This window comes from Psychrobacter sp. AOP7-B1-25, from assembly GCF_052376195.1.
In the GTDB taxonomy this organism is placed as follows: Bacteria; Pseudomonadota; Gammaproteobacteria; order Pseudomonadales; family Moraxellaceae; genus Psychrobacter.
In genome coordinates, this window is the sequence record NZ_JBQSVK010000002.1 from 57,672 (window position 1) to 173,014 (window position 115,343).

At 41.9% G+C, this 115,343-nt stretch carries 95 protein-coding genes, 1 pseudogene and 1 riboswitch (2 of these 97 cut by a window edge); of the genes and pseudogenes, 29 read left to right on the top strand and 67 right to left on the bottom strand.

Annotated elements, in window-relative coordinates:
* Positions 1-334, top strand: the 3' portion of a protein-coding gene (locus ACT3QR_RS02885) for a hypothetical protein (RefSeq protein WP_444519897.1). It extends 41 nt beyond the left edge of the window; only the last 334 of its 375 coding nucleotides appear in the window; its start codon lies beyond the left edge, outside the window; it ends in the stop codon at positions 332-334.
* A 139-nt stretch (positions 335-473) separates the two neighbouring features.
* Here ACT3QR_RS02885 and ACT3QR_RS02890 read toward each other — a convergent pair whose 3' ends face one another.
* From ACT3QR_RS02890 to ACT3QR_RS02900, 3 genes are all read right to left on the bottom strand, one after another.
* Positions 474-785 (bottom strand): NGG1p interacting factor NIF3, encoded by a 312-nt coding sequence (locus ACT3QR_RS02890; protein WP_444519898.1) that lies wholly within the window; start codon positions 783-785, stop codon positions 474-476.
* 37 nt (positions 786-822) lie between these two features.
* A complete protein-coding gene (locus ACT3QR_RS02895) occupies positions 823-1,455 on the bottom strand; it encodes a DNA-3-methyladenine glycosylase (RefSeq protein WP_444519899.1) in 633 nt (210 codons plus the stop codon).
* Positions 1,456-1,807: 352 nt separating this feature from the next.
* A complete protein-coding gene (locus ACT3QR_RS02900) occupies positions 1,808-2,347 on the bottom strand; it encodes a TetR/AcrR family transcriptional regulator (RefSeq protein ID WP_444519900.1) in 540 nt (179 codons plus the stop codon).
* A 130-nt stretch (positions 2,348-2,477) separates the two neighbouring features.
* Between ACT3QR_RS02900 and ACT3QR_RS02905 the strand changes: the two genes are divergently transcribed.
* Positions 2,478-2,996, top strand: coding sequence for an HPP family protein (locus ACT3QR_RS02905; RefSeq protein WP_444519901.1), 519 nt, complete (start codon positions 2,478-2,480; stop codon positions 2,994-2,996).
* A 271-nt stretch (positions 2,997-3,267) separates the two neighbouring features.
* On the opposite strand, the gene purC is transcribed toward ACT3QR_RS02905, so the two are convergent.
* The 5 genes from purC to ACT3QR_RS02930 form a co-directional block, all read right to left on the bottom strand.
* A complete protein-coding gene (gene purC / locus ACT3QR_RS02910; protein WP_444519902.1) occupies positions 3,268-3,981 on the bottom strand; it encodes a phosphoribosylaminoimidazolesuccinocarboxamide synthase in 714 nt (237 codons plus the stop codon).
* Between the two features lie 128 nt (positions 3,982-4,109).
* The gene (locus tag ACT3QR_RS02915) at positions 4,110-4,436 is read right to left on the bottom strand and encodes a hypothetical protein (RefSeq protein ID WP_444519903.1); all 327 of its coding nucleotides are present in this window, start codon (positions 4,434-4,436) and stop codon (positions 4,110-4,112) included.
* A 125-nt stretch (positions 4,437-4,561) separates the two neighbouring features.
* Positions 4,562-5,467 (bottom strand): 4-hydroxy-tetrahydrodipicolinate synthase, encoded by a 906-nt coding sequence (gene dapA / locus ACT3QR_RS02920; RefSeq protein WP_444519904.1) that lies wholly within the window; start codon positions 5,465-5,467, stop codon positions 4,562-4,564.
* A gap of 448 nt (positions 5,468-5,915) precedes the next feature.
* Positions 5,916-7,118, bottom strand: coding sequence for a hypothetical protein (locus ACT3QR_RS02925; protein WP_444519905.1), 1,203 nt, complete (start codon positions 7,116-7,118; stop codon positions 5,916-5,918).
* 265 nt (positions 7,119-7,383) lie between these two features.
* Complete coding sequence (locus tag ACT3QR_RS02930; protein WP_444520099.1) at positions 7,384-8,748, bottom strand: Do family serine endopeptidase; 1,365 nt, start codon at positions 8,746-8,748, stop codon at positions 7,384-7,386.
* Between the two features lie 710 nt (positions 8,749-9,458).
* Here ACT3QR_RS02930 and ACT3QR_RS02935 point away from each other — a divergent pair.
* Positions 9,459-11,732, top strand: a complete 2,274-nt coding sequence (locus tag ACT3QR_RS02935; protein WP_444519906.1) for a cation:proton antiporter domain-containing protein — start codon at positions 9,459-9,461, stop codon at positions 11,730-11,732.
* A gap of 155 nt (positions 11,733-11,887) precedes the next feature.
* On the opposite strand, the gene tmk is transcribed toward ACT3QR_RS02935, so the two are convergent.
* Positions 11,888-12,613: a dTMP kinase gene (tmk, locus tag ACT3QR_RS02940; RefSeq protein ID WP_444519907.1), complete on the bottom strand. Its 726-nt coding sequence runs from the start codon at positions 12,611-12,613 to the stop codon at positions 11,888-11,890.
* 88 nt (positions 12,614-12,701) lie between these two features.
* Positions 12,702-13,988, bottom strand: a complete 1,287-nt coding sequence (mltG, locus tag ACT3QR_RS02945) for an endolytic transglycosylase MltG (RefSeq protein ID WP_444519908.1) — start codon at positions 13,986-13,988, stop codon at positions 12,702-12,704.
* A 170-nt stretch (positions 13,989-14,158) separates the two neighbouring features.
* On the opposite strand from mltG, the gene ACT3QR_RS02950 reads away from it, so the two are divergent.
* Positions 14,159-14,923, top strand: coding sequence for a DpnI domain-containing protein (locus ACT3QR_RS02950; protein ID WP_444519909.1), 765 nt, complete (start codon positions 14,159-14,161; stop codon positions 14,921-14,923).
* Here the strand turns inward: ACT3QR_RS02950 and ACT3QR_RS02955 are convergent.
* Together ACT3QR_RS02955 and ACT3QR_RS02960 are read right to left on the bottom strand one after the other, a co-directional pair.
* Positions 14,920-15,414, bottom strand: a complete 495-nt coding sequence (locus tag ACT3QR_RS02955; RefSeq protein ID WP_444519910.1) for a hypothetical protein — start codon at positions 15,412-15,414, stop codon at positions 14,920-14,922. The two genes, ACT3QR_RS02950 and ACT3QR_RS02955, sit on opposite strands and share 4 nt — an antisense overlap.
* Positions 15,415-15,742: 328 nt before the next feature.
* Positions 15,743-16,309, bottom strand: a complete 567-nt coding sequence (locus ACT3QR_RS02960; protein ID WP_444519911.1) for a hypothetical protein — start codon at positions 16,307-16,309, stop codon at positions 15,743-15,745.
* Between the two features lie 163 nt (positions 16,310-16,472).
* Here ACT3QR_RS02960 and ACT3QR_RS02965 point away from each other — a divergent pair, with 163 nt between their 5' ends.
* Positions 16,473-16,658 (top strand): DpnD/PcfM family protein, encoded by a 186-nt coding sequence (locus tag ACT3QR_RS02965; protein ID WP_192520584.1) that lies wholly within the window; start codon positions 16,473-16,475, stop codon positions 16,656-16,658.
* Between the two features lie 3 nt (positions 16,659-16,661).
* Here ACT3QR_RS02965 and ACT3QR_RS02970 read toward each other — a convergent pair whose 3' ends face one another.
* Together ACT3QR_RS02970 and ACT3QR_RS02975 are read right to left on the bottom strand one after the other, a co-directional pair.
* A complete protein-coding gene (locus ACT3QR_RS02970) occupies positions 16,662-17,672 on the bottom strand; it encodes an aminotransferase class IV (protein WP_444519912.1) in 1,011 nt (336 codons plus the stop codon).
* 3 nt (positions 17,673-17,675) lie between these two features.
* A complete protein-coding gene (locus ACT3QR_RS02975; protein ID WP_444519913.1) occupies positions 17,676-18,338 on the bottom strand; it encodes a hypothetical protein in 663 nt (220 codons plus the stop codon).
* 492 nt (positions 18,339-18,830) lie between these two features.
* On the opposite strand from ACT3QR_RS02975, the gene aroE reads away from it, so the two are divergent.
* Positions 18,831-19,694 (top strand): shikimate dehydrogenase, encoded by an 864-nt coding sequence (gene aroE, locus ACT3QR_RS02980; protein ID WP_444519914.1) that lies wholly within the window; start codon positions 18,831-18,833, stop codon positions 19,692-19,694.
* Positions 19,695-19,724: 30 nt separating this feature from the next.
* Here the strand turns inward: aroE and ACT3QR_RS02985 are convergent, their stop codons facing one another.
* The gene (locus tag ACT3QR_RS02985) at positions 19,725-20,846 is read right to left on the bottom strand and encodes an FUSC family protein (protein ID WP_444519915.1); all 1,122 of its coding nucleotides are present in this window, start codon (positions 20,844-20,846) and stop codon (positions 19,725-19,727) included.
* 381 nt (positions 20,847-21,227) lie between these two features.
* Here ACT3QR_RS02985 and ACT3QR_RS02990 point away from each other — a divergent pair, with 381 nt between their 5' ends.
* Positions 21,228-23,048, top strand: a complete 1,821-nt coding sequence (locus tag ACT3QR_RS02990) for an acyl-CoA dehydrogenase C-terminal domain-containing protein (protein WP_444519916.1) — start codon at positions 21,228-21,230, stop codon at positions 23,046-23,048.
* A 191-nt stretch (positions 23,049-23,239) separates the two neighbouring features.
* Here the strand turns inward: ACT3QR_RS02990 and ACT3QR_RS02995 are convergent, their stop codons facing one another.
* Together ACT3QR_RS02995 and ybaK are read right to left on the bottom strand one after the other, a co-directional pair.
* The gene (locus ACT3QR_RS02995; RefSeq protein WP_444519917.1) at positions 23,240-23,614 is read right to left on the bottom strand and encodes a 5-carboxymethyl-2-hydroxymuconate Delta-isomerase; all 375 of its coding nucleotides are present in this window, start codon (positions 23,612-23,614) and stop codon (positions 23,240-23,242) included.
* Positions 23,615-23,818: 204 nt separating this feature from the next.
* A complete protein-coding gene (ybaK, locus tag ACT3QR_RS03000) occupies positions 23,819-24,307 on the bottom strand; it encodes a Cys-tRNA(Pro) deacylase (RefSeq protein WP_444519918.1) in 489 nt (162 codons plus the stop codon).
* Positions 24,308-24,554: 247 nt separating this feature from the next.
* Between ybaK and plsB the strand changes: the two genes are divergently transcribed.
* Positions 24,555-27,344: a glycerol-3-phosphate 1-O-acyltransferase PlsB gene (plsB, locus tag ACT3QR_RS03005; protein ID WP_444519919.1), complete on the top strand. Its 2,790-nt coding sequence runs from the start codon at positions 24,555-24,557 to the stop codon at positions 27,342-27,344.
* Between the two features lie 103 nt (positions 27,345-27,447).
* On the opposite strand, the gene ettA is transcribed toward plsB, so the two are convergent.
* Positions 27,448-29,109 (bottom strand): energy-dependent translational throttle protein EttA, encoded by a 1,662-nt coding sequence (gene ettA, locus ACT3QR_RS03010; protein WP_444519920.1) that lies wholly within the window; start codon positions 29,107-29,109, stop codon positions 27,448-27,450.
* Between the two features lie 445 nt (positions 29,110-29,554).
* On the opposite strand from ettA, the gene ACT3QR_RS03015 reads away from it, so the two are divergent.
* From ACT3QR_RS03015 to ACT3QR_RS03030, 4 genes are all read left to right on the top strand, one after another.
* On the top strand, positions 29,555-30,757 hold the full coding sequence (locus ACT3QR_RS03015) for a flavin reductase family protein (protein ID WP_444519921.1): 1,203 nt from the start codon (positions 29,555-29,557) through the stop codon (positions 30,755-30,757).
* A gap of 157 nt (positions 30,758-30,914) precedes the next feature.
* On the top strand, positions 30,915-32,363 hold the full coding sequence (locus tag ACT3QR_RS03020) for a fatty acid desaturase family protein (RefSeq protein ID WP_444519922.1): 1,449 nt from the start codon (positions 30,915-30,917) through the stop codon (positions 32,361-32,363).
* A gap of 200 nt (positions 32,364-32,563) precedes the next feature.
* Positions 32,564-32,857 carry a GNAT family N-acetyltransferase gene (locus tag ACT3QR_RS03025; RefSeq protein ID WP_444519923.1) on the top strand — a complete coding sequence of 98 codons (294 nt, stop codon included), beginning with the start codon at positions 32,564-32,566 and terminating at the stop codon, positions 32,855-32,857.
* 158 nt (positions 32,858-33,015) lie between these two features.
* Entirely contained in the window at positions 33,016-33,309 is a 294-nt protein-coding gene (locus ACT3QR_RS03030) for a 4a-hydroxytetrahydrobiopterin dehydratase (protein WP_444519924.1), read from the top strand.
* Between the two features lie 112 nt (positions 33,310-33,421).
* On the opposite strand, the gene ACT3QR_RS03035 is transcribed toward ACT3QR_RS03030, so the two are convergent.
* A complete protein-coding gene (locus ACT3QR_RS03035; RefSeq protein WP_021814049.1) occupies positions 33,422-33,577 on the bottom strand; it encodes a DUF1328 domain-containing protein in 156 nt (51 codons plus the stop codon).
* 471 nt (positions 33,578-34,048) lie between these two features.
* Between ACT3QR_RS03035 and ACT3QR_RS03040 the strand changes: the two genes are divergently transcribed.
* The 3 genes from ACT3QR_RS03040 (at position 34,049) to ACT3QR_RS03050 (ending at position 36,933) form a co-directional block, all read left to right on the top strand.
* On the top strand, positions 34,049-35,335 hold the full coding sequence (locus tag ACT3QR_RS03040; RefSeq protein ID WP_444519925.1) for a saccharopine dehydrogenase family protein: 1,287 nt from the start codon (positions 34,049-34,051) through the stop codon (positions 35,333-35,335).
* Between the two features lie 756 nt (positions 35,336-36,091).
* Positions 36,092-36,427: a hypothetical protein gene (locus ACT3QR_RS03045; protein WP_444519926.1), complete on the top strand. Its 336-nt coding sequence runs from the start codon at positions 36,092-36,094 to the stop codon at positions 36,425-36,427.
* A 77-nt stretch (positions 36,428-36,504) separates the two neighbouring features.
* Positions 36,505-36,933, top strand: a complete 429-nt coding sequence (locus ACT3QR_RS03050) for a hypothetical protein (protein ID WP_444519927.1) — start codon at positions 36,505-36,507, stop codon at positions 36,931-36,933.
* A gap of 131 nt (positions 36,934-37,064) precedes the next feature.
* On the opposite strand, the gene ACT3QR_RS03055 is transcribed toward ACT3QR_RS03050, so the two are convergent.
* Positions 37,065-39,596, bottom strand: a complete 2,532-nt coding sequence (locus ACT3QR_RS03055) for a Tex family protein (RefSeq protein WP_444519928.1) — start codon at positions 39,594-39,596, stop codon at positions 37,065-37,067.
* Positions 39,597-39,974: 378 nt separating this feature from the next.
* Here ACT3QR_RS03055 and ompR point away from each other — a divergent pair, with 378 nt between their 5' ends.
* Both ompR and ACT3QR_RS03065 read left to right on the top strand, forming a co-directional pair.
* Positions 39,975-40,733 (top strand): osmolarity response regulator transcription factor OmpR, encoded by a 759-nt coding sequence (gene ompR / locus ACT3QR_RS03060; RefSeq protein WP_444519929.1) that lies wholly within the window; start codon positions 39,975-39,977, stop codon positions 40,731-40,733.
* Positions 40,734-40,824: 91 nt separating this feature from the next.
* Complete coding sequence (locus tag ACT3QR_RS03065; protein ID WP_444519930.1) at positions 40,825-42,015, top strand: CobW family GTP-binding protein; 1,191 nt, start codon at positions 40,825-40,827, stop codon at positions 42,013-42,015.
* Between the two features lie 78 nt (positions 42,016-42,093).
* Here ACT3QR_RS03065 and ACT3QR_RS03070 read toward each other — a convergent pair whose 3' ends face one another.
* From ACT3QR_RS03070 to ubiG, 4 genes are all read right to left on the bottom strand, one after another.
* Positions 42,094-42,360, bottom strand: coding sequence for a DksA/TraR family C4-type zinc finger protein (locus ACT3QR_RS03070; protein WP_444519931.1), 267 nt, complete (start codon positions 42,358-42,360; stop codon positions 42,094-42,096).
* 149 nt (positions 42,361-42,509) lie between these two features.
* Entirely contained in the window at positions 42,510-43,346 is an 837-nt protein-coding gene (locus ACT3QR_RS03075; RefSeq protein WP_444519932.1) for a YciK family oxidoreductase, read from the bottom strand.
* 140 nt (positions 43,347-43,486) lie between these two features.
* Positions 43,487-44,197 (bottom strand): HAD family hydrolase, encoded by a 711-nt coding sequence (locus ACT3QR_RS03080; RefSeq protein WP_444519933.1) that lies wholly within the window; start codon positions 44,195-44,197, stop codon positions 43,487-43,489.
* A gap of 67 nt (positions 44,198-44,264) precedes the next feature.
* The gene (gene ubiG / locus ACT3QR_RS03085) at positions 44,265-45,110 is read right to left on the bottom strand and encodes a bifunctional 2-polyprenyl-6-hydroxyphenol methylase/3-demethylubiquinol 3-O-methyltransferase UbiG (RefSeq protein WP_444519934.1); all 846 of its coding nucleotides are present in this window, start codon (positions 45,108-45,110) and stop codon (positions 44,265-44,267) included.
* 505 nt (positions 45,111-45,615) lie between these two features.
* Between ubiG and ACT3QR_RS03090 the strand changes: the two genes are divergently transcribed.
* Positions 45,616-46,236: a thiol:disulfide interchange protein DsbA/DsbL gene (locus ACT3QR_RS03090; RefSeq protein WP_444519935.1), complete on the top strand. Its 621-nt coding sequence runs from the start codon at positions 45,616-45,618 to the stop codon at positions 46,234-46,236.
* 186 nt (positions 46,237-46,422) lie between these two features.
* On the opposite strand, the gene yjgA is transcribed toward ACT3QR_RS03090, so the two are convergent.
* From yjgA to mazG, 8 genes are all read right to left on the bottom strand, one after another.
* Complete coding sequence (gene yjgA / locus ACT3QR_RS03095; protein ID WP_444519936.1) at positions 46,423-46,935, bottom strand: ribosome biogenesis factor YjgA; 513 nt, start codon at positions 46,933-46,935, stop codon at positions 46,423-46,425.
* Between the two features lie 49 nt (positions 46,936-46,984).
* A complete protein-coding gene (rapZ, locus tag ACT3QR_RS03100; protein WP_444519937.1) occupies positions 46,985-47,896 on the bottom strand; it encodes an RNase adapter RapZ in 912 nt (303 codons plus the stop codon).
* A 106-nt stretch (positions 47,897-48,002) separates the two neighbouring features.
* Positions 48,003-48,905, bottom strand: a complete 903-nt coding sequence (gene panC, locus ACT3QR_RS03105; RefSeq protein WP_444519938.1) for a pantoate--beta-alanine ligase — start codon at positions 48,903-48,905, stop codon at positions 48,003-48,005.
* A 66-nt stretch (positions 48,906-48,971) separates the two neighbouring features.
* On the bottom strand, positions 48,972-49,772 hold the full coding sequence (gene panB, locus ACT3QR_RS03110) for a 3-methyl-2-oxobutanoate hydroxymethyltransferase (protein WP_444519939.1): 801 nt from the start codon (positions 49,770-49,772) through the stop codon (positions 48,972-48,974).
* 126 nt (positions 49,773-49,898) lie between these two features.
* On the bottom strand, positions 49,899-50,408 hold the full coding sequence (folK, locus tag ACT3QR_RS03115) for a 2-amino-4-hydroxy-6-hydroxymethyldihydropteridine diphosphokinase (RefSeq protein ID WP_444519940.1): 510 nt from the start codon (positions 50,406-50,408) through the stop codon (positions 49,899-49,901).
* 1 nt (position 50,409) lies between these two features.
* Positions 50,410-52,629: a polynucleotide adenylyltransferase PcnB gene (pcnB, locus tag ACT3QR_RS03120; protein ID WP_444519941.1), complete on the bottom strand. Its 2,220-nt coding sequence runs from the start codon at positions 52,627-52,629 to the stop codon at positions 50,410-50,412.
* A 166-nt stretch (positions 52,630-52,795) separates the two neighbouring features.
* A complete protein-coding gene (locus ACT3QR_RS03125; protein ID WP_444519942.1) occupies positions 52,796-53,170 on the bottom strand; it encodes a ComEA family DNA-binding protein in 375 nt (124 codons plus the stop codon).
* Positions 53,154-54,020: a nucleoside triphosphate pyrophosphohydrolase gene (gene mazG, locus ACT3QR_RS03130; RefSeq protein WP_444519943.1), complete on the bottom strand. Its 867-nt coding sequence runs from the start codon at positions 54,018-54,020 to the stop codon at positions 53,154-53,156. The genes ACT3QR_RS03125 and mazG overlap by 17 nt, the downstream gene beginning before the upstream one ends.
* Positions 54,021-54,158: 138 nt before the next feature.
* On the opposite strand from mazG, the gene ACT3QR_RS03135 reads away from it, so the two are divergent.
* A complete protein-coding gene (locus ACT3QR_RS03135) occupies positions 54,159-55,646 on the top strand; it encodes a phosphomannomutase CpsG (protein ID WP_444519944.1) in 1,488 nt (495 codons plus the stop codon).
* Positions 55,647-55,747: 101 nt separating this feature from the next.
* On the opposite strand, the gene ACT3QR_RS03140 is transcribed toward ACT3QR_RS03135, so the two are convergent.
* The 4 genes from ACT3QR_RS03140 to galE form a co-directional block, all read right to left on the bottom strand.
* Positions 55,748-57,106: a UDP-glucose/GDP-mannose dehydrogenase family protein gene (locus ACT3QR_RS03140; RefSeq protein ID WP_444520100.1), complete on the bottom strand. Its 1,359-nt coding sequence runs from the start codon at positions 57,104-57,106 to the stop codon at positions 55,748-55,750.
* Positions 57,107-57,170: 64 nt separating this feature from the next.
* Positions 57,171-58,850, bottom strand: a complete 1,680-nt coding sequence (gene pgi, locus ACT3QR_RS03145; protein ID WP_444519945.1) for a glucose-6-phosphate isomerase — start codon at positions 58,848-58,850, stop codon at positions 57,171-57,173.
* 3 nt (positions 58,851-58,853) lie between these two features.
* The gene (locus tag ACT3QR_RS03150; protein ID WP_444519946.1) at positions 58,854-59,738 is read right to left on the bottom strand and encodes a UTP--glucose-1-phosphate uridylyltransferase; all 885 of its coding nucleotides are present in this window, start codon (positions 59,736-59,738) and stop codon (positions 58,854-58,856) included.
* 69 nt (positions 59,739-59,807) lie between these two features.
* A complete protein-coding gene (gene galE, locus ACT3QR_RS03155) occupies positions 59,808-60,869 on the bottom strand; it encodes a UDP-glucose 4-epimerase GalE (RefSeq protein ID WP_444519947.1) in 1,062 nt (353 codons plus the stop codon).
* Positions 60,870-61,014: 145 nt separating this feature from the next.
* On the opposite strand from galE, the gene ACT3QR_RS03160 reads away from it, so the two are divergent.
* Complete coding sequence (locus ACT3QR_RS03160; protein WP_444519948.1) at positions 61,015-62,001, top strand: capsular polysaccharide export protein, LipB/KpsS family; 987 nt, start codon at positions 61,015-61,017, stop codon at positions 61,999-62,001.
* 23 nt (positions 62,002-62,024) lie between these two features.
* On the opposite strand, the gene ACT3QR_RS03165 is transcribed toward ACT3QR_RS03160, so the two are convergent.
* The 12 genes from ACT3QR_RS03165 to sdhC form a co-directional block, all read right to left on the bottom strand.
* Positions 62,025-63,128, bottom strand: a complete 1,104-nt coding sequence (locus ACT3QR_RS03165; RefSeq protein ID WP_444519949.1) for a stealth family protein — start codon at positions 63,126-63,128, stop codon at positions 62,025-62,027.
* 105 nt (positions 63,129-63,233) lie between these two features.
* Complete coding sequence (locus ACT3QR_RS03170; RefSeq protein ID WP_444519950.1) at positions 63,234-67,031, bottom strand: CDP-glycerol:glycerophosphate glycerophosphotransferase; 3,798 nt, start codon at positions 67,029-67,031, stop codon at positions 63,234-63,236.
* 72 nt (positions 67,032-67,103) lie between these two features.
* Positions 67,104-68,381 (bottom strand): accessory Sec system protein Asp2, encoded by a 1,278-nt coding sequence (locus ACT3QR_RS03175; protein ID WP_444519951.1) that lies wholly within the window; start codon positions 68,379-68,381, stop codon positions 67,104-67,106.
* A gap of 118 nt (positions 68,382-68,499) precedes the next feature.
* Positions 68,500-69,375, bottom strand: a complete 876-nt coding sequence (sucD, locus tag ACT3QR_RS03180; protein WP_201601740.1) for a succinate--CoA ligase subunit alpha — start codon at positions 69,373-69,375, stop codon at positions 68,500-68,502.
* Positions 69,376-69,526: 151 nt separating this feature from the next.
* Positions 69,527-70,693 carry an ADP-forming succinate--CoA ligase subunit beta gene (sucC, locus tag ACT3QR_RS03185; protein ID WP_444519952.1) on the bottom strand — a complete coding sequence of 389 codons (1,167 nt, stop codon included), beginning with the start codon at positions 70,691-70,693 and terminating at the stop codon, positions 69,527-69,529.
* A 158-nt stretch (positions 70,694-70,851) separates the two neighbouring features.
* The gene (gene lpdA / locus ACT3QR_RS03190; protein WP_444519953.1) at positions 70,852-72,306 is read right to left on the bottom strand and encodes a dihydrolipoyl dehydrogenase; all 1,455 of its coding nucleotides are present in this window, start codon (positions 72,304-72,306) and stop codon (positions 70,852-70,854) included.
* Between the two features lie 254 nt (positions 72,307-72,560).
* Complete coding sequence (gene odhB, locus ACT3QR_RS03195) at positions 72,561-73,808, bottom strand: 2-oxoglutarate dehydrogenase complex dihydrolipoyllysine-residue succinyltransferase (RefSeq protein WP_444519954.1); 1,248 nt, start codon at positions 73,806-73,808, stop codon at positions 72,561-72,563.
* Positions 73,809-73,963: 155 nt separating this feature from the next.
* Positions 73,964-76,843, bottom strand: a complete 2,880-nt coding sequence (locus tag ACT3QR_RS03200; protein ID WP_444519955.1) for a 2-oxoglutarate dehydrogenase E1 component — start codon at positions 76,841-76,843, stop codon at positions 73,964-73,966.
* A 930-nt stretch (positions 76,844-77,773) separates the two neighbouring features.
* The gene (locus tag ACT3QR_RS03205) at positions 77,774-78,484 is read right to left on the bottom strand and encodes a succinate dehydrogenase iron-sulfur subunit (RefSeq protein ID WP_444519956.1); all 711 of its coding nucleotides are present in this window, start codon (positions 78,482-78,484) and stop codon (positions 77,774-77,776) included.
* A 224-nt stretch (positions 78,485-78,708) separates the two neighbouring features.
* Complete coding sequence (sdhA, locus tag ACT3QR_RS03210; protein ID WP_444519957.1) at positions 78,709-80,559, bottom strand: succinate dehydrogenase flavoprotein subunit; 1,851 nt, start codon at positions 80,557-80,559, stop codon at positions 78,709-78,711.
* Positions 80,560-80,911: 352 nt separating this feature from the next.
* Positions 80,912-81,316, bottom strand: coding sequence for a succinate dehydrogenase, hydrophobic membrane anchor protein (gene sdhD, locus ACT3QR_RS03215; RefSeq protein WP_444520101.1), 405 nt, complete (start codon positions 81,314-81,316; stop codon positions 80,912-80,914).
* A 2-nt stretch (positions 81,317-81,318) separates the two neighbouring features.
* On the bottom strand, positions 81,319-81,705 hold the full coding sequence (gene sdhC / locus ACT3QR_RS03220; protein WP_444519958.1) for a succinate dehydrogenase, cytochrome b556 subunit: 387 nt from the start codon (positions 81,703-81,705) through the stop codon (positions 81,319-81,321).
* Positions 81,706-82,723: 1,018 nt separating this feature from the next.
* On the opposite strand from sdhC, the gene gltA reads away from it, so the two are divergent.
* Positions 82,724-84,004, top strand: coding sequence for a citrate synthase (gene gltA, locus ACT3QR_RS03225; protein ID WP_444519959.1), 1,281 nt, complete (start codon positions 82,724-82,726; stop codon positions 84,002-84,004).
* A 130-nt stretch (positions 84,005-84,134) separates the two neighbouring features.
* On the opposite strand, the gene ACT3QR_RS03230 is transcribed toward gltA, so the two are convergent.
* On the bottom strand, positions 84,135-85,076 hold the full coding sequence (locus tag ACT3QR_RS03230; RefSeq protein WP_444519960.1) for a hypothetical protein: 942 nt from the start codon (positions 85,074-85,076) through the stop codon (positions 84,135-84,137).
* 191 nt (positions 85,077-85,267) lie between these two features.
* A complete protein-coding gene (locus ACT3QR_RS03235) occupies positions 85,268-85,801 on the bottom strand; it encodes a type IV secretion protein Rhs (protein ID WP_444519961.1) in 534 nt (177 codons plus the stop codon).
* A 422-nt stretch (positions 85,802-86,223) separates the two neighbouring features.
* Here ACT3QR_RS03235 and ACT3QR_RS03240 point away from each other — a divergent pair, with 422 nt between their 5' ends.
* Positions 86,224-87,513, top strand: coding sequence for a replication-associated recombination protein A (locus tag ACT3QR_RS03240; RefSeq protein ID WP_444519962.1), 1,290 nt, complete (start codon positions 86,224-86,226; stop codon positions 87,511-87,513).
* Between the two features lie 324 nt (positions 87,514-87,837).
* Entirely contained in the window at positions 87,838-88,950 is a 1,113-nt protein-coding gene (gene ribBA / locus ACT3QR_RS03245) for a bifunctional 3,4-dihydroxy-2-butanone-4-phosphate synthase/GTP cyclohydrolase II (protein ID WP_444519963.1), read from the top strand.
* Between the two features lie 142 nt (positions 88,951-89,092).
* Here the strand turns inward: ribBA and ACT3QR_RS03250 are convergent, their stop codons facing one another.
* From ACT3QR_RS03250 to ACT3QR_RS03275, 6 genes and pseudogenes are all read right to left on the bottom strand, one after another.
* Entirely contained in the window at positions 89,093-89,584 is a 492-nt protein-coding gene (locus tag ACT3QR_RS03250; protein WP_444519964.1) for an acyl-CoA thioesterase, read from the bottom strand.
* Between the two features lie 52 nt (positions 89,585-89,636).
* Entirely contained in the window at positions 89,637-90,671 is a 1,035-nt protein-coding gene (locus ACT3QR_RS03255; protein ID WP_444519965.1) for a hypothetical protein, read from the bottom strand.
* A gap of 60 nt (positions 90,672-90,731) precedes the next feature.
* Complete coding sequence (locus tag ACT3QR_RS03260) at positions 90,732-91,733, bottom strand: uroporphyrinogen-III synthase (RefSeq protein WP_444519966.1); 1,002 nt, start codon at positions 91,731-91,733, stop codon at positions 90,732-90,734.
* A gap of 106 nt (positions 91,734-91,839) precedes the next feature.
* Positions 91,840-92,874 (bottom strand): hydroxymethylbilane synthase, encoded by a 1,035-nt coding sequence (gene hemC / locus ACT3QR_RS03265; RefSeq protein WP_444519967.1) that lies wholly within the window; start codon positions 92,872-92,874, stop codon positions 91,840-91,842.
* 228 nt (positions 92,875-93,102) lie between these two features.
* Positions 93,103-93,848, bottom strand: a pseudogene (locus ACT3QR_RS03270) (LytR/AlgR family response regulator transcription factor).
* Positions 93,849-94,177: 329 nt separating this feature from the next.
* Complete coding sequence (locus tag ACT3QR_RS03275) at positions 94,178-95,203, bottom strand: histidine kinase (RefSeq protein ID WP_444519968.1); 1,026 nt, start codon at positions 95,201-95,203, stop codon at positions 94,178-94,180.
* Between the two features lie 239 nt (positions 95,204-95,442).
* Here ACT3QR_RS03275 and argH point away from each other — a divergent pair, with 239 nt between their 5' ends.
* The gene (gene argH / locus ACT3QR_RS03280; RefSeq protein ID WP_444520102.1) at positions 95,443-96,816 is read left to right on the top strand and encodes an argininosuccinate lyase; all 1,374 of its coding nucleotides are present in this window, start codon (positions 95,443-95,445) and stop codon (positions 96,814-96,816) included.
* A 316-nt stretch (positions 96,817-97,132) separates the two neighbouring features.
* Positions 97,133-97,423, top strand: a complete 291-nt coding sequence (locus ACT3QR_RS03285) for an oxidative damage protection protein (RefSeq protein WP_057757820.1) — start codon at positions 97,133-97,135, stop codon at positions 97,421-97,423.
* A 100-nt stretch (positions 97,424-97,523) separates the two neighbouring features.
* On the opposite strand, the gene phoU is transcribed toward ACT3QR_RS03285, so the two are convergent.
* The 5 genes from phoU to pstS all read right to left on the bottom strand — a co-directional run bounded on the left by phoU (position 97,524) and on the right by pstS (position 102,718).
* A complete protein-coding gene (gene phoU, locus ACT3QR_RS03290) occupies positions 97,524-98,306 on the bottom strand; it encodes a phosphate signaling complex protein PhoU (protein WP_444519969.1) in 783 nt (260 codons plus the stop codon).
* A gap of 117 nt (positions 98,307-98,423) precedes the next feature.
* The gene (gene pstB / locus ACT3QR_RS03295; protein WP_444519970.1) at positions 98,424-99,344 is read right to left on the bottom strand and encodes a phosphate ABC transporter ATP-binding protein PstB; all 921 of its coding nucleotides are present in this window, start codon (positions 99,342-99,344) and stop codon (positions 98,424-98,426) included.
* Positions 99,345-99,421: 77 nt separating this feature from the next.
* Complete coding sequence (pstA, locus tag ACT3QR_RS03300) at positions 99,422-100,327, bottom strand: phosphate ABC transporter permease PstA (RefSeq protein ID WP_444519971.1); 906 nt, start codon at positions 100,325-100,327, stop codon at positions 99,422-99,424.
* A gap of 61 nt (positions 100,328-100,388) precedes the next feature.
* A complete protein-coding gene (gene pstC, locus ACT3QR_RS03305; protein WP_444519972.1) occupies positions 100,389-101,342 on the bottom strand; it encodes a phosphate ABC transporter permease subunit PstC in 954 nt (317 codons plus the stop codon).
* Between the two features lie 209 nt (positions 101,343-101,551).
* Positions 101,552-102,718 carry a phosphate ABC transporter substrate-binding protein PstS gene (gene pstS, locus ACT3QR_RS03310; RefSeq protein ID WP_444519973.1) on the bottom strand — a complete coding sequence of 389 codons (1,167 nt, stop codon included), beginning with the start codon at positions 102,716-102,718 and terminating at the stop codon, positions 101,552-101,554.
* 292 nt (positions 102,719-103,010) lie between these two features.
* A riboswitch (TPP riboswitch) is annotated at positions 103,011-103,155 on the top strand.
* 248 nt (positions 103,156-103,403) lie between these two features.
* Between pstS and thiC the strand changes: the two genes are divergently transcribed.
* Positions 103,404-105,530 carry a phosphomethylpyrimidine synthase ThiC gene (gene thiC, locus ACT3QR_RS03315; protein ID WP_444519974.1) on the top strand — a complete coding sequence of 709 codons (2,127 nt, stop codon included), beginning with the start codon at positions 103,404-103,406 and terminating at the stop codon, positions 105,528-105,530.
* A 96-nt stretch (positions 105,531-105,626) separates the two neighbouring features.
* On the opposite strand, the gene ACT3QR_RS03320 is transcribed toward thiC, so the two are convergent.
* Both ACT3QR_RS03320 and ACT3QR_RS03325 read right to left on the bottom strand, forming a co-directional pair.
* Complete coding sequence (locus tag ACT3QR_RS03320) at positions 105,627-106,517, bottom strand: fructose bisphosphate aldolase (RefSeq protein ID WP_444519975.1); 891 nt, start codon at positions 106,515-106,517, stop codon at positions 105,627-105,629.
* A gap of 175 nt (positions 106,518-106,692) precedes the next feature.
* On the bottom strand, positions 106,693-107,541 hold the full coding sequence (locus tag ACT3QR_RS03325) for an EamA/RhaT family transporter (RefSeq protein WP_444519976.1): 849 nt from the start codon (positions 107,539-107,541) through the stop codon (positions 106,693-106,695).
* 369 nt (positions 107,542-107,910) lie between these two features.
* Between ACT3QR_RS03325 and ACT3QR_RS03330 the strand changes: the two genes are divergently transcribed.
* From ACT3QR_RS03330 to ACT3QR_RS03340, 3 genes are all read left to right on the top strand, one after another.
* Positions 107,911-109,833 (top strand): ABC transporter ATP-binding protein, encoded by a 1,923-nt coding sequence (locus ACT3QR_RS03330; protein ID WP_444519977.1) that lies wholly within the window; start codon positions 107,911-107,913, stop codon positions 109,831-109,833.
* Positions 109,834-109,911: 78 nt separating this feature from the next.
* Positions 109,912-110,802 carry an alpha/beta fold hydrolase gene (locus ACT3QR_RS03335; protein WP_444519978.1) on the top strand — a complete coding sequence of 297 codons (891 nt, stop codon included), beginning with the start codon at positions 109,912-109,914 and terminating at the stop codon, positions 110,800-110,802.
* Between the two features lie 20 nt (positions 110,803-110,822).
* A complete protein-coding gene (locus ACT3QR_RS03340) occupies positions 110,823-111,440 on the top strand; it encodes an alpha-ketoglutarate-dependent dioxygenase AlkB family protein (protein WP_444519979.1) in 618 nt (205 codons plus the stop codon).
* A 63-nt stretch (positions 111,441-111,503) separates the two neighbouring features.
* On the opposite strand, the gene ACT3QR_RS03345 is transcribed toward ACT3QR_RS03340, so the two are convergent.
* The 4 genes from ACT3QR_RS03345 to ACT3QR_RS03360 form a co-directional block, all read right to left on the bottom strand.
* Positions 111,504-112,346, bottom strand: a complete 843-nt coding sequence (locus tag ACT3QR_RS03345; RefSeq protein WP_444519980.1) for an EcsC family protein — start codon at positions 112,344-112,346, stop codon at positions 111,504-111,506.
* 200 nt (positions 112,347-112,546) lie between these two features.
* On the bottom strand, positions 112,547-113,572 hold the full coding sequence (locus tag ACT3QR_RS03350) for an NADP-dependent oxidoreductase (RefSeq protein ID WP_444519981.1): 1,026 nt from the start codon (positions 113,570-113,572) through the stop codon (positions 112,547-112,549).
* 122 nt (positions 113,573-113,694) lie between these two features.
* Positions 113,695-114,450, bottom strand: a complete 756-nt coding sequence (locus tag ACT3QR_RS03355) for an endonuclease/exonuclease/phosphatase family protein (RefSeq protein ID WP_444519982.1) — start codon at positions 114,448-114,450, stop codon at positions 113,695-113,697.
* 193 nt (positions 114,451-114,643) lie between these two features.
* Positions 114,644-115,343 carry the 3' portion of an AOC03_06830 family ribosome hibernation factor gene (locus ACT3QR_RS03360; protein WP_444519983.1) on the bottom strand. The gene runs 413 nt beyond the window's last position, so the window shows 700 of its 1,113 coding nt (coding positions 414-1,113); its start codon lies off the right edge, out of view; the stop codon is at positions 114,644-114,646.

A 115,343-nucleotide genomic window follows, 5' to 3' on the forward strand; every position in this document is an offset into this window, starting at 1 on the left:
TGGCAGCATAGTCGCAGCTTTGTTGGCAGTGACAACAGGCTGTGTGACAACACCGAGCGGCTATAATGGCTATGACGACCTTTACGAACATGTTCATAAGGATAAGAAAGGACATAAAAAGCACAAAGACAAAAAGAAAGATAAAGGTAGCTATGTCTCCGTTGTCGAGCGACGAGCTGCTAGTAAAGTTCGTAGCATGGGTTACCGTGTCAAAGACGTTAAATATAAAAATGGTGATCGTAAGATTAAGGTAAAGGCTGAGCGTGGACGCGATGATTATAAAATCGAGCTAGGTTATCCAAGTTATAACGTGATCAAACTGAAAAAACACTAATCAGTTTTTAAGGTTCAATATTCTTCACCAATACTTAGTTTAGACATCTAGCTTTATAACCAAATAAATCATCAAGTGGCTTATTTGGTTTTTTATGAGAAGTTCTACGCTCCATAAGCTGATATTTTCCTACATAAAACTAGAAATCTAAAACTTTTATCACATCATAAGCTGGTGTTTCATATGGATGCGCTTCTTTTAACGCCGCAATAGTAGCATCGATAAATGCTTCATCAACCACCATTTCAACTCGCCATTCATCGACCGTTTCTAAACTATCCTGTGTCCCAATATGCGGAGCACTACCTGATAATGGCACAAACTGACCAGTTCCTTGTATCTGCCAACAGCATTGCTCATAGCCTCCAATTTTCCCAGCACCAGCAGTAAATAGAGCAGATTTTACTTGGTCTAACGCTTCATCAGGAATAAAAACAGTCAACTTATACATCGACTAACCTCATTAAATAGTTTGAAACCTCAATCTATTAATTCTTAGACAAGGAAGGATGATCGGTCCATATATAACGTAGCAGCCAGTCTTTGGCGTCACCTGCATAGTCGATACCAATACGCGTGCGCAGTGATACTGGAGGTTGGCAATCATCATCCTCTATCCAAACAGCTGATGTCGGAGAGATAGGTTTGCCATATAGATCGCGATCGATTTGCAAGCGTTTTGTCAATTTCCCAGGGCCTGCAAACTGCTTAGAATGAGTGAATTGCTTATCTGGACTGAGCTGCTGTTCTTCAATCAGACGGTCACTATTATCAGTCAAAAAACCAGCGCGAATCAGTACTGACTCAGGCGACTCTTTAGAGCCGCTAATCAAATTTAGCATATGATGCACACCGTAAGTCAAATAAACATAGAACACGCCACCTTGCTCATACATAATCTCTGTGCGCGCCGTTCGAGTGCCCGCATGTGAATGGCAAGCGGGATCATTTTGGCCTATATAGGCTTCGGTCTCAGAGATACGCATACGTAGCATTTTTTGCTGTCCATCACTATCGGTTAGCTTTCGACATAAGACCTTACCAATCAAGTCAGCAGCGACCACGCAGGTGGGGCGAGTAAACCAGTCAGGCTCTAAAATAATTGATGACGCAATAGACATTAGCTAAACCTTTTCTTATTTTTATGGTCTAATTGAGATGAATAAGTACTAATAAATTAGCATAAAAGTAAGATAAGGTATCGAGGATAGTGTTGGCGCTATGTTTGATTTTTTATACGAGCTAAACAGCAAACCTGCGCCTAAAGAGTGATACTGGTTGGTTGATAAATAGACGTGAATTACAGTCTGTTATAAGCGGTTCCATTACGCTAGTCTGTTTTAAATAGTCTATTGATAGGTTTGAAGGGCGAAATAGCTAGTTCCCTTGGGGTATACCACAATTTCGCACTGAAACTACCAGAGTACTATCGTAGAATCTGATAGGCTAAAACCTAACTTGTATCGATATAATTTAATCCAAAACCTTAAAAAAATCAGTATTTAACTCTAATAACTCCTGATCCGTTTGTGCGGCAACGATAATACCTTCGCCAAATACAAACAAAGTGTCAGATTTCTGCTTAGCATTTTCCGCACTTATCTTTTCAAAATTATCAAGTAGCCATTTCCTAACCTCAGTTTTATGCTGCTTGGCTATTAAATGAGGTGAAGACTGTTTATCTGAATACTCTGCGCAAGCGTTGATAAACATACAACCATAAAAATCCTCTGATAACGTCCAGTTCTTGAGGAAGTTTAAGTAGCAAGTGGCAACATCTGCTACTTTCTCAATCTCAAAATCATCAAAGTCATTTTCTAATTGAGTCATAAACATTTGATGACGATATTTAAGCGCCTCCTCAATCAAGCCTTCTTTACTACCAAAATGGGCATACAAAGTCCGCTTGGTAGTCCCTGCTTTCTTTGCTAAAAGCTCTACTCCACTATCGTGAAAGCCTTGCTTATAAAAGAGCTCATAACTTTTTTGTAGAATAGTATCTCGTAATTCCATTGGTTCTGCTCCCATTATTGTTATTCAATGAAAACAATAATAGCATTTATAAATACCGTTCGGTATACTCAGTTAGTATACCGAACGGTATTCTTGTGATGATACCTTTTTATTTATGATAGGAGTAAGTATGCATTCTTTCTTTAATTGGCATAAGCTAAGCGGTCAAGTCAACGAATGCCCAAAGAGATTACCTTTACCGATGATAGTAGTGGCTTGGCTAGGCGGCACCATTGCCACTGCAACGCTTGCTATATTAGGAAGCTCAGTAGAACTTATTATGATTTTAGGATCGTTTGGCGCAAGTTGTTTACTAATATTTGCCTATCCTACCAGCCCTTTTGCCCAGCCGAGAAATGTTATAGGTGGCCATGTTATTGCGACTTTTACAGGACTGGTATTCATGACGTTATTTGGTATTCACTGGTGGAGTATGGCAACTGCTGTTGGCACTGCCATTGCGCTAATGCTGATATTTAGAATGCCTCATCCACCTGCTGGGTCTAACCCTTTAATAGTTATGCTAGGTGCAGTAAATTGGAGTTTTTTGATAACACCCACTCTAATCGGTTCAATCGTTCTGGTCATAGTAGCGCTAATTTATAACAATTTGGGTAAAGATAAACAGTATCCGACTTATTGGTGGTGAACTATCTGAACCGCCCCCAGATTGCCTAGAATTTAACATTCTGAGAGTTAGTCTATAGTTCAATGCCTGTATAGCGTACCGATCACGAATAGAATATGTATGGTAAGTACACCATGAAGTACACTGTGACTATTTCAGCGAGTTAAACCTTTGATACTCTTAGCCTACAGCGAAATATTCAAGTCCTCACTAGGGAACCATCATAAATATAATGCCATAAAAAAACTGAGCACATGGCTCAGTTTTTTATTAAATGCTAAGTATCAGCTACTTATTTTAATGGCACACCAATACGGTCAGCGACTTCTTCATAAGCTTCGATGACGTCACCTAATGACTGACGGAAACGGTCTTTATCAAGTTTCTTCTTAGTGTTCTTATCCCAGATACGGCAACCATCTGGTGAGAACTCATCACCTAATACGATACGGTCATGGAATACGCCAAATTCTAGTTTAAAATCAACTAAAATTAAATCACCTGCATCAAACAACGCCTTCAATACATCGTTGACTTGATAAGTTAGCTCTTCCATCTTTGCCAACTGCTCTTTGGTCGCCCAATCAAGAGAGACAGAAAGTGATTCATTAACCATCGGATCACCTAGCGCATCATCTTTATAAAAAAGCTCATAAGTTGGCGGCGTCAGTGCCTGACCTTCTTCTAAACCTAAACGACGTACCAAGCTACCAGCTGCAAAGTTACGCACCACACACTCTACGGGAATCATATCCAAGCGTTTAACCAATACTTCATCGTCAGACAATTGCTTCTCGAAATGTGTTTCGATACCAGCATCAGACAATTTTTGCATGATAAAAGCATTAAAGCGGTTATTAACCACACCTTTACGTGCCAGTTGTTCGATGCGCTTACCATCAAGCGCTGAGGTATCATCACGAAAGTGCAAAATCAGAAGATCATTGTCTTCTGTTTCATAGACAGATTTAGCTTTACCTTTATACAGCAGTTGTTGCTTTTGCATTATGGGGGTTCCTGTTCGTTCAAGCTTATGTGGTAAAAACGCGCAGCTACCGCTGACTGATATAAGGTACATGGTTTGCGGCTATGATAAAAAACGCAAAAGTCAGCGATATAGATAAGGGAATAAGTTTAGTTCGAAGTGTTGCTAACAGTACGCTGAGGTTTTGGCAGCTGATACTGATTGCCAGATTCATTTTGTAGTTTGAGCGTGTTTGCCCCAGCATTCGGTGTTGAATACAAAGGCACAAAAGGTGCCGTTTCTTGGGCGGCAGGTAGCTCTATCGGTGCAAGCTTTTTGCTTTGTTGATAATCTAAGCTACCGTTGTCACGCTTACCAAGCAAGTCTTTAGTCACCTGACAGCCACTCAATACCAAAGCGCTACTCAAAACCAAGGTCAGCATGGCTGGAAATAATTTTGTCGTTGATGATACTATCTTTGATGTTACTGTCATCATGTTGTCTCTCTGAATTAGCAGTTATTGCTTATTTAAGCGATTGACTTGTCCTGATAAGTTGACCTGCTGCTAGTCGAATGATGGTCATTAAACTAGCAACAAACCTCAAGTCACTGAAGATCAGTTTATCGTATATTTGCTCTAATCAAAGCTTCGTCAATCGTCGCATGATGCTGCTCCGCGAGCCAAACCAATGGTAAGCGAATACCTTTATCGATAATGCCCATTTTATGCAGCGCATACTTTGCTGGAATAGGACTTGACTCGATAAACAGGTCACGGTGCAGATGTTTGACCACGTCATGGATTTTACCAGCCGCTTCAAAATCACCACGCAAACCCGCAGCGAAAGTCTCGCTCATGGCTTTTGGCGCCACGTTCGCAGTGACTGAAATATTGCCTTTGCCACCTACTTTCATTAGATCAAACGCAGTGCCGTCGTCACCAGACAACACAACCATTCTATCGCCAACGGCTTTAATCAATTGCTCACCGCGACCGACAGATCCTGTCGCATCTTTGATAGCAACGATATTATCGATATCACACAAACGCTCAACCGTTTCTTGAGCGATATCAACCACTGTACGTCCAGGCACGTTATACAACATTTGCGGTATATTCACGGCTTTAGCAATGGCTTGATAATGTTGGAACAAACCTTCTTGTGGTGGCTTGTTGTAGTAAGGTGCAACGAGCAACGCACAGTCTGCACCTGCATCGGCAGCATCCTGAGTCAACTTGATGGCTTCCATCGTGTTGTTAGCACCGGTGCCAGCGATGACTGGTACACGACCTTTGACATGCTGAACAAAATAGCGAATGACATCGCTATGCTCTTGCATAGATAGGGTCGCTGATTCACCAGTAGTACCAACAGCCACAAGGCAATGCGTACCCTGTTCAATCTGCCAATCTATGAGATCTGCGAGACGTTTATAATCGACCGTGCCGTCAGGGTGCATGGGCGTTACCAAGGCTACCATTGAGCCTTGTAGTCGGGTTTTTATCTCGTCGTATGCTGTGCTCATAACCGTGCCTTACTGTATTATCCTAGCTTTTATTAAAGCTGTCACATGATAGGTCGTTTGCAAGTGGCCATTGCTTTATATGCGTTGAACAATGCTGATGGCATGACTTGCTTGATGTTAATGCTGTGTCTCTATTTACTATAATAGCGTTTGTATCATAAATCATTATATATACAAATCGATATCGTGATGGCACGCTACCAAAAGTAATGGGCGTACTTACCAACCGATAGAAGTATAATAAGAGTGCTCGTTAGTGTAGCATATTTTGATTTGGCCGCTATCAATCAATTGGCAGTCAATGCATAAATTTAATACCCAAAGAAACGCGCATTATTTTTTGCTGAAATATATAAAACTCGGCCGACAACTCTGAAAATAAACAATCTTATTACTAGAGAAGCAGTTTAGCGTAATCAATGTGCGCTGATAAGTCTCTTATGTAATATTAACGAATCGTCAACACATCGATAGTAGGTCGATAGAATCGAAAAGGCAACCCTCTCGTACCAATACCGCTACTGACAAATATCTGTGCATTTGCATGTTGGTACAAACCGCGCTGCTTGCTCATACGACTGTTATAGAACAACACCGATTGCTCACTACTTCGTCGAATATCGTTCTGCTTTTGAGCCAGCAATATATTTTTTTGAATAGCCTTTGCAGCGCCAGTTATTAATAAAGGACGTGGCTGTAAAGATTTTGGCAGATCACTGATGCTATCAAATCGTGAAGCCAAAATAATAACGGGACTGGTGGCATTGGCAATTTCTGTTCCAAGCGCTGCTTTATCAGTCGCCTCTGACGTGACGATATCTGTGGGCTTCTTAGGCATATCTTGCCAGCCACAAAGTACCGCTACTAGTGAGTTTATCTTTGAGTTGTCTTGCTCAATGTTATCTGACTGATTGCTTTTAGAACTTGGTTGACTAGTGACTAACTGCTCATTTTTCGCGCTCGCACACCTGAGTGGCAACGACGTACATTGCTGACCGATATATTTGATATCAAGTACGTCAAAAGTACTGGCCAATGTATCCTCTAATAGTGGCTGACCTTGTTTGGTCGTATTCATAGACTGATAACATAAGTCCGAGGTACTCATGACTGTATAAACAGGTTTATTAACCCCTTTGAACAGCATTAACTGACCTACTAAATCTGCGCTTGGATAATATAGCCAGTCGCCAGTAATTAGTACGGCATCTGCTGATAAGGCATTGATAGTAGAGACCAGCTTGCGAATATGACGCGGCTTACCGCCATATATTCCTATGCGTAAGTCTGCCAGTACTGCGACTTTGAGCGGTGTAGACAAATCTAAATCAATAGAATGTTGTTCTAATCGTAAACGGTTGGGTTGCACAATGACAGTATAAAAATATAAACCCATCATCAGTATTGCCATCAGTACAGCAGGTAGAGACAGCTGTGCCAGTATCAGGCCCTGTGACCAAACCATGATAAGCAATATTGCCCAAACGGGCATTGTGTAAGCGGCATAATACAATGCTAGCTTTACCCAAATACGCATAAAACGATTGGTAGGATTGGCATTAAACGTTTGTAGCCCTGACCACAGTGCAATGTACGCTAGCAATCCTGCTGACGTCATTGTAATAAGCGTATGTAGAGCGGGGTCAGTCATAATTACCTAGCGGTTGCATAATGGTACGAGCCTACTAAGCGACTCGGGCCACCTTAGAGCGTATTGATTGATCAATAACTCACTTAACGAATGGATTGCTATTGAGGTCGCACTCTTAGCTGTTTGATAAAAAACCAAACATTATAGAGGTCGACCTCCATGATAGACAAGCACAATTATTGACGTGCGCGCTGCCTTTATATGCTTAACCATATTCTAAGCCAAATAATTGGCAACATTAACAGTCACGCTTTAATCATGATACCTACTCAATACGTAAACCAATAATAGCAGGAATGCCTTGGCGTATAACTTCTATAGTGACCACGCCTTTTTTAGGAAGAGAAGAGATAGCACCTGAAAAGTCTGCCACTGTTTCGATCGGCTTTTGATGAAAGTTAGTAATGACATCGCCTGCCAGAATACCTGATCGCGCAGCCAATCCAGTAGGATCAACTGTGGTAACCAATATGCCCGTTTTATTATCGACAGCGATTTCTGCTTGTTCATCTGCCGTCAAATCGCGTAAACGCAAGCCCAATTGTACATCATCATTTTGTTCATCACCGCTCTGTGCTCTTACATCATTGGGTGCATAAGCGAGCTTGCCGTTAATCATCATTTGCTTACCATTACGCTGAACCCGTACACGGAAAGAATCACTTGGACGCGCTCGATTAAGCAAGTTCAGCAAATCGGATGCTTCCATGATTTCTACATCATTGTATTGCAAAATGATATCACCAGATTTGAGGCCTGATTTTTGTGCTGGCGAATCTGGTGATACACGAGTCAGTAAGGCACCTTGAGGGCGTTCTAAATTGTAAGCTTCAGCCAAATTGCGATCGATATCTTGTGGGTAAACCCCTAGATATGCACGCGCTACTTCACCATCGTTCTTTAGCTGCTCATAAATGTCCATGGCAGCATCAATAGGAATCGAGAATGACAGTCCCATGTAGCCGCCAGTACCACTAAAAATGCGCGAATTAATACCAATCACTTCGCCGCGCTGGTTAAATAGTGGCCCGCCAGAGTTGCCAGGGTTTAGCGCTACATCTGTCTGGATAAATGGCACGCTCGTCTCACGCGAGAAGCTACGCGACTTGGCACTGACAATACCAGCAGAAGCTGAATAGTCAAAACCAAATGGCGAACCAATTGCCAATACTGGCTCCCCTACTTTTAGACTGCTTGAGTCGCCAATAGGCAATGCAGGAAATTGATTGCCTTCAACTTTTAACACGGCCACGTCTGAGCGCTCGTCACTACCAACCAAAGTTGCATCAAGCTCAGTTCTATCATTGAGCGTCACAGTGATTTTGTCCGCACCTGCGATGACATGATGATTGGTCAGCATGTAACCATTAGAGGTAATAAAAAAAGCCGTACCATAAGCATGTTCAATCGCTGGCGTCGCGACTCGATCTGGAATACGCAGTCGATCACCAAAGAACTGACGCAATACTTCAGCAGTTTGAGCCTTAGCAAGCTCAGCTTCACTAATCGTTTTGGTTACATTAACGCGTGCGACTGCTGGCGTGACCTGTTGCACCAAACTAGAGAAGTCAGCCGTAGTGACTGCAGCCTGAGCACTGTTTATCGTCGTGACATTAATACTGGCGAACATCGCTGTACTAACAGCAAGTGCTAGCGCACTACGTTGTAACCAGCGCTGCATATTGGCGGTGGTCTGTCCTTTGAACATATTGATAGGCATTTTGCCCTCCATCTGATTAATCGCTGTTGTCCACAGCCACATTATGATTGTCAGCGATCAGTATATGCCATTTTATGGTGCTAACAATATTACCCTGTGCGCGACGTGCACGCCCAACGCAGCTACTGTATGATAAATAAAAACTTAAATCATTGCGCTAAGAATTTTTACATAGTGCAGGATAGCTCAAGGCTGCGTTATTTTATATAGGTTTTATACGTTCTTATGGCTGCAAGATAGCTTTTTAGCAGGTACGGCTTACATCAGCTTGAAATAAAATCATGGTATGATGTCAAACCAAATATTTTACTAAACAAACAAAAGTTAGTCTTTTTATAAGGCTGTCTATTACAGAATTATAAAGAGGCTATCATCACTCTTGTTTTCCATCTTTTGCATTTCTAGAATATTATTATTTATCTAGAAGCGCTTTTGTCTTTGCTACTTTATCGTAGTTATATCATATCTAGCTTATGCTGTGATTCCACGATGACCATCCATGCGATGGCCTAGCTACAATAGAAACGAATGACAACTTATAGCTACATACACGATAGCGGCTATCTTATAACCGCTATCGATAGATATAAAATATGACAAGATTATAAAAGGATTAATTTATGGATACCGCCCTTTTGCTATCCGGCGTGGTTGGGATCGGCATTGCCGCCCAATGGTTGGCTTGGTATTTAAAGCAACCATCCATTTTATTTTTATTACTGATTGGTATTATCGTCGGCCCAGTGCTGGGTGTATTTGACCCAGATTTAGTATTGGGCGAGTTGATGTTTCCTTTCATCTCTCTGGGCGTAGCGATTATCCTATTTGAAGGCTCGTTAACGCTAGAGTTTGATGAGATTAAGCAACATGGTACCGTGGTACAGATGTTGGTATCAGTCGGTGTACTGATTACTATCGCTATCGTGGCACTATCGACTTATTTACTATTCGATGTCGATCCGCTGATTGCTCTGCTCTTCGGTGCATTGGTCTGTGTGACTGGGCCAACAGTGATTATGCCGCTGCTGCGTAGTGTACGCCCTAACAAAACCATTTCCAACATCTTGAAATGGGAAGGTATTATCATTGATCCAATCGGCGCTATCGCTGTGGTATTGGTTTATGAGTACATTATCTCAGGCGGCGAAGCCAGTAGCATTCTACTATTTGCTAAGATTGTTGTATTGGCTACTGCAATGGGTATGGCCGGCGCTTGGCTACTTGCGTTCCTTATGCGCCGTCATATGATTCCTGAGTTCTTGCGTAATGTCTTTACCTTAGCATTTGTACTGGTTTTATTTTCGATATCAAATCATCTAGAACATGAATCCGGTCTATTGACCGTCACAGTATTGGGCGTGGCATTGGCGAACTGGCCAAAGTTCCCACGTGAGACGATTTTAGAATTTAATGAGTCGTTGACCATTTTGCTGATTTCAGTGCTGTTCATTATTCTAGCGGCACGTGTCGAACTGGCAAGCTTGCTCAGCGTCGGCTTCGCAGGATTAGTACTGCTCGCTATCGTGATGTTTGTGGCACGTCCATTATCGGTTTGGGCATCGGCTATCGGCTCCAACCTTAAGACCAATGAAAAGCTGATGATTAGCTGGATTGGCCCACGTGGTATCGTCGCTGCTGCAATCTCATCCCTGTTTGCAATTCGTTTGCAAGAGTATGATATCCAAGGCGTTGAGCTGCTTGTACCGCTGGTATTTATGGTCATCATTGGTACGGTCATGATTCAGGGCTTGGGTGCAAAGCTCGTCGGTAATTTACTTGGCGTACGTGAACCTGAGACCAACGGTATCCTTATCGTTGGCTCAAACCCAATTGCGCTACTGATTGCTACTTCTCTCAAAGATCAGGGCTTCGACGTCATCGTTGCGCACAATAACTACACCAATATTGCACGCGCACGCATGAGCGGTCTGCGTACTTACTTTGGTAATCCCATCTCTGATCACGCAGATCATCATCTGGATCTAATCGGTATTGGCCGTCTGTTTGCGATGAGTATGGACAAAGAAATGAACACGTTGTCCGAGATTCACTATCGCCATGAATTTGGTGAGCGTAAGCTGTACCGTCTTAAATTCAGTGACGAAAAAGTCAAAAGCGAGCGTGATGATAAGCAATCAAACTTCCATTCACAATGGTTGTTTGGCAAAGATGCGACCTATACCAAGCTTGCTAGTATGCTGTCCAAAAAAGCTCGAATTAAAATCACCAACATCACGGATAGCTATAGCTTTGAGCAGTATAAAGCGGACAATAAGCAATTCGTACCGCTGTATACGGTGGACAAAGAAGGCAAACTGCATGTCATTACAGATAAATTTGACGGTACCGTACCTCGTGACCGTAAGCTTATATCACTAGTGGTAGACGATGAGGTACAGCCAAAGCCAGTCGATGTAACGCCTAAGCAAGAGCAGGCTCGCATGGCAGCAGATGCTAACTTTGAGTCTAACTCAAAAGCTCCTGACAAGCGCAAAGAGCAAGAGCCTAGCCATGATGGCAACCAGACAGCAGCCTCAGAGTCTTCGGCAGATAGTGATAAAGATGATAAGCAAAATACCGCTAATCAGTCATCAAAGACACAAAGCAGTAGCACCGAGACTAAGTCAACTTCTAGTACTGCCACAGAGAAAAGTGAGTCAGTAGAAGCACCAAAAACGGCTGCTACTAATGTGGATAATAAAGGCGTCATGTCTGCAAACTCGACAGCGACTTCGAAGACCAAAACCTCCACGAACAGTAATGGCAATGGTAGTGCACCTAAAAATAAAAAAGGAGCGCTTGACCCAAACCGTCTACCTGACTCAGGTCAAGATAGCGATGCCTCTAGCACTACTGATGAGGATGTGAAAGTAGGCAAACCAGACGACCAATAGTCTGCGGTGTTATCTGATTTATTAACTTAAAGATGCAAAACTTACCTCAAAAAAAGCCCCAGCAATATGCTGGGGCTTTTTTTTAATACTAGCTGGCTGTCTAACTAATTATCGATACATCTACCTGCCTTATAAATCTACTTGGCGAAATTTAATTATTTAATATCGAATTTGTTCATAACGGTCTGCCATATACGCGCACTTACATCATCTGTACTGCCTGACGCATCAATACGCTGTATGCGCTCGGGATACTCATTCGCAAGCTGACTAAAGCCAGTATGCACCCAAGTAAAGAATTCCGTAGCCTGCTGCTCAAAACGATCTGCCGCACTGCGCTTATTGGCACGCTGCATACCCTCTACTACTGGCAAATCCAACCACAAGGTTAGCTCAGGAAGCTGCGTCACAAATTGTTTAATAAGCATATCGATTTTACCGCGTACCAACTCGTCGCCATAGGCACGCCCAAACCCTTGATACGCAATAGTAGAGTCGGTGAACCGATCACATATCACCCACGTACCATTTTGGAGTGCTGGTAAGATGACCTGCTGCATATGGTCACAGCGCGCCGCAAACAATAGCAACAGCTCGGTATCGTCTTCGATATCAGTCGCTGGGTCCAATAATATATCACGCAATTGCTCGGCAAATGGGCTACCACCCGGCTCACGAGTACGCAGATATGGAATGCCATTAGCTTCTAAGCGCAAGCACAACTGTTCAATCGCGGTGGTTTTTCCTACGCCTTCAGTCCCCTCAAAACTAACAAAGCGTCCTAAAGTAGATGCTGCATTTAAAGCGTTTGATTCAGGTAGATTCGATAATGGTGTGCTGCTATGTGGCGGTGTTGCGCTGGTATGCATAGATACTGACATGATATGACCTTATGTCATTGGTGAGCGCTACCTCTACTTTGTAGCACTCAATAAACGATAAGTTTTATAAGAATCTTAAAAAGGAATATTACTGCGATGGCGTTTGAGATTTTTTCTCACGCATGACACTGAGATAGTCTTTTACCGCTTGATTGTGTTCAGCCAAGCTATTGGTGAATTTGTGCCCACCATTGCCCGTTGCCACAAAATACAACGCTTCGCTATCAGCAGGATGTAGTGTCGCTTCGATAGAGGCCGCTGATGGTAGCGCAATTGGCGTTGGTGGTAAACCATCAATTTGGTAGGTGTTGTAAGATGTTTTTTCGTTGATGTCTTTGCGGCGGATATTGCCATCATAACGACTGCCCATACCATAGATAATAGTTGGGTCTGTCTGCATACGCATATTTTTATTCAAGCGATTTCTAAATACAGCAGAGACTAAAGGACGTTCATCAGCAACGGCGGTCTCCTTTTCAATGATAGATGCCATGACTAACGCTTCATAAGGACTCTTGTAAGGCAGATTCGGTGCACGATTTTCCCACGCATCAGTCAATACCTGCTGCTGGCGCTTATACAAGTCAGTCAGTACTTTTTTATCGCTGGTTCCTTCACCATAATAATAGGTATTAGGCGCGAACCAACCTTCAAGATTATAGTTAACAATCGGGTCGTTACTATTAGCCACGCTGTCTGGCAATATACCCGTCAAGTCTAATGCTTCGGCAATACTGGCATTATCACTATCTGTGGTCAGGACTTCTTTTTCGATTTTGTCATTATCACGCAGCGCTTGGTAAAGGTCTTTAGAGGTCTTGCCTTCGATGATTTGTACTTTGACCATGGCCACTTTTGCGCCTTGACCTAGTATTTGTAGCGCCTCAGCGATAGTCGGGTTTTCAGGTAATTGATACGTCCCAGCATGCAATGGCGCATCAACTTGCGATTTGATATATAGTTTGGCCACACCTGCTGAAAACAGTGGAATCTGCTGCCACTGCGGTAGTAGTCCATAATAAGTCTGACCTGGCTCAATCGTCACCATTTGCTGCGGCTGCTCGATACGACCAAATAACGTCTGATAAACCATGATCAAGAAAAATGCAGCAATAAGTCCTAACACCAGCAGTACTTGATAGCCGCGCTGCATAAAAAACGACGGATTGTTGACTTTATATTGACGCGGTTTACTGTCGCCACTGATGAGCGAGACGTTGGTTGCTGGCGTTGCAGGTGTGTCCTCTACCCCATCTGCCACGGTTTGATCGTCCAGTAGCGTAGTATCGACACGCTCCTCGACTGTGCCATCTTGCTTGTTCGACGGCGCCTCATTGGGATGTTCAGGTGGTATATTGGGTGTGGGCTTGCTCATGGCAACTCGCGAGGCAGATGTTTGCTAGAATTTAGCACTGAACCGTGCGATTTTCAATGGTATTTGCTTAGCTTATGAATTATCTTGCTATTGGTAATAGCTGGTATGGCTTAATACTTAGGCATTTTTTACAGTATTCTCAGCTTATCTATTAATAGTGAAAAAATCTTATGAACCTACATTTTAATCAAAGTCTTGCCAAAAACTATCACTCTGAATCTCAAAAAGTTCGCGTACTCAGTGAAGCGTGGGTAAAAGAAAATAGTTACTGCACCAATTGTAACGCCCAATCGCTAGCTGAGTTTGCTAACAATAAACCTGTCGCTGATTTTTATTGCGAAAATTGTGATGAGCAATATGAGCTAAAAAGTAAAAAAGCCAAGTTAAGCAATATTGTCAATGATGGTGCTTATAAGACGATGATTGAGCGTATCAATAGTAAGGATAACCCCAGCTTCTTCTTTTTAACCTACTCAAAAGAATACACTGTTAATAATTTTCTGATTATTCCCAAGCACTTCTTTACGCCCGATATTATTGTTAAGCGTAAGCCGTTATCAGTGACGGCCAAACGAGCAGGTTGGGTTGGTTGCAATATTGACTTACGCCAAGTACCCGAATCGGGCAAAGTGTTTTTGGTCAAAAACCAACAAGTTATACCGCGTGAAAATGTCACCCAACAGTTCCAAAAGACTTTATTTTTACGCAAGCAATCTATGGCTTCACGTGGCTGGACACTCGATGTCTGGCAATGTATAGATAGACTCGATACTCATTTTTCTCTAAAGCAAGTTTATGGTTTTTCTGGTGAGTTGCAGCTCAAACATCCTGATAACAACCATGTGAAAGATAAAATTCGCCAACAGTTACAAGTATTACGAGATAAAGGCATCATTGAATTTGTGAGCCGTGGTCATTATCGAAAGTTATACTAAGAACACTTATCACTCCATAATGGTAAACCTTTGGCAGCAACCAAACGACCGTAAAATTTATGAGGCGGGTAATCTAGCTCTAGCTCGTCATTTACTTTAAAGAAGTCTTTCACATTGCCATCGAGACAGGTATAAGCTCGATTTTTTACCTGTTTATTCCAGCTAATTAGCAGCCCTAACGGAGTGCGAGAAGATTTAGTAAAAGCCTGTCTTTCGGTTGTAATCGCGCACATCACAGTATCTTCGTGAAATCGCTTATCTAAACCTTGTTCGATGACTTCTTGACGGGTATGCGCATAATTAAACACACTCCCAAATGCTGTGTATTTTCTATCTTTCTTAGAATAAACAATACTAAATGCTATCTGTGAATAACAAGGTAAGTGAATCATTTCATCAGGATGTCTTTTCGCTGCACAGCAAACTTTATTAAATATCATCAATCGACGAATTTGTAGTGGAATTCGTTGATCTTCATATGTAGTGCGCATTTATTATCCCCTGTTAGATAATATTGGATAGAATGCAATCATTGATCGATTAACATCAGTACGCAATACTCGTTAACAAAAGACGATCAATTATGAAGAACGTTATTGGAGATGTTCATCACTCAATAGATTTCTTGCAAAAGCACCAGTGCACTAACTTCAATTGACGGAGCCACAAAGGCTAGTGATGATTTATGTAAGAAGGCTGATACGTCATATGAACACAGTATCAAGATTATAATATTACAGCCGCTAAAATTTATTAGCAGCTATAACTATAAGTGGTAACTTAATTGTGAGTTTCGTATAACATAGTAATTATTTCGAATTATATCAGACGCCTTTCGTTATAACGTTTAGGTCTAGGTTCGCCTTGATTGTCACGATATACATCTGCAATTAACTCATCTCTATCGTCCCATAGTGGCAGACGCGCTGTCGCAACTAGACGGTCATGAAACTTACGCGGTGGGTAATCCGAATCAATTTCATCATTTATCCGAAAAAAAACTTCTTCACGATAGTCAACATAAGCATGCATTCTATTCTTTACATATTTATTCCAATACCACACTAATTGTATAGGTGTACTAGCTGGACGAGTAAACTGCTTTAAATTAACAGTTAGCGCACATTTTACTGGCTCGTCGTTAGGAAAAATGCGAATACGTTGCTCAATAACTTCTTCGGGTGTTTGTGCATACTCAAACACACCACCAAAAGCTATAAATTTCTTGAAATCCTTTAGATATATAACTCCGAGTGATAACTGAGTAAATTTTAATAAATGAATAATTTGATCAGGTTCTTTCTTCGCTAATTTACAGATTTCATCGAAAACCATCAAACGCCGGATTTGTAGCGGGATACTTTCATCTTCATAAACTTCGTACATTGACTTATCTCCTTATTAGATAAGCAGCATTGATTGATTTGCTGTACGACACAAGACCACGTAACAAAAGACGATCACTTCTTTTGAGCGCTTTTGCTAATCTATTTGGCATCGATAAAAAACAGATTTTGAATATGACAACTTTTAATTATTGAGAACAGTTATGATAAAGAAAGGCGATTTGAATACTTATCAAATAGAGGTGGTCGAAACGATGAGTGCCATTATAGAAGTGGTTGCAGAAGATAGTGAGACGGCCCTACTAAAAGCGCGAGGAATATATCGAAATGAAGATATTGTTTTATACCCAGATGATTTTATCGACACTAAATTCAATATCTTTCAATAACAGCTAGGCAGATTCAAAATCCACAACATCACCTGACAATAACGTCAGACTGCTCATTGGCATGATGCCGCGTAGTGCATTGCAAAAGAATAATTGCGTTAGTTTAGGTAAATCCTTATCTTGTAGCGGTCTTATTATGACTGGATATTGTGTCGTGGATAGTGCATCGATAATTACCTGACGCATGACGCCAGCAACTCCCGATTGAGCCATAGAAGGTGTGTACCACTGACCGGTGGTTAGGTAGTTGTCACCATCCTTATGGACATTCGATATGGCCTTAGATTCTGATAGTGGTACCTCTGCCAATTGATAGAATACATTACTCATCGTACCTTCGACCCACTGCCCGTTCATATCGCGCAGTAGCCCTTCACTAAGCGTTGAAGCAAGTTGAGTAGCCAATGGCTCAGATTTTATCTGCTGTAGCTCACCACTCGCGAGGACATTGTCTAAACGATTAAGGCTCTTGAGACCTGCCAGCGATGGTGGTAAGCAAGCAATTTGAGAGGACAAACATATCGACGAGGCGTTAGGTTGTATGGGTACCAGACTCCCATCAGGCAAAGACAGATGGAGCGCCGTAGAAACTTTTATTGCCGTAGCCTTTAGCCATATCTCACAGTTGCTACCACTTGCACTAGGTGTATAACCATAACCGCGCACATCCTGCGCAGCACGGGTTACTACCAATTTGAGCATACCTTGCTCTAACTGTTGTGCATACAGTTGCAGTACCGTTAGTAGCTTTTCGCTGTTTATATTTAGCTGCAAAGCTTCAGCATGAGAGACTAGCCGCTGATAATGATAATCTGACCATAGCATCAAACCATCGATGACACCCATCGTAGTAAAAAAACCGTCAGCGTATGCCAGTCCGCGATTATCTAGAGACATGGTTACCGTTTGGCTGGTTGTCCTATTAGTTTCGGTCACACTATCGTTTTCGGTCAAACTGCTGTCTTGTGGGTACAGACATACCCAGCCGTTTGGCACTGACGTTATATCAGTCATGGTTTAGCTATTATCTGTTTGAGCGGCGGCTTTATTGATAACCAGCATGCAGCTATAAAACTCACATTTTGCTAGCTCTATTTTTTGTCCACCAACCATTCTATTTTTGATGATTTGACTATTGAGCATATCGGCAACCATTTTACCGCCATCATTGCCCATCAGTTGACGCGATAGCTGATAGGCTTTTTTAGCATGATTTTGGCTCAACTCTTTTTCTTTGTCTGTGTCGGTAGGATTGGCATAGTACCAGCCCAGTTCTAAGTATTTTTCAGAGTCAATAATATCCAGATACGGTGCGTCCGTTTTCATAAAGCGATATTTAGCCGCTGGGTTACTGGCATAGTCTAGGCTGTTTTCGTCAGTGCTCACCACTTCTCCAAACACGGATTTTATACTATCTAACTCATCTACAGCGAGCGACTCTACCTCACCAGTTCCCCATGCTGCGATATCATATTTCACTGGCGTACCCTGCGGAACAGTGGCACCTTCTAGATCAGGATTGTTTGCACTGTCCTGTATTGGCTCATTCGTTGTTGCTTGCTCACTGGTCTCAGCATCTGGATTTTGCACATCGTCTTCAGTGCTGCCACAGCCACTGAGCGTCATACCAACTGCTATTATCGTACCGACTAGAAGGGTTTGTAGGTTAGGGTTCCACATGAATAGTTTACTCACATTTTTAGATTGATCTCAAAATAGTATTAACGAGCTGGCAAGAACGCCGCCGATAACGAATAATTTTCAATATAGAGCATATTTTATAAATATTATAATCTAGCAGTCATTACAGCATATTGATATAAGTTTCCATATTTTATAGTTTACCCAACTGCTCAGTACTTGACTACCTTTTACGTTACGCGGAGCACTCGCCGCGAGTACAGATTTGTTAAATATATAACGTACTAAAACTGTCTCTTTTTTTGAATGGAAAATAAAAAGCTATTTGTATGCTACTTACTTAAAGCTATTTTAATCTCACAATCTATTTTCAAAAATGACCAGTCAACCTCTAACAAATGCTACCAATATTTCATAATGTATTGGTTATAGCCACTTGATTTGTCAATCATAGCATTATCCCTTATGATGACTGAGCATCACTTATTGCTTCTTTTATAGTATTTCTACTCTCTAGCCAGCGGACTATTTATGATCCAACACTTTATCGTTATTGGCAATCCAATCGCTCATAGTAAATCTCCTGAGATTCATAAGCAGTTTGCTGTACAAGCAGGGATTGATATTAGCTATCAGCGTCAGTACTGCCCTAATGATACCGCCAGTTTTACGGCTGTTGTTGAAGCATTCTTTTGCGGTGGCGGTGTGGGTGCCAATGTGACAGTTCCTTTTAAACAAGTCGCTTATGATTGCTGTGCGGCGCGTGGTGGATTATCAGAACATGCCAAAACGGCAGGCGCGGTCAATACGTTGTTGTTGAACAAAACACTATTAGAAAACGGCGCACCAATTACTGAAGCACTCTATGGTGATAATACGGATGGGCAAGGACTTATCAACCACATTACGAGTATGGATTGGCCTTTGACCAACGCTCGTGTGGCGCTAATAGGTGCAGGTGGTGCAGCGCGTGGCGTGGTATTGCCATTATTTGAAGCGGGTATTAACTCTCTCACGATCGCCAATCGCACCGTGTCTAAGGCGGCCGATTTGGTAGATGAGCTAAGTGCGGCAAGCTCAGTAATCGATGAGCAACGTATCGATGTTTGTGCCACCAACGAACTAAACGGCTCTTTTGACATTATCATCAATGCCACCTCTATCGGTTTATCAGGTGATACGTTGCCGCTGGATGGTACTCTAAACTGCCAGTACGCGTATGACATGATGTATGGTCGTCCGCTGCCATTCTTACAGCACTTTGCCGCTCGCGGCGCACAGACCTCTGAAGGCTACGGTATGCTGATTGGGCAAGCAGCTTTAAGCTTTGAGCGTTGGACTGGGCATATTATCGATGTAGCGCAAGCGACGACAGCACTAAATAAAAGCAGTTAATTAAGGAAATCTTTGCAGAGCTATACTTTGTTAACTAAAACGTAGTAACAGCCAGTTTTCAAAACGGCGGAGCGGTACACGCAATCTCGTAGAGTGTATCGCCAGACCACCACTCAGTCCAATCGCGCATCCAAGCGCTGTATCAATCATACGCGCTTGGATAACGTCACTAGCGATTGGTGGCGCTGACATCGTACTACCATACTCGGCGATAAATATAGTCAGTGGCGTGATAAATATCACTGCCAGTCCATAATGCCGATCGACAAATGATTCAATCAAAAACATCATACACAGTATCGCGATAGCGATGCCCCATACCGAGAGCCCCCAAGACAGCATCCAACTTGCCACTATCATGCCAGCTAATGTACCCAACAATCGATGCAACTGTTTGATCCACATGGTTCGTAGCTGCATACCTTGAATGATAATAAAGCAGCTCATCGCTGCCCAATATGGATAAGGCAGCGCTAACAGAACAGCGACAACCAACGCCAAACTAACGAAACTTACCACGATAAGACTATCGCTAATCATATCAGGCTGATAATCATAAACAGATACGGAAGCCACTGGACGCGTCGCCAATAAAAACAAACTGTATAGTAACGCTAACAACATAGATGAGCCGCTACCTAATATCACAAGCCCTATCGCTGAGAGCACTTGATCAATCGGTACAGGGATAAATAGCGCAATCGCACCTGCCATCAACACAAACAGTCCTGCTGGTGGCGGTTGCCGATAGTAACGACCTAACATCACTACGCCAATACCAATCAACATAAACACGGGTAGCCGTAACACTGGCAGCAGCTGCGCGATCAGACCCAGCGCAAAGCTGAGTATCATCGCAAATCCCCAAGCCATAACCGTCACTAGACGATGTGGTAGCGCGCCTGCAAATGGTAGGTTTAAAATAATCATCGAGCCTAGGGAGGCTTTGATACCTGAAGATAAGTCATCAAAATAAGCCCCTACAAATACTGGAAAGCTGATAGCAATCGCCGCAATGATTGGCATATGCCATGGTCGCTGACTGCGATTGACTGTAAGTAAATGATTCAGCTCACCATCAATCAACCACTTAATACGAGTTAATAATGTGCTCAGCCAAGAGGATCGCTGTTGTTTTTTTAAGGTACTCATAAATGGCTTTTCCTATTTGATAAGTCCATTTTCTTTAAATTTGGATGAGTCTACATAACTCCTTATACAATAGTTTCAAGTACAGATACAATTTACCTATACAAACTAAAATGAATTAATAACATAATTAGTTATGAATAATAGTTATTAGTTGTATATTTGTCGCTTTATAAGATTTATAATCATATCAATGCCATAACAGCTGACCGCAATTAAAGACGTTCTAATAACTAACACACTGGGAAGCTGTCCATTAATAATTCATTTGATGACTAATATAACGTCTACTTCATCTAAAATAAGTAAATATCGCTTACATAAGTTGTGACTCAAGTATTGCGCCATAAATCTATGATAGCGAACCAACCAAAGAGAGCGATTATGTTAACTTACAAAGCCCCTTTACGTGATATCAAATTTTTGATTAATGATGTGTTTGACTATCAGACGCATTATAAAAGCTTAGACAACGGCGAAAATGCTGATCCTGAAACCGTAGACATGATTCTACAAGGTATGGCTGACTTTGCTGAAAATGTCATTGCCCCTCTTTACCAATCAGGTGGCGAAGAAGGCTGTCATTTCGAAGATGGCGTAGTCACCACGCCAAAAGGTTTTAAAGAAGCATATAACCAGTTTGTAGAAGGCGGCTGGCAAGGTATCTCATACCCTGAAGAGTTCGGTGGTATGAATTTGCCAACGTCAATCAACCTTATTAAGGCTGAAATGATTGGTACTGCTAACTGGTCGTGGTCGATGTATCCTGGTCTGTCAACAGGTTGTATCAACACCTTGCTTCAGTACGGTACTGATGAGCAAAAAGCACTTTATCTACCTAAGCTGGTCGAAGGCTCATGGGCAGGTACCATGTGTCTGACTGAGCCGCAGTGTGGTACAGATTTGGGTCAAGTTAAATCAAAAGCCATTCCACAAGATGACGGTACCTACAAGATCAGTGGTACCAAAATCTTTATCTCAAGCGGTGAGCATGACTTAACAGACAACATCGTTCATATCGTTCTAGCACGCCTACCAAATGCACCAGAAGGCACACGCGGTATTTCACTATTTATCGTACCTAAATTCACGCCGAACGCTGAAGGTGAAGCGGGCGAGCGCAATGCCGTAGTTTGCGGGTCAATCGAACACAAAATGGGTATCAGCGCATCTTCGACGTGTGTATTGAACTTTGATGGTGCTACTGGCTACTTGATTGGCGAACCACACAAAGGCCTAAAAGCCATGTTCACATTTATGAACACGGCTCGTATCGGTACTGGTATCCAAGGTCTAGCGCATACTGAGCTGTCTTTCCAGAATGCACTACCATATGCTAAAGAGCGTCGTTCTATGCGTACGCTATCTGGTACCAAAGATCCTGAAAAAGTCGCTGATGCTATCATCCATCATGCAGACGTACGCCGTATGTTACTGACGCAAAAAGCCTTTGCTGAAGGTGGTCGCTCAATGATTTATCATTCAGCACGTTATGCCGACAAAATGGCACAAGGTATCGTCAATGGCGATGATGAAGAGTTCGAAAAGTGGGATGACAAATTGGGCTTCTACACGCCAATCCTAAAAGGCTTTTTGACTGAGCTAGGTATTGAAGCTGCCAAACACGGTCAGCAAGTCTATGGCGGTCACGGTTACATCAAAGAATGGGGTATGGAACAAATTGCTCGTGATGCCCGTATTGCAACGATGTACGAAGGAACCACTGGCGTACAGGCGCTTGATCTATTAGGCCGTAAGGTTATCTTGCAGTCTAAAGGTAAAATCATCCGTGATTATACTTCTAGCATCATGAAATGGTGTGGTGAGTATGCGCTTGATAAAGACATGCGTAAATTCGTTTGGGCACTAACTAAACTATGTGCTGAGTGGAACACCTTGACCGTACGCTTGATGCTGATGGCACGTAAAGACCGTGAAGTCATCTCTGCAGCGTCAGATGACTTCCTGATGTACTCAGGTTACGTGATGATGGGCTATCATTGGGCTCGCATGGCAGCTGTCGCCTATGAGAAGCTAGAAAATGGTGGCACAGAAGCGCCAGAATTCTATAAAGCAAAAATTCAAACTGCTGAATTCTACTTTGATAAGTTGCTACCACGTACGTCTGGTCACGCAGAATCGATGGTCGCACCAAGCGAAAGTATGACATCTATGGAAATCGATCACTTTGCTTTCCTAGATTAAAACTGCCTAAAACTACATCGATAATCCATAAAAAAGCGCCTATTATTTAGGCGCTTTTTTATGCTTAACCGAAAATCTGCTTATTCAGAATATGCAGCAACTATAGGTTTCGGGGAAAAGTGATGCTACTAATTAATTATAAACTAACTTCTTTATAGTTTAATAAAGTAGCCTTTAAAAGGACAGTGGTGTTAACTACCAAGCATTTTCTTGTGATAGACCGCACTTATCTCTTCAACTTCTACGCATATCTGCAATGCTGCACGCCCTGACTGCTCTGTGCCTATTTTTTCTTCGATAGTAGTGACCAACAGCTCAGCCAACTGGTTACGAGTGGCCATATCACGTCCGCTCATCAGCTTTAGGTGGGCATAAATAAACCCATTGGCCTGCTCATCATCTTCAACACCTACTAAAAATGACTTAATAGGCACGATACGTGCTTTGATATCAGCAGGCTGCTTGAACTGACCACTATCCCACAATACTTTGTTTAGCGATTTGAGCAATGACTCTTCGTGAGCGATACTGACGTTGGGTGTCACTTGAATGGTTAGATGTGGCATAAGTATGTCCTTGAATGTAGATAGAAAATAGCAGGTACGCGGAAGTATAAGTCTACGCCTTATCGCTATGGCCAATCTACAACAATCTTGCTACCAAATCTCCTTAATACAAGCGAACTCGTTGTAGGTTACTCATAACTATGGCTAGCAAATTGTCGACATAGCAAATTTATAATAGGCAGATCAAAGCCACCGTAGAATCTTTTACTCATCCGTAATGTCACTAAAGCAAGCATCAAGCGTTGCGGCTAACTGTGTAGGCGGTAATTCAATCTCCAGTCCACGGCGACCACCACTCACATAGACTGTAGGCTGATCTTGAGCTGTGCTATCTATCACGGTTTTTAGCCGCTTTTTTTGACCCAGCGGACTAACACCGCCCAGCACATAGCCAGTGCTACGCTCTACTTGTTTGAAATCGGCCATCTGCACTTTTTTGCAAGACAGTAATTTATTAGATGATAAAGCCTTAGCCATTTTTTTAAAATTAAGCGTTTTATCAACTGGTAATATCGCTACAACGAGCACGCCTGTATCAGTCGTTACCACTAAAGTTTTGAACACTTGTGTTACCGCTACACCAAGTTTTTCTGCGGCTTCTAAACCAAACGAAGCGGCATTACTGTCATGAGTATATTCATGTACTTGGTAATCAAGGTTATGTTTTTTGGCGAGATCGATGGCTGGAGTCATAGGTTTTAGGCTTAATAAAATGGAATTGAGAAATGGATACTATCTTTAGGAGTCATGTATGATAAAAATATATTATTACGCTAAAGATGTTAACTTTCAAATATTTGGACATTTTGTATAATTTGTCACTCACTACAGCGTAACCAAACCGTATTAATATTGGTAGTATATACAGACACTATATATCGCTTTGGTGGCTTTTATGGCATCATAAGCGCAACATATTTGACTATTTTTGATACTGATTATGATACCGAAGTTCCTGAAAAAACGGATTTTTAAAGCGTCGGACGCGGCTACTCGCTCTGCTGAAACTGACGGCAATCCAATCGCTACTAAGACTTATTCTAATGCACCGATCAATCAGCTGTATCGTAAGCTGTCAGGTCAGATGCTCGATGTCGCCGTAAAACCTAAGCTGCTAGGTGAGCTGCCCGAGTTCGACCATGATGATCAAACACTAAGGTTTTATGTACTACAGGACTATTCTCGTTCTAACAGTATTCTGATTGATTTACAGACGCAAGAGCATAACTTACCACCTGCATTGGTCGGGGTAAATGATGCCGCTCATAATATTAAAGAGAATGCGGCCATTATATTCTTGAATCATCCAGGTGCCAAAGACAGTCAATTGTCCCCTCGCCTTTCTCGTTTAGTCTCTGCTGTTTTACAATATCCAGAGTTAAAGGTACGTTTAGTGCCGGTATCGATTCTATGGGGACGCGCACCTGAAAAAGAAGATTCGTTATTTAAGCTATTAACCACTGACAACTGGCAAGACCCTAGCATCACTAAGCAGTTATTTAATATTGGGGTGATGGGCCGCGATACTTTCGTACAGTTTCACCCACCGCAAGATTTGCGTACTATTATTAACGATAGCATCAAAGGCGATGTGGAAGGACCTGCTACCTTTGACTCAGTCGCTACAGATGCCGTCCAAGAAAACTTGGCAGCAACGGAGTCACTTGAAACAGAATCAGTGGCTACTAACGGTGGTGCAGAAACTGACACCTCGCAAACAACAAACTACGCGCTAGTCTCATCGACTGATAGTAATCGTGAACTGGTTCGTATGCTACAGCAGGAATTATCGATTTATTTAGACAAGCAGCGTGCCAGTATGCTTGGTCCTGATCTATCAGATAGACGCAACTTGGTAGACAAACTGGTTTACTCGCCAGCCATCAAGCATGCGATCGAGATGGAAGCGGCAGAAAAAGGGACTAACGTTCGAGAAGCTCGTAGTCAGGCCAGAGGCTATGCAAATGAGATGGTCAACGACTACTCTTATCCCATTATTCGAGTATTTGAACGCTTTTTAACATGGCTGTGGACGCAATTGTATGATGGCGTAGAAGTACACCACTTTGAACGAGTACGAGAGCTAGCGACTGATTACGAGATCATCTACGTACCGTGTCATCGTAGCCACGTGGACTACCTACTACTATCCTATGTTATCTATAAACGCGGCTTGAGTATTCCTTATGTCGCAGCGGGTGATAACCTTGACGTACCTGTATTGGGCCCTCTATTACGCGGTGCGGTCGCTTTTTATATTCGTCGTAGCTTCCGTGGCAATGCACTATATACCGCTGTACTGCGCGAATATATGCATACGCTTATCACGCGCAACACTCCGATCGAATACTTCATAGAAGGTGGCCGTTCACGTTCCGGTCGCTTGCTCCCACCCAAGATGGGCATGTTAGCGATGACCGTACACAGCCAGCTACGCCAAACCAATAAGCCTGTGGTCTTTATTCCGACTTATATTGGTTATGAGCGCATCATGGAAGGCGGCACGTACGTCGGTGAGCTAAAAGGCAAGCCGAAAGAGTCAGAGTCTTTAATGGGCCTGCTGAAAGTTGGTCGTAAAATCGAGCGTATTTTTGGTAATGTACACCTGAGCTTTGGTACCCCGTTGCACCTTAGCGACTTTATGACCAAGTTCGATGTGCCAGCCAATAGTCTGCCATCCGATCGTACGGACTCACCGCTCGATGAAAAAACCAGCGCCATGGTTGATAACATCGGCGTGAAGGTTATGCAGCATATCAACAAAGCCGCAGTAGTGACTCCTGTATCGCTGCTGTCATTGGTTTTATTGTCCGCACCGAAAGCGGCATTGGATGAAAACATCTGCCGTGAGCAAATCGCGTTGTATCAAGGTCTTGCTCAGCAGTTGGTTTACTCAGATGATACGGTTATCACTGACATGACACCGCAGCAAATCATCGATTATGGTATTAAGCTAAAGCTTATTGAGCGTACGCCGCATATTTTGGGCGATATCATTCAGGTCGCAGGTAAGCAAGCAGCATTGCTTAGCTATTTCCGTAATAATATCTTGCATGTCTTCATCCTACTGTCTTTCTTATCTGCACTCGTCGCACGCAACGGTCGTATCAAACGCAGTCGCTTAGATAGTATCGCTGAGCAGTTGTATCCATTTTTACAAGGTGAGTTATTCTTATATTACCCTGCTCACGGCTTAGCTGAGACGCTCGATAAAAAAGTTGATAGCCTACTGTCTAATGGACTCATCGTTGATTTAGGCGATGACACGCTCAGCGTTCCTGAGTCTAATAGTAAGCATTATCAACAGCTACAAGTACTAGCGACTCCAGTTGGTCAAAGTCTTGAGCGTTACTTTATGACGCTTGCCCTACTTGCTCAGCAAGGCTCTGGTAATTTAACTGAAAACGAAGTGGTTGATTTATGTCACCTGCTCGGGCAGCGCTTGTCTGTGCTCTATGCAGATGACATTCCTGACTTCTTTGATCGTGCATTATTCACCAGCTTCATTAGTGCGTTGACCCGTCTTAACTATCTACAAAAAGACGATGAAACAGGCATATTGACCTTTGACCATCGTATCAACGACATTGCTCATCATGCTAAATACGTACTGACGCCTGATATGATGCAAATCTTGCAGCACGTCGCGAGCTTAGATGAAGAAGAAATTACTCACGCCATTACTGAAATTGGTAATAAAAAACAGCGTAAATTCGGACGTAAGCGTTAGTCTTAACAACTACCCAGATTCTTTAAATTTTTAAGCTAAATAAAAAAAAGACCTCTAACAATTAGAGGTCTTTTTTTGGATTAAAATATACTAAACAGCTGTATTAGTTCGTAATCTTCTTATACTTAGCACGCTTAGGAGTGGCATCATCACCCATGGTCTTTTTACGATACGCTTCAAACTCAGTGTAGTTACCGTCGAACCACACTGGACCTTCTTCTTCGAACGCCAAGATATGAGTCGCGATACGATCAAGGAACCAGCGATCATGCGATACGACCATTACCGTACCTGGGAATACTTGAATCGCATCCTCTAGCGCACGTAAAGTCTCAATATCCAAATCATTTGATGGTTCATCAAGTAGTAAGACGTTTGCACCTTGCTTTAGCGTTTTCGCTAGTTGCAAACGGTTACGCTCACCACCTGATAACTGACCGACGTGCTTTTGCTGATCTGAGCCTTTGAAATTAAAGCGACCGATATAGGCACGGCTTGGCGTGGTGTAATCACCAACCGTAATAATATCAAGACCGTCAGAGACTTCTTCCCATACCGTCTTGTCGTCATCCAAATGATCACGTACCTGACCGACATAAGCAACTTTAACACTTTCGCCCAAGTCAACTGAACCAGTATCTGGCGTATCGCGCTCAGTAATCATATTAAATAGTGTGGTTTTACCCGCACCATTTGGACCGACAATACCAACGATCGCACCAGCTGGGACATTAAAGCTTAGGTTTTCATACAGCAGACGATCGCCGAATGATTTAGAGATGTCATTGACCTCAATAACCTTGTTACCCAAACGTGGACCAGGTGGAATATAAATCTCAGAGGTCTCATTACGTTTTTGGAACTCAGTTGAGTTCAACTCTTCAAAACGCTGTACACGAGATTTAGATTTGGCCTGTTGACCTTTTTGATTTTTACGAATCCACTCAAGCTCTTTTTTCAAGGCTTTAGCAAATGATTCTTCTTGCTTGTTCTGCTGCTCTAAACGATTGTTTTTCTGCTCGAGCCACTCAGTATAGTTGCCTTCATATGGGTAGCCATGGCCACGGTCAAGCTCCAAAATCCACTGAGCAACATTATCCAAGAAATAGCGATCATGGGTAATGGCAACGATAGTACCGCTGTAGTTCTGCAAGAATTGCTCTAGCCATGCAACAGACTCGGCGTCCAAATGGTTGGTCGGTTCGTCAAGTAATAGCATATCAGGGCGCGACAGTAGTAGACGGCACAATGCCACACGACGTTTCTCACCACCTGATAATTTGCTAACATTAGCATCCCATGGTGGCAGACGCAGCGCATCGGCTGCTTTTTCTAGCTGGTTATTTAAATTGTGCGCGTCCCAAGATTGGATGATGTCTTCCATCTTGCCTTGCTCTTCAGCAAGCTTATCAAAATCTGCATCAGGTTCTGCGTATTCAGCATAGATAGCATCTAGACGTGCTAGCGCATCTAGTGCTTCGCGCATACCATCTTCGACATTACCACGAACGTCTTTGCTGTCATCTAGCTGTGGTTCCTGTGGCAAGTAGCCAACTTTGGTACCCGCTTGTGCGCGTGCTTCACCAGTAAACTCAGTATCCACGCCTGCCATAATACGTAGCAAGGTTGATTTACCCGAACCATTAATACCCAACACACCAATTTTGGCACCTGGAAAAAACGATAGGTTAATGTTTTTTAGGATTTCACGCTTAGGGGGAACAAGTTTTGACACGTTGTTCATCGTGTAAATATATTGAGCCATTAACACTCCGATAGACTGCATAGAAGAGAACAGCAAATGCAACTCAGCGATGCTGCCAAGCGTGCCGTACCTCAAAATCAGGGTTACAAATTATAGGTCATTATCGCATTGTGACGCATACCCTGCAAGCTGACAGGTTGTTTTACCGATTGTTTTACTGTTTTTGACAGTAGGCTATACCTCTCAACTATAGAGTTCGCTTAGAAAAGTAAGCTAGAAAACCCTATCTCAATGAACTAACTTAACATTTTGACTCATTAACGTTTTATAAAGACCACAAAAAATAGCATCAAACCTTTCGCAAATTTAATCAATAGCCGTTAGCATGTTAGTGTGACTTAACAAGTTTGCGTAGGTTAATTTCGTATTGAATTAATAAAATCAGCTATACCCTTCTACTTGTAACAACATTTATTTTAATAGCACTTATAAAGGTACTGATAACATGGCCAACGGCTATCGCCCTGAAATTGTTCAACGTGCGTTTGTCGACTTTATCGGATCGCGCTTACATCCGTTTTGGTCATTGACGACTCCTAAGTTACGCCTAATCGCACGCTATACATTAAGTAATGATCTGATAGCACTACAATTTGAAACCAATAGAGCCTTCAAGCAGCAAACTTCTAAGACAAGTAACGATTGGCAAGGCGGTCAGTATCTTGATCTGCGTGTGTGTATTGATGGAGTCTACCATCAACGTAGCTACTCAATAGTGGGCTTGACGAACCAATCTCTCTGGTGGCTCGACGATACTCATAATAGCAATACAGCAAGCCAACGCAATACGGTAACTATCGCGATTAAGCCGCAAGGGCTAGTATCTAATTATTTAACCAAGCAGATGCCTTTGGCTCAAGTCGTTGATACGAGTCTGCCACTTGGTCATTTTACTTTAGAACAAACCTCAGTAATAGCAAAGGAAAATTTAGATAATAACAAACCTACCTCTTTGCTATTTATTGCTGGCGGTAGCGGTATTACGCCTATGCTAGGACTTATCACTCAAGCATTGCGTAAGGGACACCATGTGACGTTAATGCATTACAATCGGACTGTTTTACCTAAGCTGCAACATCAGTGGCAACAACTGAACGATACATATCCAGACTTCGCTTATCATTTAATCCATACTGAAGATTCGACTACCTATTTGGCTAGCAAGAGGCACTTAAGTGCAAAGAGCCTGCTGTCTCTAAATTTACCTCTAGCAGACACACAGATATTTGCCTGCGGTTCACAAGCGTTATTAGCTGGCTTATTTGAAGCCGCCGCGGAGATCACTTTACCTACAGACAAACAGCTGCGCGATAATATTATCGTAGAGAATTTTGGCACTGCTCTGGCTGATGTTGATAATGGCAGCGATCAAGTATTCGACAAAACAGTACATGTGGAAGAACATACTGTCTATTTGCGGTCACGGCAACGGCAGTTCAGTAGTAACACCACCATACTGGCTGCTGCTGAAAGTTCAGATGTACGACTAGCACATGGTTGCCGGCAAGGTATTTGCCAGTTATGTCGCTGCAATAAAGTCAGCGGCGTGGTCAAAAACGTCCAGACAGGGAAAGTGAGCGGGGATGGTTATGAATCTATTCAGACTTGCATCAATATTGCCATGACTGATGTGGTACTCGATATTTAATGGCTGGCTTAATACAACGACTGGCTCAATAGAAGACATATGCTAGACGACCGATGCGACTAAAAGACAAACGTTACTTTATGGGCTAAAATTCAGATAACTTATCAAACCGGATGCAGTGCTGTTTGTTCATGCCGTTTCGGTTAAGGATTTATTTATGCGCTTATTACCACCTGTTACTACGCCACAATCTGCTGTGCCTATCTTGACGCCACTGTCCGATACATGGCTAGCAAAAAATGCGCCTTTACCTTTAACGCCGCAAACGCCTTACTCGCAACTTAATGATGAGGCAATCAATGATAGCAATCATCCAGACACGTTAATACGGACTCGCTACCCAACAGTGACTGAGAAACCTTTATCAAAGTTTCAGAGTGATGCTTTAGCCGTAGAGCTCAATGCCTTGTACAAAAGCATCATGGACTCGCTAGGTAGTGATGATGCCCGCTATATACAGCGAATATATGCCACTGTCGTATATAGTGAGATTATCGCCCGTGGTCTACTCGCAGCAGCTGGGCGTATGCCGTCGAAACGCAATTTGGTTGCTACTTGGCTACTAGGTACGTCTTTACTTAGCTTTAGCAAAATATTGAATAATATGGAGCTGGGTCATAACGTCATGCATGGTCAATATGACTGGATGCAACACCCACACCTTAATAGCCAAAAGTTTGACTGGGATATTGTTTGCCCTGCTCCATTATGGCAACACTCACATAATTATTTACACCATACTTTTACCAATATTGTCGGCCGTGATCATGATGTAGGCTATCACTTGATTCGAGTGACTGACGAGCAGCCTTGGACGCCAGAAGATCGCTACAATATGTTTAGCACAGCAGGGCTGGCATTTGGTTTTGAATGGGCAGTCGCGTTTCATGACATTCAAATCAGTGCTGATGAATACGCTGACTCTCCTGATCTGCATAAAATCATGCAACAAAAATCTCGCGCGCTATTTTCCAAAATCGGACGACAAATAGGCAAAGACTACATTGCCCTGCCGTCTGTAGTAGCGCTGACACTAGGTCGTCGTAGCGCCTTTAGTACGCTAAGCGGTAACATGACGGCCAACACTGTCCGTAATCTATGGACGTGGGCAGTGATTTTTTGCGGACATTTCACTGAGCAAGCACATATCTATACCCATCTCGATGCCAATGAAAGTAAAGGCGACTGGTACGTACGCCAAATCCTTGGCTCTAGTAATATCAAAGGCAGCAAATGGTTTCACCTTTTGACAGGTAATTTATCTCATCAAATTGAGCACCATATATTTCCTGATATGCCAGCTGGCCACTATGCAAAGATTGCGCCGCAGGTACAGGACATATGCCGTAAATATGGTTTAACCTACAATACGGGACGCTTTAGCATACAACTCAAGCAAGTTCTGGGGCGTATTTACCATTTTAGCAAACCTAGTGAAAAAGAGTGGCAAACCTACGTGAAGTCAACGGAGAATGCTGACAGTGATGCTCATCAAGAGGTTAAGTTAGAGGCTAATTTAGATACTGAGTCAGCGATAGAAAATACTGGTGGTCTGATTCGCTTTTTGCCTCCAGTCGTTCGTAAAGCCATATCGTATGCATGGTGACACATTCAGATTTGCAACCAGATACTGCCATGATAAGGTAGTATAAAAGACACGGGCAATGTTAACAGTCGCCCTATCAATCATTATGGTAAGTGCCTAGATTGTCGATTGTCAAGCTTGCATACTGAAATCACGGTATTAAAACCAATAAAATATTTAGTTCATAATAAGAATTCGATAATGAGAAAAGGAGTACATTAATGAGTAATCAAACATCTAAACCAAATCTAGAAATTATTCATAATCAAGCAGCGAAACGCTTTGAGACATCTATCGACGGTCAGACTGGTTATATCAGCTATCAGGAAAGTGCTGACAAGCTGGTCTATGACCATACTATCGTACCGCAGCAATTAGGTGGACGCGGTGTTGGCTCAGCCCTTGTTAAGCATGCATTGAATTATGCACGCGAACAAAATAAAAAAGTGGTACCGCAATGCTCATTTGTCGCGTCATATATTAGTAAGCATCCCGAGTATCAGGATTTAACTTAACTGGCGATGAAATCAGACTTAGTCAATTTGTTGACTAGACCGCGTAAATGATATTGCGCCAAGCAGGACAAAGTATGTAGATATTTATGTAGCATAGGAGACATACCCTAGCACCACTTTTAATAAACCAATTCGACATAACAATAAAGGTTATTAATATGAGCAGTTTATCTGACAAACAAATCAATCTACAGCTAGAAGAGCTTGTTGGTTGGCAGCGTGATGGCAATAGTATCGTCAAGACTTATCACTTTAGCGATTTTATCGAAGCTATGAGCTTTATGAATCAAGCAGCATTTCATGCTGAAGCGCTTGAGCACCATCCCGAATGGCGTAACCTCTACAATATCGTAGAGGTTCGTTTAACCAATCATGATACGGGCGGTATATCTAGTTTGGATATTCGTTTAGCCAAACGTATGGAGCATATTATTCAGCCCAAGCGATTATAATGGCACACCTACAACACATGCTTCTGCACTAATTATCTTAATTGAAGCAAACAAAAAAGACCCTCAACTGAGGGTCTTTTTTATAGTCGTTATTTATCAATATAAGCCGTGTTTACATCTTACGGCTGACAAAGGCAACAATAAATAAGATGACAGCAACTGCTAGGAAAATATATGCCAAATTAGCAGACAGTCCTGCGACACCGCCGAAACCTAGTAAACTCGCTAGTAATGCGATTACTGCAAAAATAATAGCCCAACGAAACATAACCTTCTCCTTAATTGATTATAAAAAACAGATATTAGAATTTATATAGCACTTATTTAACTTGTTTTTATCTAATGCTAGTTATTACTGTTTACGCTTATAGATTAGCAATGTTCATCTTCAGAAAACGTTCATTTTAGTAATAATATCGGTAGGTTGTGTAAAGTTTGTAGTAACTGTTAATGTCTCATACCAAATCCTCTGTAATAGATGATACTTTTGAAATATAACTATATTTTTGAATATAGTGCCCTTTAACTAAGTGTTTTTTATTTAGCGTTCTTTTATTAAAAGCCATTCTCCTAACCATATGCAGAACTATTTTAAACTTCTAACGTTATATGTGATGTTGTATATGATATAGACATCAAACTATAAACTGTAGCGACCTCATAAACCCCTAACCTAATTAAACGACTTGGTTTATAGTTTAATTTCCACTTATTTTCAAACCTATTAAGGACAATACATATGGATACCAATACGGATACTGAAAACCCTACTCAAAAAACTAACAGCGACACACGACCTTATGCAGTCGTCCTATATGGTGCAACAAGCTTTGTCGGTCAGATTACTGCCCACTATTTAACCAATTTTTTGTCAAACAATAAGAATAAAGATGGCTCGAATGTATCATGGGCAATCGCAGGTCGCGATGAAGACAAGCTAAATAAGCTACAGGCTAAACTTGAGAGCAAGGTAGAAATTATTATTGCCAACAGCAACGATGCCGCCAGTCTTGATAATATGACCAAACAAACTCAAGTCATCATTTCCACTGTAGGCCCGTATCTGAAATATGGTGAGCCACTGATCAAATCTTGTGCCGAAAATGGTACTGATTATGTCGACCTTACTGGTGAGGCCATTTTTATTAAAGATATGATGGACAAGTACCAAGATACGGCTAAGCAAAGCGGTGCCCGTATCGTCAACTCTTGCGGTTTTGACTCTATTCCATCAGATTTGGGCGCATACTTTACTCAAGCCAAAGCAGAAGAAAAGTTCGGCGAAACCTGTAACGTTATTCATATGCGTGTCAAAGCAGCGAAAGGTGGTGTTTCAGGCGGTACTATTGCATCGATGGCATCAATATTTGAAGAGGCTGGCGAGGATAAATCGCGCCGCAAACAAGTGGCCAACCCTTATTTGTTAAACGATGATGCCAATGTACCAAACGTGCGTCAGGATAACGTCAGCAAACCAGTATATGACAGCAACCATAAACGCTGGCTAGCACCTTTCGTTATGGCAACCATCAATACGCGTATTGTCCATCGTACCAACCAATTACTCAGCTATGAGTACGGTCGCAACTTCAAATACGACGAAGCCATGTGGATGCAGGATGGCGTCAAAGGGCAACTATCTAGCTATGCCATGAGCGCAGGTTTATTAGGTTTTGCCACTGCGATGATGATTAAACCAAGTCGCGAGTTACTGTCCAAGCACGTATTACCAAAGGCAGGTTCGGGACCTTCTAAGGACGAACAAGAAAACGGCTATTTTGATATTCGTCACTTTGGACAAACAGCTAAAAATGACAGCATCACCGTTAAGGTGACAGGCGACAGAGATCCTGGTTATGGCAGTACCTCTCGTATGATTTCGCAGGCAGCATTATGTTTGGCACAAGACATTAGTAAAGAGGACGTTGGTGGTGGATTTTGGACGCCTGCTTCAGCAATGGGTGATAAGCTAATCACTCGCCTAGAAGCGCATTCTGGCCTTAGCTTTGAAGTGATTGATAGTTAATTTAGCAGCTTCTAATACAGGCTTAACATTTTTATGACCGTATCTTGTTATCGAGATACGGTTTTTTATGGTCTACTTTATGAAATCAGATCGGAGTTAAGAGAAAAGTAACGTATTTTTTTGGTGAATAATGTTTCTGTTTTCCAATTATTTAATACTTTAAGATATTAATCACCAATCTAATATTGCTATTACCGTTCTGTAGATTTTCTGGAAAAATAAGATATAAACATTAGTTTAATAAAATATACCAAATTAAAATATATATATGTCAAAATTTGAAATTTACTCAGACATTAGTTTTAAAACAGAAGTAAAACCCTACAGAAGAATTCAATATCACATGAATAGATAATTTCTAAAAAACTATTAATAACAACTGGCTAAGATAAAATAAAAATCTTAACTAACTAAACATTCATATTTTTAGATATTAATTGTCTTGTTTTATATCCGTCGCTAATAGAATTATTTATTGGTAATTTTAATCAGACAACTAACCTTCATTACTTATAAAACCTTAGCAAACCTAAAGGGCCAAATACTAGCTAAACCTTAAATGTGACAGTTTCATAACGTCACAAGAAAACATTAAGCTGTTAGAACTTTAATGAGTTTGCTACTGAAATATAAACTGCATCATTGATAATTTGCATACGGTATTTACAGACACACCTAAATAGAAACGACCCATTATTGAATAAATATGAGTTATCGTTTCTAACTATATCTAATTATATATCATGGAGTTTTACAATGAAAAAGAATGTTTTATCATTAATCGTAGGCGCTACTCTTGTACTACCAACTATGGCAATGGCAGCACCTGTCAATAATAGCGATCTAGCACCATCAGATATGCGTAATGCTCCTGTCGAGAGCACTGTACAAGCCGAAGTAGAAGGTCCTAATGGTGAGCTGCTAGCTACTCAACCTGGCGCTGTAGATGTCAAAGAGTCAAATACTGCTGATGTCGATATGGAAATGGGTAATGAAGCAGATGAAATGAATGGCGAAACTGACGAAGTTGAACAAGAAATTGAAGAAACTAACGATACAAATATGGATGTCGAAGCGAGCGATTATAATTAGATCGGATAGTCAAAAAATAAATGATATCTAAAACGCAATTTCTAATTATTACCAACAATATGTATCGAGGCTTTACAATGAAAAAGAATATTTTATCGTTAATTTTAGGCACTACACTTACATTACCTACACTTGCAATGGCAGCACCAACAGATATGACACCAGCTAACATGCAAGAAGCAGCTGCTGATAGTGCAATGCAAGCTGAAGTGGAAAGTACAGAGAGTGAGGTCGCTTCTGCTGAATCTAGTCCATTTCAAATCAGCGAAACTCAAACCATCTCTATTGCGAGAACCAATAGCAACTCAGATATGGCTACGCAGGTAGAAGGTGTGCAACAACCAGATATGCAGCAGCCAGACATGCAGCAGCCAGACATGCAGCAGCCAGACATGCAACAACCAGATATGCAGCAACCAGATATGCAACAGCCAGATATGCAACAGCCAGACATGCAGCAGCCAGACATGCAACAACCAAATATGCAGCAACCTGCCATCAGATAGTTAGGCAATATTGGCTAATGCATTACTTGAAACAGTAATTTCGTATTGTATTTTTAAAACAAAAAAAGGCAGCCATATGGCTGCCTTTTTTGTTATGCGTGACTATAGACTGTAGCTACTTTTAATAGTACTTATTTCTTAGCTTTGGTGACGCCAGCTTCTTGTAATAGAGCTCCGAGTGTACCCATCTTACTTGGGGCTTCAGCTTTATCCTTTTTAGCTGGTTTACTACGATTACTCGCGTTGTCTTTATCGTGACGCTTACTACGTGGCTTAGATGGACGTTTGTCAGCAGTTGGACGATTGCTATTTGTATTGTTATTGCGCGTACGACTGGTTTTCTCACCATCTGCACTAGCTGTCGTAGACTTGGCTGCAGTACGTACAGGTTTTTCTGATTCAGGCTTCATACTAAACCCAATACGGCCACGTTTCTCATCGATAGAGATGACACGTACCGACACAATATCACCAGGTTTGACACGATTCATAGGGTCTGCGACAAAGTCATTGGCCATCTGCGAGATATGCACCAAACCATCCTGATGCACGCCAACGTCAACGAAACAACCAAAAGCTGTCACGTTAGTAACCACTCCTTCTAACGTCATGCCTTCGCTTAGATCTTTAATGCTATTGACGTCATCACGGAAATTGGCTGTTTTAAACTCAGGACGTGGATCGCGAGCAGGTTTAGCAAGCTCTTCGATAATCGCTTTTACGCTGACATTATCGTCGTTAGCAGCCAATGTAGTCGTATCGATAGTATTGAGCACACCATCGTTACCGATGACTTCTGACAACGGCTTGTCCGCTTGTGCGAGTAAGCTATCGACTAATGCATAGCTCTCTGGATGCACACCAGTGGCATCTAGTGGATTGCTACCATTATGAATACGTAAGAAACCAGCTGCTTGCTCAAATGTCTTAGTGCCTAGGCGTGGGACATTTTTAAGCGCTTCCCGACTATCAAATGCACCGTGCTCTTTGCGATAGGTGACGATTTGCTGCGCCACATTGCGATTGAGGCCTGCGATGTGAGCCAAGATAGCTGGACTGGCTGTGTTCACATCCACACCAACGGCATTCACGCTATCTTGAGTTACTTTATCAAGACTGTCTGCAAGCTGGTTTTGATTAACATCGTGCTGATATTGACCCACGCCAATGGCTTTTGGATCAACTTTGACCAGCTCTGACAATGGATCTTGCAAGCGACGAGCAATAGAAACCGCTCCGCGTACCGAAACGTCTAGGTTAGCAAGCTCATCACTAGCAAGTTCACTTGCCGAATAAACAGATGCACCCGATTCATTAACAATGACGGCTTTGGCTTTTAGTGCATCGTTCGCGGCCAAAATCTCTTTGATCATCGCATCTGTTTCACGACTTGCAGTACCATTACCGATGGCCACCAAATCAACATTATAAGTGCTCAACAGCGCATCGATAACTTTTTTTGCTTCATCCATTTTATTATCAGGTGCGAACGGATACACCGTCGCTATCACAGGTTTCTCTTCGCTATCTGACACAACATGACCTTGCGCATCGACGATGGCCATTTTTACGCCATGACGGATACCAGGATCGACACCTAAGATCACTTTCGGTCCTGCTGGCGCAGACATTAGCAAATGCTGTAAGTTGCTAGCGAACACATCAATCGCATCCGCTTCTGCGGCTAGGCGCTTTTCAGTTAACAAGCGATGCTCGATATGCGGACGCCATTTGTCTTTCCACAAGCTACTGGCTGCCTCTGCTAAAAACTCGCGACGTGCTGCTGGTGCTTTGGCATCGACATCAAAATGACTGATGATTTTTTCGATAAATGGCGTGTCTTCGCCTTCAATTTTTAGACCCAAGACGTTTTCTTGACGACCGCGCAACATTGCTAATAGGCGATGGTTTGGCAATCGAGCAAGACTTTCACTATGCTCAAAATAGTCTTTGAATTTTTCGCCAACTTCGCGCTTTTCTTCGCTCGCAACACTCGATACGATACTGGCAGTTTTGGCAAAACCACTGCGTAAGTTATCCAACAAGCCCAGTGCTTGTGTCCATTCATCAACTATGATCGCTTGTACGCCAGCGAGTTGTTTTTCGATGTCGCTAAAATCAACCTCGATTTCATTACCACTGTCATCAGTGATACTTGACTGGACTTGATAGTCAGCCAAGGCATCCGTCGGGGTGATTTCTTGGGTCAAGACCGCTTGGGCAGCAGTGTCAAGACCAGCAGCACGAGCTTTGGCAGCAGGTGAACGACGACGCGGGCGATATGGCAGGTAGATGTCTTCAAGCTCAAGCTTAGACGTTGCGTTATCGATACGCGTCTGTAGCTCATCAGTCAGATTGCCTTGCGTGCTGAGCAGCTCAGTAATTTTGAGGCGACGTGTTGCCATGTCACGCTCATAATTAAGAGACTTTTCTAAAGCACGCAGCTGCGCATCATCAAGATTCTGAGTCTTCTCTTTGCGGTAACGCGCAATAAAGGGAACAGTCGCGCCTTCATCATAAAGTTTGACAAACGCATTGACTTGAGCAGTCTTAATGCCAAGCGCGCGAGCAAGCTTGTCGTGAATATTCGCGTGTGTGGTTGCATCTAAAACCTGTGCATTTGTCGAGGTTTGAGATGACGTTAAGGTATCAGTGCTACTCATATACGTATCAATCGTTGAGAAATGTAGCTTTGCATTATAGCAAAAGCTGCATGAATAAAAATCCTTTTTATCTTTTCGTTATTTATTGCGCATTTTATGGCGTAAATCCTTCTATGTCGCACATCCTATGCACTTATTAAACAAACGCATACAGCATTTATTATCATGGGTGATGCAATTCACGGTGCAATCTTATACACTAAAGTAGTAATAACACAAATATTGATATGTGCTGACATATTGAACAATAGTTTTTAATTTTATAATGCGCTTATTCGTAACCAATAATTAAATAATGATGATTAATGGCAATATTTTTGCTTATAGCTATTTATTTGTCGTTTCTGATAACAATAATTTTTATAAAAGGATGTCTGTATGACCGATAACAACAGCCCTGACACGTTGACGCAGCGTATTTTAGTCGTCGATGATGATGCTCGTCTGCGCTCTTTGTTGCAACGCTTTCTAGAAGATGATGGTTTCGTTGTTCGTACTGCTCATGATGGTAGTCAGATGGATAAACTCATGCAGCGTGAGCTTTTCTCCTTGGTCGTGCTCGATTTAATGCTACCAGGCGAAGACGGTATCAGTATCTGCAAGCGTCTACGTGAAGACAATGCAGATATTCCTATCATTATGCTTACCGCTAAAGGTGGCGATGCCGACCGTATTGCTGGTTTAGAGGCGGGTGCAGATGATTATTTACCTAAGCCTTTTAACCCAAAAGAGCTTTTGGCTCGTATCAAAGCGGTACTGCGTCGTCAAAACCGAGAATTGCCAGGTGCGCCAAGTCACCAACTTGAAGTGGTTGAATTTGGGCCATGGACACTGGATTTGTCGACCCGTACGCTTAAACGTGACGGCAATGTTGTTACTTTAACGACTGGTGAATTTTCAGTATTAAAAGCACTCGTACAGCATCCACGTGAGCCATTGACCCGTGACAAACTCATGAACCTTGCTCGTGGTCGTGAATGGGGTGCGATGGAGCGCTCTATCGATGTCCAAGTATCACGTTTACGTCGTCTAATCGAAGACAACCCTTCACAGGCGCGTTATATCCAAACGGTTTGGGGCGTAGGTTATGTGTTCGTTCCTGATGAAGCTGAGATAGAAACCGTCAAAAGTGAATAACTTTTGGCTGATCTAATTTCTTTCAATATAGGCCGTGTTTGGTTGCTTACAGGCACGTGCCGATATGATGAGTATACCTGTGAAAAAACCTATGATTTTTCAAAATATACCCTGCACATTAGTGACAGGGTTTTTAGGTGCTGGTAAAACCACTGTCATTAATCAGTTACTGTCCACAAAACCTAATGACGAGCGCTGGGCTCTACTGATCAATGAGTTTGGCCGTATCGGTATCGACGGTGCACTTTTAGCGAGTTCTCAAGACAGTGATTTTGAGCAAGAAAATATCGCCATTCGTGAAGTCAGTGGTGGCTGTATTTGCTGTACCAGTCAGCTGCCTTTACAAGTTGCAATCAGTCGTCTGCTCAGTGATCATCATCCGCAGCGATTACTTATTGAGCCTACAGGATTGGCGCATCCACGCGAGCTGATACTACAACTCAGTGCGCCGCATTGGCAAACCGCACTAAAAATGAATGCCGTGATAACCGTGTTGAGTGGCGAGCAGTGGCAACAGACTAAGTATCGTGATCATGATGGTTTTCAGGCGCATGTCCGTGATGCCGATGTGTTGGTCATCAACCGATATGCTCAATTAGATGCTAGCGAAAAACAAGCTTTAGCAAAATGGATAACCAAGCTAAATTCCCAAGTAAAAATCATTTGGACAGTATCAAGACTGGCGTCAGCTGAAACAACAGATTTATCAGACGGCCAATTAACAGACGCATACTCAGCAACGTTGAAAGATCAGCTGAACAAACCTAGCTATATCATTTCGAATCAACGCAAAGTCAGTATCGCTCATTCTCAAAAATCGATGATTGGTTTACGGCCTCAAGACAATTCTTTAGCCGCTATGCCATTGTCGAGTCCATCTGTAGATGAGCACGAAGCTCAATCCAATGCTGATAACGACCTACCCTATCGCTATCATGAAGAGCAGCAGGACTTTCAATTGGCTGGATGGCGACTACCTACATACTACGTACTAAACGCTGACGACCTACAGAACTGGCTATTAGCATTGCCAAACTGGGAACGTATCAAGGGCGTGGTGCATACCTCTGATGGATGGATGCAGATCAATTTTAACCCTGGTAGTCTAACTACCAAAACTATTGACCCACAGACTGATAGTCGGTTAGAAATTATTTTACAATCAGGTGTTGCTGTCGATACAGCTATAGAAAAAACAGAAAGCAAGAATAATACTGAAACGTCATCATCCTTGATAAACTGGGAAGATTGCGATCGCGAACTGATGGCAATGGTTATATAGCAACAAACAAAAAGGGCGAACATCGCTATTTTATCTAGCAATGTTCGCCCTTCTTTTTTCGAAGCAACTAACTATTTTTTAACGCAACTGACTGTCTTTACTACCACGACGATTAAACAGCTCAGCTGCTCTTGCTTCTTGTTCAAGCTCTGTCTGGCAGCTAACGCAATGCTGAATACCAGGCACTGCCAGTCGCCTTGCCTCCGGAATAGGCTTGCCACATTCGTCACACAGCTCAGCACTTATACCTGTTGGCAACGAACGTCGCGCTCGCTCCAACGCATCATTTACAGTTGCATCCATCTGTTCGTGCTCAGCACCATCTCTTGACCAACCACCTGCCATAATTTTACCCTATTTTTTATTCATTATAATCAGACAATACAAATGTCTTTAATAACAAATAGATGGGGCTAGCTATGGGTAATTGCAACCTGCGATAGTTTATAAAACTATCAATAAATAACGACGTAATCGATTCACAAACTGCACTGCTAATCTTTAGGTTGTAGCTCAACTACTTGGCCGCGTACGCCAATACTTTCATCACTCATCAGGCAAACATAGCCAGCCATAATGTCCTCAGGCGTTTTTAAGCTCATAGGATTTTCACCCGGATAAGCATGCGCACGCATATTGGTACGAGTACCGCCTGGATTTACACAGTTAAAGCGTAGATTAGTGGTGTTCTGAGTTTCTTGAGTAAAAATATCACTCATACCCTCTACTGCTTGTTTTGAGAGTGCATAAGCCCCCCAAAAAGCGCGAGGATGTGTACCTACAGTGCTAGAGGTAAAAACAACAGAGCCGTGATCAGCATCTTTTAATAGCGGCAATAACGCTTGGGTCAGCATAAAAGTCGCTGTGAAATTTACTTTCATCACTTGGGCAAAAGTATCGACGTCATACATCTCAAGTGGCGTCAGTTGGCCCAACACACCAGCATTGTGTAAGATACCATCTAACTGACCGATTTCTTTGTTAATTAGTCCTTCAAGCTGCTGCATTTCAGCGTAAGTTGCCCCTTCTAAATTCATCGGCAACATAGCAGGCTGCTTACCACCAAGGCTTTCAATCTCATCATAAACATATTCAAGCTTGCTACTAGTGCGTCCTAATAACAAGACAGTGGCACCATAACGAGCATAGGTTAATGCAGCAACACGGCCAATACCATCCCCTGCACCAGTCACTAAGATAGTCTTACCATCTAAACAGTTACTCGGTGGCACAAAACTACGAATATCGTCATGAGTCAAAGGCTGAATAGGACTTTGAACCGTTTTCTTATTGTCTTGTTGATCGATTGGCTGGTTATTATTGTCACTCATGGCATTACTCACTACTTATCATCAAATCGTTAAGGATATATGCTTACGGTTATAAAACTGGTGATATATAATTGGTATTCTAGCTTTACTACTAACGCTATTGAAACTACCTGTAAAAAGATAGCTTAGAAAAATGCAATCTATAAATACTCAAACTTACCAGAAGAGAGCAGTAATTTGTTTAACTGCTCAGGCGTATCCGTAATATAGTCGGCACCCCATTTTTTCAAAGACTTTTGATCTTCAGGTGGAATATACCCATAAGCGGCCAAAATCGTTGGCATACCAGCTGCATTACCCGCTTCAATATCACGTACATGATCACCGACATAGATTACGCAGCCCGCCGCACCTCGGGGAATACCAAGCTTTTCTAACGCCATATACATAGGCTCTGGGTCTGGTTTGGTGCGTGATACATCATCTGGACATACCAGAGCCGCACAGCGTTGATCCAGTTGCATCTCACTTAGTAGCTTTTCGGCTAAGTAACGCGGCTTATTGGTAACGATACCCCACGGCACACCCTTTGCTTCAAGTTCGGTCAATACCGCTTCAAGTGCTTGAAACACGCAACTATCGACGCAGATATCTACTTCATAATCGTCTAAGAATTGCTGACGAAACTCAAGCAACGCCTCTTCACTGACTTCGAGTTGGTCATTATGCCTGAGCATCAGTTGTACCATGGCTGAGGCACCCGCAGAGACTTGCTCACGAATTTCCACTTCAGGCGGTGCTTGCCAATCATTTTCGAGGCTCATCTTACCAATGATACGAACAAAATCAGCAGCAGTGTCGATTAATGTCCCATCAAGGTCAAATAAAACAGCTTTTACAAATTGGGTCATAGTGAATGCTCTTGAAATTGATGACGTGTTTAGTGAAAGTATAGTAAATAAACGACTGTGTGTAGCATTAAACCAGTGGCTTTTGTACAGCTATCATATAATTGACATCAACGTTTTGGGCAAGCCAATAGCGTTTAGTCAACGGATTATAATGTAAACCGATAATATCCTGACGGACAAAACCCGTGCTGAGTGTCATTTTATCCAATTCAGCCGGCGTAATAAATTTAGCATAGTCATGGGTACCACGATCAAGCAATCGCAGTACATACTCTGCACCAACAATGGCAAACAGATAAGACTTAGGATTACGATTAATCGTTGATAGTACGCAAACCCCGCCAGGAGCTAGCAACTCATAGCAAGCCTGCACAATCGAGCTAGGGTCTGGCACATGCTCTAGCATCTCCATGCAAGTCACCACATCAAACTGGCCAGCATGCGTTTTTGCCAACTCTTCAACGGGTACATGCTGATAACGAAGCGTATTCTCTAAATGGCTTTGTTCTGCATGTAACGCAGCAGCCTTTAAGTTTTCTGTACCTAAATCAATTCCTGTCACATCAGCACCGCGGCATGCCATAGATTCTGACAATATTCCGCCGCCGCATCCTACATCAAGTACTTTTTTGCCAGCAAGTCCTTGCTCAGCGGTCTTGTTGGCAGTATCGTTATTGCTAGCAGCGTTTTGATAGCCACGTTTGACGTTTTCTTCTATCCAATTTAAACGTAATGGATTAATTTCGTGTAACGTTGCAAACGCGCCTGTATTGCTCCACCACTCACTTGCCAAGTTATTAAATTTTTCGACTTCACTAGGATCCACGTTTATGGTGTTAGACTCTGCATTATTGAAAGCGGTATTATTATTTTGATCACTTGAAGTTGACGAAGAATTTAAAGCTGAGCTCATGGTATGTTCCTTGGTTGTCACTATAGTTATTATCGTTTACCGTGCACGATTATGTGCTTAATATTAGCATGAGAGTAGCATTTTTGTCGCAAGCACATCGTCACCGATTGTGAATAATTTTAAACTTTACACTATTTATTGGGCAGTATTTTAATATAAAAAAGATATATATCCTTATAATAATATCGCATCCTGATACTCTGAACAGTTTTGCACCATGCATAGAAATAAAGCAGACGTTTGAGAAACAGTAGGTTCAGAAACTAACAAGCAATATACCTTAAATAATAGCTAACAGCTTTACAACTATCGGTTAAGAATGCGATTCACAAGTACATACTTTTTACGTTATCATAGTCGATACTTTGTTATTGTTCGATTATACTCGGCGCTGTCTAGTTTAGACGCTTTAAAAGTTATATATTTTGGAGTGTCACATGTCTAACAACTATACAGGCACCACTCTCTTAACCCATTCTAAGTCTCCACACCTCAAGGATAAAGTATGAAACGTGTCATCACACTGACTGGTCTAGCCATGGCCATCGGACTTGCCTCTATGGGCGCACAAGCTGCAGACTATGTCGCTGGAAAAGATTATCGTGTGCTAGACAACCCAGAGAAAATCAGCGGTGATGCTATCATTGTTCGTGAATTCTTTTGGTATGGTTGCCCACATTGTAATGCGCTTAACCCCCATATGGAAAAATGGGCAAAGAACAAAGATAAAGATGTTGCCTTCTTTAAAACGCCAGCGGCAATGAATCCTGTTTGGGAAACCAACGCTCGCGGTTTCTATGCAGCGCAGTTACTAGGATTTGAAAACAAAACACATGATGCTTTATTTAACGCAATCCATAAAGACGGTAAAAAACTGTTTGACCAACAGTCACTAAGCAAATGGTATGGCTCACAAGGTGTTGACGAGAAAAAATTCAATAGCCTTTACAACTCATTCGCTGTTGGTACAAAAATTGGTCGCTCACAAGCTGGCGCTAAACGCTATCAAGTAACGGGTGTACCAACCGTTGTGGTACAAGGTAAATATGTCATCAGCGGTCAAGACGCTACTGTACCTAAGATCGTTGACTTTTTAGTTGATAAAGTACGTGCTGAAAAGAAATAGCTCAAGTAATAAAGATTTTAATAATATACATGACGTACGATACGATTCAACTGTACGTCATGCACAAAAAAGCCAATCAATTTATGATTGGCTTTTTTGTGCATGACTTTTTAGCTAGTTATTTCCTAACTATCAATTTTTAACTAACGATATTTTAATTAATAGCTTTCTAGCTTGGTATAAGTGTTATTTTTTTAGCTGCGATAAAATAGCCACTTCACGAACATAACTCGCCAAATCTTCTTTAGATTCTGCTAGCAACTCATCATCTTGCATATGTTTGGCATACTCTATCCACAATAGTAACTGGTACATGCTGTGGTGCTCAGAAGCTTTATATTGCTTCACAAACTGCTTAAGCGTACCTTCATCATTGATATTTAAACGCTCGTACCAGCTCTCTATTTTTGAAACTTGCTCTTTAGGAAAAAAGGCATCAAATAGTGCTTTTATCAGCTCATGGCGATTCTCTTCAATCATGAGTTTGCCAACACGTTTGGTCTGACGGTTGCGAGCATTAGCGCTGGTAATATCAGCGAGCGCCATTAGCTCTGCCATGAAGTAATCGCTGGCAGGTAAGGCTTTTAGCTGTTTTTTCGATAGGCTAGCAAGCGGTATAGATAACTGCTGCAAGCGCTCATGGGCTTTTTTGAGTTCTGTGCGCGAGACGCGCATGTCCTGTTCTTTCCAGTCAATCATAAAAGCTTTCCAAAATAATAATTAATAAATTAAATAGTGTCTGATATCACTACCAACGACTTTTTTCGCGGTGTTTTGCCAATACTTTTACGCCTTTAGGCATAGCATTAGCAAGGCGACGTTGTAGATGATCAGTAATAAAAACAGAACGATGTTTGCCGCCCGTACAGCCTATGGCAACCGTGACCGTATGGCGATTATTATGCAAAAACTCTGGTAGCCAACGGGTCAAAAACTTATCAATATCATCCATCATTTCTGCTACTTCTGGATAATCTGAAAAGAATATGGCTACCTCAGTATCCAGACCTGTCGAGTCACGTAGCTCAGGGTTCCAGTGCGGATTCGGTAAAACCCTAACATCGAATACAAAATCAGCATCAATTGGGCTACCGTATTTAAAACCGAAGGACAGTAGATTGATGACAATCTGGTTGTCCATGCCTATATGTTCACGCAAACTGTCTTTTAATTGATGAATGTTTAGGCTACTGGTATCAATCCTAATATCAGCATGACTAGCAATCGGCTCTAACAGTTCAACTTCTTTTTTGATAGCAGCAGGTAAATTAAAGGCAATATGCTTAGTATTGCCACTGTCAGTATCTTGCGACATCAAAGGATGTACACGGCGCGTCGCGTTAAAACGTGCTATCAGCGTACTCTCTTGTGCAGTCACATATAGAATCTGTACCGCATTAGATCCATAAGTTTCCTTAAGAGAGGCATACGTTACTGCAAAATTAGATAGATCAGCACGTGGCGTTCGAATATCAACACCAAGCGCTATACGATGAATGCCGCTTTCGTTAACCAGTTTATGAGCAGCATTAGGTAATAAAGACAAAGGCAGATTATCAATAGAATAATAGCCCAGATCTTCTAAAATATTCAATACTGAGGTTTTACCAGATCCTGAACGCCCTGACACCACCAATATACTGAGTTTATTTGTAGACATCTGATCCGCTATTGATACTGACATATTAACATTTTGATCCTGACTTACACCCATGATCTACTCATCCAAGTCTATTGTATCCAGTCTACTGATATGTCATAAAAGCCTAATTTATCACTACTAACTGATTATCTAGTAAGCGCGCTCGTCCTAGCCAAGCTGCAACTAAAATAACGATATTTTCGTTTTCTATATTAAAGGTTGTAGAGTCGCTCACAACAGAGCCCAGCTCTTCAGTCTTTACTTCCAAATAATCAATAATAAAACCTGCGTCACTAATACGTCTCCGCGTATCTACTAACAATTGGTCGAATACTTGCTGACTAAGAACCGTACTTTTCAATTTCTGAGCAAATTCTTGCAATTCTCGATGTAGTACAGGAGCAACCTGTCGTTCATCTGCACTTAAGTATTGATTGCGCGACGATAGTGCCAAACCATCATCAGCACGAACAATAGGCGCTCCAATGACATTAATAGAATAACTCAAGTCACGTACCAGTTGCTTAATGATAGCAAGCTGCTGATAATCTTTTTGTCCAAATACTGCCACATCTGGCTGTACGATATTGAACAGTTTAGAGACAACGATGCCAACACCATCAAAGTGTCCAGGACGTGATTGACCACATAGTTGGTTTGCGATATTTCCAGCCAACACAGCAGTAGGTGGTGGTAATACTGGATACATTGCATCAATGCTAGGTGCAAACACGTAATCTGCACCAACTGTCGCAAGCTTAGTCACATCTGCATCTAGCGTACGTGGATAGCTGTCAAAATCTTCTCCAACGCCAAACTGAGTAGGATTAACGAAAATACTGACTACCACTACATCTACATACTGTTTGGCAATTCTTACCAGCTCAAGATGACCATCATGTAGATTACCCATTGTTGGTACTAACGCGATACGCTGCTGACGCTCTTGTCTGTCACTTTGCTGACTACGATAAGGCTGAAGCGCTTCACGTAGTGATGAGATATCATAATGAATAATTGGAGACATGATTATTTTTCTTCTATTCAAGCGTTCTGTTGTTCAATAGCTTAAATGACTTTAATAACTTCAAAATCAGCTAAATTGGTGCTGCTCAGTCGGGAAACTACCTTCGCGTACTGACTGCTGATAGAGTGCAAAAGCACCTTCGATACTGTGCGCGCTATTGCGCTCATCGGTTAAGAAATCATGGACAAAACGTGGCACTCGGCCATGTGCCATACCAAGCATATCGTGCATCACTAGCACTTGGCCATCAGTATCTGCACCAGCACCAATACCAATGACTGGCACGGCAACGGCTTCAGTAACGGCTTTTGCAAGCTCAGCAGGCACACATTCTAATACCAGCAGTGCAGCACCAGCGGCTACGACTGCTTTGGCATCAGCAAGCAGTTTATCAGCCTCTTCATCACCGCGACCTTGAATCTTATAACCACCAAACACGTTGACTGATTGCGGAGTCAAACCAAGATGTACACAAGTTGGTGTACCTGCTTGCGCCAAGGTCGTTACCAATTCGCACAGCTCACTACCGCCTTCAATTTTTACGACATGCGCCCCTGCTTGCATTAGCGTGCGGCTATTAGCAACAGCTTCTGGTAATGTCACATAACTCATGAACGGAAGATCAGCCAATATCAGCGCATGTTTATTGCTACGGGCAATATTGGCAGTGTGATAAGCCATATCCTTAACTGTCACAGGTAGTGTCGAGTCATGGCCTTGTACAACCATGCCCAAGCTATCCCCAATTAAAATCGTATCAATTTCGGCTTTTTCCATCATTCGTGCAAACATCGAGTCATAACAGGTCAAGCAAGTGAACTTGGTACCGTCTTTTTTAAACTTATTTAGAGTAGATAATGTCGTCATATGACCCTCAATTAATCCGCAATGCCTTTGATTATCAATATTGCTACTATCCGAGCTATGCTTGAAATACGTTAGACAAACCTTTCAAACATTTAACGTCTATCACTCAGTATCATTTACTTATAATCAATTGCTTGATAATAATGTTAAACCTGTCCAATCGTTACTTTGGGAATAGTCACCTATCGACTTACCTGCGATGGTTAAATTTGGCGACAACTCTCGCAGTGGTATTAAAACAAAATTGCGCTCACTTAAACCAGCATGCGGTACTGTCAGTGATGGATCAGTAATCTGCGTCTCACCGTATAGCAAAATATCAACATCTAGACTACGTTCACCCCAACGACGCAAACGTGCACGCTTAGCCATGTTCTCCAGCTGCTGACAAAAAGCAAGCAGATCGTAAGGGGCAAGTGTCGTCTCAAAGCCAGCCACTGCGTTGACAAAATCTGGCTGATCTTGCGGACCCATCGGTGCTGAAGCGTAAAAAGAAGAGACCCTTACTTCACGTACTTGCTCATGTGCTCGCATTACTGCAAGCGCCTGCTGCAAATGATCGGTAGGCGAACCCAGCTCATTAGCGAGGTTACTACCCAAGCCCATATAACAGGTAACCCAGTTACTATTATCCATATTATGCGCTTTCAATACTAGGCTGACGGCGACGGCGCTTCGATGGTACAGGGCCTTTATTATCAGTTACTTTCACAGCAGGCATCTGATCGCTCATATCTTGCTTCGCTTTAGTAGCCTTCGCAGTAGTTGCTTTTGCCGACTTCTTGGCTCTCGCAGGTGCAGCGGTTTTTACCGCGTCTTTGCTATCTACTGCCTTGCTACCTACTGCCTTTACACTTTTAGTATCGCTTTTATCAGTCGATTCAACTGCAGGCTTAGGCACTTTTTTCGCATACTTCGCCGCTGGCTTTGCTTTGTCACTACTGCCCTTCGCATCGTTATTGCCTTGTACTTCGACACTGCTTGTACCATCTACAGTAGGCTGACGACGGCGACGCTTATGCGGAATCGGCTCGTTATTCATACTGACTAGCGCAGGTGATCTTGCAATCGAGCGAGCTGGTCTAGCTGATACCTGAACTTCTGGCTGGTTAGTATTAGATGATTGAACGTTATTTGAGCGTTCAGACTTAACCATTTGCTTTGGTGCATCTTGATTGGTTGATGCTTGCTTTCGTACAGGTGCTTTGCTGCGTTTCGACGTATCATCAGCTGACAGTTGCTTTTGTAGTGGTGGAACAACGTTTTCATGCTCTATAACAAATAAAGGCTTAGGCTTTACCTGTTGACTTGCTGACTGCTTGTTATTAGCGAGAGACAACTGCTGTAACTGAACAAGCTCATTATTGTCTTGCTCTACTTGCTGCACGTTGTGTCTTGCGCTGTCATTACGGCCAGTTTTAAATTGGCTTGCAGCACGGCGACGACGGGCTGGAATATTTGATGAATCATTCACCATTGTTTGATCATTTCTACCTTTTTCAGCACGGTCATCGGCTTTATTTTGCTTTGTACTGTTCTGATTAGGTATTGCGTTATCAGTAGTTTGTGTTTTTGATTCTTGACGATTACGTCCGCGACCACGTTGCCCTTTTTTATAAGCACCTCGGCGAATATTTTCGTCAAAATCCTCAATCGCCTGCTGCTGCTCTTGTTCGGACAAAGTTTGGTACGTCTGCCACCAGTCACCCATATCGTTGGTTGACTCTGATAGCGGATGCTCAGCATCGCCACATTGCTCACGCAATAACAAAAAGTCAAAGCCCGCTCGGAAACGCGGATGCTCAGACAGTTGAACGATTTGTTTGCTACGCGGGGCTGCAAGTTTTGGCTGCAATATCCAAATATCACGGATAAATTGCTCAGCAAATTTCGGAATAGCGGTTTTAATACGCTGACGGTCGATGACTTTACCAGCCGCATGCATTTGCGCTTCGGCAAACGGCATATTGCGTTTCTTAGCTTTTGCCAATTGATGCAGGTAGTTTTCCCACAGTAAGGCAGCATAAAAGAACGCAGGGTTGATACTCTTGCCTGCTGCAATACGCTTATCGGTATTAATAGCCACCTGATTCACTAAAGCACTTGGCTCAGACGGTGGATAGATAATAAGGCTATCAATCGCACCTGATTCAAACAATAGCGGCAATAGTGGTACTAGATAGCCGCCAGTAAACATCTTTTGCGTCTCATCATAGAGACGATGCGGTGATATTTGCTCAAGCAGTGACCAGTTTCCATCATTGAATTGCGCGGACAATGCTTCATCAAACTCGAAGCCTAGTTTGGCTTTGAAACGTAAGGCACGTAGCAGGCGCACAGGATCTTCTTCGATACGTACTGGCGCATTGCCCAATAGACGAATGACTCTGTTATCAATATCATCAAGTGCGCCACAAAAATCATGAACGATGCCTTTGAGTGGTTGATAATAAAGCGCATTGATAGAAAAGTCGCGACGGGAGAAATCTTGTTGGATATCGCCCCAAACATTGTCGCGCAGAATCATACCGTCTTGGTTGGTATTGGCAGCACTGGTTGGTGGACCACGAAAAGTAGCAACCTCGATCAGCTCGCGACCTGAATATACATGTGCTAACTGAAAGCGGCGACCGATAATGCGGCAGCGCTTACCAAAGACGTCTTTAATCTCATGCGGCTTGGCATCGGTGACAGCGTCAAAGTCTTTCGGGCGCAGACCTAATAAAGTATCGCGCACACCACCACCGACGATATACGCATCAAACCCAGCACGGGTCAATGTAGCAATCACTTCAGTAATGGAATTGGGTAATTCAGATTTGTTCAGTTCTAACTGCTTGGCGGCACGCTCGGCCATGCATCTACTCCTCGCCGGTATTCTTTAACTACCCCTGAATAACACAGCGTTTATCAGGCGGATGTACCCGCTAGTTTAACAAATTTTGGACCTACTGGGGGTGTTATGACATTTACTTACATGCTATTTTGTCAATATTGGGGTTTATTAATGCAAAACACCCTCATTAATCGCGAACGCTTAAACGTCTTTGGTTTTTCTCGACTGTTTTTGCACCGATACCTTTTACCTTTGCTAACTCGCCCACTGTCTTAAAATCGCCAAACATATCACGATATAAGATTATTGCCTGCGCTTTACTGCTACCAATACCATCTAACGAAACTAGCTCACCTTCGCTAGCTCGATTAATATTAATAATTTTCTGCTCACGCCCTTGTGTAATAGCTTTTTCTTTTGCAATTAAATACTCATAGGCGCGTTTGGGGTCGTTAAAACAAGGATCTGCGTTGGCGTTATTAAATGCGACCACAGACAATAGAAGACTGCAAACTGTGGTCGTCAGTAAACTGGCAAATGAGAATCTATGATGAGCGTTCATGTTGTTTCGCCGCTTCCCATAATGCATCCATTTCAGTTATATCGCTATCTTCTAAGCACTTGCCAGCAGCAGCTAACTGTTCTTCAATGTAGCCAAAGCGAGATTTAAACTTGTGCACGCAGGTTAAGGTAGCCGCTTCTGCATCAAGGTTTAGTTTACGTGCAACGTTTACGAGTGCAAACATACAGTCGCCTAATTCTTTTTCGACCTCTCTGATGTTAGCTTTAACCTCAGCTGTAGACTTATCTGTCAGCTCATGTTTTAGCTCAGCAATCTCTTCGTCTAGCTTATCTACAGCACCTGCAATACCTTCCCAATCAAAACCCAACTTTGACGCTTGCTTTTGTATATCTTGCGCCTGCATCAAGGCACTGCCCGCCTTAACCTGATCTAAGCGACGTTTTGATTTACCACGTGCTTCGCGTGCCTGCTGCTCCTCGAGCTTAATCTCATCCCAGCGTACTTTTACTGCCGCATCGTCTTTGAGCGTTTCGGCTTCAAACACATGTGGATGACGACGAACCAGCTTCTCTTGCAAAGTACTGATAACATCACTCATATCAAAGCGCCCTTGCTCAGCATACATCTGACAATGAAACACCACTTGCAGCAGCACATCGCCCAGCTCACCTTTGATATCTTCATCATCATCGCCTTGTACCGCTTCGCCTAGCTCATAAGCCTCTTCAATAGCATACGAAATAAGGCTATGGTTGGTTTGCTTTTTGTCCCAAGGACAGTCGATACGTAACCGTGCCATCAATGCTAATAAATTGTCAAGCTGGCCAGTGGCTTCTGGTGTTCCTTGTGCTGGTACAGCCACGGTAACTTTACTGTTTGGAATACTCATAAGGATGGCTCTTATCGTTTTATGTGTTGTTTGCTGATTCGTTTAATAGTTAGTGTATCATTGAACACAGCTTGGCTTATAATTGTGCTACTGACATCTTCATTTTACCACTGCTCATACGCGAGGAACTTTACCATTATGTCCATTTCTGCGACCACCAACTATCAACCAGCCGCGAAATTCGACCCTATTACTATCAGTTCATTTAAAGCTTATGACATTCGCGGTGAGCTTGGGGTAAATCTCGATGAAGAGATTGCCTACCGTATCGGGCGGGCGTTCGCACAGATTTTATATCAGCGTTATCAGGCAGCGGCTCAGACTCAAGAAAATGATATAACAACTCTAAAACCTACTATCGCCATTGGTAGTGATATTCGCCATTCTAGTGAGCAGTTAAAACAGGCGTCTATCGCAGGTATGATGGATGCAGGCATCGATGTGATCGACTTGGGTATGAGTGGTACTGAAGAGGTGTATTTTGCTACCAGTCACTATCAGGCGTTGGGTGGTATCGAAGTCACTGCCAGCCACAACCCTATCAACTATAATGGCCTAAAACTGGTCAAAGAGCACTCAAAACCAATTAGTGCCGATGATGGTTTGGCAGAAATTCAAACTCTCGCAGAATCTGGGCAGTTCACTGCGGTTAATCAATTAGGTAAATTACAATTATTGACAGATAAAAGCGCGTACATCGATCATGTGATGACTTTTATCGATACTGATAAACTAAAACCACTTAAGCTGGTTATCAATTCGGGCAATGGTAGTGCTGGACCAGTGGTGGATTTATTAATTGATAAACTGATGCAAGCTGGTACACCAATTGAAGTGATTAAACTACATCATACGCCTGATGGAAGCTTCCCTAATGGTATCCCCAATCCAATGGTTGAAGCCAATAGAGTAGCTACCCAGCAAGCCGTCTTGAAAAATAACGCAGATCTCGGCATCGCCTTTGATGGTGACTTTGATCGTTGTTTCCTATTCGATGAACGTGGTGAATTTATTGATGGTAGCTACATCGTCGGTATGCTCGCTCAAGCATTTTTGAACAAATACCCAAGTGAATCAATCGTCTATGATCCACGAGTAATTTATAACACTGAAGCAGTAATAGAGGAACATAACGGTAAGGCTGTCATTAGTAAATCTGGACACTCATTTATTAAGCAAGTCATGCGTGACTCAGGCGCTGTATATGGCGGTGAAATGTCTGCCCATCACTATTTCCGTGACTTCTTCTATTGCGATAGTGGCATGATTCCATGGTTATTGACTATTGAGCTATTGTCCATCACGGGTAAAACCTTATCCGAATTGGTCACAGGCTATATTGCCGCTTATCCCAGCTCAGGCGAATTAAACTTTCGTCTCACAACTCATGATGCACCGGCTATCATCAACGCTATTGAAGAGAAGTTTAGCCCGCAAAGTCCAGCTAAATCAACACTTGATGGTTTAAGTCTAAACTTTGGTGAGTGGCGCTTCAATCTACGTGCGTCAAATACCGAGCCACTGATCAGATTAAATATTGAAAGCCGTAGCGATCAACCGTTACTGGCTACCAAAACACAAGAAATCCAGCAGTGGCTAGCAACTCAAGGTGCCGTACCAGCATAAAGTGATTAATCCAGTAGCAACAGTTCTGATTATCAGTCGAAAAAGGGTCGCTAATACTTATTAGCGACCCTTTTTCTATAAATTGATAAACTTAGAAAATACTATTTAGTTCGACCAATACCCATGTAATCGCCTACCAAACTACTAATTTGCGAGCGTGTCAGTACATTTTGTGCATCAAATACTGGCATGGCTTGTTGATTAATTTTGCCAATATCTAATTGATCTCGTGGTGACCAACTAACGATGAAAATAGCATGAGTACCGTGAAGCTGCTGATAAGGACTAGTAATCAGCTCAAGTAATGGTTGTTGTTGATAAAGCTCGGCAAGCTCGTGCTGTGCCTTATCACTATAAACCAGTGTACGAATATTATAAGACCATAATAGTGATAACAACGGATGAATAGCTGAGCCAGCGGTAAGTCCTGAACCTGATTTATAACTACCACCCCAAATCATCACAGTTTTATTATCGATAAACCCATCAAAATACTGCCAAAACTTACGGAATATCAACTCTTTTTGATCTTCATTGATATGTACGATAGATTGCAATAAAGGCATATCCAAACTGTGTGTACGGCTTGATTGTTGCAATTTAGCCAGCTCAGTAGGCAAAGTATTACCACCGAATCCCCACCCTGCTTGTAGATAACTACTGCCTACCCGCTCATCCAATCCCATAATACGACTAACTTGACTGATATCGACATTTTGACTATCAGCCAAACGTGACATCTCATTCATAAAGCTCACTCTGGTCGCTAGCATCGCCATAATGCTGCTACGAGCAAACTCTATCGTGGCGATATCAGCATGATGATTTGCGCGTGCATGCTGCATCAAAGGTTTCAACACATTCAAATACTGGCTACTACTCGCTGTTTTTTCGCCCAGTAGCCATAATGAAGGATTTAGCATCGAATTGTAAGCATCACCATCTTGTAAGAATACAAAGGGCACGTAATATACCCAAGCACGCTGTAAACGCTGTGATAATGCGGTTATATGACCTAATTGCTCGATACCGCTCATAATTACAGGTATTGCCTGTTGATGACTGTGATTCAACGCAGTAATCCAACTGTCTTCTGTCCACGATGGCTTAATACTGTCTAAGAACAACCAGTAAAGTCTTACAATACTCTGAGTGTCAGCCTCATTACTATTTGTTGCTTCATAGCCTTTTATTAGCATGTCAGCACTAGCTGGTAACTCCTTACTTATAATAACCTGCTGCTGCTCATACATTTGCCATAGTGCTTGCAGATGATGCTCAAAGCTATATTGCTGTATTTGCTGCGTCAGCAGCGCTTTGTCTGTGTAAAGATGGACACGTTGGCCAAGACTTGCCAGCACCACTGCACTTGTTATCGCTTCTATACTGTGACCAATAAACACACAAACCGTAGAATCAGTTGATTGGTTTGGTTCAGATTTATTATTATATTTATTCATATGGCTACCATCTAGAGCCGTCTCCATGAGAGTGCTTTCCTATATTATTGATGTATCAATACTACTAAGGCAGCTGCTTAATACGCTGTAGTAATTGGTCAGTAGATGTATCGAATAGACCTTGAGAGTCTTTCTGGATATGCTGCATAGCATGGTGTACGGAGTCTGCCATTTGCTTGCCCATCTCGACGCCCCATTGATCAAATGGATTGATATCCCAAATGCTGGCCATGACATAGACCTTATGCTCGTAAAGCGCTATCAATGCGCCTAAGCTATGCGGCGTCAGCTCATCAATCAGTAATGTGGTTGACGGTTGATTCCCACGGTAGTACTTATATTTGTCTGCTTCGGAAACTGTCTGTGGATTGACCAGATTTGTCACAGCAGCATTACCAAATGCCAATACTCTACTTTGCGCTAGACAGTTGGCTAAAGACAACTCGTGCTGTTGTTGCAATGAGGAGTTTTGCGCCTCATCACCGTAGCGACGGACACAAGCGATAAAGTCACAGGAGACCTGCTGCGTGCCTTGATGTAGCAGCTGATAGAATGCATGTTGTGCATTTGAGCCGATTTCACCCCATAGAATTGGACACGTATCATAGTCAATATGATCCCCATTCCGCGTAACGGACTTACCATTACTCTCCATCTCCAGCTGGGTTAAATAGCTAGGTAAATAGCCCAATCGACCATCATAAGGCAATACGGTATGCGCATTTACTTGTAAAAAAGTACTATTCCAAACTGCCAGCAAGCCTAGCAGTACGGGTAAATTGTCGGCAAAGTCCGCCTGTGCAAAATGCTTATCCATACTATGAGCACCGCTTAATAGCGCCTTAAAGCTACTCATACCAATACGGATAGCAATGGCAAGGCCAATTGCTGACCATAGAGAAAAGCGACCGCCGACCCACTCCCAAAGCTGCAACTGATGCTCAGGATGAATTCCCCAAGCACTCATTTTTTCACTATTGGCTGAAATGCCGATAAAATGCCGACGCAATACACTATCCTCTGTGCCTGCACGGAGTTTTGCCGTTGCCAGTAGCCAAGATAATGCTGTCTTAGCATTCGATAAGGTATCAACCGTACCAAAGGATTTGGACGAGATAATAAATAGTGTGGTCTCAGGATTTAAATGCTTGAGCAAATTATCAAGCTGCGTACCGTCCATATTGGAGACAAAATGCACCTTAATACTGGTATCTGCCCATTCATCGAGCGCTGTAGTCGCCATGAGTGGGCCAAGATCAGAACCCCCAACCCCAATATTGACAACATCTGTAATTGCCTTGCCCGAAAACCCGCGCCATGTACCATTGCGCACGCGTTCAGATAGGCGCGCTACTTGTGACAAACTATGATGTACATTAGCGACGATATTTTGTCCATCGACTTGTAATGTCGCTGTCTCTGGCAAACGTAACGCCGTATGCAACGCAGCACGCTGCTCGCTGGTATTTACCATAGCCCCTTGCAGTAATGAATCAATACGAGCATCTAGCTCACAACTTTCAGCTAAGCTCAGCAAGTTAGACAATACTGTCTGATCAATACGCTGCTTACTAAAATCCATATACAGCGCACCAGCCTGCACGCTAAAATGCTTAGCACGCTTATCATCTTGCGCAAATAGCTGTGCAAGGGACCATGGGTGCTTTGCAAGCGTCTGTAGTTGCTGCCAGTATTTAGAATGTCGAGCACTGCTATATGCCTTATCGCCCTTTATCTCATTCATCAGCTACTCATCATCTGCTAATTGCTGCTCGGCGAAGTAGATGAACGCCTGCATATACGAGCGCATATCTCCTGCATCGTAGCTATCACCACGCATGGTCGTGACATGGACACCATATTCACTAATGAGCGCGTCAATCGCATCCGTCAGCTGAATCTCACCACCGACAGATGCTTTAGTATTGGCTAAGTAATCAAAGATATGGTTACTAAATACATAGCGCCCTACCACAGCCAGATTGGAAGGAGCATCAGCTAAATTGGGCTTTTCTACAAAACTAGACACTTTAAAGCTAGCATTAATATTTATTTCTTCATCAATGTCATCAGTATCGTTGAATTTTTCATCTAGTCGAGCGATACCATACTTATGTACGTCTTCATCTGCTACTTGATCGACCAATATCTGTGAGTGACCATCTGTAGCAAACTGATGCAGCATAAAAGCCAAATTATCAGTAGACATATCAGTGGTAAATGGATCGAGTACGACATCAGGCAATAATACGGCAAAGTCATGCTCACCAATGATTGGACGCGCTGCCAGTACCGCATGACCCAAACCTAACGCTTTACCTTGACGTATCATCGATACCGTTACATCTTCTGGCAACCAATTTAAGCTATCAGCCAACTCATCTTTGCCTTTATGACGTAATTGGTTATCCAATTCAGCATTGATATCAAAGTAGTTTTCTATCGCGCTCTTTTGCGCATGACCGACCAAGACAATATGCTTAATACCCGCAGCGATGGCCTCTTCGACCACGTAATGGATGGCAGGACGATTGCCAAGCGGTAACAACTCTTTTGGCACAGATTTTGACAATGGCAGCATACGTGTACCAAAGCCTGCGACAGGAATAACGGCGTGAGTAATTTTTTTCATATAAATAAGACTGTTTCAAAAGTTAAGTGAGAATAAGGTAGTAGATAAACGATGATAACTTAACAAGTATCAAGACATATTGTATCCATTCGGGTTCATGCTCTGCCAACGCCATGTATCTTGACACATATCATTAATTGATAACTCAGCTTGCCACCCTAATAACATTTTTGCTTTATCGGCACTGGCATAACAACTCGCAATATCACCTGCTCGACGACCTGTAAACTGATAGGGAATAGCTTGTCCAGATACATCAGAAAATGCAGATACCAATTCTAATACAGACGTACCTTTACCAGTACCTAAGTTAATAGGTAAAAAGCCTACTGAGTATTGTTGTGTCGTACCACTTTCGTTTGGTCTGGTTTGTTCCTCTAAATAACCGAGGGCAGTCACATGACCTTGAGCTAAGTCAGTAACATGAATAAAATCACGAACGCCTGTTCCATCGACAGTAGGATAGTCATTACCAAAGATACTGAGTTTATCAAGTTTGCCGACGGCCACTTGAGAAATATAAGGCATCAAGTTGTTAGGAATGTCATTGGGGTCTTCGCCAATCTGTCCTGATGGATGCGCGCCTACTGGATTAAAATACCTAAGAGCAATTAGATTCCAGCTTTCATCGGATACCGCTAAGTCTTCTAGAATATGCTCGACGGTCAGTTTACTTTGGCCATAAGGATTGGTACAAGAACGCTTCGAGCTCTCATCGATGGGTAAGTATTCAGGATCACCATAGACAGTGGCAGATGATGAAAAAACTAAATTCTTAACGCTATACTCTGCCATAACTTCTAATAAGGTAATGGTACCGCTGACATTATTATTATAATACAGCAATGGTTTTGCTACTGACTCTCCAACTGCTTTTAACCCAGCAAAGTGAATCACGCCGAAGAATTCGTGTAAAGCAAAGACCTCTCTGAGTAACTCATCATCTCGAACATCCCCTTCGATAAACACAATTGTCTGTCCAATGAGAGTAGAAACACGATTAATCGCTTCATGGCTACTATTAGCTAAGTTATCGTATACCACAACTTCATAGCCTGCTTCATGCAGTGCTATACAAGTATGCGAACCGATATATCCAGCACCGCCAGTAACTAATATTTTATTTTTCATAACATCTATCCGTTACTTTATGAATTAGTTATTCGTCTTTGCTCATAAATGCAACTATACTGGGAACTATAATACATTGCCAACGTAAATATATTAATAATATATATCCAATTTTCCGCTACCAACCCAAGCCGTCGACTACGTCATGAAATTCAATAACTACTTCAAGCCACTATTGTTAGGTTACTATAAACACTATCGCTACCCTAACAAACGTTTGGCGCTAGTGGTTGGTATGCTGCCGTGGAAAAATACCGTCAACGAATGGGTGTTGGAGTCGGAACATGTACAAATACAACGACACTTTGATAAGCAATACTTTAATCTTTGGCTTGAACCTTTTATCCAAAAAGTAAATCCCGTCATCTATATTTGGGGCTATAAAGCGCCTCAATACTTTATTGAGTATGTCCGCGATCAAGGTTTAGATATTTTTTTCTTAGAAGATGGTTTTATCCGTTCAGGTCCTGATGATGATAACAGCATGCCACCGTTATCTATCGTAATGGATAGCCAAGCGCCATATTTTGATACCACTCGACCAAACGATCTGACCGACCTCATTGCAAATTTTGACTTTGAGCAGGATAACTATGATGAAGTACTAGCACAAGAGATACTCGACTACTATGTGTCGCATAGAGTGAGCAAATACAATCATCAATCTTATGTCGATGTCACACCAATATATGGTCCTAAGAATAAAGAACGTATTCTGGTATTAGGCCAAGTACCTCATGACGACTCACTGAAATACGGTGGCGGTAAGGACTTTACTTTACTCGATGTAGTGAATAAAGCGATTAAAGAAAATCCTGACGCTCAAATTATTGTAAAACCACATCCAATGACGTTAGGTGACCACTCTATCATTCGTACGCTCACTGAACTAGATTGCCTGATCCTCACCCAATCTATTCATTTGGTCGATGCATTAGAGACTATCGATCATGTCTATACGATTACTTCACTAGGTGGATTTGAAGCATTGTTTCGAGGCATAGAAGTTACCACACTAGGACAGCCGTTTTATAAAAATTACTGCTCAAATACATCAGAACTAAAAGAGCAAATAGACAAACACAAGATATTCTATCTAATAAATAATTATCACTACTTTTTTTGCAGATAACCGCTATTCATACTGGAAAAGCCTTATTTGTAGTAATGTTCTAACATATCCATCAAGCGCTGATGATAATCAGGAATCTTGTTTGAACCCGCACTGTGGAAATCGTTAGCACAAAAAGAATGCGGAGATACGTTCAATTTTTTCATCCTAAGTAACTTCTCATAACGAGTAACTGCATGTCTTGAACGTATATTAAAATAATAACAAACATCTACCTTTTCTATGGCTTTGGCTTCACAATATAATAACCAAGGTACTAGAAAAGAAGCCATATTAATGTCATTAACCCCTCGGAATTTATTAGGTAAAAAAGATTCTATGTCTTTTTTAAATAAGTTCCATGCCTTCTCATAACCAGATTTTTTCAATGGGAAGTAAGTATGAACAAGAGGATTTTTTATGTTGTAAGAATAATGTCTCTGTAATAATTTAATACTATGTAAAGAGGCCTTTAAGGTAGGTGTTTCGACACCTTTTTTCTGCATATTATATAAATTCTTAGTTGAAACGAATAACGAACTAATATTATTAGCAGAGAAAAAATGTTCTTTGGGTAGCTCTCTTGCAACAAAAACATCATCGTTGAAATAAATAAAATCTTCTGACAAATTAGGAATACGATAGAGGAACGCTTCAATCACATGTGAATTAAATGTTGGAAGATACTGTAAATCGATAATCTCTGTATGATCAACGACGGTAACGCCCTTCACTTTATTCAACCAAGTCGGTACTTGGTTATCAGTAATAATATATATATTTCTGACCCAAGGTAGATATTTCTTAACAGCCTTGACTGAATAAAATAACTCGTTGTGATTATCAAAACGAGCGCTATCAGTTGCGTACTGTCCTAAACCTGCATTTCTACTATTAGACTTATATTGCTCATATTTCTTCTGCCACGCTTCATCAGTATTATCTACCCAAGTAAATACCACATCTATGTTTCTATTATTAGGTATAGCGACAGTGTTGATATTAGAATATTCTACAAATGCAGTTTCTACCGCCTCATCTACACCTAGCTCAGTATTTATGACAGGGTAGCGTTTGTTAAAATAATCTCGAAAAAACACACCGGGGTTATATCTTAATTTTTTCAGTTTTCGTTTATAAGCTTTCATTTTTGTATCCTCTTATACCTCTCGAGGTTATACCGCTCATGACTTTCATTGAGTTTCAATAAAAAAGCTAGGCAGATGCCTAGCTTTCTACCTATACGTTACAAGTCATAAATTATTTTTTAAACTATTAAATCTGATCCAGTTTTTTGGACTATCATGTTCAGGATAGATTGCTATCATACCTTTGTAACAGTATTTAGCCAACTCTATATCCTCTACTAATAAAGCTATTTCTCCTATCAAACTCCAATAATTATAAGAATGCTCTATAGTAGGCTTTACAGAATCGCTATAAGCTTCATCAATGAGCCCTAAACGATATTTGGCTAAGATTATAGGATAAATCAATTCAGCACGCTGTTCTAATTCAATTTTAGAGAACTTTTCAATAACCTCTATCCATTTAGATTGTTCAGTAAGTACTCGAATATATAGCTTATTAAATTCCATATTATCAGGATATGTAACAATAATATCTGGTAAGATATTGGCTAATTCCTCAATATTTCCCATATTCCAATGTGACATCACGTATTGCCAAACTGCGGTTTCGGGCAACAGATTAATATAGCCATTGACTGTTGACTCATACTGACCAATACACTTACCATAGTTATCTCTTGCAAAAGCCAGTCTAGCAATCTCTATCCGACAGATTGAACTATTAGTAGTATGACTCTCAAAATCAGCAAGTTGTCGATGGGCTTCTGTGAACTTGGATAAGTGACGATACGCTTTTGCGATCAATATTTGAGGTAAATAGTCTCTAAGTTCTTGATTACTAAAGTTAGGTAACTCTACCTCTAATAACTGTATAAGTTTTTCCCACTCCTCATATAGACATAAAGACCATGCTTGCATCATCATAGACTGCTTTGGTTTCAAGTCGAGATCTTGTACCTTAACTTTTAGCTCATCAAATTCTGTCACTTGACTTGTTTCAGAATAACTAAACAGTAGCATGAGCATCAGCTCATCATCTAGGGTATGTTTAGTCTTCAAAAGCTCGATAACCTGTTGCCAATGAGTAGTGGTAAAGGCTACTTTCGCTCGCCAATAGTTTTGCACTTCAAGTATAGTGCCTTGAATATCTATAGATTCAAAAAGTTCCATAAATTTATTTTGATAAAATAAAGATTCATTCAAGATATTCTTCGCCCATATTTTCTGTTCTTCATTACCATTTTGTATAAGCAAGTGACTACGTGACTCGACTAGATCCCATACCTTATTGTTATATGCAGACAATGTCAGATCATGGAGTATTTCCACATCTACGCCATAATCTTCAGAACTATCTAAATCCATAATTGCTTCATATACTCGCTGACAGTTATTAGTATCGCGATAAGCAAATGTATCTTGCATCCGTGTTAAATATGGTTCTAAAGGCTTACCATCGTTAGCTAATATCTTTTCTAACTCTATTAGCAAAACCTCCTCTTCTATCACAACAGGGCCAAAGCCGTCATTTTCATAAGAAAAATAGCCTTTCTGATAGATATGAGCTCCTGAAAATACTTCTTCATGATCGAACTGATAATATAGTACCATTTTATTAAGTAGGCCAATCTCAAAAGCTACTGATGAATAATCAGTAATCATTAGTTTCGCTTGTTGGAATAGTTGTTGCATACTGGTATTTTCTATACTCGACTGCCATACCTCTATATAGCTCGGTACATTAAATAGCGCTATATAAGGCTCAATATTAGCATGAGGCGCAAATATTATTTTATAATCATATTCTTTCGCTAACTGTTCTAGACGATTATTATGAAGAACATTATGCCAATGCTGAGCATAGCTAGTTTCCATAAAACCTTCATTAATTACTCTTGTGTTACCCTGACCAGCGACTTCACCCATAATACCTTGACGCCATGTCGGCATAATTAAGATAATTTTACTATCTTCACAGTTATTACGTAATAAACTATCATGTCTTGGAAAGCCAGTTAAAGCTACTTCTTTCTCAGTCAGTTTATAGTAACTGCAATCTTCTATTAGAGAACGATATTCAGGTTTAGTTGTAGTTATAATACATTGCAGATTTTTCTTGGTGTTAAACCATGCTGATAGATTATCCTTGGTCACACCATGTTGTAGAAAGATAAACTTTTTACTATATTCGTATTCATCTCCAAAGTAATTATTTATATATTTATCTAAATGACTACTAATAATCTTAGATGCTCTACGTAACCTATACTCAAAATCATTCGAGCCAAAGTCAACTAAATTAAAGCCTTCTAACTCTAACCGACTCCAATCATGAGAGTCTTTTCTTAGCGCAAAACATATGTTTTGCTTAGGATGATTATGCATAAGGTATCTATACATATGCTCTGCGTTATCGTCAGCTTGGATATCTCTATCCATCAATAGCCAACTCCCATCAGTTTTATACTGTATCGATGGCGAAAACTTACCTATAACCTCTTCTACTTCAACACCATTTTTATATTGTTTTCCTTTAAGTGAAATCCTTGATTTATTACCATCTATAAATACTTCAAGCTTTCCTATAGAGCTATAAGAAACCCATGATCTAAATTCCTTAACAAAGTTTTGACCTACAAAATCATGTTTAATAACTTTTTGGTAAATAGGTATCACATCTTTACCATCAAATTGAAATGAAACAGTTCTTTGAGGACCTGTGAAATAAGAGATAAGAATTTGCTCTTTTTCTCTATCTATATTTTCAATATAGGTAATTTGATTGAAAACCCTGTCTTCCTTAAAAGTTTCAATCATTCCCACCTTAAATGCAAACCATATTCCTGCTAAATCGAAATCCAATATTACTTTTGAGTCTATATAATAAAATATATCTTCGATTAGCTTATGGAAAATATCTTTCTCTTCACGACTTAGAAACAATGTTTTTTCAGGATTATCTAACAATAATTTCAAATACCAACTGATATCATATAGAACGGTTCTTTGAATATGATTAGGTACATATCCTAAGTCATTATTGTACATAGATAAAACAGCCAGATAGCCTTTTTCTAATATATCCTTATATTTTCTTTTATCTTCCCAGGATTTATCTACAGTAGAGCTTTTATCGTTTCTTTTTCTATAAAGGTATACTAGGTTCTTAGAGAACAATACGTTTCCATCATTTCTTAGTAGGTATTCAGCTATAAACTTACCATCCTCAAAAGTAGGCTTTACATCTTCTCCAAACTGTAAAATCTTTTCATTGATAATTGAGGTTTTAAATATAGATGCTGCAGCTGAAAGATTGATATGACTTTTCAAGTCCATAGCAGGTAGTTTAGTTTCAATATTTTTGAAGCGATTTCTTAAGGGGTGTCTATTTCTAATATCATTATACTCTTCCATAAATAGTTGTATATTAGCTACAACCATACTCAATGAATCATCATTTTCTAAAATTGAATTTAGTATATAGAAATAATTAACATTGATAAAATCATCAGGATCTATAAAAGTGACCCATTCCGTATTTACAAATTCAATGCCCATATTTCTAGCAGATGCTTGCCCACCATTACTTTTATACAAATAAGTGATATTTTTAGGATATTTTTTCTGCCATTTCTTAATAATCTCGGCAGAATTATCAGTGGAGCCATCGTCTATCATAATAAGTTGAATGTGCTTTTTAAAACTTAAGCTCTGATTAACTAAACTCTCAAAATAGTCATCTAAGTATTTCTCAACATTATAAACAGCAGATACGACAGTAAAGTTATTCTTTCCACTATATTTAATAGGGGTTTTACTTATAACTTGTTCACTACGTTTTTTATAAGAACTTACTATAAAACCTTTAGGATCTCTTTTTAATTTATCTATACGTCTTTGTAAAACTAACTTTTCATCATTAGCTATAGGCAAAACATTAATAATTCTCTTGTAACTCATGAAAAACTCCATACTGAAAATATCTATTATAAAAACCACAAAAACCCGAAGTTAATGCCTGGAGTTCGAAATTTAAATACTAACTTTACTATAAAAAATATTGCCTTCCTTTGTGAAGATAGATTCTGTATATTTATTATTAGAGTTATTATTATCTATACTTACATTAACTCGCAAAGGAACCTCAGATATCTCACCTGTGATCATATTTATTTCTATATACAATTGATAAACCCCAGGACTTATATGCGACATATTTAGACCTTCATGCTTTTTTGTGCAGAAATAAGCTTTATCATAATTTACAAATGTACCTGCGTAATAATTTTTAGATATCTGTGGCTTATTATCTTTAGCTAATAATATTTCATAATTTTTTGTAGGCGACTTAAGCTTTAGAATATATCTTAAATCATGATAGTAAGCACAAGGCACTCCTCGTAGAAAAAACACACCCTCTACATAAAAAAGTCCATTATCATCAAAACTTATTTTATCGGCTCTTAAAACTGGTTCTCGAGTTATATTCATCACCTTGCATAATTTATCTTCATGTATAATACTATTTTTAAATAGTGGTGGTAGGTTATAACTTAGACCACCTAAAATACTCATTATCAATGGTGCATTGTGAGACGTTACATCTTGATGGCTTCTAACCAATACAGACCGAGACTCAATGAAATTAAAATTAAAGTACTTGTGAAAGCAACCTAAAAAGGGTTGGACTTGTCCCAAATATCGATCATCAGCTTTGGACGATATTAAGTATATATTTCGATCATAATCAGTATCATTTTCAATTTCGTTTAATATCCTAGAGTCTAATTCTTTTATATTGTCGCTACTTAGATCACTTCCTAACATGAATTTTGCAGGGCTTTTTATAGGTCCTTTAGGAATAACTCCAGCAACAGACGACCCTATTAACAACGTTGGTGCTGATAATAATATGTTTTTAAAATTATATTTTATACCATAAAATAGTGCACTAGAACCACCTTTTGAAGCTCCTAACAGCGTACAATTTTCACGATTAACATTCAAAAAATCTAATGTTTTATCTAAGAACTTCGAAATCGCTTGTTCTAATTTATTACTGTCCGAGTAAACAGGATCAATATAATAAGTTGCTTTACCATTATCATAAAAATCATCTTTAATCCATAATACGTATGCCCTACTTGATTTTAGCGTATTTAAAAAGTCATATGTAAAACTAGATTTAGTGCCAAATCCACTAAAAACTACGATAAGATGATTTGTATCATATTTTCTATTTTTTAGAATGTATTTAAAAGTAAATCCTTCGTAATCTATCTTCTCTTCTTGTGCACTCAAAGTAAACATATATCCTCGTACAGATAAAATAAATATTTGTAAAACACAAAAAAACACCCCATTGTAGGGGTGTCTCTGTATTTTTTCAAGATAGTTTTGGTAGTTACTTAATAGACTTATGCCTATTTTACCAACCTGTAACTTCTTTTAGCTTCTCACCAAGCTTAGATGGGTCACGTGTATACGCGATACCAGCATCTTCAAACGCTTTGAACTTCTCTTCAGCAGTACCTTGACCACCAGAGATGATAGCACCAGCATGGCCCATACGCTTGCCTTCTGGAGCGGTAACACCAGCGATATAACCAACAACTGGCTTAGTCACATGGTCTTTGATGTAAGCAGCAGCTTCTTCTTCAGCAGTACCACCGATTTCACCGATTAGGATGATAGCTTCAGTTTGTGGATCAGCTTCAAATAGCTTCAGTGCGTCAATCTGGTTCATACCAGGGATAGGATCACCACCGATACCGATACAAGTTGACTGACCAAAACCAAGCTTAGTAGTTTGCGCAACTGCTTCGTAAGTCAATGTACCAGAACGTGAGATGATGCCCACTTTACCTGGCTGATGGATATGGCCTGGCATGATACCAATTTTACATTCACCTGGCGTGATTACGCCTGGGCAGTTAGGACCAACCAAACGTACATCGCCAGCTTCTTCAAGATAGCGTTTTGCTTTTAGCATATCGATAGTCGGTACGCCTTCAGTGATCACAACGATCAACTTAACGCCAGCATCGATTGCTTCAACGATAGAGTCTAGTACGAACGGTGCTGGTACGTAGATAACAGAAGCGTCAGCTTGAGTCGCTTCCATGGCTTCCGCCATAGTGTTAAATACTGGTAGGCCTAGGTGCGTTTGACCGCCTTTACCTGGAGTTACACCACCAACTACTTTTGTACCATATTCGATGGCTTGTTCAGAATGGAACGTACCATTTTTACCAGTAAAACCTTGTACCAATACTTTGGTATCTTTATCGATTAATACACTCATTATATTTTCCTTGTATTCGGTTGTCTTGTAACAGTGAGCTCTATAACTGTTATCACCAAATTTTGATAATCTGTCTGTACTACAAAACTACTATTACGATTTGACTACTATGCTTAAAGGCTTATATTTAAAGGGCGATGCCTTAAATCTATTAAGCTTTTACAGCATCGACAATTTTTTGAGCCGCATTTGAAAGGCCTTGAGCTGAAATCAATTTCAGACCAGACTCTTCTAGGATTTGTGCGCCTTTCTCAGCGTTGTTACCTTCTAAGCGAACAACTACTGGTACTTGTACGTCAACTTCTTTGATAGCAGCAATGATAGCTTCTGCAATCATGTCACAACGTACGATACCGCCGAAGATGTTGATTAGGACTCCTTCAACACTGCTATCTTCTAGGATAATTTTGAACGCTTCAACAACGCGATCTTTAGTTGCGCCGCCGCCAACGTCCAAGAAGTTAGCAGGCTTGCCGCCATACAATTTGATGATGTCCATGGTCGCCATGGCAAGACCAGCACCGTTAACCATACAACCGATGTTACCTTCTAGAGCAACATAGTTTAGGTCAAATTCAGCAGCTTTAAGCTCACGCTCATTTTCTTGAGTCTTATCTTGTAGCGCTGCAATTTTTGGCAAACGATATAGAGCGTTTGAGTCGATACCGATTTTGCCATCAACACAAACGATTTCGCCATTTTCACGAACAGCTAATGGGTTAATTTCCATTAGAGCAAAGTCGTTTTCAACGAATGCTTTATAAGCGCCAGTCATCAATTTAACGAATTGGTTGATTTGCTTGCCTTCTAGACCAAGTTTGAACGCAACGTCGCGCGCTTGGAAAGGCATTAAACCAACTAAAGGATCAACGTGTACTTTGAAGATTTTTTCTGGTGTGTTGTGTGCTACTTCTTCGATATCTACGCCGCCTTCGGTAGATGCCATGAAGGTTACACGACGAGTTGCACGATCAACGACTGCGCCAAGATATAGCTCAGTTTGTACTGGATACATATCTTCTGCAACCAATACGAAGTTTACTGGCTGACCATCAGCATCAGTTTGGAACGTTACTAGGTTAGTACCGATCAGCTCTTCAGCAACTTGCTTAGCTTCTTCACGAGTTTTAACCAGCTTTACACCACCAGCTTTACCGCGACCACCAGCATGTACTTGCGCTTTAATGACCGCAATATCAGTTGGAGTTTTATCAAAAGCTGCAGCAGCTTCTTCGCCGTTATGAGCGATAATGCCTTCTTGAATTGGCAAACCGTAGCTTTTTAATAGCTCTTTTGCTTGATACTCATGTAAATTCATTGATTGTATCCTTTATTTTTTACAATTAATAAAAAGTGAAATCAAGTGCGTACATACACATATTAATCATACGTCTGACGCACTCATGATTGTGGCATCACCAAGATAGCGATACCCCAATCAGGTTGTAAATCGATAATAACTAAACGAGCAACTACTTATTTCTTACGTTTTTTGCGCTGGATAGCGTGAATAGCACGGCCATCTGCAGATAGAGCAGCTTCATGCACTGCTTCTGAAATAGTTGGGTGAGCAAATGTCATCAACTGTAAGTCTTCGACACTAGACACAAATTCCATCGCGATCATACCTTGATGGACGATATCACCAGCACCAGCAGCGATAGCATGCATACCTAATAGACGATCTGTTTTCGCATCAGCAACTACTTTCACAGAACCTTGCGCTTCACTTTGCGCTAATGCACGTCCGTTAGCAGCTAAGTTGAAAGAACCTGTTTTAACTTCATAGCCAGCTTCTTCAGCTTCTTGCTCAGTTAAACCTACCCATGCGATTTCTGGGTGAGTATAAATGACATTGATGATAGTGTCATAGTTAACTTGAGGTTTTTCGCCATGAATACGCTCAACAGCCATCATACCCTCTTCCATCGCTTTATGCGCAAGCATAGGACCACGGACCAAATCACCGATAGCATAAACGCCATCAAGATTGGTTTTGCACTGGTCATTGACATCGATAAGGCCACGTTCAGTCAATGTGATGCCACTATCATCGCCAAGCAGTTTTTCAGAATAAGCGCGACGACCAACACAAACGATTAGCTTGTCAAAGCTCTCCTCGCTCGATTCACCTTTACTTTCACTAGTGACGACAACTTGGTCACCTTGAACTTCAGCATTGGTTACTTTGGTATCGACACGGATATCAAGACCTTGCTTCTTCAGCATTTTGCCAGCTTCTTTCGAAATATCTTTGTCAGCAGCAGCTAGGAAACTAGGAAGTGCTTCATATACGACTACTTCTGCACCTAGACGACGCCATACTGAACCAAGCTCAAGACCGATAACACCAGCACCAATAACGCCTAAACGCTTAGGTACTTCTGTGAAATCAAGTGCACCAGTTGAATCAACAATACGGTCACCGTCAGTTTTGGCAACAGGAATTTCGATAGGTACAGAACCTGCCGCAAGAATGACATTCTTAGCAGTAATGGTCGTTTCGCTTTCGTCTTCTAACGCAGTAAATTTGACTTTTTTGTCAGCGCCCTTACCGTCAACTAGAGTACCCCAGCCTTGTAGCCAGTCAACACCATTGCCTTTTAGCAATGCTGCAACGCCGCCAGTTAGCTGCTTAACAATACCTTCTTTGCGAGCAATCATTTGCTCGATATCGATAGCAACGTCACCAGTACTGATACCGTGTTCGTCAAGGTCATGCTTAGTAGCTTCGTAACGATGTGAGCTGTCAAGTAGGGCTTTTGATGGGATACAACCAACGTTTAAGCAAGTACCACCAAGTGCTGGCTCGCCTTTATAAACGCGCTTTTCGATACAAGCAACACTCATACCGAGCTGGCCTGCACGAATAGCTGCTTCGTAACCACCAGGACCGCCGCCGATGACGACTAAATCATAATTGTCTTTCATAGTACGTTCCTATTTTTAATTGTATGTGTCATTTAAACTGGTTGTTATCTCGCTGATAGATCAGCGTTATCTACACTGGATAGTTAATACACTATGTCAATGAGATAGATTCACTTATCAATAGCAAATCACCATTATTAAATTCATTTAAATACAGTTATCAGCGCATCAAGCGATCGCTGATTAATAAAAATCATTATCTATACCAAAGTTAAAAAGCTTGTATCAGCGGTTGCCAATACAAGCTTAAAAGCTTACAGGTCTAGTAGTAGCATTGCAGGGTCTTCGACCAACTCTTTGATAGTTACTAAGAACTGTACTGCTTCTTTACCATCGATCATACGATGGTCATAAGATAGTGCTAGGTACATCATTGGTAAGATTTCAACTTTACCATCGACAGCCATTGGACGGTCATTGATGGCATGCATACCTAGAATAGCAGTTTGTGGTGGGTTCAAGATAGGTGTTGACATTAATGAACCAAATACACCACCGTTAGAGATAGTGAAAGTACCGCCAGTCATGTCTTCTAGACCAAGCTTACCTTGCTGTGCTTTACCGCCAAACTCGCGGATAGTGCCTTCAACATCAGCCATGCTCATACGATCAGTATCACGTAGTACTGGAACAACCAAGCCACGATCTGAAGATACTGCTACACCGATATCATAAAAACCATGATAAACAATGTCATCACCGTCTAGAGAAGCGTTCACTGCTGGGAAACGTTTCAATGCTTCTGTTGCTGCTTTTACGAATAACGACATAAAGCCTAAACGTACGCCATGACGTTTTTCAAACTTCTCTTTGTACTTAGCGCGCATGTCCATCAAAGGCTTCATGTTCACTTCGTTAAACGTCGTCAACATCGCTGTATCTTGTGATGCTGATAATAGACGCTCAGCAACACGCTTGCGAAGACGAGTCATTGGAACGCGTTTTTCAGTACGCTCACCCATCGATTCAGCAACAGGACGACCACTGTCAGACTTGATGCTGCTGTCTGATTTCAATGTTGGGTTAGCCATATCAGTCTTAGTTACACGACCACCGCGGCCACTACCTTCAACTTCTTTAGGATCTACACCTGACTCTTTTGCTGCTTTACGAACTGCTGGGCTTTGATCTTTATGATCAGCTTCGCCTTTCTTATCTGTTGCTTGAACAGGTTCACCACCATCAGCAGCCTGTTTTTCTTGAGCTGGCGCAGTTGATTGGTCTGAATCTGCTGCTGGCGCTTCTTCTGCGCTAGCGTCAGCACTTGCACCAGCTTCAAATTCAGCAATCAGTTCGTCAGACAATACAGTATCGTCAACTTGCTTTACGATTTTGGTCAATACACCATCATCAGGTGCTACAACTTCCAATACAACTTTATCAGTTTCAATTTCAGCCAATAGGTCATCACGATTAACTTGTTGACCTTCAGCAACATGCCACTCAACGATTGTGCCATCGGCAACCGATTCTGGAAAAACGGGGGCTTTGATATCAGCCATCGATATACTCCTTAGATTTGGATATTCATACTTATTATTAAGTCGTGATAGACAGTCGGTAATCTTTTAATAACTTCGCTTATATTTTATTAAAAAACACTGACTGTCATCGCCTGATTCATTTATCTTCTATAAAATTTTGATTAAACAAAGTATTACTGAGCTAGTTCATCAACACTTATGCCAAGACCACCAGCAATGAGTGCTTGCTGTTGTTGAGCGTGCAGTTTTGGTGATCCTGTTGCAGGTGCCGCACTAGGTGGACGTGCAACTGGCTCCATGACTTTTGCTTTAGTTGGATGCGGTACAACAATACGGAACATATGCGGTGCCAAGTAATACCAAGCACCTTGGTTCAATGGCTCTTCTTGCGTCCATACGATTTCCGTTAGATTACTGTATTTCTCGATTTCAGCGATTAAGCGCTTCTCTGGCAATGGATACAATTGCTCAATACGAACAATAGCCACATGCTCAAGACCTAATGCACGGCGCTGCTCAAGCAAGTCGTAATAAACCTTGCCACCACATACCACCATACGAGTTATTTTATCGACGTTGTGATCGTCCATCTCTGAAATTACGGTTTCAAACTTACCATTGGCAAGCTCTTCCAGGTTTGAAGTTGCTAATTTATGACGTAACAAGCTCTTCGGTGACATAACGATCAATGGCTTACGAATAGGACGTATCGCCTGACGACGTAAGGCATGATAGATTTGCGCTGGAGTCGTTGGCGTGATCACCTGCATATTGTCTTCAGCACATAGCTGTAAGAAGCGCTCTAGACGTGCAGAAGAATGCTCAGGGCCTTGTCCTTCGAAACCATGCGGTAACAACATAGTCAGACCACAAACACGTTGCCATTTGGTCTCACCGCTTGAGATAAACTGGTCGATAACAACCTGAGCACCGTTAACGAAATCACCAAACTGTGCTTCCCAAACGATCAATGCATTCGGTACTGTGGTTGCATAGCCATATTCAAAGGCTAGCACTGCCTCTTCTGATAGTAGTGAATTATAAGTCGCAAAGCGTGCTTGTTTTTCACTCATGTGAGCCAACGGCACATACATACTGCCATCGTTTACGTTGTAGATTTCACTATGACGATGCGAGAAAGTACCACGGCCAACATCTTCACCAGTAATACGTACTAATACGTCGTCGTTATCAACTAGTGACGCGTAAGCCAATGTCTCAGCTGCACCCCAGTTAAGCGGTTCTTCACCAGTCTGCATAGCCAAACGCTGGTCTACTACTTTTTGAACCTGACGTTGTAGCTTATAGCCTTCTGGCATTTCAGCCATGCGGCGCCCATAACCTTTGAGCTTCTCGATATCAACACTGGTATCCCACTCATCAACCAAGTCATGACCTAGATAAGGTTTCCAGTCTACAAACAGCTGCTCGTTAGGCTCTTTAACCAGTGAGCTAACGACATAATCACCACGGTCTAACGACTCACGATAATCATCTTCGTATTGTTTTTCTTCTTCCGAGTTCAGGATACCTTCTGCAATAAGTTTCTTTGCATAAAGGGTGCGGGTGGTAGGAAGTTTTTTGATAATTGCATACATCAATGGCTGAGTTGCAGAAGGCTCATCGGCTTCGTTATGACCATTACGACGATAACAGAACAAGTCAATAATGATGTCTTTATCAAATTTATGACGATAGTCTAATGCTAACTGAGCAGCGAATACCACTGCTTCAGGATCATCACCGTTCACATGTAGGATAGGAGCATGAACCATCTTAGCAACGTCAGTACAGTATTCAGTTGAACGAACATCTTCTTGACGGCTAGTCGTAAAGCCAACTTGGTTATTGATCACGACATGTACAGTACCGCCAGTGGTGTAAGCACGGGTTTGCGACATCTGAAAGGTTTCTTGAACCACGCCTTGACCAGCAAAAGCTGCATCACCATGGATAACGATAGGAAGTACTGAGTTGCCACCAGTATTATCTAATGAAGGCTGATCATTGCGGCGTACTTGGCGAGCACGTACTGAACCTTGTAGTACTGGCGCGACAATCTCAAGGTGCGATGGGTTAAATGCTAGAGCCAAATGCGCTTCACCACCTGGTGTCATTACATTAGATGAGAAACCATTGTGGTATTTGACATCACCTGAGCCTTTTTCTGGCTGTACTTTACCATCAAATTCATCAAATAAATCTGCAGGGTTTTTACCCAAAATATTAACCAGTAGGTTCAAGCGTCCACGGTGCGCCATACCAATAACCATCTCTTTTGTGCCATAACCGCCAGCACGTTGGATGATTTCATTGATAGCAGGAATGAAACTTTCACCACCTTCCAAACCAAAGCGCTTAACGCCCGTGTATTTACGAGCAAGGTATTTCTCTAAACCTTCAGCAGCGGTTAAACGCTCAAGAATAGATAGACGCTTTTCTTTATCAAATTTGATATAACCTAGATTGGTCTCTAAGTATTCTTCCATCCAGCGCTTTTCTGTGCTGGTGGTAACATGCATGTATTCGACACCAATGTGACCGCAGTAAACACGCTCCATGATCTCAATAATTTCACGTAACGTTGCTTCATCTTTACCGATAACTAAATCATTGGTTGGGAATACAGTATCGAGATCAGCTTCTGACAAGTTATGATAAGCAAGCGTTAAATCTTCTACCTCTGCACGTGGATGCAGATCTAAAGGATCAAGCTTAGCACGGCGATGACCGCGACGACGGTATGCTGAGATTAACTGCTGCACACCCATCTGCTTAGGATCGCAATCGACGGAACCGCTATTGGTGTTGTTATCAGTACCACTACTCTTATTTGCCGTTTGATTACGAGCAAGTAGCAAGAATTGATCTTTGATAGCATTATGCTGGGCATCGTTTTGAGACTTGTACTGTTCAAAGTACGTTTGCCAGTCAGTATCGACACTATCAGGGTCTGTGAGGTATTGCTCGTAGAGAGCTTCTATATAGATGGCGTTATCTGCAGCCAGTTCGGTATGTGCTTGGTCGGATTTTTCTTTGGTTATACTATTCATAATAATCGTCTATTTGATAGATAAATGAATGGAATCGTGCTTATTATTGTGTCAGTCGTTGTATGCTCAGGCAGTTAGACAATGTGTCATATCCTGTTAAATACTATTCGATAAAACACTTCTATCCTTAAGTATTGCCATCACTATAAAATATTACTGTCATTGTCTATAAGAACAAGTGATGCTAAATAGTGGCAGCAAGTCTTATTGCAATACCCGTCTAGAAATAAAATTATTTGTGAACGCTCAGTTTTCTCATCTGGCTCGTTTCACAACATTAATTTATATATACTTCTTTGAGCCATAACCAACATATCTGCTAATGTTAAGCTATTAACAGATAATTCTATTTTCAGCTAACTTACAAATTGGCTATTATTGCTAAACTGCTTTATAAGTCTTGATATTGGCTGATAAATCTAGCTTTTTCAGACAGACATACATTGCTGTATAGACTATCATGCCCATTTTTTACGACATAGTTTGTTTGTTCAATACTAAGTATTTATGTAATGAATATCTACCATCAATTATAAACGTATAATCATTCTACGCATAGTATTTTAGCCTGATAATGCCATGATATGCTTGAACAACAGCTATCAATAGCTAAAAAAGGTGCTTCAATCGTAACATTAAATAAATAATATCATTGTACCAAAATTCGACTATGTCTATATTTGATTATATAGGTTGATTGTTTATATATTATGTCCTCTTACATACGACCAACGTATTGACCATACAGTTTTACCCTTAGATTACTTATCACCTGTCTTTTAACTTGTCATATTCGTAAATTTTCTTACTTAAAAATTGCGATGGCGACAGTAGCGAGTTTATATATTAACTTTTTAGCTAACAAAAAACACCACCTAATGAATAGGTGGTGTTTTACGTATGATAACTATAAAAAGCAATTAACTCCGTTTAACCAGCCTGATCAATCAACATGCTACGTAGATGACCAATAGCTTTGGTTGGGTTCAAGCCTTTTGGACAAACTGATACACAGTTCATGATACCGCGGCAACGGAACAAGCTAAACGGATCGTCTAAGCGAGCCAAACGCGCTTGAGTATCACTATCACGGCTATCAGCGACGAAACGATAAGCATGTAGCAATGCTGATGGGCCTAAGAACTTGTCAGGATTCCACCAGAAAGATGGGCAGCTGGTTGAACAGCACGCACATAGAATACATTCGTATAGACCGTTCAGCTTTTCACGCTGTTCAGGTGACTGTAAACGCTCAGTCGGCGGTGCTGGCTGATCATTAATTAAGTACGGGTGTACTTTCTCATATTGCTCATAGAACTGGTTCATATCAACAACCAAGTCACGAACTACTGGCAAACCAGGTAACGGACGAACCGTTACTTTTTCTGGTAGCGTGTTCATGTTGATTAGACATGCTAGACCATTCTTACCATTGATATTCATGCCGTCAGAACCACAAATACCTTCACGGCAAGAGCGACGGAAAGTAAGCGTTTCATCTTCTTTCTTTAGGCGTAATAATACGTCAAGCAACATACGATCTGATTCAAGTAGCTCAATCGTATAAGTTTGCATACGCGGCGCTGCGTCCACATCAGGATCGTAGCGATAGATTTCGATGGTGCGAGTACCTCGGCTCATAATGCTAAACTCCACACGTAGGTGATGGCGGGCATACAAAGATTGCAACATGTCTGCGCTAATTATTAATCAGTATTGATAACTAATATCGGATACTGATTAATAGCGTACTAGCGCTGGCATAAGCATGTAGCTGGCGGTCACCTTTTTAATAAAATTAATAAGGGATAAAACGTTAACACTGCTGCTATATATCGGTTATACACAAAGTGCGTGGTCTAAAATTAGTAGACGCGAACTTTTGGCTCAATATAATCAACAGTTAATGGCACTTTACGTACTGGCTTATAAATAATGCGATTGCCTTCAGAGTACCATAAAGTATGCTTCATCCAATCATGGTCATTACGGCCGTTAGGTGCGTAATCATCATCTTCTGGACGATCATAGTCAGATACACTGTGCGCACCGCGACTTTCGTGACGGGTAGCAGCCGATATCATTGTTGCTTTTGCTACTTCGTACAAGTTAGCAACTTCGAATGCTTCAATACGTGCTGTGTTAAACACTTGAGACTTATCACCAAGATGGATTTTTTCGATCTTCTCACCTAGCGCTAAAATCTTCTCAACGCCTTCGTCCATCATCGCCTGTGTACGGAATACACTGGCGTGTTTTTGCATAGTAGCACGAATCTCATCAGCCACGTCTTGCGCATTGTAGCCTTCAGTAGACTGTTGCAACTTGTCTAAACGCTGCACTGTAAAGTCAAGTACGCGAGGATCAAGTGGCTTGTAGTTATGGTCTGCATGATGGAACTCATCAACGATGTGCTTACCAGCTGCACGACCAAATACTAGTAGATCAAGTAGAGAGTTTGTACCTAGACGGTTAGCGCCATGTACACTTACACAAGCACATTCACCGATTGCATAAAGACCTTTAACAACATTGCCTTTAGCATATAGGCCGTCTTCATCAGTACCCGACTCTAAATCCGGTACAATGACTTGACCATGAATAGTCGTTGGAATACCACCCATCATGTAGTGAATAGTTGGGATTACTGGAATTGGTTCTTTAGTGATATCAACGTTGGCGAAGTTTTTACCAATCTCGAATACTGACGGTAGACGCTTCATAATGGTTTCAACGCCTAGATGCGTCATATCCATTACGATATGGTCAGCGTTAGGACCACAGCCTCGACCTTCTTTGATTTCTTGGTCCATTGAACGTGATACTAGATCACGTGGTGCCAAATCTTTCACAGTTGGCGCATAACGTTCCATGAACGCTTCACCATCTTTGTTACGCAAGATAGCGCCTTCACCGCGACAACCTTCAGTCAATAGTACACCTGCACCATGAACACCCGTTGGGTGGAACTGCCAGAATTCCATGTCTTGTAATGGAATACCAGCACGTACTGCCATGCCAATACCATCGCCGGTATTAATATAAGCATTGGTAGAAGCGGCAAAGATACGACCAGCACCACCTGTTGCTAAAACAGTGATTGGTGACTGGAATACAGCAATAGTACCAGTCTCTTGCTCAAGCGCCACGACACCGTTAATGTTACCAGCTTCGTCTTTGATCAAATCAAGCGCGATCCACTCGATAAAGAACTCAGTGCCCTGCTCTAGGTTTTTCTGATATAACGTATGTAGTAACGCATGACCTGTACGGTCAGCTGCGGCACAAGCACGTTGTACTGCTTTTTCGCCATAGTTAGACGTGTGACCACCGAATGGACGCTGATAAATCGTACCGTCTTCGTTACGGTCAAACGGCATACCCATGTGCTCAAGCTCATACACAACTTTCGGCGCTTCACGGCACATATATTCGATAGCGTCTTGGTCACCTAACCAATCTGATCCTTTGACGGTATCATAAAAGTGAAAATGCCAGTTGTCATTACTCATGTTACCCAAACTTGCACCAATACCGCCCTGTGCAGCAACAGTGTGCGAACGCGTTGGGAATACTTTGGTCAGAACTGCAACCTTCATGCCCGCTTCCGCTAAATGCAATGAAGCACGCATACCTGAGCCGCCGCCACCAACGATAACTGCATCGTAGTTTAGGGTCTTGATATTACTAATGGTATTATCTTGTCTAGTTGCCATTATGGTTTTCCTAATGCCTGTTAATGCTTAGAATTAAATAAAAAAGGTGTATAAAGCATCATTTTATTGCAAGGCTAAATGTCATATTTATTCAGCCATTAAATGCAATGATCTAACATGATGACGCAAACAACCTTTTGCCACTTAATTTGCATATCTATCGTTATATTAGGCCAGTTTCATTTACTTTCAAATTGATTAGCTGTCTTTAAATGACCGCTTAAGTCAGAAACTGCCCAATGCTATGACTATTCTTGGCTATCAACGAATGACTTTAAAATACTTTGCAACTAATGTACCCGTTGAATGCATTCGTCGTTATATATAGATATCAGAGCTTTTTATGAGATGGTTAAACGGCAGCGATACCGAAGCCGTTACCCCAAAAAATCATGATGCCCCAAAATAGAAATACTAAAATAGCGATAATCATCAAAGTCTGTAATATCAGACGTAATTTTGGCGCACTTTCGCCCATCTTGCCAGACGTAATATAGTCAGTGAAAACTGTCCACATACCAACCCAAGCATGGCCTGCTAGTGCAAGTACTGCAACTAAGCTGAATAGACGCATCGGTAGGCTAGTCATAAATGAAGACCATTCAAGATAGGTAACATCGCCATGGGTCAAAAAGAAGCCCAGCAATACCACACTATAGACGGCTAAAACGACGGCACTAATACGTTGGACAATCCAATCACGTGAGCCTGAACCTGTCAGACCAGTAGCACTTTTGATTCCTGAATCATTTTTTATCATTAGAACATCACCCATATAAATGACGCGACAACTAAAATCGCTGCAATCACAAAACTAACCACAGACGCAGTGCGGCCAGATTTCAGCTCTTCATTCATGCCCATATCAGCAAATAAATGTTTGATACCCATCACAAAATGATATGCGATAGCGGCAACAAATATCCATGCCAAAAAGCGCACAAGTACGTTGTCAAATACGGTCGCAAAACTTTCAGGCGATGCCAATGAGTTCTGTAGTAGCCATAACATGACAGGAATCAATAAAAATAAAATAATGCCAGAGATACGATGCAAGATAGAGGCGATCGCGATCGGTGAGCGATTAACGCTAATCACTTGGCTTATAGGCAGATCAATAGGTCGGTTGCTTTTCACAGCGGGCATCCTTTTGCGGTTATACTCCTGTATCTGCTATCAACGCCTGACATAAATAGTGTCAATTAAGCATTGAGCAACACACGAGACGAATAAAGTAAGGAAGAGCTAGCTGACTTCGTTTAGTTTGCGCTAAACATGAAGAAAGGATCATGTATACAAAGGTATTGATAGACTGTTCAATGTCGCTTGTCGAATTGACAGGCCTATCAAACAACCTATCTATTATACAACAAAGAGAATAAACATGAGTAACATCGACTAACCAGTCTATTTTAGAGGTCGTATGAATAACAAGACAACGTTACTATGTCTTCTATATCAGAACAAACCTTGTGTTAAGCACGTCAAATACTGTACCAAACAGATGAAAAAGATTGGTTAAGAAGTAAATTCAAACCATAGAATGCGGTTTGGTCTATCGTAACACCAGACAATCATAAAATAAGCATAAATAGAAGACGCTCTGAGCGACACTATATCATGGTCATTTATTAATTTGCGCAAAGCCAGTGCCAGTTAATTCCTACAATTATAAAATGCCTGAGCAATAATTACAAATTTATCCATTCAGTAAGAATATATACATATTTAATCAATAAATGAATGAGTAAAGATAACACTGGTTTCAATAGTTATTATTATGACAAACTCTAATCCGTTTACTAGGTATGGTCTGCCAGTTTTTGGTGTCATTATTTATGACTTTTGTCCTTAAAATATATTCAAAAATCTAAAATATCAGCTTAAAAATACTGCTATAAACTTTGTCAATAAGAGAGGAAATTTAAGTAAAATAACCCGATAGACATATTTTGATACAAAAATTACAGCGAACAACCACCGCCACACCACGCCAATTGGACACGTTGTCTATAAAAGTTTTTTCAAATCATTAAGAATTGCTGCTAATATACCCTGCGTACTAAATGAGTTGAATGCACTTTTACCATTCAATCGACAATGACGCGAGGGTATGCGTCTGTAGTAATTTATTCTAACAAGTCAAATCAATGGAGAGCAATTTATGGCTGATACTAATGCCAAACTAACCGTCAATGGTGAAGAATACGGACTTCCTATTATTAAAGGTACTTTAGGCCGCCCAGTTATCGACATTGCTGCTTTACAAGACTCAGGATTTTGGTCTTATGATCCTGGTTTTAAGGTAACTGCTCCTGTTGAATCAAAAATTACTTATATTGATGGTGGCAAAGGTGAGTTGTTACACCGCGGCTACCCTATCGATGAGCTAGCAAACAACGCTGAATACCTAGAAGTCGCTTATGCACTTCTACATGGTGACCTACCTACTGCTGAGCAAAAAGCAGACTTTTTTGAAAAAATCCGCAAGCATACTGCTGTTCATGACCAACTACGTAAGTTCTTTGAAGGCTTTCGCCGTGACGCGCATCCAATGGCTATTATGGTTGGTGTCGTGGGTGCCTTATCAGCGTTCTATCATGAAGACCTAGACGTGAGCAATGAAGAACATCGTGAAATCACCGCTATTCGCCTGATTGCTAAGATGCCTACGCTTGCTGCGATGAGTTATAAATACTCACAAGGCGAACCGTTCATGTATCCGCGTAACGACTTCAACTACGCAGAAAACTTCTTATACATGATGTTTGCAACGCCTGCTGACGTAGACTATGAGAAAAATGACGTTATCACTCGCGCAATGGACAAAATCTTTACATTGCACGCTGACCATGAGCAAAACGCTTCTACATCAACGGTACGTTTAGCTGGTTCTACTGGTGCAAACCCTTATGCATGTATCGCTGCTGGTATCGCAGCCCTTTGGGGACCATCACATGGCGGCGCGAACGAAGCTGTTCTTGAGATGTTAGACGAAATCGGTACCGTTGAGAACGTGCCTGAGTTCATGGAAAAAGTGAAGAGCCGTGAGGTGAAGCTAATGGGCTTTGGTCACCGTGTTTATAAAAACTTCGATCCACGCGCTCAAGTAATGAAAGAGACTTGTGATGAAGTCCTAGAAGCACTAGGTATCAACGATCCTAAGCTTGAATTGGCAATGGCACTAGAAAAAATCGCTCTAGAAGATCCGTTCTTCATCGAGCGTAACCTATATCCAAACGTTGATTTTTACTCTGGTATCATCTTGAAAGCCATTGGTATCCCAACATCAATGTTTACCGTAATCTTTGCATTGGCTCGTACTTCAGGTTGGATCAGCCATTGGTTAGAGATGCATAGTGCTCCGTTCAAAATCGGTCGCCCACGTCAGTTATACACTGGCGAAACACGTCGCGATTTTGTGAAAGTTGAAGATCGCAAGTAAGCAAAAATAATTTTTATCTAAAAAAATCCCGCCATCGTGCGGGATTTTTTATTCTCTTAATTCTCTTTATTCAATACTGACTACTTTATAAAAAGTGAGTAAATAAATCAGTTCGTAAAAATACCGTCAGTTACTGAAACTCTTCTAACGTCTGCTCATATTTGGCAATCTGTTCATCATATCCTTCGATGGTTTCATTGAATTTGGACATCAGCGCTTCAAACTCTTGTTGCTGCTTCTGCTTCATTTGCTGCATATCAATTACCTGCTGGGCTTCTATTTGCTCCCATACCTGATGCTGAATGATTAGACGAGCCAGCGCTGGACTTTTTGCACTTACTCTGCCAGCAATCTCTGCGTGCTCAAATAGCTGCGGAACCAATGTCGCCATATTGATTAACGTATCAGAATCCTCTGCGCTAAGCGGTGTTGTCACCGGTTGATACAAAGCATCCATCGTCTGCTGATAGCGTTCTATGATTTGCGCTTCGGTCAACATAACAGGTTTACGCGGTTCAAGACTGATGCGTTTTAATACCGTTAAATCACGCTCACCGACTTCAGTGCTGGTATTAGCATTAACCTCTGCATCTACATTCGTATTATTGTCTGTCGTTTCATCTGCTGGATTACCCGATAACGCTCCCGCTTCAGAACTGCTAGCAGCAGTACTTGCGATAGGCGAAGTGTCATCGGCTGACATTTTGTTGTTAACATCTGTACTTTGACTGTTATCATCAGGAGTATTCGATAATAAAAGCTCTTCACTATCTGACGCGTCTGCCGCTTGCAATGATTCATACTCTGCTTGCAAACGTCTCTGTAAGCTCTGCGCTTGTGTGACATATATTGGCTGAAACTGTTCTATACGTGCAGCAGCTGAGTCGCTTTTTGGCATGGGCTTAGTGTCTTCTACGCTTGTTTGTTCACTGGTTTGACTGTCATCAGGTACAGGCGGTGTCTCAGACTGCTGACAGCCTGTCAAAAACAATACTCCTGACAGTGCGGCTACAAGCAGCGTCGGTGGATAGCGAGTATCGACGTTAGGCTTTACTGATAAAAATTTAAACATGAGAGTGCATATCCTTTGGTAAAGCAAATTATTAAAGGGTAGATTACAATGGCGGTTTATTATTCTTTGATTTTTAGCGTCACAGTTAGCTGTTAAATCGTCCAACATATTTATTTAACTGACCTATATTTTAATCGTTTTATATTGCGGTTATGGTTTATCACAGCAGACACTATGCTCAACTTGGATAATCAAGTGACTGATGGATTATCCGTATTTGTCGCCTTAACAATAGGCTGTACTATCAAAAATGGGATACAAGCCTCCCACTCTTGGCAATTCTGTTCACGTTGACGACGTAAAAAATAGTCTTGTACCATGCGTGCCTGTTGTTCAATACCGTATTTAAAAAATGACTTACCTGTTTCTAACACGTAGTCATATTTTCGATTAATAAGAGCACCGCGCACAACTTTTAAGCCTTGCTGCAACTGCCATACGTGCGTTAACTCATGTATAATCCAGCTTTGTTTGCTCAGTGGGGTTTTACTAAAATCGACAGTCCAATCGACTGAATTAAAGTAAATATTTCCATTGGGGCTGACTGCATAATGTTTTAACACCCACCACGCTGTCTTTAACTGTACTTCATCGAGTTTGATATTGTTACCAAATACCGATTTTGCCAATGCTATCTCGCCAACTGTTAAATAGCGGGTCTGTTGCTTCCCTATATCACTACGTAGATAACGATTAAATAAGCGTTTAAAAGTTGGTTCAAACATCGTTAATGTAATACCTCATATCTGATAGGCTATTTCTAACCGTTAATAGTTACGATTGGCTAACTTTCCAAATCAGTACGATAGAGCCATTAATATAGGTAAATGATGAAAACTAAAGTATTCAGGACACAAGCTATACGCTTAGTTAGCTTTCATTAACATATTTTTGCGCTAGCCTAGCGTGTATGATTTATAACAAGTACCATGCTTATAAATTAGCCTACTTCTACTATTGATGTCTAATATTCATTGCTATCGTTAAACTGCTGCGAAAATCATGCCAAATACATATGAGTATCGAAGTTCAATGAAAATGACAAAGGTAGCGTAGTAGGATGTTATCTGGATTTAGCGATAAAAGCCTTGCCATTGCTACCATCATAGCCAGTAGATAGCTTTTTCATTTTTCGATAGAGAGTCTTATGCCACCTAACTTCCATGCCGATACCCCACTTGCTCAGCGTATGCGCCCTACTTCTCTTACTGATATTATTGGTCAAGAGCACTTGTTAGCAGCTGGCGCACCGCTAAGGCGTTTGGTAGAGCAAGGGCATTTACCATCTATCATTCTTCATGGTGAAGCAGGTATTGGCAAAACAACCATTGCGATGCTATTAGCCGATGCGGTCAATCGACCTTTTCATGCGCTTTCTGCATTAAATACTGGCGTTAAACAGCTGCGTGAAGTCCTAGATAATAAGGACTCATTAGCATTTGAGTCACCTGTGGTTTTCATTGATGAGATTCATCGCTTCAATAAAGCACAGCAGGATGCACTATTAGGTGCCGTAGAATCTGGCGATATTACTTTGATTGGCGCCACCACGGAGAACCCATCATTTAGCGTCAACAATGCTCTGCTGTCACGTTGCCAAGTATATCGTTTAGAGCCGTTAACACCTGAGCAGATAGGCACTGTGCTGCAACGAGCGCTCTCAGAAGACAATATACTCAATAAATTAACCGTCGATTTACAAGCAAAAGATACCATCAGTCAATTGGCTCATGGTGATGCACGAAAAGCGCTGAACTTATTAGAGTTAGCGATTCAAACGGCTGACGCCAAGCAGTCGCCAGTGATTATTGATGATGAATTGGTTAGCCGAGTGGCACAGACTGCTTTGGTAAGATATGACAAAAACGGTGAGCAACATTACGATATCGTCTCAGCGATGATAAAGTCAGTCCGTGGTTCAGACCCTGATGCAGCATTGTATTGGATGGCGCGTATGCTCGTAGGCGGTGAGCCTGCTGATTTTATTGCGCGGCGTTTAGTTATTTTGGCCAGTGAAGATATCGGTAACGCCAACCCTAATGCCTTGCTCTTAGCTGACGCAGCATTACGGAGCGTGCAATCCATCGGTATGCCAGAAGCGCGTATAATTTTAGGACAAGTTGTAGTATATCTAGCGACCAGCGCCAAAAGTAATAGCACTTACAAAGCGATCAATGCAGCAATGGCGTTGGCCGAAAAAGACGCTTCACCTGTACCGTTACATCTGCGCAATGGCGTGACCAAATTGATGCGTAGTCAAGGCTACGGTCAGGGTTATGCTTATCCGCACGATTATCCTAACCATTACTATCCTCAAAGCTACTTGCCAGATAATTTGGTTGGTACCAGCTTCTATGAGTTTGCAGATAATCAGCGCGAGCAGCACAGTAAACAATTTATACAGTGGCTAAAGAGCCAAGCAGCCAGTAATGATTAACTGTGATATAGATCAATAAAAAAGATAGCACATAGATTTGTGGTCAGTTTTAATGTTCATTGATAATATTTATGACTATTTTTGACAGACTGAACGATATAGTGGGAAGATGGCGCAGCACGTTGCGCTGAAAAGCGTTAAAATGACCTCATAATGAACTATACAAGCAATAAAGTGAGTCACTTTTATATCAACTGTTATTGCTTATGGCGCGCTTTGCTTGACCGTAACAGCGCTTTGTATTATCTACTGCTACAATAAGCAGATAGAACCCTAGATTCCGAATTACGCCTATTTATAAATAATAAAACATTGAGATTTACTATGAGTTTAAATGCAATTCCTGAGATTATCGAAGACATTCGTGCTGGAAAAATGGTCATCTTGATGGATGATGAAGACCGCGAAAACGAAGGCGATATCATCATGGCAGCGACGCATGTGCGCCCTGATGATATTAACTTTATGATTACTCATGCACGCGGCTTGGTTTGTTTGACCTTATCACAAGCGCGTTGTCAGCAATTGGCACTGCCGCTAATGTCAGATCGTAACGAAGCAAAGTTTAGTACCAACTTTACTGTCTCTATCGAAGCAGCTGAAGGCGTTACCACGGGTATTTCTGCGGCTGATCGCGCACGTACTATTCAAGCGGCAGTATCTTCGTCCGCAAAGCCTGAAGACATTGTCCAGCCTGGACATATTTTTCCAATCATGGCACAAAATGGTGGCGTTCTACACCGTGCAGGCCACACAGAAGCAGGTTGCGACTTAGCACGTTTGGCAGGTTTAGAGCCTGCAGCAGTGATTGTAGAAATTATTAATGCAGATGGCACCATGGCACGCCGTGACGATCTTGAAGTATTTGCAAAAGAGCATGATATCAAAATAGGTACGATTGCTGACCTTATCAACTACCGTATTGCAAACGAACAAACGGTAGAAGAAGTCGAGTCACGTCCTTTTGAAACCGAACATGGCACTTTTACACTACATCGCTTCCGTGAGTTTGGTGCGGAAGAAACACATTTAGCCTTGGTAAAAGGTGATGTGAGCGAAGGCGTCAGTACCGTACGTGTACACGGCTTCCATCCATTGCGCGACTTATTTGCCGCTAAAAATGATATGACTGGTCGTAGTGGCTGGAGTGTGCAATCAGCACTAGAAGAAATTAGTGCCTCAGATCGCGGTGTATTGGTATGGATTGGTAGCAACCAGCCTGTTGATTTGGGAGATGCTTTGGATAAAGCCACGGACAATGAATCGCAATCAACCATCACGCAACAGCCATATCGTAGCGTGGGTGTGGGTGCACAAATCTTACGCCATTTAGGTGTCCGTGATATGCGCTTGCTATCATCACCAATGAAGTTTTTTGCATTGTCAGGTTTTGATCTAAACGTGGTTGATTTTGTTCATGCACCGCAGCAAGACTAAAAACTGCTGACGAAACTAGCTGAATAATGAGTTTTAAAAAAGGCACGCTAACATCATATTAGCGTGCCTTTCTTTGTTTTCGACTTTTAATTCAAAATAGCTTTTTTGAAGAAATGAACAAGCGATTTATATAGAAACTAACCTAAAGCTCAGGTATATGGCCAAACTCAGCTTCTAGTGCTAGCAGCTGTTGACGCTCTGCTGCCGTCCACGGCAACTTACTTTTTCCATCATTATCAAGACGTACTACCACGGCTTCTGCTGTAGCAACAACGGTCTCTTGCGCAGTACTATAATAACTATACTCCATCGCCATACTCGTATTGCCTAAACGCTTACAACGAACCCCTAATAACAACCTATCAGGATAAGTGACTGGACGTAAATACTGACAACTTGACTGGGCTAAAACAGTGACCATACTGCCGTCAAACATACCTAGCGCTTGCAAATAACTTATGCGTGCTGACTCAGCGTAACGATAGTAAACCACATTATTCAGGTGATTGAAGGCATCCATCTCGCCCCACTGTATCGGCTGATGATGGATAACAGGATAATGAGCTAATGATTCAGGGCGGTGTTCGTTTACTGTATCAGATATAGATGTTGAGCTTTCATTAGAATGGGTCATTGCTTACCTTACGTTTTATATTTTCTGTATTAGCTATTGTGACTAGCTTTCGTTAGCGTTGAGGCTTGTCTAAGATTTCTGTCGTCAATAATGGCGTTGGTTTTGGAGCATGAGCAATCAACTGATTTAGCCATACAATTACTTCTGGTATGTCACTCGGTGCGTTCATTGTCTCAAGATTTTTTTCACCATCAACTGGTTTTTCATCAGCTTGTACAATTCCAATCGCACCAGCTTGTGCTGACTTTTTATTGTCGCTAACTGATGCCTTAAGCACCAACGTTTTCAATTGTTTGCGTGCTTGCGTTAAGTAGCTGACAAGTTGGTCTTGCTTACGCATATTGCTCGCTTGGCTTGCTAAATTCAATGTCATAATGACTTCATGGATAGTGAGCTGCCGACGCGTTAAATTTGTGTCGCTAGTCGCTGAGGTATCAGTAGAATCGCTTAATTTTAGCTGCTGTTTATTCTCAGTAGCTGCATCTACCAGCTCTCGACGCTGTAAGTCGGTGCCTTCATAACTGTCCAGACGCTCATGACTGTGTAAAAACTCCTGAATATTTTGAATCGCAAGATTTTGTATTTGCCAAGGACTTGGCTGTGAGCTTTGTGCTTGCAGACGCTCAATATCTTTAAGCAAACTTTGCTTAATAACGATGGTTAACGCAGGCGCAATCTCATTACTACTTTGCGACAACTGCCAATGCAGACCTCGCAATAACTCAATCGCTGCACTGTCATTACTATCTACCAATAGCCTATCAGCAGCTTTAATTTGTATACGCAATAGGTCTAACTGATTTTGAGCTTGGCTACTGGCTTTAACTCTAGGCTCTGGCAGCGTCTGCTGACTCATGGCAAATAGACGATCATCCATTTCGTTTAGTCGACTAATTACTTGCTCATTACTCTGCAAACGATCATTGACACTATGTTGGAAGCGCTGTTGGCTAATATATAGCCACAACAAAGCAGCGATCAGCACTAAGATAATTAACCATTGTATCCGTAGCAGCAAAATATTTGCCTGCCGGCGCTGCTGAACAGTAGAAGGATCCTTAGATAAGGACTCAGAATTCATTGACATAAGACAGTACCGTCATTGGTATAGATAAACATATTTACAGCAAATAAGAGGTTTAAGATATTATATTTCAGAATTGATGGCTGAGAGAATCGTGTCTGGCGATAAATCTTCTACTCGCCAGTAACTTAACTGCTGTGCTGCAACCATACCGGCCAAACGTTCACCCAGTACAACGTAAGAAAAGTCTTTCAACGTAAGCGGTAGACGCTGTGCTGTATCAACCGCTTCATCAGCAATTTGCTCTTTTTCCACTGTTTTTGACTGTTTGCCATCAACGATATTTGACCAATGCTCAAAAGCTGCGGCACTACTGATTACGACAATGGGCTTTGTCTGCTGTGATAGAGCGGTATCTAACGTAGTATGATGAGTCAGATACGTTCGCTGCCACTGCTTATATTGAGCCTTTGCATCGATAGGCATCGTACGCTCGTACCAAGCAATACTATCAATATGTACACCGCGCGCCTGCAATGTATCAACCAATAATCGCCGTCCACCAAGTCCGCGCCAGATTAGCAATTTATCGCCTGCTTGTAAGCTATCGATTTCAGGCATTGCTAGCATGCCTTCGTTATTGGCCGTCTCAGGCTGAAGTATTTGATAATCTGTTGTATCTATATTTACCTGACTAAACTCTGCCGCTGTTGCTTCACCAACCGCAACCAGAGGACTAGGTAGTGACAAACCTTCTGACAATCTCTGCACATATTTGCCATTACTATCTTTCGCTTTGTATTTACGCTTTTCATGGTCAAGTGACTGCCAAGCGGCTAGCCCCGAAGTCGCTGCAGTTGGACTGACGATAACAAGCGCTTTGTACTCCCCCGCCAACCACTGACGCATTAATGCAATATCTAGATCAGTTGTTGGACGTGGTCGTAGCGTCAACATTGGCAGCTCAACCACTGTCAATCCTGCCGCTTGCAAATGCTGCGTCAACGGTGATGCTCGCTCTACTGGGCGAGTATTGATGACAATTTTCGGCATGACTTTTGACTTCTCATTAGAATAATTCTTATGAGAAGTTGTGTATGCAGATTGAGTTGGCACTGATGACATCGATATACCATGACAAAAACGAATGAAAAAGGCTTAAGTATATAAAAATGGCTGATGCTTAGATCAGCCTATCTTACGGTTAATCCAAATAGCGACTGTACTTTTACTACTCAGGCTGATAGATCGCTGACAAAATAGCGCCTGCACCATCGGCAAGTAGCATTTCTGCAACATCGATACCCAGTTGATTGGCTTGAGCCTCTTGCTCATTTTGTGTCCCAAACAACGTAACTCGTTTGTCCGCTTTCAATAGCTCGCTACCATCGGCCTGACCCACTCGACCGCGTAGCCATAGCACATTCCCGCTGTCGTTATTGCCGTTATCACCATTGTTATCATTATTAACACTGGTTTCTTCTGCCGTCTGCAGAACTGCATAAGCGGCGATCGGTACTTGGCAGCCGCCCTCTAAATGACGGTTCAGAGCACGCTCAGCGATAAGTCGAATACGGGCTTTATCATCATTGAGTGGTGCAAGTAATTTGAGGACTTCTTCATCACCTTCACGGCATTCGATTGCTAAGGCACCTTGTCCAACTGCAGGCAAGCAAGCTGCGATATCTAGCTCACCGCGTACTCTTTCGTCCAGCTCAATACGCTGCAAGCCGCTAGTTGCCAGAATAATGGCATCGTATTCACCAGCATCTAGCTTGCCCAAACGAGTGCCGACATTGCCGCGCAATGTTTTGATCTGCAGGTCAGGACGATAGGCTTTGATCTGGCATTGACGACGTAAACTTGATGTCCCAACGACTGCACCTTGTGGTAGCTCATCAATACTATTATAAGTGTTTGAGACAAAGGCATCTGTTGGTGAGGCGCGTTTACAGTAGACGCCTAATGTGAGGCCTTCGGGAAGCTGCATCGGTACATCTTTTAGCGAGTGCACTGCAATATCGGCTTGCTTGTCATACAGCGCTTGCTCAAGCTCTTTTACAAACAATCCTTTACCACCGATTTTGGCCAAAGGCGTGTCCAAAATCTTGTCACCCTTAGTGACAATTTTTAGTAAATTAATCGTCAGATTGGGATACAACGCCAATAAACGATCGCGAATATGCTCGGCCTGCCATAAGGCTAAAGGACTTTGACGTGTAGCGATGTTTAAAGTAGTCAAAACAGGTTGCTGTAGATTGCTCATAAAAGGCCTCAATAAGTTCGATACTCATACTATAATGGCTATTGTCCCAATGTCAGTACTGTTCATATTTATACTGATCAAAATCGATATTGCTCGATAGGACAAATTTGCCCAAGAATAGCTAACTCAAATGATTAATAGTAGATGCTGACGCAAAAAAATACCCCTATTTAAGCATAAATAAGGGTTTGATGATATGGAATGATTGGTCGCTATCAGGATAGCCTATTACATGCTTTGGATTTTATCACGTAAGGCAGGTAAGTGACGACGGCTTACCGCTAGCGTCTCATCAATACCTTTGAAACGTATCTGATACTGGCCTGCGTCTAGAGTTTCTAAGAAATCCAAATAACTTAGATTGATAATGGCGTTTCGATGTACTCGAAACAGGCGATCATCAAACTCCTGCTCTAGCTCTTTTAACGTCTCATCAATCAATACCATGCCGTCTTTGTGACGCACTTTGACGTATTTTTGATCTGCTGCAAAATAATAGATATCTTTTAGCTTAATCAACTCAACACCACGATGTGTACGAGCAGCAATATGCTCACGTATCGGACGTGCTGTCGGATCTTCAAGCTTGCGAATTTCATTCAATTGAGCAGCGTTCAGACTCTTTGCTTTATTTAATGCCTCTAATAGCTCATCTTTATTTGCAGGCTTTAATAAATAGCCAATTGCATTGGCTTTTAACGCTGCGATCGCATAATGGTCGTATGCCGTCACAAATATAATCGCTGGTGGGCTGGTGGATGCTCAAGTTTGGCAAGTTCTTGAGCACAGCGCACGCCGTCCATTTCAGGCATTCGAATATCTAATAATATAATATCTGGCTGCTGGGTTTTTACAGCGACGATGGCTTCTGCACCTGTTGTGGCCTGAGCAACTACCTCATGGCCTGACTCCTGTACAATTCTCACCAAGCGCTCACGCGCTAGGGGCTCATCATCACAAACTACGATACGCATGCAAACTCCCATCCAAGGACATACTTAATATTTTATGTAATAATATTACGGCTATATTAGCACTCATTATCAATCACTTAGGATATAAAATCTAAATTATTTAATAAAATTCTGACGAAAGCTACCAGTTTTTATAGCGGACAATATACTCCTGCTATCGGTAGATTTTATATGGTGTAATTGTGTTTCACGGTAGTTATGATATTACTTATTCGTAATCATTATTTATCAAGCATAAATTATGACGTCTATACATAGTGATGCAATAAGTATGCCATATAGGCTTTTGAAAGGTAAAAGAATGGAGAAAGCTAATAAAGAACAGTAAGTTATAAACCGACGTCTTGTAGAGGATAGTCGATGATGGTGATAATTTGAGTGCTGGCTACCGAGCTTTGAATGTCAGCACTTTGACCAAAATGGGCACGCAAACGATCAGCTTGAATATAGAAATTCATATGCTGGCGCAAATCATGATTGATAATTAATGTCTTTTTGGGAAGCGCAACATCAATCATAATTTTAACTCGGTGTTGTTCCCATGTGACTTCGATATTGATACAGATAGTTTCTGTGGTCATCTCTACCACATTGAGCAGTATTTTCTCTAGCACACTCTGTAGTGTTAGCGCAGTGATAACCATGTCATACATGATATCTTCATCAGGTAACGTCCAATTGACTTCGAGCTTGTCTGCTAGTCGACTGGATTCAATCGCCAAATAATGCTCACAAAGGCTAATCTCTTCTTCAAAACTAATCTCGCGTGTACCACTAAAACTAGCACGGAACAATGCAGAGACGTGCTGTAATAAGATAGCGGCTTTTGGCGGGTTCGATTCAATCAGAGATACGAGTGTGTTGATAGTATTAAAGAAAAAGTGCGGGGCCGTACGGGCTTTTATTAGATCATTTTGCGCAGTCAATTTATATTCAAAGGACAGCTTAAGTGCATTGAGCTCACGGTAGCTACGCAAAAAATATAATAAGAATACAGTCGTAAAACCGCCAGACAACACTGTATTGAGCACGATATTCAATACAAACGTGCGACTATCATATGCTAGCCAACCGAAATTAATCATAGATAATGTGACTAACGCCATCGAAACTGCAGCAGCAAACATCAGTAACAGTACAATCCGCATACTTACGCTAAGAATACTGGCATTTTTAAATGCAGGGCGTAGGTAGTCAACTAAATACAGTGAGGGAATAACTGTTAGAGCGTTTTGAATGAAACTACGTACAAACTGAATCATGAAGTCTGACCAAGTGGCTAAGCTATGGCGCTCCATTACCGTTAGGAACAAGGACCAAAAAAAGATATATGTCAGCCACTGCCAAGGCCTCATGATTTCCATGAGTTTAGGAATAAAAAACTCTAAGCGTGTAGCTAGTAAGGCAACCTCATCATTTGCTATACTCGAGTTCTTATTCTTTTGACTTGTCTTGTACCGATATGAACGCCAATTCTTCAAAACCTAGTAATCCTGAATCAAGTAAAAGTTCATCTGACTCTGATTTTAGCACAGATGTTCCTATAACAAGTACCACAACGCAGACTGCGCCTGCTAGTAGCCAAGGCCAACAAATGTGGGGCGGACGCTTTAGCGAAGCGACAGATAGCTTTGTTGCCGCATTTACTGCCTCTGTAGGCTTTGATCAACGCTTTGCCCGTCACGATATTCAGGGATCCATTGCGCATGCAACGATGCTAAAAGAATGTGACATTTTAACTGCTGATGAAGTTGCCACCATTATCGATGGCCTTCAGCAAGTATTGCGCGAGATTGAAGCAGGTGAGTTTAACTGGTCGATCGCCCTTGAAGACGTGCACATGAATGTCGAGTCACGTTTGACTGACATTATAGGCGCCGTTGGTAAAAAGCTACACACTGGTCGTAGCCGTAACGATCAGGTAGCCACAGACATTCGCCTATGGTTGCGCGAAGAGACTGATAATATTATTGAGTTATTGGTACGTCTGCAAAGTGGCTTACTTGATTTGGCCGAGCAGCATACCGATACCATTATGCCAGGCTTTACCCATTTGCAAACCGCACAGCCGGTCAGCTTTGGCCATCATGTGATGGCATGGTTTGAGATGTTGTATCGCGATACTGAGCGTCTTGTCGATGCACGTCGCCGTATCAATCAGATGCCACTTGGTAGCGCAGCGCTTGCTGGTACAACTTTCCCAATCGATCGTACCATTACTGCTGAATTGCTAGGTTTTGAAGGTATCTGTCAAAACTCACTCGATGCCGTTTCAGACCGTGACTTTGCGATTGAGTTCACTTCAGCGGCTTCTATCCTGATGATGCATATGTCACGCATGAGCGAAGAGATTATTCTTTGGATGTCAGCACAATTTAATTTTGTGCAGATACCAGATCGCTTCTGTACTGGCTCATCAATCATGCCACAAAAGAAAAATCCTGATGTACCTGAGTTGGTACGCGGTAAAACAGCACGTGTCTTTGGTCAGCTGACGACCTTGCTTAGCTTGATGAAAAGCCAGCCACTCGCCTATAACAAAGACAACCAAGAAGACAAAGAGCCTTTGTTTGATTGCGTTGATACGTTGACAGGTTCGCTATTAGCGTTTGCTGATATGCTACCAAATATTACGCCAAACAAGGAAAGTATGCGTGCCGCTACGATGAAAGGTTATGCGACTGCGACTGACTTGGCAGATTACTTAGTACGTCAAGGCGTGGCATTCCGTGACGCTCATGAAGTCGTTGGTAACGCTGTTGCTTTAGGCATCAAAGAGGGTGTTGATCTAAGTGATTTGTCATTGGCACAGCTACAGCAATTTAGCGATGCCATCGGTGAGGATGTCTTTGATTATCTAACGCTAGAAGGCTCATTAGCAGCTCGTGACCATTTGGGTGGCACTGCGCCAAACCAAGTCAAGCAAGCAGTAGTCAATGGCCGTGCTCGCTTAAAAGCCTTTGCCTAATCAGTACTTTTTAATAAGATCTAACTTGCCAATATACATTTAACACCCGCTATTTATGCGGGTGTTTTGATTTGCTTTATGACTTCTATTGGTTTAGCCAATGTCGTTTTCAAAATTTCACCAACTTTGACAACCTAGATAAAAACTTTAAACGTAGATAGTATTTGCCATATATCAGTCACCAAATACTTTATGACAAATGGATAGAGGCTTAACGATATACATTAGTACCCTTTGCTAAATCTACCAAGACCGTTATCATAGACTCATATGATATTTGATTTAACCACTTAATATAATGAATAAGGAATGCCTTATGACTGAGACTTTTAACCCTCAAGCAAATACTGTGTTTTGTCGTAAATATAAGCAAGATTTACCAAAGATGCCGCATCCACCCTTCCCTAATAAAAAAGGTCAAGAGCTGCAAGAGACCGTATCTGAAAAGGCGTGGAAAGAATGGCTTGAGCATCAAACGATGCTTATCAATGAGAATCATCTAAGCATGATGGATCCTGCTGCCAAAAAGTTTTTAACAGAGCAGCGTGATAAATTCTTGGACAATGAAGACTATGAGCGCGCACAAGGCTGGACACCAGAAAGCTAGTATTTACGCGCTTTTTGGCAATCACATTTAGTAATTATAAAAAAACGCGCTTACTATAGCGCGCTTTTTTATTATAAGGTAAAAAGTATAGTACTTCCTATCAGCCTTCATCACTATCTGACGTTTCAAGCTCACTGGCTGACAGTGTGCCAACTTGACGAGCAGCCAAGCGATCATTGGCTTCCTGTACCGCTTTTTCGACCATGGCATAGTCTGAATGACGCACATCTTGCCCACTGATATAGTTGATCACTAGCTCTGCGACATTTTGTGCATGGTCACCGATACGCTCAAGCGAGCGCAGAATCCACATGATATTGATGACTTTTGAGACTTGTCTGGAGTCTTCCATGATATACGTCATTAAAGCACGAATAGCAGATTGGTATTCGTTATTGACCACACTATCATTGCGCATGACCTCAAATGCTTGTTCAGCATTCGATTGGCTAAAGGCTTCTAATGCGTTGTTGAGCATCAGGCGAACTTGATTGCTCAAATGCTGAACTTCCGCGTAACCATATGCTGACTTGCCTTCTGCCGCTATTTTACTAGCCATTCGCGCTATTTTTACCGCTTCATCGCCGATACGTTCCAAATCAACCACACCTTTACTGATTGACATGACTAAGCGCAAATCACTGGCAGTTGGCTGGCGTTTGGCTACCAATAGTAAAATATGCTCGTCGAGTTCGACCTCCATTCGATTGATATCGAAGTCCATATCGATGACCTCTTGTGCTAGAGTTTCGTCTTTATCGATAAGAGCGTGAATAGCTTTGGCCACTTGGTTGGCAGCACTATCACCCATGTATAAAAATAAACGAATGGCTTCATCAAGATCTTGGTCAAAACTTTTAGAGATATGCTTATCACTTTGCATGAGAGGTATTCCCTGAAATACATGTTTTAATAGCGCGATGTGCTTGTGAATTTAGAAAGTCGGCTCATGACATGCTGGTCAGCTTTGTCTGCTTACCGATTTCAATCTCAATCAACGTTAGCCATAACGACCTGTAATATAGTCTTCCGTCGCGGTTTGGGTAGGTTTGGTAAATATCTGATCGGTCTCACCCATCTCAATCATATCACCCAAATACATATACACCGTGTAGTCAGATACGCGTGCGGCTTGCTGCATATTGTGAGTGACAATAGCAATGGTGTAGTCGTTTTTCAGATCTTCGATCAAATCTTCGATAGCACCAGTTGAGATAGGATCTAGTGCTGATGTCGGCTCATCAAGCAACAGCACTTCAGGCTTGGTCGCGACGCTACGTGCGATACACAGACGTTGCTGCTGGCCACCTGATAACGACAGTCCTGATGCTTTTAGCTTGTCTTTCACTTCTGGCCATAGTGCTGATTTTTTCAGTGCCCACTCTACGCGATGATCCAGCTCGGCCTTGCTTAGTTTTTCATACAGTCGTACACCAAAGGCGACATTGTCATAAATTGACATCGGAAATGGCGTTGGTTTCTGAAAAACCATACCAACTTGTGCACGTAGCAAGTTCACATCAATGTCTTTACCCAAGATGTTTTTGCCATCTAGATTTATACTGCCTTCTGCACGCATACCAGGATATAGATCATACATACGGTTAAAAGTACGTAATAACGTAGACTTACCACAACCTGAAGGTCCAATAAAAGCGGTCACTTTTTTATCGGCAATATCGATATTAATATTTTTTAATGCCTGAAAGTCATCGTAATAGAAGTTTAGATCTCGAACTTCCATTTTTGCCGCAGGCATGTCTTTAGGGATGTCATGAACGGTTTGTTTATTAAAATCATTGGCATTTGGCTGTTGTGCTTGCGTGCTCGTAGACATGGCTCGATTCAATAAATTGCCAGTTGTCGTATTGAATGTATCAACCGTGCTTTTAGTGCGTTTTTTACTTGCGACATCATTCATAATTTATCCAACCTAGCTCAATTAATTTCATATAAATATAAGTAAATACTTAGGGTACTACGGTTTGCTACCAGACTTTATCTGGGCTGACCTCTACCACCGATAAATCTTGCTAAAATATTTAATACTAAAACAGACGCTGTGATAAGTAATGCTGCTGCCCAAGCCAGCATATGCCAGTTATCATAAGGACTCATCGCAAACTGGTAAATGGTGTTGGGTAAGTTGGCAATAGGCTGACCCATGTCTGTACTGAAATATTGGTTATTAAGCGCCGTGAACAGTAACGGTGCGGTCTCACCAGTAATACGAGCAAAGGCCAGTAATACCCCTGTGGTCAATCCAGCTCTAGCCGCTTTTATAGTGACTTGCGTGACCAGCTTCCATTTAGGAGTACCTAGTGCATAAGCGGCTTCGCGTAAGCTATTTGGTACTAAGTTCAGCATGTTTTCTGTCGTACGTACGACGACAGGGATGACAATCAATGCCAATGCCAACGCGCCTGCCCAACCAGAGAAACTTTGACCTTTTACCATCAGTGCATAGATAAATAGACCAATCACAATCGATGGTGCTGATAGCAAAATATCATTTAAAAAACGAGTTACCTTGCCAAGCATACTGCCTTTAGAAAATTCAGATAAATAGATACCGGTCATAAGGCCAATCGGTGCACCGATAAACAAACCTGAAAATGCGAGCATGACTGAGCCGACAATCGCATTGCGTAAACCACCAGCACTCATAGGCGGCGGCGTATCAGCAGTAAAAATTGGTAGCTGTACCATGCCCTGAAAGCCTTCGACAAACAAAGTCACCAAGATCCATGACAACCAAAACAAGCCAAAAATCATCGCCGACATCGCAAAGCCTAAACCTAACTTGTTGGTCAAGCGACGCTTGTTATAAAGACTTTGGTTGTAGCGGGTAGCGCCGTTTGGCTTAGTTGGTAGTGGTGCATTGATCGCATTGTTAGCAGGCATAATGTTTATTTCCCATATCTTTTATCAGTATCTATCAAGGTTCAATAAATCAGTGACAGACTTATCGGTTACCTGCTTTGTGATCCATGCGCATGAGCATCAGTTTTGCTAAAGACAGCACGATGAAGGTGATGACAAATAAGATTAAGCCCAAATGTAATAAAGATGCCAGATGTAACTCACTCGACGCTTCAGCAAATTCATTGGCCAAGGCCGAGGTAATCGTCACACCAGAAGTAAATAGGCTTGGACTGATATTAAACGCATTACCAATCAAGAAAGTAACTGCCATCGTCTCACCCAATGCACGACCAAGTCCCAAAATCACACCGCCAACGACACCAGCTTTGGTATAAGGCAGGATAATTTTGAACATGACTTCCCAAGTCGTCGCACCCATACCATATGCTGACTCTTTAAGTAAATCTGGTACAACAGAGAAAACATCGCGCATGGTGGCAGCGATGAACGGTATGATCATAATGGCAAGCACTAGGGATGCGGTAAACATGCCCAGTCCCATAGGCGCACCCGCAAATAGCTTACCGACAATAGGTAAAGGGCCGATATGCTCAATGAACCATGGCTGAATGTGATCACCAAAGAATGGCGCAAACACGAACAATCCCCACATGCCATAGATGATAGATGGGATACCAGCCAATAACTCAATGGCGATACCAAGGGGCTTTTTAAGGAACTTAGGACACATCTCGGTTAAAAATATAGCAATACCGAAACTGACTGGCACAGCAATAACAATGGCGATAAATGAGGTAATTAAGGTACCGTAAATAGGTGCTAATGCACCGTATTCATTGGCAACCGTGTCCCAATTATTACTGGTATAAAATCCCAAACCAAACTCTTGAATACTCGGCCATGCTCCAATAATTAGAGACACCAAAATCCCCCCTAGAGATAGAAGGACGAGTATGGCAAACGCTTTGGTAGAATTCACAAATAAAGCGTCATAACGTTTTTGTTTAGCCAGTTGGGACCTTAAGTCTGTCATAAGTGTCTCAGCATTGAATGGGATGAATCGAAATATCAAAAAGATGTATCTCAGGTTTTAACACAACAAACTTAAACGGTATGAGTAAACATATCTATCGAGATGTATTCAACAAATTTGCTGTGTTAAAACCTCTCAAACAACTACCGGAGAATAGTTATTCGAGAGGGTAACTTGTCGGATGCTAAATAGTATTTAGCAGAAACAAATTACTGAGCTGGCTTGTAGACAGGTTGTCCATCACTACCTTGGACTTCATTCCACTTCTCTTTGAACAAGGCTACTGCCGTGTCAGAAAATGGTACGTAGTCTAATGCCATAGCATCATCATCACCTTGGCTATAAGCCCAGTCAAAGAAGTTCAACACGCCAGCGACTTGCTGAGGATTTTCTGGTTGCTTATGTACCAAGATAAAGGTCGCAGCAGCGATTGGCCATGCTTGGTCAGTCTCAGAGTTGGTGATGACCTTATAGAAGCCTTCTTGTTGTGACCAGTCAATATCACCTGCCGCAGCAAATGTCTCAGCAGATGGCTGTACGATGTTGCCAGCTGCATTTTCTAGCGCAGTATGTGACATTTTGTTTTGCTTAGCGTAAGCATACTCAACATAGCCGATAGAGTTTTTCATGCGGTTTACGTAGCTTGAAACACCTTCATTGCCTTTACCACCTGCACCAGTAGCAGAGGTCGGCCATTTGACGGTTTTATCAACGCCAACGGTGTCCTTCCAGTCTGGTGAAACCTTGGCAAGATAATCAGTGAAGTTGAAAGTCGTACCTGAACCATCTGAGCGGAAAACCGTTGTGATTGCTGCGTCTGGCAAGGTCAAGTCTGGGTTCATGGCTTGAATAGCAGGGTCATTCCAGTTACTAATTTTACCCAAATAGATATCGGCCAACGTTGTACCATCTAGCTTTAGTGCACCTGGCTCAACGCCATCAATATTGACGATTGGTACCACACCACCGATGACTGTTGGGAACTGAATCAAACCTGCTTCGTTTAACTCTTCAGGCGTCATTGGTGCATCAGAAGCACCAAAATCTACTGTTTTTGATTGAATTTGTTTGATACCACCAGATGAACCAATCGACTGATAGTTAACTTGGCCGCCGGTCGCAGCATTGTAGTCATATGACCATTTCGCGTAGATAGGCTGCGGGAACGACGCACCTGCACCTGTAATATTCATAGCAATATTTTCAGCAGATTTAAAATCTGACGTAGCAGAAGATGCTGTTTGAGAGGTTGTTTCAGCTGTTGTCACAGCGCTACTGCTAGTGTCAGCAGTTGGCTCTGTCGTATCTGTTGACTGATTACACGCCGTAAGCATTAATGTACAACTGACGGCCACTGCTAATAACGAATAACGCATGTAAGACTCCTGAAGTTTAACAACGGTATAAAAAAGCATTGCTTGTGATATGCGTGTTATCTTGCCAAATCTTTATGACACTTTAATGACAACTTCTAGAATCCTTCATTCGTTTTACATAATATTTGAACAATTTGTCTACAGCCTAGTAATACTAAGCACCCTCACCTATTAACATCAAAAAAATTATTCACGAAAATATTGAACCGTGTGTTTGACACAGAATATTTGTATCCAAATACCATTAGCCGTTGGTACAGAATTTTGTTAGTATGAAGGCTGATTTACAACACTGACAGACTCGGGGTGCGGTGTATTTTTGGCTCACTTTATTAAACTTGCTTTATTAAAGTAGTCGGCTTGATACATTCGCTGAGAGATCACCCGCCGAACCTGATGCGGTTAGTACCGACGCAGGGAAGTCTTAAGCACTTTGTTATTTATGACAAAGGGCGCGTAGAAATACATTTTTATCATCACTACTGTCTTAATATGCGTGATGCATAATCAGACAAGAAGAGAGGATATCAAGCTGCGTCCAATATTTGATGACCACCATGCGCGACGATACTTTTTGGTCGAAGTTGTGTGTTCATGATATAAACTTGTCTAGATGATAGATGCCTACCCCCGCAGATACTGGCGGTGTTGATTTTATTCAAAAACCAACACGCTAGGACAGCATATGACTACTGCAGACACCACCTCAATTGCACCGAAAGCCCAAACGCATAACCCAGCCGACAACACAACGCTTGCTTCAAATGCTGCTGACACGAACAACGTCAAAGCAGATAAAAAAGCAGATGCGCTAAAAACCCCAGCCCACCGTGCCGCAAGTGATGCCCGTTTCGAAGAAGATGCGCGCGACTTGCATCGTACCTTACCTGCCTCAAGAAAAGTCTATATCGAAGGCTCAAGACCTGACATTCAAGTACCGATGCGTGAAATTAGCTTGGCTGATACGCCTGTTGGCGGTGCTGGAGATAAAGACGGTGAGCATAATCCGCCATTTTATGTGTATGACACCTCAGGTGTATATACCGATCCTAATGTCGAAATTGACTTGACTAAAGGTCTACCAAAACTACGTGAAAGCTGGATAAATGAACGCGGTGATACCGAGCAGTTAAGCGGACTGTCTAGCTCTTACGGACAAGCTCGTGCCCGTGACATTACCACCGCCAACCTTAGATTCGCTCATATCGACAAACCAAGCCGTGCCAAAAATGTCGATGGAAAAGCTGGCAACGTCACACAAATGTACTACGCGCGTCGCGGCATTATCACCCCCGAGATGGAATATATCGCTATCCGTGAAACGCAAAAGCAGCATGAACTGACCGATATGCGTCAACACGATGGCGAAAGCTTCGGCGCCAATACGCCTCAAATCATTACTCCTGAATTCGTTCGTGATGAAGTGGCGGCTGGACGCGCGATTATCCCAAACAACATCAACCACCCTGAATCTGAGCCGATGATCATCGGGCGCAATTTTTTAGTGAAAATCAATGCCAATATCGGTAACTCAGCGTTGGGTTCGTCTATCGATGAAGAAGTGTCCAAAATGACGTGGGCCACGCGTTGGGGTGCGGATACCATTATGGATTTATCGACAGGTAATCACATTCATGAAACCCGTGAATGGCTAATCCGTAACTCACCTGTGCCGATTGGTACGGTACCTATTTATCAGGCTCTAGAAAAAGTTGATGGCGTTGCTGAAGATCTAACGTGGGAGATATTCCGTGATACGTTAATCGAACAAGCAGAGCAAGGCGTAGATTACTTTACTATTCATGCTGGCGTACTATTACGCTATGTACCACTGACCGCAAAACGTCTGACAGGTATCGTCTCTCGCGGTGGTTCTATCATGGCGCAATGGTGTCTAGCCCATCATAAAGAAAGCTTTTTATATACGCATTTCGAAGACATCTGTGAAATCATGAAACAGTACGATGTGGCCTTTAGCTTGGGTGACGGCTTGCGTCCTGGTTGTTTGCAAGATGCCAATGATGAAGCACAGTTTGGCGAGCTACGTACGCTTGGTGAATTAACCAAGGTGGCATGGGAGCACGATGTACAGGTGATGATCGAAGGCCCTGGACACGTCGCGATGAACCGCATCAAAGAAAACATGGACTTGCAACTTGAGCTGTGTGCGGATGCGCCTTTCTATACTTTAGGGCCATTGACGACAGACATCGCCCCAGGCTATGACCATATTACTAGTGCTATTGGTGCAGCGATGATTGGTTGGTTTGGTACAGCGATGCTATGCTATGTCACGCCAAAAGAACACTTGGGCCTACCGAATAAAAAAGACGTCAAAGATGGCATCATCACCTATAAGATTGCTGCGCACGCTGCTGACCTTGCTAAAGGTCATCCAGGAGCACAGGCTCGTGACAACGCACTGTCTAAAGCACGTTTCGAATTCCGCTGGGATGATCAGTTCAATCTGGCGCTCGATCCTGATACTGCACGCGAATATCACGATGAAACGTTGCCGAAAGACGCACACAAATCGGCACACTTTTGCTCCATGTGTGGCCCTAAGTTCTGTTCAATGAAAATCACTCAAAACGTGCGTGAATATGCAGCAGGACTGGATAAAGATGCTGCCAACCAAAAAGTAACGCCGCAAACAGGTGACTTAACTGACGCTGGTCATCTAATCAAAGAGGTAGATACAGAGCTTGTCAGACAAGTTGGTGAAGCCACCGCTGAGGAAATTCGCCAAGGCATGGCCGAGATGACTAAGAAATATAACAACGAAGGACGCCAGTTATATAAAGAGATATAGAGTTTTATAGCTCTGTTAAACAATAGTCCTACCAAAAGAAAAGCCCGAGCCTGACTGTCAGGCTCGGGCTTTTTATTTTTGGTTGATACCATACTACTAGACTTTCGACGCCTGATAAATCTCTTCGATAGAATTATTGATAGTGTCAGCAAACTCGCTATCGCTTTGTTGCTTACTCAAGCCTTCAGTAAAGGCGCGCGAGAAGCTCGCAATCATACCTGGGTTTTGTTTGAGCTTGGCACAAGCATCGCTGCGACTATAACCACCCGATAATGCCACAACTTTTAGCACTTTTGGATGGTCAATCAGATCCTGATAAAGCCCTGCTTCTTCTGGTAATGTTAGCTTGAGCATCACTTGATGTTCATTGTTCAAGCGTTCCAGATTGCGCAAAATATTTGCTTTTAGCAATAGCTCGCACTCATGCTTTTGAGTGCTATCAATATTAACCTCTGGCTCGACGATAGGCATCAAGCCTTTTGAGATAACCTGCTTAGCCACATCAAACTGTTGCTGCACCACAAGCTCGATACCATCGACGTTTGGCTCATAGATGACTGAGCGCATTTTAGTACCGAATACAGGGTAGTTTTTTGCTTTATCTAACAATAGATCTAGATTCGGCATTGGCTTCATAACTTGCACGCCGCTCATTTGCTCAGCCAGACCTTTATCTACCTTTAAGAATGGTACGATATTTTTATCTTCCCATAGGTAATTGGCAGTTGACTTGCCATTGACTTCGCGCTCCATGGTATCTTCAAATAAAATTGCACCAAGTACACGCTCACTATCAAAACAGTCACAGGTCATAATACGAGCACGCATTTCATGAACCAAATCAAACATGGCCTCATCATTATCATAAGCGTCGCTATTGACACCATAAGTCTCTAACGCTTTCGGTGTGCTGCCGCCACTTTGATCAAGAGCAGCAATAAAACCTGAACTATTTTTTATACGCTGTAATTGTTTACCATATTCCATTGAGCCTGCATCCTATTTTTATTGGTTAAGTTAAATATTATAAACTAAGCTTTTTTATTCCATACAAGCCGTGTTATTTGTAGATAACCTTATCATAGGATGATTTGTATGCCTATACAGGATACGTGACAATAAGCATGAAAATTATGAAAACAATATTTTTGAACAGAGTGCATTACGCCAAAAATAGTACCCCTACACAGCAGACTGCCAATACTAATCCTACTATATTGACACGGTTTAGCTGCTCTTTGAATACGCCGACGCCGATCAAAGTCGCCACTGCAATAACACCTACATTCATACCAGTGAAAACGATACTAGGAGAATCATGCAACACTTGGTGTGCCCGTACATAGGCGTAGATATTGCCCATGTTTAGTGCGCCGAGTAGTACACCTGTCATAAGCGCTTCTTTTTGCCAACGTACCCGTGTGGCAAGTAAGTAGATTAGCAGCAGTAACCCTGCTACGCCAAAGCTGACTAATAGAGTTAACGGAAAGGCCGCACCCTGTTTGGCAACTTGTTTAAATAAAATATCAATAATGCCGTAGCCTGACCATACCCCGAATAACCATAGTGGCGTATGCTTTACTTGCCGAGTAATATCATTATGCTGTGGTCGATAGACGAGCGCACCTAATGCCAGAAAACCTAACGCCAGTCCAAATATACGAGTACCAGTTAGCACCTCACCGAATAGCAAGAAAGCCGCTACGATAGGAATAATGAGTGATAAGCGCTGAGACGCGTCGGTTGCTACCATCCCCACCGCTTCAATGGCCCGTCCGAGAATGATAAATACGGCAGGTAATAGTATCCCAAGCGCGATGATGATGCCCCAAGCACTATCAAGCGCATGTATAGCCCCTACGTCAGGTTTTAGTAACACCCAAGTCAGTAAAAAGGCGACAGGGTAGCCTGCTACGATGGTTTGACGAATATCTATACTTTTCTGGCGCAATATTTTCAAAAGTACTGAGACGGCGACACTACATAGCACCGCAATTATTAAATACATCATTAACTGCTACCTTTTGAACTTCAACATTGAGTTATTACTATCTGCATATCGATAAAATGCATTAAGTGAAATATCTGCTAATCAGCTAATTTTTACAATGAAATCATATCTATAAAAGCAATATTTAAACTGTGAATAAGTTTGGATGTTGAATGTAACAAAATATGTTTTCTACAGCAATCTATTTATTATGGTTATAGCTGAAGTTTTCAAAACATAGCTATTCTTAAGTAAATTACAATTAGCATGCAGGTATGATTAGTAATTTTGCTAAAATAGCACCTAATCCCAATCACAAAAGTAAAGATTCTAGATAACGAGTCCTCTCGTTCATCTTGACGTACTGCTATTGATGTTTTATTACTGCCTATGAATGCTTTATTTCGCTTTTTTGAAAACCGTCTACCCGCCTTTCCAGACACACCTATGCCATTGCCATCACCTCGCGATGGCATGCTGAAATTTTTGTGGGCATGTACCAACGGCTTACGCGGCTGGCTACTAGCCTTTATGATTTTGTCCGCTGGTATCGGTATCTACGAGGCCATGCTGTTTGCTTGGATAGGTAATATCGTCGATTGGTTGGGCGTCTATACGCCGCAAAGCTTATGGGTAGAAAAAGGTGACATGCTACTTATCATGCTGGCTGTCATGATAGTGAGCCCATTGTGGATTGCCTTGTCATCGTTTATCCATTTTCAGACCTTGCAAGGCGTCTTTCCTATGCAGATGCGCTGGCGTTTTCATCAGCGGATGCTTGGGCAATCCATGCAGTTCTACCAAGATGAATTTTCGGGTCGTGTCTCAGCGAAGGTAATGCAGACAGCATTGGCAGTACGCGATACCGTGATGACTGTCACCGATATGTTTATGTATGTCTCTGTCTACTTTATCACCTCAGGGGTGATTTTATTTAATTTAGACAGTTTGTTACTCATTCCTTTTGTCGTTTGGCTTGTACTGGTTGCACTCACCATTTGGTACTTTATTCCTAAGCTCAAAGATACAGCGATTGTGCAGGCTGATGCTCGTGCCTTGATGACAGGGCGGATTACTGATGCTTATGCCAATATCATGACCGTCAAGCTATTTAGCCATTCGCGTCGTGAGCTGGGCTACGCTAAAAACGCGATGGGACAATTCCTAGGTACGGTACATGCACAAATGCGCTGGGTCAGCTATTTAGAGGTATCGACCCATCTTATCAGTGTAATCTTGGTCAGTAGTACGGCAGGTATTGGATTGTACTTGTGGCAACAAGGCACCGTTGGTGTCGGTGCCATTGCTGCTGCGACTGCTATGGCATTACGTCTAAATGGTTTGACGCGTTGGATTATGTGGCAAACAGCCAGCTTGTTCGAGAGTATCGGTACAGTTCAAGACGGTATGCGTACATTGTCGGCACCGCAGACGATCGTTGACAAACCTGACGCGCCAGCGCTAGCTGTCACGGATGGTCGCATCGTGTTTGACCATGTTGACTTCAGTTATGAGAATGACGAAGAAGACAATGGACAAACTGACAAGACTGTTGATGTTGATGGTACTAGCATCGCTAAGCATACTCCTGACTCATACATCAAACTATTAGATAACTTCCATTTAGATATTAAGCCGGGTGAAAAAATTGGTCTGGTTGGGCGTTCAGGTGCGGGTAAATCAACTTTGGTCAATTTACTATTGCGCTTCTTTGATGTCGATAGCGGTGAGATTCTGATTGACGGTCAAGCGATTGATGGGGTCACGCAAGAGTCGTTGCGCCAACAGATTGGTATGGTGACTCAAGATACCTCATTACTACATCGTACCGTACGTGAAAACATCGCTTATGGTCGTCCTGACGCTACTGATGAAGAGATTATATTCGCTGCCAAACAAGCTCAGGCGTGGGATTTCGTCAAAGACTTGTACGATGATAAAGGTAATACAGGACTTGATACCCAAGTGGGTGAACGCGGAGTCAAACTATCTGGCGGTCAACGTCAACGTATCGCTATCTCACGTGTTATGCTAAAAAATGCACCGATTTTACTTTTAGATGAAGCCACCAGTGCACTAGACTCTGAAATTGAATACGCCATTACTGAGAGCTTAAATGACATTATGACTGGCAAAACCGTTATTGCTATTGCCCATCGACTCTCTACTATTGCTGCACTAGATAGATTGGTTGTCATGCATCAAGGCCGCATCATCGAGCAAGGTAGCCATGATGAACTATTGGCACTAGATGGCGTCTATGCTCGACTGTGGCAGCGTCAAAGCGGTGGCTTCTTAGGTGAAGATAACTAAGACTCATCAGAAGCGAAACTACAAGAAAACAATCTACAAAAAATCACTCAAAATAAGTCACAAGGAAGTGTTTATTTTATGGAAGCATTCACAAACCGCATTGACCTTGGCGGAAAACAGGCACGCTACTACGACCTTAGCCAGTTTAATCCGCCGTTAGACTTAAGCTCTACTCCTCGCTCACCAGCACATTTTTATAGTGGCAATAGTTTTACCGTTGGCACCTACACGCCATTACTGAGCAAACTAGCCACTGAATTTGATATCAGTTCCCTTGCTCTACGTGGCTACTGGTATGATAAGCCGCAAAGCCAACGCCTCACGCGCGAGCAAGATGCTGATATGCTGATTGAGTTTTTGGAAAAGACACAAGACAAGCCTGTTGTAGGTATAGGTCATTCGCAAGGCGCAACGGCTACAGCGATAGCAGCTGCCAAATGTCCAGAGTTATTTTCGCAGTTATACCTGATCGAACCTGTCACATTTACCAAAAGCCAAGCCACCTTATATAACCTTTTGCCACGCCCTGTTCTACTGAGTCGCGAGCCCTTCAAAAGTACGTTAACTAAACAATCTACTTGGCCGAGCATTCGTAGTTATTATGAAAGCCTACGTGCGCAGCGCGCTTATAAACGTATCAGTGACGAGCACTTGCAAATATTTGCAGAACAAAGCCTGAGCAAAAATACAGATGATAGCTATAAGCTTATGTTTGCACCAGAACAAGAGCTGGCCAATTATTTTGGCGCACCTCATATCGATGCTGCGCTCAAAAAACTACGCTGTCCCTATACCTTGATTACAGGTAAGCCTACTCTATTCATCAATAATAAGGTACGAAAGCAATGGCAAAAATTTGTCCCAGATAGCAGTCTTATTTCTCTGTCAAATTATGGTCATCTATTGCCAATGGAAGCGCCTGAACTATGCGCTCAAATCATCAACGAGCACTACCAAAGTAGCAAATAAGAATGTAAAACGACTGATTTATGACTGATCTCTTTGCCCCTGCCCCTACAGATAACCTACTACCCTATAATGGTAAAGTGAACGATCTAGGAGTGCTTATCGATGATGCCACTACTCTTTATGATACTTTACTAAACGAGTTGCCTTGGCAGTCAGATATCGTGACGTTGTTTGGCAAAACACATATAACCACTCGGCAAATTGTCTGGATGGGAAACGAAAATGCTAATTACCAATATTCGGGACACGTGCGGCAAACCGTTCCATGGTCAGACGCAGTGTTTCACGTGAAACAGAAAATTGAGCACGCTTTGGCAGAAATCGATGTCATCGTCGACTTTAATACTTGCCTGCTTAATTATTATCCTACTGGCGCTGACGGTATGGGCTATCATGCCGATGACGAAAAAGAGCTCGGTCATCAACCAATCATAGCTTCCTTATCGCTTGGTGCCACACGCAAATTTGTTTTTAAACATAAAAAAACTCAAGATAAAGTCGAACTTTATCTTGAGTCTGGACAGCTCGTTGTAATGCATGGCGACACACAAAGATTTTGGAAGCACACTATCACTAAAACAAAGCAAGTCGCGACGGGCCGTATCAGTTTGACGTTTCGGCGCATGCTCAATGCTTAATAGCTACCCTCTCTACTATAACTCTATCTATGTTCTTGTAGATCATTTTACTACTTTCAAATCTTAAGATTTACGATCCAAAAAACGCTCGCGGTAGCACTGATAAGCAGCCTCACAGACACTGGCGGTATAACTGGCGTTAACACCACCAGCAACTACTGCACCTACGGCCGGAATGATTTGCGCGGCTTTTGCCTTAACGATATTGGTAGCCACCTTGGTTGCTGTTTGACGCAAGACCCGTGACATCACTTCTTCGTTGACTTTATTGAAGGCCAGCGTCTCTGGCTCCTTGACCATCGCATAAGTGTCATCTAACGCCGCTTGGCGTTCTTCAGCAGAATTAGACGTCGCTACCGCTAGTAGAGACATAGCAAACAGCTGCTCCCCTTCGTTATTGATATCAAACCCATAATAGGTCGCATACTCTCCAATTGCCCGAAGGTTAGTAGTAATTAAGGCCACCACATCAGCAGGAATCCCTGCCCAACCTACTACCCCTGTCGTAACTCCTTGAGCACTGGTCATTGCCACATATTTGCTTTTAAAATGTTTGACCTGTTTATCAGCCACTGCAATCGGTAAGCGTTCGATATCAGATAACGTCGTGATAGAGGTTCCTGCAATATCGGACTCATTATAATAAGCCTCAACGACATCCTTCGTGTTTAATGTCCAATTAGCTGCATCACTCAGCGTCGTAAAAGACTGTTCTGTTGCCTGCTTTAATGTTTCGCCAAACTGCGGCGCATTCATCAGTGCATCACCTGCCTCAACGATTGGCGTATTGATTACAGAGAGCGCTTTATCCAGTATGCTTTTATCAGGATGTTTCCACCCTTCTATATCTTCACGGACTTGTGCTTCATAAGCCATATGGTCGTCTGTTTTTTTATTAGCGTTCATATAGTTTCCTTTGTCATTATAGTTATCATACATACTCTATCCTATGATAAATAAAAGACAGCTGCAGGGATGTTCTGTTGTCGAAAATAAAAATTTTGTATGATTTGTTAGAGCACAGTTTTAGTTTGGTTCAACATCTACCTCGCTCGCAGCTCATAAAATGTACTGAACACTACCTACAGATCAATCCGTACAGATATTTATTTAGCGGCGTCTAAGACGATTTTGCCGAACGCATCACCTTTTTGTAATTCATGATGGGCCGCCACTACGTCTGAGAGTGGATAAGTTTTTTGGATTTTTAAGGTTAGCTTACCATTAGCCACTTGCTGTAAAACACGCGCCATGTCTTGACCACTACGCTGCGCCTTGTAGCCTGATACTTCTAGGTTTTTTTGCTCACCCGCTTCTTTGAGCTTATCCACCCAGATAGTCGGTAATACATTCACTCGAGCACCTGACTTAAGCACGCTAAGCGCACGAACACCTGCTTCATTACCGACTAAGTCTAGCAACATATGGGCTTGCAGATTAGGGAAGTCTTCATCTTTGGTATAATCTATCCAACCCGCTAGTTTAGAGACGTCGATTAACTCATCAAGCTTGGCATACTTCTCTGGTGAGCAAATTACTGTCACTTTGATATTATCTTGCGCCACTTTATTCATGAGTAACTGGATTAACAAATGACCGACACCGCCTGCAGGCGCATTAATGACCACATGCTCACCAGCTTTGATGTCCGCAAAATCTGCAAACTGTACGGCAGTTTGACCGATACAAGGTAGCGCACCTGCCTGCTCTAAGGTGACATTTTCTGGTACTTTCGCAAGCAACTTGGCATCTACTGCCACATATTGTGCATAACCGCCACCGCTAAAGGTCAAGGCCGCTACTCTATCCCCAACAGCAAACTCGTCGCTATTGCTACTGACTACTTCGCCCGATACATCGAATCCCAGAATAGCTGGCTGATCATTATCAAACTTGTCTTTACGGATATTTTCCGCACCCCAGCCTTTACCTTGACGAGTTTTATAATCGACAGGGTTGATACCAGCGTAGGCGATTTTTACCAACACTTGGTCGTCCTGTAGCTCAGGGATGGCGACATTATCTTGGTATTGCATGACTTCAGGTTCACCAAACTCGCGAATGAGTGCGGCATGCTGGGTGTTTGGTACTTGGGTTTGCGAAGCAGTAGAGTTGATAGACGACGTTGTCATAGTAGAATGTCCTTATAAGTGGTTTTTGGGTTTTGATTATTGTCTATTATATGTTGAGATGATACATGGATACCCTGCCTAGTCGGTGATTTTATGACAAGTACAAAGCTAGTAATACTTTGCTAAGGTAACACAAGCTCTGCGCTAATAGGCAGATGATCCGATAACGATGACCAAGGCTTTCCAGTATGTACCCAAGCATCTTTGACGGTTAAATTGCGCACATAGATACGATCTAAACTGAGTACAGGTAACTTGGCAGGAAAAGTCGGTAATAGCTTACCGTAACAGTGCTTAAATGCTTCTATCATACCTAACTCGGTGGCCAGTTTGTCACAAGACATTTTTTTCCAATCATTGAAGTCACCTGCCAAAACAAGTGGCTGATCCGATGCAATCTCATTTCGAACATAGTCACTAATCGCTTGATACTGCTTGATACGGTCCCGCTCAAAAAGATTAAGATGTGCACATAAGACGACCACTGGTCTCTCCCAACCCCAAGGTTGCACCTCACAATGTAAAACACCACGCTGTTCAAGACGATTTACAGTAATATTTACGTTGTGTTTCGGATCCAGCGGGAAGCGGCTCAACACCGCGTTACCGTGATGCCCATTATCATATTCTGAATTTTTGCCGTAGCTGTTTTGCAAATCTAAAAACTCACCAAACCATTCATGTTGAGACTGATCTGGATATTCGTTGTATTGCAGATTGCGTTTGAGATTTTGCCCCTGCACTTCCTGTAAGCACAATATATCAGCACCAGCTGCTTCTAGTGCTTGAGCAATACCTTGCATTTTTACTTGGCGATTCAGCGGTGACATGCCTTTATGGATGTTGTAGCTGGTTAAAACAAAAGAGGTGGTAGTCATAATGTGGTTCGTTGTACGCTCATTATTTATAGAGTAAAAATCAATAGCTCAGCTACGATAACACCCATAGTGATGGTAATGACAGACATAAAAAGAGCACTGGCTCATACTGAACCAATGCTCTCATATTACACCTATGTATTATTAATGGCTAATTCATAAATGAATATCGCGCATAGGTGTTATCTTCAAGTTAATAGCGAGTCACTAGCGCTATTGGCTGGTCTTCGCCCATGACGTCTTGTGGTATAAACACAGCTTCACCGCCATTGTGAATAACATGCTCAATGATTTCGCCGATTGCATCATCTGTAATGCCTTCTGCAGTAGCGTCGTTGGCAGGACTTAACGTCTGCGCTTTTTCATCGATTTTAGCAGACTGTATATAGCCACGGCGTACATAAAGCGTTTCGCCAGCACCTTGGAAAGCACTACGATACACTTCCTGTAAATCAGTCTGTAACATATTCGCACCGCGGGCTTTATCGATTTCACCCAATGCAGCTTTATGTAGTGATGTACGATACTCTTCCACAGCTTCTTGCACACTATCCACAATATGTTGAGCGCTACCATCTTCTAAGTTAGTTGCGTTTGACACTGTAGCAATGATGTTGTCTGGACGATCGCAGACTTCTTTGTAATAACCAATATTTTTTGCATCGCCAACGATGACAAGAGGCATCTTGTGCTCGCCCCACAGTTCTTGGACGCTTTTATCTACTTGGTTAAAGAATTCTTTCAAGTGATTGCTTTCATTATTTGATGAACGATCTGAGCCACCGTCACCTGTTATATATAGTCCGTTGTTTTCGACAGGGAACTGAATGTTCTCCATGTTGTTTTGTGCATCGTCATCTTTATCAAATTCTCGCACGACACGGTCGTTAGAT

Coding starts and splice junctions, on each gene's coding strand:
- ACT3QR_RS02890 (WP_444519898.1), bottom strand. CDS start 785: ATGTATAAGTTGACTGTTTTTATTCCTGATGAAGCGTTAGACCAAGTA.
- ACT3QR_RS02895 (WP_444519899.1), bottom strand. CDS start 1,455: ATGTCTATTGCGTCATCAATTATTTTAGAGCCTGACTGGTTTACTCGC.
- ACT3QR_RS02900 (WP_444519900.1), bottom strand. CDS start 2,347: ATGGAATTACGAGATACTATTCTACAAAAAAGTTATGAGCTCTTTTAT.
- ACT3QR_RS02905 (WP_444519901.1), top strand. CDS start 2,478: ATGCATTCTTTCTTTAATTGGCATAAGCTAAGCGGTCAAGTCAACGAA.
- purC (WP_444519902.1), bottom strand. CDS start 3,981: ATGCAAAAGCAACAACTGCTGTATAAAGGTAAAGCTAAATCTGTCTAT.
- ACT3QR_RS02915 (WP_444519903.1), bottom strand. CDS start 4,436: ATGATGACAGTAACATCAAAGATAGTATCATCAACGACAAAATTATTT.
- dapA (WP_444519904.1), bottom strand. CDS start 5,467: ATGAGCACAGCATACGACGAGATAAAAACCCGACTACAAGGCTCAATG.
- ACT3QR_RS02925 (WP_444519905.1), bottom strand. CDS start 7,118: ATGACTGACCCCGCTCTACATACGCTTATTACAATGACGTCAGCAGGA.
- ACT3QR_RS02930 (WP_444520099.1), bottom strand. CDS start 8,748: ATGTTCGCCAGTATTAATGTCACGACGATAAACAGTGCTCAGGCTGCA.
- ACT3QR_RS02935 (WP_444519906.1), top strand. CDS start 9,459: ATGGATACCGCCCTTTTGCTATCCGGCGTGGTTGGGATCGGCATTGCC.
- tmk (WP_444519907.1), bottom strand. CDS start 12,613: ATGTCAGTATCTATGCATACCAGCGCAACACCGCCACATAGCAGCACA.
- mltG (WP_444519908.1), bottom strand. CDS start 13,988: ATGAGCAAGCCCACACCCAATATACCACCTGAACATCCCAATGAGGCG.
- ACT3QR_RS02950 (WP_444519909.1), top strand. CDS start 14,159: ATGAACCTACATTTTAATCAAAGTCTTGCCAAAAACTATCACTCTGAA.
- ACT3QR_RS02955 (WP_444519910.1), bottom strand. CDS start 15,414: ATGCGCACTACATATGAAGATCAACGAATTCCACTACAAATTCGTCGA.
- ACT3QR_RS02960 (WP_444519911.1), bottom strand. CDS start 16,309: ATGTACGAAGTTTATGAAGATGAAAGTATCCCGCTACAAATCCGGCGT.
- ACT3QR_RS02965 (WP_192520584.1), top strand. CDS start 16,473: ATGATAAAGAAAGGCGATTTGAATACTTATCAAATAGAGGTGGTCGAA.
- ACT3QR_RS02970 (WP_444519912.1), bottom strand. CDS start 17,672: ATGACTGATATAACGTCAGTGCCAAACGGCTGGGTATGTCTGTACCCA.
- ACT3QR_RS02975 (WP_444519913.1), bottom strand. CDS start 18,338: ATGTGGAACCCTAACCTACAAACCCTTCTAGTCGGTACGATAATAGCA.
- aroE (WP_444519914.1), top strand. CDS start 18,831: ATGATCCAACACTTTATCGTTATTGGCAATCCAATCGCTCATAGTAAA.
- ACT3QR_RS02985 (WP_444519915.1), bottom strand. CDS start 20,846: ATGAGTACCTTAAAAAAACAACAGCGATCCTCTTGGCTGAGCACATTA.
- ACT3QR_RS02990 (WP_444519916.1), top strand. CDS start 21,228: ATGTTAACTTACAAAGCCCCTTTACGTGATATCAAATTTTTGATTAAT.
- ACT3QR_RS02995 (WP_444519917.1), bottom strand. CDS start 23,614: ATGCCACATCTAACCATTCAAGTGACACCCAACGTCAGTATCGCTCAC.
- ybaK (WP_444519918.1), bottom strand. CDS start 24,307: ATGACTCCAGCCATCGATCTCGCCAAAAAACATAACCTTGATTACCAA.
- plsB (WP_444519919.1), top strand. CDS start 24,555: ATGATACCGAAGTTCCTGAAAAAACGGATTTTTAAAGCGTCGGACGCG.
- ettA (WP_444519920.1), bottom strand. CDS start 29,109: ATGGCTCAATATATTTACACGATGAACAACGTGTCAAAACTTGTTCCC.
- ACT3QR_RS03015 (WP_444519921.1), top strand. CDS start 29,555: ATGGCCAACGGCTATCGCCCTGAAATTGTTCAACGTGCGTTTGTCGAC.
- ACT3QR_RS03020 (WP_444519922.1), top strand. CDS start 30,915: ATGCGCTTATTACCACCTGTTACTACGCCACAATCTGCTGTGCCTATC.
- ACT3QR_RS03025 (WP_444519923.1), top strand. CDS start 32,564: ATGAGTAATCAAACATCTAAACCAAATCTAGAAATTATTCATAATCAA.
- ACT3QR_RS03030 (WP_444519924.1), top strand. CDS start 33,016: ATGAGCAGTTTATCTGACAAACAAATCAATCTACAGCTAGAAGAGCTT.
- ACT3QR_RS03035 (WP_021814049.1), bottom strand. CDS start 33,577: ATGTTTCGTTGGGCTATTATTTTTGCAGTAATCGCATTACTAGCGAGT.
- ACT3QR_RS03040 (WP_444519925.1), top strand. CDS start 34,049: ATGGATACCAATACGGATACTGAAAACCCTACTCAAAAAACTAACAGC.
- ACT3QR_RS03045 (WP_444519926.1), top strand. CDS start 36,092: ATGAAAAAGAATGTTTTATCATTAATCGTAGGCGCTACTCTTGTACTA.
- ACT3QR_RS03050 (WP_444519927.1), top strand. CDS start 36,505: ATGAAAAAGAATATTTTATCGTTAATTTTAGGCACTACACTTACATTA.
- ACT3QR_RS03055 (WP_444519928.1), bottom strand. CDS start 39,596: ATGAGTAGCACTGATACCTTAACGTCATCTCAAACCTCGACAAATGCA.
- ompR (WP_444519929.1), top strand. CDS start 39,975: ATGACCGATAACAACAGCCCTGACACGTTGACGCAGCGTATTTTAGTC.
- ACT3QR_RS03065 (WP_444519930.1), top strand. CDS start 40,825: ATGATTTTTCAAAATATACCCTGCACATTAGTGACAGGGTTTTTAGGT.
- ACT3QR_RS03070 (WP_444519931.1), bottom strand. CDS start 42,360: ATGGCAGGTGGTTGGTCAAGAGATGGTGCTGAGCACGAACAGATGGAT.
- ACT3QR_RS03075 (WP_444519932.1), bottom strand. CDS start 43,346: ATGAGTGACAATAATAACCAGCCAATCGATCAACAAGACAATAAGAAA.
- ACT3QR_RS03080 (WP_444519933.1), bottom strand. CDS start 44,197: ATGACCCAATTTGTAAAAGCTGTTTTATTTGACCTTGATGGGACATTA.
- ubiG (WP_444519934.1), bottom strand. CDS start 45,110: ATGAGCTCAGCTTTAAATTCTTCGTCAACTTCAAGTGATCAAAATAAT.
- ACT3QR_RS03090 (WP_444519935.1), top strand. CDS start 45,616: ATGAAACGTGTCATCACACTGACTGGTCTAGCCATGGCCATCGGACTT.
- yjgA (WP_444519936.1), bottom strand. CDS start 46,935: ATGATTGACTGGAAAGAACAGGACATGCGCGTCTCGCGCACAGAACTC.
- rapZ (WP_444519937.1), bottom strand. CDS start 47,896: ATGTCTACAAATAAACTCAGTATATTGGTGGTGTCAGGGCGTTCAGGA.
- panC (WP_444519938.1), bottom strand. CDS start 48,905: ATGTCTCCAATTATTCATTATGATATCTCATCACTACGTGAAGCGCTT.
- panB (WP_444519939.1), bottom strand. CDS start 49,772: ATGACGACATTATCTACTCTAAATAAGTTTAAAAAAGACGGTACCAAG.
- folK (WP_444519940.1), bottom strand. CDS start 50,408: ATGGATAATAGTAACTGGGTTACCTGTTATATGGGCTTGGGTAGTAAC.
- pcnB (WP_444519941.1), bottom strand. CDS start 52,629: ATGGCCGAGCGTGCCGCCAAGCAGTTAGAACTGAACAAATCTGAATTA.
- ACT3QR_RS03125 (WP_444519942.1), bottom strand. CDS start 53,170: ATGAACGCTCATCATAGATTCTCATTTGCCAGTTTACTGACGACCACA.
- mazG (WP_444519943.1), bottom strand. CDS start 54,020: ATGAGTATTCCAAACAGTAAAGTTACCGTGGCTGTACCAGCACAAGGA.
- ACT3QR_RS03135 (WP_444519944.1), top strand. CDS start 54,159: ATGTCCATTTCTGCGACCACCAACTATCAACCAGCCGCGAAATTCGAC.
- ACT3QR_RS03140 (WP_444520100.1), bottom strand. CDS start 57,106: ATGAATAAATATAATAATAAATCTGAACCAAACCAATCAACTGATTCT.
- pgi (WP_444519945.1), bottom strand. CDS start 58,850: ATGAATGAGATAAAGGGCGATAAGGCATATAGCAGTGCTCGACATTCT.
- ACT3QR_RS03150 (WP_444519946.1), bottom strand. CDS start 59,738: ATGAAAAAAATTACTCACGCCGTTATTCCTGTCGCAGGCTTTGGTACA.
- galE (WP_444519947.1), bottom strand. CDS start 60,869: ATGAAAAATAAAATATTAGTTACTGGCGGTGCTGGATATATCGGTTCG.
- ACT3QR_RS03160 (WP_444519948.1), top strand. CDS start 61,015: ATGAAATTCAATAACTACTTCAAGCCACTATTGTTAGGTTACTATAAA.
- ACT3QR_RS03165 (WP_444519949.1), bottom strand. CDS start 63,128: ATGAAAGCTTATAAACGAAAACTGAAAAAATTAAGATATAACCCCGGT.
- ACT3QR_RS03170 (WP_444519950.1), bottom strand. CDS start 67,031: ATGAGTTACAAGAGAATTATTAATGTTTTGCCTATAGCTAATGATGAA.
- ACT3QR_RS03175 (WP_444519951.1), bottom strand. CDS start 68,381: ATGTTTACTTTGAGTGCACAAGAAGAGAAGATAGATTACGAAGGATTT.
- sucD (WP_201601740.1), bottom strand. CDS start 69,375: ATGAGTGTATTAATCGATAAAGATACCAAAGTATTGGTACAAGGTTTT.
- sucC (WP_444519952.1), bottom strand. CDS start 70,693: ATGAATTTACATGAGTATCAAGCAAAAGAGCTATTAAAAAGCTACGGT.
- lpdA (WP_444519953.1), bottom strand. CDS start 72,306: ATGAAAGACAATTATGATTTAGTCGTCATCGGCGGCGGTCCTGGTGGT.
- odhB (WP_444519954.1), bottom strand. CDS start 73,808: ATGGCTGATATCAAAGCCCCCGTTTTTCCAGAATCGGTTGCCGATGGC.
- ACT3QR_RS03200 (WP_444519955.1), bottom strand. CDS start 76,843: ATGAATAGTATAACCAAAGAAAAATCCGACCAAGCACATACCGAACTG.
- ACT3QR_RS03205 (WP_444519956.1), bottom strand. CDS start 78,484: ATGAGCCGAGGTACTCGCACCATCGAAATCTATCGCTACGATCCTGAT.
- sdhA (WP_444519957.1), bottom strand. CDS start 80,559: ATGGCAACTAGACAAGATAATACCATTAGTAATATCAAGACCCTAAAC.
- sdhC (WP_444519958.1), bottom strand. CDS start 81,705: ATGCCCGCTGTGAAAAGCAACCGACCTATTGATCTGCCTATAAGCCAA.
- gltA (WP_444519959.1), top strand. CDS start 82,724: ATGGCTGATACTAATGCCAAACTAACCGTCAATGGTGAAGAATACGGA.
- ACT3QR_RS03230 (WP_444519960.1), bottom strand. CDS start 85,076: ATGTTTAAATTTTTATCAGTAAAGCCTAACGTCGATACTCGCTATCCA.
- ACT3QR_RS03235 (WP_444519961.1), bottom strand. CDS start 85,801: ATGTTTGAACCAACTTTTAAACGCTTATTTAATCGTTATCTACGTAGT.
- ACT3QR_RS03240 (WP_444519962.1), top strand. CDS start 86,224: ATGCCACCTAACTTCCATGCCGATACCCCACTTGCTCAGCGTATGCGC.
- ribBA (WP_444519963.1), top strand. CDS start 87,838: ATGAGTTTAAATGCAATTCCTGAGATTATCGAAGACATTCGTGCTGGA.
- ACT3QR_RS03250 (WP_444519964.1), bottom strand. CDS start 89,584: ATGACCCATTCTAATGAAAGCTCAACATCTATATCTGATACAGTAAAC.
- ACT3QR_RS03255 (WP_444519965.1), bottom strand. CDS start 90,671: ATGTCAATGAATTCTGAGTCCTTATCTAAGGATCCTTCTACTGTTCAG.
- ACT3QR_RS03260 (WP_444519966.1), bottom strand. CDS start 91,733: ATGTCATCAGTGCCAACTCAATCTGCATACACAACTTCTCATAAGAAT.
- hemC (WP_444519967.1), bottom strand. CDS start 92,874: ATGAGCAATCTACAGCAACCTGTTTTGACTACTTTAAACATCGCTACA.
- ACT3QR_RS03275 (WP_444519968.1), bottom strand. CDS start 95,203: ATGAGGCCTTGGCAGTGGCTGACATATATCTTTTTTTGGTCCTTGTTC.
- argH (WP_444520102.1), top strand. CDS start 95,443: ATGTGGGGCGGACGCTTTAGCGAAGCGACAGATAGCTTTGTTGCCGCA.
- ACT3QR_RS03285 (WP_057757820.1), top strand. CDS start 97,133: ATGACTGAGACTTTTAACCCTCAAGCAAATACTGTGTTTTGTCGTAAA.
- phoU (WP_444519969.1), bottom strand. CDS start 98,306: ATGCAAAGTGATAAGCATATCTCTAAAAGTTTTGACCAAGATCTTGAT.
- pstB (WP_444519970.1), bottom strand. CDS start 99,344: ATGAATGATGTCGCAAGTAAAAAACGCACTAAAAGCACGGTTGATACA.
- pstA (WP_444519971.1), bottom strand. CDS start 100,327: ATGCCTGCTAACAATGCGATCAATGCACCACTACCAACTAAGCCAAAC.
- pstC (WP_444519972.1), bottom strand. CDS start 101,342: ATGACAGACTTAAGGTCCCAACTGGCTAAACAAAAACGTTATGACGCT.
- pstS (WP_444519973.1), bottom strand. CDS start 102,718: ATGCGTTATTCGTTATTAGCAGTGGCCGTCAGTTGTACATTAATGCTT.
- thiC (WP_444519974.1), top strand. CDS start 103,404: ATGACTACTGCAGACACCACCTCAATTGCACCGAAAGCCCAAACGCAT.
- ACT3QR_RS03320 (WP_444519975.1), bottom strand. CDS start 106,517: ATGGAATATGGTAAACAATTACAGCGTATAAAAAATAGTTCAGGTTTT.
- ACT3QR_RS03325 (WP_444519976.1), bottom strand. CDS start 107,541: ATGATGTATTTAATAATTGCGGTGCTATGTAGTGTCGCCGTCTCAGTA.
- ACT3QR_RS03330 (WP_444519977.1), top strand. CDS start 107,911: ATGAATGCTTTATTTCGCTTTTTTGAAAACCGTCTACCCGCCTTTCCA.
- ACT3QR_RS03335 (WP_444519978.1), top strand. CDS start 109,912: ATGGAAGCATTCACAAACCGCATTGACCTTGGCGGAAAACAGGCACGC.
- ACT3QR_RS03340 (WP_444519979.1), top strand. CDS start 110,823: ATGACTGATCTCTTTGCCCCTGCCCCTACAGATAACCTACTACCCTAT.
- ACT3QR_RS03345 (WP_444519980.1), bottom strand. CDS start 112,346: ATGAACGCTAATAAAAAAACAGACGACCATATGGCTTATGAAGCACAA.
- ACT3QR_RS03350 (WP_444519981.1), bottom strand. CDS start 113,572: ATGACAACGTCGTCTATCAACTCTACTGCTTCGCAAACCCAAGTACCA.
- ACT3QR_RS03355 (WP_444519982.1), bottom strand. CDS start 114,450: ATGACTACCACCTCTTTTGTTTTAACCAGCTACAACATCCATAAAGGC.